This is a genomic window from Streptomyces sp. NRRL F-5135, assembly GCF_000719775.1.
In the GTDB taxonomy this organism is placed as follows: domain Bacteria; phylum Actinomycetota; class Actinomycetes; order Streptomycetales; family Streptomycetaceae; genus Streptomyces; species Streptomyces hebeiensis.
In genome coordinates this window covers 170428-281915 of the sequence record NZ_JOHR01000008.1, presented here as the reverse complement: position 1 = coordinate 281915, position 111488 = coordinate 170428, and the positions used below count along the sequence as shown (strand labels likewise).

Genomic DNA, 111488 nt, shown 5'->3' with positions numbered 1-111488 from the left:
CATGCCGCCGAGGAACCCGCCGCCGGAGTTCCGGCCTGCGGACTGGCCGGCCGAGGCCGACGGCGCGGCGATCTGCTGCTGCAGGGCCGCGCCGAACCCGCGTGTCTCCGGGACGATCGACACGTAGCCGACCCCGACCTCAACCGGCATGGTTCAGCCCCCTTCCGGTGGACTCGGTTTCGTCGGGGGCAGCACCATGCGGTTGATCCGCTCGAACGCTTCCCGTGCCTCGACTCGGCGGGTGGTGTCGGCGGCCGCCTTCTCCTCGGGCACCGGATCGCCCGGCCGCCATACCGGCTCGGGCCACGGCGCTGCCGGCTGGTCCTCGCCGCGGTTCGCGTTGATGAGCACGGTGAGGATCTGCTGGAGGAGATCGGTGTGGTCGGCGGCGGCCCAGTCCCGCTGGGTCCAGTGGTGGCCGGCCTGAGCGCGCGCGGCCGCGCCGTCCGGAGGCAGGCCCTCGACCATCACCCGCAGCCACCGCAGGCTGATCCGGCCCTGCCAGAAAGCGGTCAGAGGACCGCCCGGCCCGTAGCCGTGGTAGTGGTGGGCGAGGTCCGCCTCGACCGCCTCGGGATGGTCGCCCAGGACATCGAGCACGCTGTACGTCACGTACTCGGTGTCGTCGTCCTGGGCGTCCCCTCCTACGCCCGGGGCGGCTTGTGCTTTCCCACCGTGTCCTGCATCTCGTTGCGGGCGGCGACGTACACGAGCATGAGCGACTGGGCGTCGCCGCCGCTCTTGACGAACGCGTCCCACTGGTCGCCCAGGAGGATCTTTCCGGTGTCCTCGTTGCCCTTCGCGGCGTCGACCTGAGCACCGAACTCATCACTGGTGAACATGGGGTGCGGGAAGGTGTAGATCTTCCCGTCGTCCGTCTCGACCTCGACGAACTCGCCGCCGACCGCCTCGGCGTACGAAGCCTTGACGGCGGACAGACGGTAACGGGCCTTTCCGGGCTTGGACATGGTGTCTCTCTTTCTCGGGTGAGCGGCGGGTGAGCATCAAAGAGGGGCGGGGGACGGTGGGGCTCACCCAGAACCGCCGTCCCCCGCCCCGTACATGGGTGGGCTGGTGGTTACGGGGTGGCCATGGCGCGCCAGCCGGGGCCGTCGACCCACTCCTTCTCGGCGGTCTTGAGGACCGGGTCCCGGAACGCCTGGACGGTGACCGGCCACTGCGTCTCCGAGCTACGCGCCCACTGCTGGTCGTCCTTGGAGGTGACCCGGCTGCGCGGGTAGTGGCGGACGATGTAGATCTCCAGCCCGTTGTCGGCGTAGTCGACGCCGATCGCCAGCAGCCGGTAGTACGGCGTCCTGGGCACGGCCGGGCGGGTCATCGCCCACGCCTCGCCGATCTCCGGCAGGGCGTCGGCCCCGGACAGCGGCAGCCCCCTGTACATGGACACGGCCGCCGAGTTGGTCTCCTGCGGTACGTACTGCGCCGTCAGGACCTCGGTTTCGACGTCGGACCGGGTCGGCTCCACGGACTGGGAGCTGGTGACGTCGACCATGGACAGATCGGTGGTGAAAGTGATCCCGTCGTCCGTGGTGTACCCGATGGGTACGTAGCCGGCCGGGAGGGCCGCGAGGGTGCCGTCCGCGGTGACGAACGGCGCGGTGACGGCGGGCGCGGTGTAGTCGGCGGCGTAGATCACCTGGACCAGCTGCTTGCGGATCAGGTCGGTACGGAGCCCGTCGTCCAGGACGGGCGGGGGCGGGGTGCTCATGGCTCCTCCAACAGGCAGCCCCCGGCACCAGAGAGGCGCGGGGGCGAGGGGACAGGGATTCAGGTCAGGGCGCGGCCGCGGACGGACATCTCCACGGCGAACGCGTACCTCGGTAGCGAGGTGTGCGGGTCGGGCAGCAGGTTCGGGCCGCCGACCTCGGCCAGGTCGTAGACGGTCACCCCCGGCGGCTGCCGCCCCGGGACGGCGAATGTCAGCGCCCGCACGAGCTGCACCAGGTCCCATGCCGTGCCCTCGTCGGGGGCCCAGCAGTGGATATCCAGGCGGGCCCGGTCGGTGATCAGGTCCTGGCGGGCGCCGCCGATCCGGCCGACTGTCACGAACCGGGCGGGCCGGTCGTCCGGGACGCGGGTGGCGACGTGGACCGGCTCGGCGCGGGTGGCCAGCTGCGCGCGCACGTACCGCACGTACACCTCCACCGCGTCCGGATAGGCGACCGGGGCCGGGGCGGGGGGCATCAGTCGGTGCCGCGGGCGCCGTCGAGGCCGCGCAGCAGCGCCGCCCGGGAGACGGCCGGATCATCGGCCGCGTAGTCACCGATGACCGCGCCGCGTACGCGACGGTCTTCGGTCTGGACGTCCGTGCGGAACTGCCCGCCGCCCGCCGAGGCCGAGCTGGCGGCGGTTTCGGCGGCGCGGGTCTTCCGCTCGATCAGCCCCCGCGTCTCCTCGCTTTTGAGGAAGCCGGCGATGTTGCGCCGGTTCGGCACGAACCTCACACGCGCCATGACGGTTCACCCCTTCACGTACTTGAGTCGGATCTCGTAGTGGTGGAGCTCGGCCGGTTCATACGCGGGTGCGGCCGGCCCGATCACCTCGAAGGTGAGTGGCCCGTGGTGGATGCGGTCCTGGCCGTGGACGGTGAGCTCCTGGCCGTCCACGTCGACCGGGTTGCAGATCATCAGCCACTCGCCGATCTGCGCGTCGCGCTGGTCGGTGTCCTCGCTGCCGGTGTTCTGCTGCATCCACGCCTGCACCCCCGAGCGGGTCGACGCGGTCCAGTCGTTCACGGTGTTGCCGTACCGGTCCGTGGTGGTGCCTGGGTGCTCGACCTGGACCAGGTGTGGCAGCAGATCGTCGCCGATCACCAGAACCACCGAGGCCGGCAGTCCGCCGGATCGTCCCGCCACCCCGGGAGCCCCTGGTCAGCCAGGCTCACGGTGTAGGCGGCGTCCGCGTCCGGGTCGGATCCCTCCGGCTGGAGCTGTTCTTTCTCGTCGTCGGTGAGGTAGAGGCCGCCGTCCTCACCGAGCGACTCGCTGTACTGGCCGATCGTGCGCTGCCGGTAGCCGCCGGGGTTGGCCATGACGCGGCGGACGACAGCGACGCAGATCGCCCGCAGTGTCTCCTCGTCGGGTGTGTGCCCGGTGGGGATGTGGCGGCGCATCAGCGCGGACGCGTCCTCCAGATACGCCACGACCTGCGCACGGCGCCGCCCCGCGAGAGTGGCGCCCGACCGGGCCTCGTAGTCCTCGACCGTCGCGAACGCCACCACCGGTTACTCCTTCGGCGGGTCGGGGTCGAGAACGCCGGCGGCCTCACAGGCGGCGATGATGTCGTCCCGGCTCGCATCGGCGGCGACCTCGACATCCTGGTCCTGGGCGAACTGCTGCCACGCCTCCTTCGTGGCGCCCTTCCCGGTACGGGGCGGCGCCTGGCCCTCTCCGCCGCCCTGACCGGCCGGAGCCGGCGGGCTCTCCTGGCGGCCGCTGCCGTCGTCCTGACCGTCGGTGGCCTCGGGGCGGGGCCGGTCGGTCCAGGCATGCGCGCCGATCCGGCGGGCCACCGCCGGCGGAACTGTGTCGTCGGGCCCGTAGGGGATGCCGTCGACATGCACGTAGGTGATCAGTCGCTTGGTCATGCCAGCACCTGTGCCTTGAACGTGAGGTTCGGTTCGCGCAGGACCGGGATGCCGACGGCGGCCGCGTGCGTCCACAGGCGGACGGGGTCCTTGGTCTTCCATGTCGCGGCGACGATGCCGGGCTGGTCGCCGGGCTGGAGCGAGTAGTCGTCCTCGAGGGCCTCGGCCGTGGTGCCCAGGAGCGTGGCGCCCAGGTCGGTCGGCGTTGCGGCGGTCGGCGTGCCCGGCTCGGGAAGCAGCGCGATGGCGTTGCCCGGCGTGATCCGGGTGGCGACGCCGTCGACCTTGACCCGGGCGTCGTAGATCTCGATCGGCGGCAGGCCCATGGAGGCGAGCACGCCGTTGACCTGATCGTTCGTGGCCATCGGGGCGGTGCCGGCGGGGGCGAGGGGGTAGACCTGCCGGATCACCTGGTCGCACTGGGTCATGTGCTGGAGGACGGCCTTGGGCATGAGGATCACGGCCGGTGTCTCGCCGTTGGTGTCCTCATACGTCTGCACCCACGACTGGAGGTCGGTGAGTGGGGTGGCGTTCGCGTGGTCGGACCAGAGCACGGCGGCGATGACCGAGTGGGACGCGGTGCGCCCGAAGTCGACGGTGGTCTTCAGCTCGGGCACGGGCACGGCCGCGTTGACGAGTGCGGCGCCGCGGCCGACCTCGAAGCGTGCGGCGATGTTCCGGGCGAGCCGGGCCGCGTCGCGGGCGATGAACGGCAGCGCGTCCTCACGGGTGAGCTTGCGCAGCCGGAGCCGGTCGTACTCGTTGAGGGGGATCTTCTCGCTGATCGGGGGCAGTTCGCCCATGACCTTGCCGATTCCCTCACGGCGGCCGATCTTCGACTCGGTGTCCCACGACCGGTAGGAGGCCGTCTCGGCGAGACCGCCGCCGCCCTTGACGAACTCGTAGGTGATGTCGTCGACTTCGACGTTCGGCAGCCACCGCGACAGGCGGAAGCGGTTGACCTGCTGGTCGGCGAGCGCCGCCCGGATCAGGCCGGTCAGCTGCGTCGGCTCGATGAACTCGGTGTCCAGAACCCAACTCATCTATCTCCCCTTCCTTTTCAGATGAACCGGATCGAACCGGCGACGTCCGCTTTGCCGGCGGCGTCAACGGCCACGGGCAGCCGCGCCTCGCGGACCTTGCCGTGGGTGAACAGCGCGGCTGCCGGGTCGAGCGTGTTGACCGCCGGGGCCTGGACGGCGGAGAACAGGAACCCGATGAGGGTCTCCCTGCCGTCGGACGCGCCCGCGCTGTAGGGGCCGTACTTCCCGCTGGCCGTTACCTGCCCGAGCGGGATCCCGGACTTGAAAAATCCTTCGGGGTAGTGGGTCGCCGGGGTGAACAGCGATGTGTCCAGGACGATCGTCTCGGTCGCCTGGGTGCCGTGCTCCGAGCCGAGCCACGACTGATCGTCGCTGCCGAACTGCTCGGTCCTCTGACTGAGTTCCATGGGTGTGATCCCTCCAGATCAGGTCTTGTCGCCGCCGAGCAGCTGCTTGTACAGCTCCCGGCCCTCGTCCAGGGAGCCGCCCCGGCCGCCGCTGCCGCGCTGGCGCGAGCCCTGGTAGCCGCCGCGCGTACGGCGCCGCGTGTCGCCGCGCCCGTCCCCGCCGCCCGTCTCGCCCTGCCCGCCGTCACCGTCGCCGTCCCCACCGTCGGGCTTCTTCGGCGCGAGCCGGTCGATCAGCTTCGCCAGGCCGTCCTCGTCCACGTCGCCGTTGGCGTCGATGTACTTGGCGAGGTTGACGTCCTCCACGACGTCCGCCGGATTGTCGAGACGGCCGACCGCACCAGCGAGGAACACCTGCCGGGCCAGCATCGACGCACCGCGCGAGCGCTCCTCGGCAACGGCCTTCTTCACCGCTTCGCTGATCGCCTTCTCCGTGTCGGTGGCGTTCGCGGCCTTCAGCTCGTCGCGCTCCCGCGCGGCGTCGGCGTTTTCCTTGGCGCGCTGCTCGTGCTTGCGGGCGAGGTTCTTCCACTTCTCCACCTCGGACGACTCGCCCGTGCCGGGCTTGGTGTCGCTCTTGTCGTCCTTGGTGTCCTTGCTGCCCTTGTCGGGCTTGCCGTCGCCGCCCTTGTCGTCGCTGCCGTCGTCGCCGTCCGCGTAGAACACCGGCGAGAACAGACCGGCCGGGTAGGGGTGCGACCAGCCCGGCGTCTGGACAGAGAGCAGGGGGCGGCGGATACGCGTGTGCATGATGTCTCCCGTGTCGGGTGGGTGAGCAGGGGCAGAGGCGCCGTGTCGGCGCCCTGCGGTCACCGGCCGGGGATGTCGTCCGGGCCGGTGAAACGGTCGCGGCGGACGGCCAGCAGGGGCCCGTACTCGCCGTGCTGCCGGGTGATGATGACGTCCCGGTAGTCGGGGGAGCGGCCGCCGCGGTCGGAAGCCCCGGTGTCCCGGGCGATCGCGTCGTGAGCCTCCTTGAGCAGCTGCTCAGCGATGACCTGCCCGGGGTCCCGGTCACCGGGCAGCGGCTCGGGCTTGCAGTGGCAGCCCGGATGGATCGGCATCAGCTCAGCCACCCGGTACCGCTGCGTTGAGGCGATGGTGCACAGGGCGCAGTTCTTCCCCGACGACAGCCGTCGCCGGTAGAACTTCGCCCCGGCCCGCTCCATGGACTGTCGGGCCGCGTGCGTGCGGGCGAGCTGGAGATCGGTCTCGGTGATGGACAGCAGCCGGGTACGGCCCTGCCCCACCGCGTCCACGAAATCGTGCCCCGCCGACAGCGCCGTCCAGGTCTGCACGAACGGCCGGCGGTAGACCTCTTCCGGCGGCACCCCGCGCAGCTCCTCGGAGAGGGCGACGCCGACCGGGGCGGCCGCGCCGCCGAGCATGTCCGCGATCATCGCGGACAGGTAGGCGTCGGTCAGGGTGCCCATCTGCTGCTGGGTCGCCAGCACCACCGGCAACACCCGCTCGAGAAACAGGGCGGCGTCGGCGTCCCGGTACTCGCCGAGGGAGTCGAACGCGTCCAGCACGAAGCTGATGAGCCGGTCACGCAGACCGCCGGACAGCGCGTCGTACCGGTCCGACAGCGCCGTCTGGAGCGCCTCACCCATCGAGCGGCCCCGCGTCGTCGGGCACGTTCCCGGCCGTCGGCGCCCCGGCGGGGGCCGGCAGCAGGGATGCGCTCAGGAGGGCCTGGGCGGCCGCGCCGGCGGTGATGCGCTTGACCCGGGCCGGTGTCTCGCCCATCTCCTCGGCCACCACATCCAGCGGGTAGCCGATGCTCTTGAGCTTGGTCGCGGCGTCCGCCTTGACGGCGAGGGAGATGTGCGCCGGGTTGGCCCACCGCACCTCGGCCTCGGTGTAGTCCTCGGGGACGCCGGCCTGCGCGGCCGCCAGGGCGAGCACGGTCTCCAGTCCCTCACCGAACGCGGCGATGTGCTCGCGCATCTTCGCCACGTGCAGGATGTCCAGCGCCGAGACGGTGTCCGCGCCGATGTTGATGATGTCGCCCGCGTAGTAGTAGGCCGGGGTCTGCGACAGGATCAGCATGTCCCGCACGTCCGACTGGTGTTCCTTGAGAAACCCGGACAGGTCGGTGGCGTCCAGCTGCCCGAACGATGCTTCCTTCGCCTCGCTCGCCCAGATCGCCGACGGCGACGGAACAAACGGCTGTTCCACCGTCACCAGCCCGGTGGCCGGGTCGGTCTTCTTCGCGAACTTGTGGCCGGTGACGTACTTCTGCCGGAACGCCGAATACCGGGATGCCGTCATGCGGTTGAGCACGCCCATGTTCACCCGGTCCTGGATGTCCATCACTCCGGCGAACTCCGGTTCCGGGTCTTCGCCCAGGTCCGGCATCCGGCCGAACTCCACCAGCCGCATCATGCCCAGGTCATGCGGCTCGCCGTCCTCGTCGCCCTCCCACACCCAGGAGTCCGGCCCCCACGGCAGCCGGCGCCCCGAGCACCGCTCCCGCGTCCGGTAGGAAAAGTCGACATCATCGAACATCACCCGGGCGTAGCCGTAGCCGTCGATGTCGTCGTGCCACGCCTTCAGCCCCACATAGGGCTCGCCGGTCTCCGGGTCGCTCTCCACGATGCACTCACGCGGGTGCTCCTGGGTGATCAGCGGCGAGGGCCGGCCGTTGTCCTCGGTCCGCTTCGGGTGCGGCCCGACCAGCATGTAGCCCACCCCGCGCGCCATGGCCAGACGCCACGTGAGCTTCTGCCGCGAATCCAGCCGGCTGCGCTGCCACCAGCTCATGGCCCGGTCGTCCGGCTCCCCGTCCGGACCGGTCACCCCCAGCGCGAACAGCCGGTGCACCGAGGCGTTCGCGATCAACTGGCAGAAGTTCGTCCGGGACTTCCGCTGAAAGTCGATGAACGCCTGTTGTGCGTTCTTCGGGAGTTCCGGCAACGGCGGCCGTCCCCGGTAGTACCGCCACCACTCCTCGTGCGTCCGCTGCCGTGCCCGCAGCTTGCGGCCCAGCCGCAGCAGCCACCAGTCCGGGGAGTCCGGGGTGTCATCCAGCATGTCGCCCCCTTTCCGGGCTGGTCAGAACGTGAACCCACCGACCTCTTCCTCCTCGGCGGGGATGCCCTGGGCGATCGCGTCCAGCCGGCACTGCCACGCCAGGACAGCGGCAACGATCGCGTCGATCTTGTTCGCGGAATCGGGGTGCTCTTTCATGATCTGGAGGCCCGACTTCGACGGCCTGCGCCGCGCGTTGAGGCCGTGGCGGGTCAGGGACGAGGACCCGTCGTAGGTCAGCTCCCGCTCGGTGACCGCGGTGTGGAACTTCTCCAGCGCCCGCACGATCAGCGTTGAGCGGCCACCTGTCATCCACCACTCCACCGGATGGTTCCGGGTCGCCTTGACCAGGAGCCGCGGACCGTAGTCGGCCTCCCAATCGGCGACGTGGCTCTCCCATTTGGCGGGGTCGGCGTACATGCCGACCACGTCGTAGGTGTCGAAGGCGTCGGCGACGGCGGCCAGGACCTCGGGGACCGGCACCCGCCAGCCCTTGCTCCCCTTCGGGGCTTCCCACACGCGTATCTCGAAGAGATGCCCATCGCTCAGGCGGCAGCCGATGAGGGCGGTCGCGTCGGCGACGCCCCGGGTGCGCTGCCGGGACCCGTCGAACCCGAGCACGATCCGCTCACCGGGCAGGGCTTCCTTCGTGCGGTCGGCGACCGCGGTCAGCTCCGGCTCGGACAGCCAGCTGTCTGTGGCGTGGGTGATCTGGTTCAGGTAGTCCGCGCGCAGGTCCTGGACGTCGTTGCTGGTGTCGTGGAAGTCCGCCACCAGCCGGCTGATCGGGGACCAGCCGGGCTTGCACGGCGGATCGTGGAGCACGCATCCGTCGGGGTGGTCCGAGCTGTCCCCGTACGCGTACCGCAGACCGGCGACCAGTGAGGCGTCGTCCTCGATGTCCGTCGTCCCGGGCGCCTCGCGGTGGTCGACCACGATGCCGCGCGCCTGAGACCGGCCGTCGAGGATCGCCTGATAGTCGGCCGCGGAGTTCTCCGCGACGCTGCCCTCGCCGGGGGTGAAGGCGTTCGGCGTCTCGATCAGACTGCCGCCGAGCTTGCCGGCGTTGAACCGCATGGTCTTCGCTAGCCGGACGCCTCCGTTCCCGACCTTCCATTCCTCGGTCTGGTCGAGGATCGCGAAGCAGATCGGGTTGCCCTTCGCGGACGCGGCACTGGAGGTAATCGGCTCGATCTTCCCGCGCGGCAGGTGCACCACGGTGTCCAGGGCCTCGACACCGTAGTCCGCGGCGAGGCTCCCGCCCCGTGCCATCTCCAGCAGCGGCAGCCACGAGTTCTCGGTCTGCTGCTCGGAGACGGCGGCGAGCTGGATGAGCGGTGTACGGATCGAGTGCCACGGCCGGCCGACCGGCTCGCCCGACGCGTCGAAGCCGTCGGCGACGACGTCGGCGCACGCCTCGGCGAGCGCCACCCCGGCCAGGAACGGCGACTTGCCCCAGCCCCGGGGGCGGGAGAGGACACCGCGCCGCACGATCCGCTTCCCCGTGTCCGGGTCCAGCTCGTAGTAGCGGCACAGGAATTCCGCCTGCTCCATGGTCGGGATGTACGGCGCGTACTCCTCGAGGCCCGGCTGCGCCAAGTTGGCGATCATCCAGTCCAGGACGTACCAGCCCAGCGTCGGCAGCTCGCCCTCGTACTCAGCGCCCCGCCACGGCACGGGCCGCCATCCGTACCTCAGTGCGTCGGATCACCGCGTCGATCTGCTGCCAGTTCTTCCGGCGGTAGAAGCCCGGCAGACGTACCAACACGTACTCGGTCATCCCGTCGATCGCGCGTGGTGTGCTCGCGTACACCATCCGGCTCCGGGGGATGCCGTGTCCTTTCGCCCACGCCCGTGCGTCGTCCCGAGTGGCACAGCAGATCAGGTAGATCACGGATCCTCCCCCTCACTCTGCCCCCGGCCCTGGGCGGTCCTCCCGCCGGGCATCATCCGCAACTGCCCGTACGTCTCCCGTGCCGAGGGGGCGCCGGAGGACCCGCGGCCTCCGTCCAGGCCGTCCGCCTCCGCGAACACCATCCGCAGCCGGGCCCGGTCCGCCGGCGTCGCCCCGAACGCCGCCACCCGCAGCCGCAGTTCGGGTGCGGCGGCCAGCTCACCGCGCCACAGCCGGGCGTGGATGAGGGCGGTGTCCAGGAGGTACTCCCAGTCCGTGCTGCCGAAGTGCTCGGCCTGCGGACTGTCGATCCAGGTCTGCCACCACTCCCGGGTGCGCTCCGGCCAGACGAAATCGACCAGCTCGCCGTCGCGCTCGACCCGGAAGTCCGGCAGCTCCGGCGCCTCCGCGTGCTCCCACCGCAGCACGGTCTGCGGCACGGCCTCCCGGTTCCGCCGGACCCGCTGGCTCTTGGGGACCGGCCCCTGCCCGGCCATCAGGTCACGTCCAGCGTGTCCGTGGTCGTCAGCAGCCCGCGGGCACCCCACACCCGGCACATCTCCGCGGTACGCTCCGCCCGGTCGCCGGACAGCAGCTCGGAGTCCGGTGCCAGGCCGTCCACGATGATCAGGAACGGGCTGGTGGTCTCCTCGCCGTGGTGTTCCATGGGCAGGTCGAGGATCTGGATACGGGCCATGGCTGTGTGCCTCCCTTGTCGGGTACGCCGCAGCGCGCCCGTGCCGGGCGGCTACAGCAGTTGGGTGATCAGTGCGGACAGGTCGCCGAGCCGCCGCGGCGTGTCGCCGAACGTCTCGCCGGTGACCGCGATGAAACGGCCGGTCCCGTACAGCTCGACCGAGCCGCCGCTGGTGGTGATGCGCCTGCCGTGCGGCAGGTCGCCATGCCCCCAGATGTGCAGCCCGGTACCGGACCGGGACACCTCGACCCACGTGTCGGGGGCGGAGTCGAGGATGCTCTGTGCCCAGGGCAGCGGGATGCCGGCGCCGTCCAGGGCGTGGTCGAGGTCGAGGCACACGACGCCGTCGCCGTTGAGGACGAACCCGAGCCCGGCGCCGGCGGTCGACCGTACGGCGTCGCGGTGCCGGGACCAGGTGGACGCGTCGGTGCTCGAGGCGATGTCGCCGGTGCTGGTGAGCGGGACCTTGCGGGCGGTGTGCCTAACCCACCGGGGGCGGCTGGTGAGCTCGGCCGGGACCGTGCGGCGCGCGCGGTGCGCGGCGACGCGGCAGCGGGTCGAGCAGTACCGGGCGTCGGCCCGCGCGGTCAGCGGCATCTGGCCGGGGCAGTGTGCGCAGGGTCGGCTGGTCATGCCCCCATGATACCCCGAATGTAACGACTATAGCTACCTGACCTGCGTAAATACCGTTGGCGGGTGTGGGGTCGGGAGGGTGAGAGGCGTTCTGCGGCCCCACCGCCGCGCGCCATCGAATCACCCCACCCGACCCCCGTTCGCCACGCACAGAGCAGCCCAGGACCCTGTGCGCGGCCGTTTTCCCCAGACCCGTACATGTTGCGAGCCGCAGCACCTCCCGGGCCCCAAGAGGGGCGGGGGGAGGGAGTCACCCCCCAGGGGTGCGGCCGGACGAACCAGGGCGCGGCGGCGGTCAAATGAGTCCGGGGTGGCGTTCCGGCGGCCGCCGTGTCGTCTCGCGCCAGCGCGCGGCGGTGCCTTCGCGGGAGGACTTGACGGCGTGGTGGTCGGCGCACAGGGCCTGGAGATTTTCGGGGCGGTGGTCGTGGCGGTCGCCGATGTGGTCGACCTGGTTGGCGTGGCGTCCGCAGACGGCGCCGGCCTCCCGCCAGCGGCAGCGGTGCTCATCGCGCGCCAGGACCAGTGGGCGGATGCGGGTGTACCAGTCGGGCGGCAGCTCGGCGCGCCGGTTGCTGCCCGCCCATCCGCCGCTCATGCTGTGCCGTCCTCGGGTTCGTCGTACCGCTCGGTCTCGTCGTCCTGGTCGGAGCGTTCGATGGCCGAGTCGAGCGAGACGCGGTCGAGGTCGCACTGCGCGGTGAACCCGATCGGTGTCCGCTTCGGCTCGGTGTCGGCCGGCTCGTGGTCGAGGGCGGTGAGCAGCCGTATGGCGGTGGCCTCGATCTGGTCGAGTGTGGGCTGCTGCTCGCCGGGGTCGGTCCTGATGTCGATCTCGCGTGTCCCGTCTGTGAGGCGTACGCGCATGGGGGCGGGTTCCTCTCGACGGGGGGCGGGTCAGGTGCGAGGGGGCCAGGTCCACCGGCCGGGGGTATCGCCTTCCGGGCGGGAGGTGACCCAGAGATCGTCTGGCCCGTCAAGGATGAGCCGCAGATTGCACAGGGTGCCGTGCCACACGCGGACGATCAGAGCAGGTACTGCGTCGCCCTCGTTGACGAGGTTGCCAGCGGCGAGCTCGGGATAGATGCGGCGTTGGCTTGCGATGCGTTCGACGTCCGTCGTCTTCAGCCGGTAGTGCACGATGCGGCCGATGGTGGGTTGCACGGGGTGGCTCCCTTGGGGACACCCACGGCCCCCGGGGTGAGCCGGGGGCCGTGGGTGTCTGTGTCCGGGCATGCGGAACTTGCGGCCCATGATGCATCGATCAGTCACGCAGCGTCAAGCGCGGTCGTGCGCATAGCCGTTGGCCTGCGGATTTGCGGGGTCGGTGGGTACGGTGACGTGCGCGGTGCGCAGCTTCCCGCCGAGGGTGACGGTGGCATGGACGGGCTCGGTGCCGACGGCGCCCGAGCCGTAGGCGTCGGCGACGAACGCGGACAGCTCATCGAGCGTCATGTGGCGCGTGGTTGCCGTGTGTTCGATCTTCTTCGCCATGCGTGTCACTTCCCTCAATGTGTGGTGCGGCCCCGTGGCAGGGGGTACCGACGGGGCCGCACGCCGGTGGGCGCAGCGGAGCGGGAGGCCCCGGCCGGTTTGGTGGGATCACCGCTGCGTCGCCGGGTGTGTCACAGTACGCGCGGTGATCACTCGTGTCACCCCTGTTGCGTGCTTCATCTTGTGGCGGGTGAGCCGAAGGCCCGTGGCGGGCCTTCGGTCACATGGCGTCCCAGGGGATGTCACGGACCCAGCGCCAGACGCCGGCGCTGTCCGGGGCGTAGAGACTCCGACCGCCGGGGTACTGGCCGTGGTCGCTGATGATTGCGGTCCACGGGTCGGGGTCGGTGGGGTCCACGGGCGCGGTCATACCGTCGAGGGGGCCGCCGTGCAGTTCGACCGTGGTGGGGTCGGTCATGAGATCGCGGTGGCGGTGCGCATCGTGTAGGCGTCGGCGCAGGGGCGGCACATGGGGACGTGCTGAGTGCCTACGCTGGGTGAATCGACCCTGACTGTCAGCCCAGGCGCAGCCTCGCCGGCGCATTCGGTCGGGCTGTTCCGGTGCAGGCCGCACAGGCAGTGACAGCCCGGGGCGGGCGGCGGGGTCATCGCGATCTGCTGCCGGAACGCTTCCGGGTCTTGCTCGTACAGGTCGAGGTAGGGGCGCAGCGCCGCGAGCTGGTGCGCTGTCTGCTGGATGAGGGGGTTGAGGGGCAGGAACGCGTCCCTGATGCTCGTCATCATCCGCGCGATCTGCTCGGGCTGGATGCGGGGTGGCTCGGTCATGCGCTCATGATGGCGCAGCGGGCGGCCGTACGGGGCGGGTATGGAGCCCCCACTGACGGGTGACGGTGGGGGCTCGGGTCCAGCGAGGGTCAGAGCCGGGATGGGTGCTTCATGCTGAGTCCGCCGGTGGAGCAGGGGCTGACGCCCCATCCGGCAGCGGTGAACGCCTGCCGCAGCGCGCTCTCGACTGCATCGCGGTGCGCGGCGCGGTGGTCGGCCAGCCGGACGGTGCAGCCGCTATGGCAGTACGAGATCAGCACATCGGAGCTCGGCACCATGATCCGCAGGTCCCCGATCGCGGCGAGTGCGTCACAGATCGGGGCGGCAGCGGCGGCGATGAACTGGGCGTCGGGCATCGGCATCCAAACGGTAGCGGGTGGGTGAGGCCCCGCCGTGATGGCGGGGCCTCGGGGTCCAGCAGCGCCGCAGCCAGCGAGCGCGGATAGATGCGTCTCACGGTACGGCTGGGGTCTGACAGCTACGCTTTCCGTGCGGCTTCCTGGCGCTGCCGGGCGATCCGGCCTCCGACATCGAGGTGGGCCCGGCCGTCGTCGGTCCTCTCGATCTCGCCGCTTTTCCCGCATCCGTCGCACGTCACCCAGGTCGGTCCGAGCATTTGCACGATGGTGACGTCGTCGGCGTCGAGGATGTGTGCCAGGTCGATGTCCATGCCGGACCACCAGTGCGCAGCGGACAGGGGCTTGTCCTCGTGGCCGACGAGGATCATCTCCAGTTCCTCACCCGCCCGGTACGTCCGGTCGCCGGAGTACGGATTGGCGGCCACTGTGTCCGCTACGACCCTGACGCGGGCCCTCATCCTCCAGGTCATGGTTTCCCTTCCTCTCTTCGTCGGGCGGTACCGGTTGGCCCGCCTCTATCTATAGGCGCCGTGCGCCAGCGATGGCGTCAGATGGCCGATTCGTGGCTGATGGTGCTGGTGTGGCGGGTCTACGGGCACGGGAAGTGCGACGGCGGGTAGTGGCCGGCGCACGGTCGGCAGTAGAGGAGTTCCGGGCACGTGTACCGAAGGACGGTTGCGGTCGCGCGGGCGAGCGTCATGATGCGGGTCCTGTCTCCCTGGTGGGTGATGGGGCCCGGGGCGGCCGGTCTGCTTGCCGGCGTGACGGCCGCCCCGGGAGTTTGTTATCGGGCCTCGGCGCCCTTGCGAATTGCGCGCGCCACGCCCTCGAAGGCATCCAGGGCGCGGGAGTCGAAGCGCCCGTGCCGGGCTTGGATGTCTGTACCGAGCCGGTTGTAGAGGTGTGCCGCTTTCCGGTACTCGCCTTGCTCCTCGGCGTGCGCAGCGTCGGCCATGCGGCGGTCGATGTCGCTCATCAGGTCCTTCCGGTTGGGTGGATCGGCGGTAGACCTGCCGGTAGATCAGGGGTAGATCCCGGTAGACCGGGTGGTAGACGTGCAGGTCAGGCAGCGGTAGACGGCGCTGTAGACGAGTCAGGGACCGAGGACGGGGAGAGGGCCAGGAGGGCCTCCCGGCGGACCCCGCGCTTGGGTGATTTCCCGCCCGCTTTGATCTTGTCCTCGACCGGGATCCCAAGCCGGTCCAGACGGGTCTTGAGATCGGTGACCCTCCTGTTCTTCCAGTGGCCGCCTTCTTGGAGGTGCTGGAGGACAGTCGAGAGGTGGACGGCGTCGCGGTCGCCGCAGACCTCCAAGAGCAGGGCCACGGCGGCGTCCCGCGCGACGGCCGCGTCCGGGGCGGCCGGTTCGTCGTCCTCCGGCTGCTCTTCGGCGGCCTCCATCGCCCGGTCCTGGGCGCGGACGGCGAGCCAGGCCCACAGCGGGACGAGGATCCACAGGAGCCAGGGGCGCAGCCGGATCTGCCACCACAGGAGCGCCGCGCCGAGCGCGACCAGGAGCAGCCGGAGGAGCGGTCCGAGGGCGGCGGCGAGTCCGGTGAGGTCGTCGCGGCGTCCGGCCCGGATCCACGCGGCGATCCTGGCACCGAGGAGGCGCAGCAGGATGCCGGTTCCCGTGGTGCGGTCGAACGGTGTGGGGCCGGTGAACAGGTAGGTACGGAGCCCTTGTTGTCGGATGGCGCGCAGTCGTTGCGCGACGCGGTACCAATTCACAGGCCCTGCCCCTCGAAGAAGGACCGGCCGGACGCTCCAAGGCCGTTGGCGATGTCGGGCAGGGCGGTGAGCATTCCGGCGACGCCAGCGGTGGCGCAGAGGATCGCGCCCGCGATCACAGCGCCGACCAGTTTGCCCTTCTCCTCCTTGCCTCCGGCTTTGTACATCGCGAACGTGGCGACGAAGAAGAGGACGACGACGACACCGCCCTCGGCTGTGAGGGAGCCCATGGAGGCTGCGGCGATGGGGCTGCCGGAGTCGGTGCCGGTGGTGCCGGAGATCGCCTTGCCGCCGAGAGTGCTGGTGGCCTGGCGGGTGCAGCCGGAGAGCCACCCGGCCAGGCCGCCGACGCACACGGTGCTCATCGCGCCGGTCAAGAGGCCCTGGCCGGTGGGCAGGAGGTCTTTCGGGGCCCGGCTGCCGGTCCACCATTTCCGCAGGTTGAGGAAGAGGATGCAGAGGGCGATGGTGACGCCTGCGAGGGTGGTGCCGATCATGGGGTGACTCCGGTGATCCAGGTGACGGGGTCGTACAGGGAGATCGCGCCGAAGGCTCCGACGAACGCGGTGGCGAAGAAGAAGATCCGCAGGAGGCTGTTCGCCTTGCCGCCGGTGAGGCTGCGCCGTCGGGCGAGGGCGGTAGCCGTCAGGACGAGGGCGCTGCCGCCGATGACATAGCCCCAGCCGCTGCCGACGTCGCGGGCCTCGGCGATGGTGGTGTACCAGATCGCGGCCGCGCTGTAGCCGAGGCCGGGGACGGGCGCGACGGCCAGGACGAGACCGAGGACGGCCTGATACGGGCTGGCGTAGGTGCGCAGCCACGCGGTGAGCCGCTCCCGCCAGGTCGGCTCTGGCTCGGGCTCGGCGGGGACGAGCGTGATGCGGATGTCGAGCGGGCTGGCCGGTGGTCCGTACGGGCCGGGGCCGTGCCAGACGGGCGGTAGTCCGGCGGGAGGCTGCGCGGGCGGCCCGCCGGCGGGCGGGGCCGGGGGCGCGGGCGGGGTGCGCCACGGCGGGAGTTCGTCCGGTCCGGGCGGCCGGGCGGGCAGCGGGTCGCCGGCGGGGATGACGCGGGTCGGCGTGACCGGCGCCGGGGTGGGGCGGGGCGTACGGGTAGCGCGGGAGCGGGCGAGGACCTCGTCCACCCAGTCCGCACCGGCGGCCGGGCCCGCGCCGACGGTGGGAGCGTGGTCGGGGCGCGGCGGCGCGGCCGGGCCCGGCACGGCGTCCGGGCCGACGCCGAGGCGGCGCAGCTCGTGCGCGATCCGCCGCTCATCCGGACCCTGCTCGGCGTTCACGCGTAGCCGCCTTCCATCGGGCCGTTGCCGTCCTTCTTCGCGCGTTTGGCTTCGCGGCTGAGGACGGTGCGGACGTAGGGCGCATCAACGGTGATGCGGTTGATGCGCTGGACGCGGGCGACGATGTCGGTGGACGTGAACCCGGCCCGGCCGAACGCGGCAACGGCGTCCAGGACGGCCTGCTTCTTGGTGAGCGCGGGCGCTGTGACCTGCGGCGCATCATGCGCATCATCGAGCGCATCACGGGGCGCATCATCCGCATCACCGCGGTCGACGGTGGTCTCGGCGGGCCGTGCGCCGAGCACGAGGGCGACCTGGACCGCGTCCACGATCACCCCGTAGCCGATGAGCATGGAGGCGAGTTCGGCGGGGGTCGCATCAGGGTGCGCATCATGGGCGATACGGATCGCATCAGCGGGGTCCATCTCGGCGAAGCGGCGCCGCAGCACCTCCGACGCGGTGTGCTTCGACGGGCCAGCTGTCTCGGTGCGGGCGGCGGGCTTCACGGCGAGCATTCCGGCGAGCGCGGTGTCCGCGCCTTGGCCGAGCCGCTCGCGCTGGACGTCGACCAGGTGGGCACCGAGCTGGGCGTCACCGACACCGATCTGTGCAGCGAGCTTCCACGCCTTGAGGTCCGCGCGCTTGCGCGCGTCCTCGTCGGGGTGGTTGGTGGCGATCGCTCGGGCGACGGCCAACTGCTGCATCGTCTGGGCGTTGCGGCGCTGGGCTTCCATGTCGACGTCGGTCTGGAAGATGACGACGCGGCGGGCGAGCAGTCCCAGGCCCTCGGCGGCGGCGGACATGGCCATGGGGGTAATGCCGTAGACGACGCCCTCGGTCACGTCATCGGCGACGACGACGCCGGTGACGGCCGCCGCGACGGGTGCGAGCCACAGTCCGGCCCGTACTGGGGCAGGGGATGCCTGGCCGAGCATGGTGAGACCGACCATGACCAGGGCGAGGATCAAGGTGACACCCTCGCCGGCGGCGACGACTCCGATGGCGGTGGCGGCGCGGTCGAACTCGGCGACGATGTTGGCGTAGGTGCCGAATCCTCCGGCGGTCCCGGCGGCGATCATCGGGATGGTGGCTGCGCCCAGGACGATGCGCTGGGCGCGGCTGAGCTTTCTGCGGTTCAAGGGGTTCTCCCGGTGGGGGCCGGGCCGCGCGCGGGGATGGTCACCGCGCGGGCCCGGCCGGTCAGGGGCGGGTCAGCTGGCGGCGGCGTTGCTTCCGTCGGCGCGGGCGTCCGCTTCCGCGTCGGCGGCGGCGCGGCGGCGCTCTGCCTCGGCGCGCATCGCGGCCTGTGCGGCCTCATGCCGGCGCGCGGCCTCGGTGATGGTGATGCCCTCCGGCTTAGCCACGGCGGACACCTCCGGCGGCCCAGGCGGCCTTGCGGAGGCGGAGCGCGTACTCCCCGCGGGTGATGCTTCCGGAGGGGAAGGGCAGGGCACGCAGGAGCGGGCTGGCGGCCGGGGCCGTGCCTGCGACGCGGAGGGCGACCGTCATACGGGCGGCCTCCGTCATCGGGTCGGCCGGGCGGTGCGTGGTGAGGTGCTCGGCGACCTGGCGGAGCAGCTCGGCCGAGCGCGGCGCGATGGCGATGGTGGTGCCGGTCTCGGTGGCGCGCACGGTGAGGGTTCGGCCCGCGTGGCGGCGGATCGTGCCGGCGGCGACGACGCGCCGGGCGGCGGCGCCGGGCGGGGTGGGGGCTGCCTGTAAACCGGTGGCCCGGGTAATCTCACGCATGGTCACTCTCCTGGTGCATCAGGGGTATGGCTGGCCCCGGCCACATGGCGTCGCAAGCGCCGGCCGGGGCCGTTTTGTTGAGCAGCGCGTGACTGCTTGCCCCACCGTAAGGGATCCCATACGGTGGGGCAAGCGGCACGCCCCAGAAAAGGGACGGGATGGCCGAAGAGGAATCAGTGGAAGAGGAGGCGCAGCGCGTGCTGGATGCCCTGGACGCCGTCGAGGCGATGAGCGATCCCATGGCCCAAGCCCGGGCGATCAGCCGTCTGCTCAAGGACCAGGCGGAACGAAACCGTCGGCTGAAGGCGCTGCGGTACAAGGTCGTTCGCGACCTTCGAGAGCAGCAGGTCTCCTACCGGAAGATCGCCGCCGAACTGGGTGTCTCGTTGGGGACGGTCCAGGACATTGAGCGCGGTTATTCGGGATCTGGGAGAGATCGCCCCAGGAAAGCGCCCGATGAGTAGTACAGCGAGAGGCCCCCGAGGCTGAACGCGCGGGTGGTCGGACGGGGCCTAAGCCGTCCGACCACCCCGACCAGCGGGTCATCACCCCGCCGATCCACAGAACCGCCCACCAGCACGGAAGGGGCCTGCGTCAATGCAGCGTACCCAGCATGCCCGCCTGCGGTCATTCCGCACCGGCGCCACTGCAGTGGTGTCCTCATGAGCTACGGACGGATCCGCCGCGGCCCCATGGCGGGCGACGCCTTCACCCAGATCCGCAACGCCGTCTTCCGCGACGCAAGGCTGTCCGCGAAGGCGATGGGGATCTTCGGCAACATCTCTACGCACCGTGACGGGTGGGGTATCACTCCGGAGACGATCTCCGCGCAGATGCGGGACGGCGTGGACGCCGTCAAGGCCGGGCTCCGCGAGCTTGAGAAGTTCGGCTACCTCCACCGTGAGCGTGAGCGCCGTCCGAACGGCACGCTCGGCGCGTCCTCGTACTTCATCACCGACCAGCCCGAGCTGATCGAGGAAACCCCCAGGTCAGAACCAGAGGGGGAAAATCCACCGGTGGCTGAGCCACCCGTGGACGATCCACCGCTGGCTGAGCCTCCGGTGGATCAGCCTGCGGTGGACGATCCGCCGCATAAGAAGATCAGTAATTCCACTAGACCAGCGAGAGAAGACCACCCTCCCTCCCCTCCTCCCACACCAACCGCGCCGGTGACCGCCGAGGACCGGGCGGGCGGGGAGGACGCCGCGCCGGAACAGCCCGACGTTCTCGCCCCGGCGGAGCGGGCTGCGTACGACGCGTTGTGCCGGATCGCGGCCGCCGAGCCCCGGCTCCAGCTCGGCGCCCGGGAACTGCTCCGCCTCGCTCCGCTGGCAGTGCCGTGGCTGGACGCCGGGACCGAGGGCCAGTTGCGGCTGGCGTTGACGGCCGGGCTCCCGGCGGAGGTCGGGTCCCCGGCCGGGCTGGTGCGGCGTCGGCTGCTGGACAAGCTCCCGCCGCCGCGCCCGGCGCGGTCCGTGGACGCGCTGCCTGAGTGGTGCGGGTGCGGTGACCATCCGGCGGCCCGTTACAACCCGCGGTTCCGGCGGAGCTCGGACGGCGCGCCGTGCGAGGTGTGCCACCCGGACGCCGTACGGGTGCGGGCCTGACCGGCGCGGGGCGTTCCGGGGGCGTGCTGTTGCGTCACCAGAGGTGTCCGCAGCCGCCGCAGCGGACTACGGGGACGGCGCCGCCTCCGCCGTACATCGTCAGCCGGCCGCCGCAGTCCGGGCACTGCTTGCCGAGGCGCGCCTGGCCGTCGCCGGTGTCGAGGGCGTGCTCGACCATGCGGGCGCAGGTCTGGGCGACGGTGGCGACGCGGGCGAGTTCGCGTGGGGTGAGGCGGCGGTGGACCGGGCCGGGGGCGTGCTGGACGCGGGCGAGGAGCCACAGCGCGGCGCGCGGCGCGGTCCGGCGGCCCCAGTCCGAGCGGGGCGCGCCTTGGCCGGAGGCGGGCAGCTGCCAGCGGCGCGGGTCCCGTTCGTCCCGCAGCGCGGCCAAGTTGCGGCGGGTGTCGTCGGCCTCCTGGACGCGGCGGGCGCGGTCGGCGGTGGAGCGGTTCGGGAAGTCGAACTCGGCGGGCTGCCGCTCTCCGGTGCCGAAGCGTACGAGCGGGGCCGGGCGGAGCTGTGCCGGGGCGGCGGAGCGTGCGCGGGGTGCGCGGCGGGGCGGCGCTGGCGTGATCAGAGGCCGCTGCACCTGGCCCGCGATCTGGTCCGCGAGCTCGAGGAGGCCGGCTTCGACGGTGCGGATGGTGTCGAGGATGCCGAGGCGTAGGGGGGCGGCGGTCCAGCCGGGCTGGTCAGGGCGGCGCTCCAGGGCCCGGAGGGCCTCGGCGCGCCAGGTGGCGGCCTCGGCGTGGTCGCTGGTGGGGTCGTGGGTGGCGGTGGGAACCGCCGGCGGGGGCCAGGTCGTGCCGGTCCGGGCGGTGAGCGCGTCGGTCAGGTCGTCCCAGTGACGGGCACAGGTCCACAGGTCCTGTGCGGTGGTGGGGCGGGGTGTGCGGGTGGTGCTCATCGTGCGCTCCGTGGGCTGGTGGGGCGTAGGCTGATGATCACCTCGGGGGCGCGCCGGTCCTGGTCAGACGATGTACGGCGCGCCCCTGCGCTGTGTGTGGGGCGGGTCAGGGGAGGGTGACGGCGAGGCGGCGCCGGCCGTCACGGTCCATCTGGTCCGGCACGACGGTGTAGCCGAGGGACCGGAGTTCGGTCGCGTAGGCGGTCAGTCGGGCTTCCTCGGCGGGGCCGTCGTGGAAGACGTGGACGGTTCGGGGGCCGTGCTGGGCGCAGCGGTAGCCGGGGTCCCAGTCGCCGCCCTCGAACTCGGATGGTTCGTGTCCGAGTTCGGCGAGTTGCTGGGCGATGCGGGGGGCTCGGATCCGGCGGGGCATGAACAGGTCCTCTCGGTCGGGGTGGCCCACTGGATACGGGCGTGGTGGTAGTGGGCCAGGACGTCGTCCAGGCGCGGGGCGAACGAGGCCAGGCCGTGGTCGGGGTCATCGATGACGACGACGTGGCCGCTGGGGTAGAGGGCCCCGTCCAGGACGCGGCCACCGTGGATGAGGCGGAAGCCACGCGCGAAGTCGCTCACGGTCTATGTCCCTCTCTGTCGGGTGCAGTCCTGCGTGTGTTCGGTTCCGATCGAGGTCCACCACATTTCGCAGCACGCCGCGCTCAGCTCGATCAGCACCGCATCCCCGTGCGACGCGTCGGCGCTCGGGCCGGCACCGTCGTGCCGCGCGGCATGCTCCGCCGCGACGGCCAGCGCGCGCCGTTCGGCCGCTGCCTCGCACACGTGGCGGGCGGTGTCGGCACAGACCGCGGCGCCGGTCGCGAGGACGAACGCGGCGGGCCAGAGCCGGGCCTGGCCGTAGAGGACGGCCATGGCCAGGCAGGACAGGCCGGTGCCGGCGAGGGCGACAGCACGGATCCGTGCGGCGAGCATCAGCTGCTCCCCGTACGACACGAGGAGTGCCCGCCCAGGCAGCGAGCATGTCCGTCAGCCACGTAGTGGACGTGCGCGCCGTCGCGTTGCAGGGCGTAGGCGGCCGCGAGCGCCGGGTTCCAGGCGGGTCGGCCGCCGGAGGCGACGACGGGACCGATCCACTCCTGGAGGTCCGGAAGACTGCTGATGGTCAACTGCTGCTCCTGGTTTTCTGTCGCTGGTCGCGCTTGCAGGCTTCGCAGTACGCGATGCCGTCGGTCTCGTACCGGCCGTGTTCGGCCTGGTCGTGGCCGTGGATGCAGGTCGGTTTCCGTTCGCCGCGGCCTGTGAGGTAGCGCAGCTGCTCGCGGGTCTGCATGCGGGCGGCGGTGTCGTCCAGGTGTGCGGGGGCGACGCACTGGTGGTGTCCGCACTCGGCGCGGACGTGGCCCTGCGGGTCGCGGCCGGTACGGAGCCGGAAGGCGATCGCGGCCGCCGTGAACGTCTGACCGGAGTACCTCATGACGGGCGTGCCGCTGGTCGACTGCCGCTCTCCGGTCCACTCCAGGTGGCCGCCCTCAGCCGTCGGACGAGTCCGGGCCCGCCACTTCTCTTGGAGCGTGAGGGGCTGCGCGGGGAGGTTGGGGATCCCGAGGTCTCTTCGGATGGCGGCGACGCGGGCCTTGTCGCAGCGCAGTTGCCGCGCGATCCCGCTGTTCGAACCGCCTTCGCGTAGCAGCTGTTCGATCTGCTCGCGGGCCGCGTACCGACTGCGCCGGGTGCCGGGTGCCGTCATCGCACGCTCCCGGGGGCTTGGAGGTGGCCGTGCCGGTAGGCGAGAGCGACGGCGTGCGCGCGGTGGTGCGCCTGGTAGAAGGCGCGGACGTCGGCGCTGTAGCTCTTCGCCGTGATGGGGGCGATGTCGAGTGCGACGGCGGTTTCGTCGTCGCGCAGACCGGACGCGAGACACAGCAGCGTTCGGTACAGGTGCTCTGGCGGCGCGGCGGGAGGCGGCTCGGCCGGCGGGGGCAGGCGGAGTATTCCGCGGTGGACGTAGTGGCCGACGAGGCCGGCGCGGGTGTGGACGCCTGCCGCCCGGGCGGCGCGGCTGACGTAGCTGCGCACGGCGGCGGGGCTGACCGGCGGCTCGAGGCCGGCGGCGATGGTGGCGTAGTCCTGGCCGTCGGCCAGAGCGCGGATGATCCGGCCGCATCGCAGTGGAATGGTGGTGTTGGTCATGGGCGGGGTGTCTTTCGTCTGTGGAGTGCGGCGGTGAGAACGGCTACGTGCTCGGCGGCGTCCGGGTCCGGCCGGCACCGCGCCCGAGGGAGGCGCCGTGTGCCGCCGAACGTTCCGTCCGGCCACCACTCGGCGGCGATCGCCGGGTCCAGGCGCGGCTGGGGTGCGGTCACGGCCGCCGCCAGGACGGCGGGGTCCTGCGGATGCCCGTCCGGGGCCGGCCGCCGCCGGTGCCGCGCTGTGGTGGTGGGGGGCACGTGGCGTGGTGCGGCATCATCCGGTACTCGCCGGCGCGTGGCTCCGGGTGAGCCCGGGTCAGGCTCCGGACGTACAGCAGCCCGTCCGGGCCGCGGCTGACGGCCACATTGCCCGCCGGGTCGGGGTCGGCGTTCACGGGCTGCCGCTTGCCGTTGGCGCTGGTCAAGGCCCAGCGGATCCGGGCGCGGCAAGCTCGGCACAAGACGACATCGCGGTTACTGAGCACGGGCTCCTCCTACGGGGCCGTGGTCGGGGTCGAGGGTGGCGAGGACGGGCATCACCAGGGCGTGGCCGTAGAGGTAGGCGGCCCGGGCCTGTCCGTGGACGGTGATGGCGTCTCGGATCGCCTCCGTGGTGGCGGCCGCGCGCAACGCGGCCATCTCCTGCGGCGTGAGGTCCTCGTGCGGCGCACGCGGCCCCGGTACGGCAGGCGGCATGGGAATCGTGGGCGGCCGGGCCGCATGGTCCAGGCCAGGCGGTTCGTGCTGGCGCTGAGCAGCCGGAGCCGGGGCCGGAGTGGGGTGTTGCGCCCGTGCCGCGCCCGGCTGCTGCGCTGCGGCCTGTTGTTGGCGGTGGAGGGTGTTGTCGAGGCAGACCTGGCACGGCTGTCCGGTGTGCCAGAGGGTGCCGGACTCGCAGGCGGCCAGCCCGCATCCGTGGCGGACGAGCCCGGTGCCGAGGATCCACCGGCCGATGCCGCGCCGGGGCGGCTGGGTGGAGGCGTAGCGGGCGGTCAGTCGCGCGGTCAGCCGCTCCTGGCCGACGCCGCCGGAGAGCTGACGGCCGATCTCCTGACCGATCCGTCGCAGCTCCCAGACGCTGACGGCCTCGAGCTCGTGCCGTACCGGGGCGAGGACCGCCCACGCCCGGGCGGACAGCTGAAGTCCCGGCCCGGTGTACCCCCCGCCGCTGCTGCGCTTTTCGCCGTGACCGGGGCCGCGACGGCGGAACGTCGCCGGAACCGGTCCGGGGTTTTCCACAGGTCCGGCGTCTTTACTACCGGTACCTCGCCTACGGCGGATCTCCCCACTCAGCTCCGTGTCGTTTTCGTCCGGTCGGTCAGTCCTGGGGTCCTCCACACAAGGGGATCCGTCCGTGCTGCGGGGAGCCGATCCGTCATGAATGTCAGGGGACACGGCGCCGGGGCCTTGGGCCGTCTGGCCGGTGCCGATCATGTGGAGCGGGCGGGTGTGGGCCTCGTAGATGTGGCGGCCGCGCGGGCCCTGGCGGCGGTGCACGCTCACCCAGCCCGATGCCTCGAGGTCGTCCACGATCCGCATGACCTGCCGCTCGCCGAGCGGTTCGCCGGCGTGCTCGCCGGACTGGTGGCGCACCAGGTCCCGAAGGTCGGCCAGGGCCAGGGGGATCCGGCGGGCCTGGGCGTAGGCGATTGCCGCGTACAGACGCAGCTGACGCGGGGTGAGCGCCTCCGCCGCCCGGACCGGGATCCACACGTACAGCTCGGGCCCGTCGGTGTCCATGGCGCGCACGCGGCGTTCCGCGGACTCGCCGTCACCGTCGCGGGTGGTCCGCCGGACGGTGAGGACCTCGGTGACGCCGTCCACCGGGTCCGGGTTACGCAGGTCCTTCAGCCCGCGCTCGACGGCGGACTTGGACATGCCGAGGTAGCCGGCGATCGTGGCGACCTTCGCGCGGCAGCCCTGGGGGCGCATGGCGAGCGCTGCGATCTTGACGTAGACGGGCAGGGCAGCATCGCTGTACTGCTCGCCTACGACCAGGCGCAGAGGCACGCGGACACGCAGACCGCCGCCCGCGCGCGGCCGCGCCCCGGTGGCCGCGCAGGGCGGCTCGAGGCACGGCGCACCAGCAGCCGGGGCTGCCGTGTGCTGCGCGAGGGCGGCGGACATGCTTCTCCGAAACGTTCTGTGGGGTGGTTCAGGCGGTGGCGCGGGCCCGGGCCGGGACCGAGGCGGGCGGGGTCAGCCGGCGGGCTGGCCGGCCTCGGCCCGGGCCCGAGCGAGCGCGCGTTCGCGTTCCCGACGGGGGCCGAGGAGTGCGAAGTTGAGGGCTCGTTGGGCGGCGAGGCCGTAGGCGAACGCGGCGTCACCGATGCCCTTCGCGGCGTCGATCGCCTCGAACATGTCGTTCGCGTCGCGTTCGGTGACCTCGTGGTCGGGGCGGCCAGCGATCTCCTCGGCCACTTCGTCGGCGGCCAGGAGCCGCGACAGACGGTCGTGTGCGGCGGCCACCTCCGGGGCACCGGCATAGCGGGCCTCGGCGAGAGCCGTGTGGATGGTGGTGCCGGACGAACGGAGGACCGGCTGGCCCTGATCGTCTGAAGGGAATTCCACCCACGCGGGGGTGCCGCCCTCCTGGACGGTGTGGACGGCCCAGACCGTGCCCGTCGCGAAGAGCATGGCGGCGTCCTCGTAGCCGCGACGCATGGCGCTCTCGTGCTCGGAGTAGACGCGGCTGAGCTTGAACAGCGCCTGCTCGTGCGGCTTCCGCCGGGCAGGCCGGCCGAAGGCGTTCGTGCGGTCGGCCAGGATGATGCGCCCCTCGTGGACCTGGCGGCGCGCGTAGTCCACACCCTGCCCGGCGAGGACCGCCGCCTGGAGAGCGGACTGGTACTCGCGGGCCGCCTCGTAGAGGGCATACACGGAGTCGAACAGCGACTCCGTCCAGTGCTGCGCGGTGCGGTTCGTCATCGGGTTCCTTCGTGGAGGGTCTTGCGGATGAGGGCGAGGGAGGAGAGAGACAGGGCCAGCCGGGTGATCCGGCCGCCGGTGGTGGCGATCAGGCAGCGGGTTTCCAGGGCTCTGACGGCGCCGATCACCTGGTAGTCGGCCAGACCGGTCTGGTCCATCAGGTCGCCATGGCCGACGGGCGCCTGCTCGGGCACCAGCCCGGTGACGTAGTCGGCGTGGGACGCAACGGTGAGCGCCACGTGCTTGTAGTGGGGCAGGAGGTGGGTGGCGCGCAGGATGTACGCCTCCCACTCCCGGCGCAGCGGCGGATCGCCGACGCTGCGCCGGGCGAGCGGGGTGGTGCGCACCGGGCGCCGAACGGACGTGGTCACGGGGCTCCTTGCTGTTTCGCGGTGCATGGGAGGTGGGCGGGCTGGCCGTCCAGGTCGCGCAGGTGGGTGGGGATGGTGCAGTAGCGGCAGGGCCGGTCACGGGCCGCCCACGGCACCGGGCCGCGCACCCGCAACATCCGCTCCCCACGCCCGCTTTCGGCCGGGGTTCGGGGTTCGTCCGGGCCCGTCACTGGCGGTCCCGCCGCTGCTGCTCGGCGGCCTGCGCGGCCCGGTAGATGTGCTCCGTCGACCGTCGTTTCCCGGAGGCGACCGCGCGGTCATCGATGAGCGCGCTCGCTCCGGCCGGGAGCGGCGTGGTCCACGCGTCCGCCGGCCATCCCGGGCCCGGCGGCGGCTCAGGCCGCCCGGCCCGCGCGGCCGGGCTGTGCCGGTAGCACCGCCACCCGCACGGATAAGGCCGCGCGTAGAACAAGCACGACAGCAGCCCCGGCCCGGCATCGGCCGGGTTGGGGACCACGTCCGTGCACAGGGGCAGGTCACTGCCCCGATCCGGCGCGGCGATCATCTGGGCACCGCCGGCGTCGTACGCGAGCACTGCTGGCACACGAGGTCACCGGCGCCGGTCCGGGTGTGGGGGACGGACATGTGCCCGCACAGCGTGCTGTGGCACGCCACCCACACCCGCCCGCCATCCGACTCGGTCACTGCGGCCGGGGCCGGGGTCCGGCGGACAGCCCGCCGGACCCACGTCACCGACCACGTGCCCAGCCACCACAGGCCCTGGAACGCCAGGGCCACGGCGAACGCGGCGCCCACGACCAGAAGCACAACGACAACCAGGAGCGCCACCAGGAACAGCGCCACGAACGCCGTGATCAGGACCAGCAGGACCCAGTCGAGCGCGGAGAGGTCAGGCATGGACCGCCTCCCCGGCACCGGCGCGGAGCTCGGCCATGCGCGCGGTCGCCCTGTCCAGCCGGGCCCGCTCGGCAGGCCCGACACCGCCACGGATACCGCCTCGGCTCGATGCCTCAAGTCCCGCTTCCTGATCCAGGGCTTCCTCAAGGCACGCGACGCGGACCGGGCACCACCCCCAGCAGACCCGCTGGGCCTGGCTCATGCCAGCCTTGTCATCGCGCGCGAAGAGAGCGGCCTTCGGGATACAGGGCGCGCCGGAGTAGTCGACGGCGGCCATCACGACCCTCCGCCCGGGCGTCTGGGCGCGGTCGGCCGGCTGCTGGACCGACCGTCGGCCGGGCCGTACGTGAACCGGCCGATGATCTCCGGGCCCCGGGCCCGCTCAGCCCGCGTGACGGTCCGATCTCTCACCACCGCCACGGCCAAGACCAGCATGAACACGGCGGCGGTGCCGCCGATCACCAGCATCTCCACGATCACGAGTCCGCCTCCGGGTTGTGAGCGGAGGCCAGCGGCAGCGCGGTGACCATGTACATCGTGGGAACCAGGTCCCCGCTGACGACGTCGCGCAGCGCGACATCCCACACCGCGACGCCATCGTCCGGAGTCTCGGCCTCGGACCACACGATCCGCTCCCGCGCCTCCGGCCCTTCCTCCTGGACCAGCAGGTACTCGATGTGCTCCCGCGCGGCCTCGGCGTTGGTGTACCGGCCGACAGGGAAGAACTCGTGAGACGCCAGGTATTCGGTGCGGGCGGCGGCGAGCGCGCGGCGCACCACCGGCAGGACCGCATCCGCCAGGACTCCGACCTGCCCGTGCACGACGACCGGCATCGTGCCCGGCACACGGCCCGCGTCCACCAGGGCGAACCCCAGTTCCTCGCGAAGGTCGCCCAGCGGGCCCTGTTCCTCGAGCTCGGCCAACCGCGCCCGCAGGCGAACCAGTTCGGTCTGCTGTTCCGGTGCCGCGTCGGTGGAGGGAGTGAACGCCGCCCCGGCGGGCTGCGCAGGGGTGTCCTTCTCCCCGGTGCCGGTGCCGGTGCCGGCCTCGGCCGATGCCTTCCGGTACAGGAGGTCCGCCGCCACATGCATGCCCTGGCGGCCGAAAACGCCGGCGAGCTCGTGCAGCAGCTCGACCCGCGTGTCACGCCGGGTCCGCGCGGCGGACTCCGGGCTCTGGAGGAGCTGGGCGGAGTCGAGCGCGGTCGCGAGGTGTATGTACAAGTCCTCGGCACCGCTGTCCGGCCACCCTAGATGCGCGGCGGCCAGCACGTCCCCGGCCCGGGCCAGCTCGCCGGCGCCCGCCGGGACGTGCCCGTCGGGCCCGAACAGGGTGGTGACGATGCGCTCGCCGAGGCCCTCGGCAGACCCCGACCACGTGTCGTGCGCGGGAAGGGTGAGCCAGTCGCGTCGGTGCGTCACCGTGACCTGTGTCGTGGCGGCAGACGCGCCGGGCACGGTGCCGAGGACCGCCCGGGCGACGGTCTGGATTGCCCACTGGTGGCGGGTCTGCGTCATGCCGGCACCGCCAGACCCTTGGCGGTGGCCTCGGCGACCGGCACACGGGTCCAGGCCGTGACCTGGACCCCGTCCACCAACGCCTTCGCGTTCACGTCCACCGCGTCGTCCTGGTACTCGACCCGGCAGACCGACACGTCGCCGTGGAACTCCTTGGCGAACGCCCTCACGGCGTCGACGTCGAGGCTGTAGTGGATGTCGACTGTGTACTCGTCGCCAGCGCCCTGGACCTGACTCGTGGTGTGCGGGTCGGCGGTCACAGCGGCCACGGCCTTACGGGTCGCCGCCAGCGCGAGCTCGTGCGGATCGGCAGGGCGCTGGACGGGCAACTGCTCCGGGATACGGATCGGCGTCGGCCACGGCCGACGGCCGGGCCCTCCTACAGGCTGGATACTCTTGGGAATCACGGATCTCCTCGTTTCTCTGCTGAATGAGGTGGGTCCGGTAGGGGCTGCTCGGCCGGGCAAGCAGGAGCAGCCCCTACGGCATTGGGGATCAGCCGCTCTTGCGGCGGCGGTTCTGAGCAGGCTGGATGCTCGCGAGCGCGAGGAGTGGCCCGCTACTGGGCTCCGAGTCCTGCCACGCGTTGGCCGGGCGCACCCGATGCATGTCCTTGATGGCCAAGATCTCGCCATCGTCGAAGACGGGCTCTACCCCGATCTTCTGGTGCGGAAGGCGGTCCAAGTTGTCCTTGAGATACCGCACGCGGCACTTGAGTAGCCCTGCCGCTTCCTCCAGCGAGTAGTTCTGGAGACTCATGCCGCTACCTCGGACAGGTCCTCGTCACCGGCGGCAAGCGCGTCCTTCATTCCTGCGTAGACCTGCGGCGACGGCTGACTCCGCCCCTTCTCGATCTTGTAGATCTGCCACTTCGAGCAACCAGCGGCGGCCGCAAGATCCGCCACAGACAGTCCGCGGCTCTCCCGCAGGCTCCGCACGGCGTCCCCGTTGATCTGTCGACTCAACATGGATCCAATGTAATCCAAGGTTGGTGTCTATCAAGACATACTCGGCGGTAATTTCACCAATGTTGGAGGATCTTGGATCGATGAGCGGTATCTATACCTGGGGGGAGGCCGAATGAGGCACGCCTAACCTTGGAGGGAATTGGAGTGGCGGGGTACGCTCAGCTCATGACGGCTCACGTGGTGCCGCTGGAGAAGCTCGGCCGAGAGGTGGACCTTCGCATCACTGAGCTCGGGCTCGAGTATGCGGAGGTGGCGCGTGCTGCCGAGATCTCCGTGGAGACTCTGAGCAAGATCCGCCGAGGGGCGCGAGCTCGCGCCGTCACCTACCGGCGCTTGGAGCGCGCTCTCCGGTGGGAGTCCGGCAGTGTCGACGCCATCCTTAAGGGTGGAGTTCCACGGAAAACCCCGGACGATGCTGACCTGTCTGCGGAAGTGGAAGTCGAAACCGACCCTCAAACGGTCGCGGTGATGACCATCCTGGATGCCCTGCCGAGGCGCGTCCGCGCCGAGGTCCTACGCCGCTTGCGTGATCAGTTGACTGATGGGCTGTGACATTCAGCCAGAAGTGCCGCACGGTCCGAATGCGCCTCGGACCAGCAGTGTTCCCGTGGGAACACTCGGGCGTGCCGAAACGGGCCGAGACGGGCCGAGGCGGGCTGGAACGGATTCCTGAACCGCAGGTGACAGCGTTTTAGCAGGTCAGCGGATTGCGGCTCTCGGGTTCAAGTCCGGTTCCGGGCACCACTCTCGACGCGTGGCTGACGGGCCAACAGACGGACGTCGTACCCCTCTCCTGACCGCACGTGCCTCGCGCTCCCACGTCCAGTGTGGACAGGTGCTCTCTGCGCAACGCCGGACACAAGAGAGGTGAGCCGGAGGCGTTGTGGCCGACGAGAGCGGGGGCGCATGTGGCACGGGAATGTGACATATGCCACGCCGTGAAACGTCACGGTCCCGGAAAGATCCTCCCTCAGCACTAGAGCGTAGTCTTTGCTTGCCTATTACTCTTGACGCAAGGCCGCGCAGGGCGGCCATGGAGGAGTGAGATGAGGAGCAGTAACCCGGTCTTCTCGCGACGGGGCTTCAGCCGCGACAACGGCCACGCGGGCTTCAACGCGGCGCCGCAGGCCGGGGGCCCCGCTGTAGCGACGAATCCGTACGCGACCAACCCCTACGCCACCGACCCGTACGCCCAGCAGCAGGGTACGCAGTTCGGTGCCGGCCCGCAGGCGCCCGCCCGGTCGGGGGCCATGACGATCGACGACGTCGTGACCCGTACGGGCATGACGCTCGGCACGGTCGTGCTGACGGCAGTCCTCTCCTGGGTGCTGCTGCCGGTCGACCCGGCCAACGTCGGCAAGTCGTACGGCATCGCCATCGGTGCCGCGCTGGTCGCGCTGGTTCTCTCGCTGGTCCAGTCCTTCAAGCGCAAGCCGTCCCCGGCGCTGATCCTGGCGTACGCCGGCTTCGAGGGTGTCTTCCTCGGTGTGATCAGCAGCGCTGTCAGCACGTACATCGCCCCGGGTGTGGTCATCCAGGCGGTGCTGGGCACGATGGCGGTGTTCGCCGGTGTGCTCATCGCGTACAAGATGCGGTGGATCCGCGTCACGCGGCGCTTCTACGGCTTCGTGATGGCCGCGGCCATGGGCTTCGTGCTCCTGATGGTCGTCAACCTGCTCTTCAGTGTCTTCGGCGGCGGCGACGGCCTCGGCTTCCGCAGCGGTGGCCTCGGCATCCTCTTCGGTGTCATCGGCATCATCCTCGGCGCGTGCTTCCTGGCGCTGGACTTCAAGCAGGTCGAGGACGGCATCGCGTTCGGCGCGCCGCGCGAGGAGTCCTGGCTGGCGGCCTTCGGGCTCACGCTGACGCTGGTGTGGATCTACCTGGAGATGCTGCGGGTGCTGTCGATCCTGCAAGGCAACGACTGACGCGACAGACGCGCCACCGCACGCGCGTAGTGATATGACGCGGTGAGCGGTGAGCCGTAAGCGGTAAACGCGGAAGGGGTCCGCGGGCAGTGAGCCCGCGGACCCCTTCCGCATTGTCGGGTTGTCGGATCCGTTGTGCCATGGGTTGGATTTTTGGGGCTCAGTGCAGGCGCCGGGCCGCCCGGCGCAGGTCGTACTCGTGGACGATCGCCTTGGCGTGTCCGTACGCGAGGTCGTACTCGCTCCTGAGCCAGCTGACCTTCTCCTCGAAGCGGAAGAGGGACGGGCCTTCTTCGACGGTGCGAAGCCAGTCGGAAACTTCACGACCGGTGCACTGCGGGATGCGGGAGAGCAGGTTGCGATGGGTCTCTTCGGAGAAGACAAGGGACATCGGCGCCTCCGGACGCTTGCGCGTGCTAATCCTTCAAGCCACCGTGCCGCAGTGCGGAGCCGTTGGCAACAGTCGGGGGCGGGCGGATAGGGTCGGGCGGTGCTCGATACGACGCCTCTGACGGCCGCAGTGGACCGATTCGCCGACCGCCTGCGGGCCGCCCCGCAGAGCCGCCTCCAGCGAGGTGCGGCCGCCGAGGCGCTGGAGCTGGCGCGTGAGCTGTCCGTACGGGCCCAGCGCCTGGACGCCCCGGACGAGGAACCGCGCCTCATGCCGGACGCGGGAGTGTTCGCGATCGCGGACCAGTTGACGGTCGCGGCGGCGGACCTGGCGGAGGCGCTGCGGACGGCTCCGTCCGCGGAGGAACTGGACGAGGCCGTGGCGCTGGTGGAGCGAGCCACGGCGACGGCGGATCTCTGACGGGGCGCGTCAGGCTTCCGGGCTCAGAGCGAGGCGATGACGCGGTCCGCGAGGATGTAGACGTGCTCGGCGGCCCCCGCCTTGTTGTCACCGCCGCGGGCGCCACCGCGGTCGTCGCCGTGGTCGTCGCCGCCGTACGAGAACGTCAGGGTGTACGCGCCCGAGACGCCCGACCCGCCCAGCAGGAACGGCGCCTCCCCCGCGCGCAGCGCCCCGGCGAGCCGCTCGGCGGTCTCCCGGTGGCCGGGCGTCATGCACAGCGTCGTGCCGTCGGCGAAGACGTAGACGTCGAGCGTGCCCAGCGGCCCCGGGCGGACGTCGGAGAGCTCCGTGCGGGTCCCGGCGAGCTCCTCCAGCCGGGCCACGGTCCGCTCGTGGTCGGTGACGACCGGCGTCCGTACCGGTACGAAGTCCGGGTGTGACGGATGCCGACGGCGGGCGGCGGCCAGTTCGGGCGAGTCCTCGGCGTCCGGGTGGTTCGTGAGGCCGTCGTGATCCAGCGGTTCCGGGGAATCGAGAGAGTCCAGATACCGCAGGGATTCCTTTGAGCCCAGGGAGTCGAGGGAATCAAGAGACTCGAGGGCTTCCAGAGACTCCACGGATTCCAGAGACTCCAGGGAGTCGCGGGAATCGAGGGAATGGAAGGAGTCCGGAGAATCGAGCGAATCCAGTGGCTCCAGCGGCTCCAGTCCGACGAAGTCGGACTGGCGCGGTACGTAGAACGCCCCGTCCTCGGTGTCGAAACCGGCCGGCCCGCCCAGCGCCGACGGGGCGTCGGCCGCGTCCCGGGCCTCCTGCGCGGCCCAGAAGGCGCGCGCCTCGGCCAGCTCCCGCTCGCGCTCCTCGGCGAGGGCCTCGGCCACGGCGGTGCGTATGTCGTCGGTGTGGGTGGCGGCGGTGCCGCTTCTGGCGTGCGGCACGGAAGCGGTGGCGCCGGCGGGGTAGGCCACGGCCAGTTCGTCACGCAGTGCGCTTACCTGCTTGCGGAGCGCGTGGGCGGCGTGCAGGGCGGCGACACCCACGGCCGTGGCGGTGACCGTGGTCAGCAGCAGGGCAAGAGGCATGGCGCTCACTGACTACTCCTGATTCCAATCGATACCCCCGACTTCCTACCTCAGCTTGTCGCGGGCTCGGTCCGGTCGGCAGTGCGTTACGTCATGAAATGGGTAGGTCTTTAGGCCCGGGGAAAACCGCTCACAAAGCTCTGACCTCGATAAACAAATCTCCCCCGGAGATAGGTCACATCCTGGGGGAGATTCAGTCACAACTGGGGATCGAGAGAGCGCGCTGTCGCTTTTCCGTGTCGTGTGAAACACGCTCCGTCATGGACGGGCGTATTTCCCTCGGTCCCAACTCGGTCGTGGTCGACTCGGTGGGGTCGGCTCGGCCGGGCCAACTCGGCGGGGGGCGGCTCGGCCGGGTGGGTTCGACTCGGTCGCGTGGCCGGGGCTCGACCCGGTCGCATCGGATCAGCTCAGTCGCTCGATCACCATTGCCATGCCCTGGCCGCCGCCCACGCACATCGTCTCCAGACCGAACTGCTTGTCGTGGAACTGAAGGCTGTTGATCAGTGTTCCCGTGATCCGGGCGCCCGTCATGCCGAAGGGGTGGCCGACGGCGATCGCGCCGCCGTTGACGTTCAGCTTCTCCAGCGGGACGCCGAGATCCCGGTAGGAGGGGATGACCTGGGCGGCGAACGCCTCGTTGATCTCGACCAGGTCGATGTCGTCGATCGTCAGCCCGGCCCGCGCGAGCGCCTGCTTGCTGGCCTCGACCGGGCCGTACCCCATGATCTCCGGGGACAGCGCGGTCACCCCCGTGGAGACGATCCGGGCCAGCGGGGTCAGGCCCAATTCGCGCGCCTTGACGTCGGACATGATCACCAACGCGGCCGCACCGTCGTTGAGCGGGCAGCAGTTGCCCGCAGTGACCAGGCCGTCGGGACGGAAGACGGGCTTCAGGCCCTGGACGCCTTCCATCGTGACGCCCGGGCGCGGGCCGTCGTCCTTCGTGACGACCGTGCCGTCCGGCAAGGTGACGGGCGTGATCTCGCGCTGCCAGAAACCGTTCTTGAGGGCTTCCTCGGCGAGGTTCTGCGACCGTACGCCGAACTCGTCCATCTCCTGGCGTGTGACGCCCTTGAAGCGGGCCAGGTTCTCGGCGGTCTGGCCCATCGCGATGTAGGCGTCGGGCACGAGGCCGTCTTCGCGGGGGTCGTGCCAGCCGCCGCCCTCGCTCGCCGCGACGGCGGCCGTACGGGCCTCGGCGTCCGCGAAGAGCGGGTTGTGGGTGCCGGGCATACCGTCCGAGCTTCCGTTCACGGACCGGGAGACCGTCTCCACGCCCGCGGAGATGAACACGTCACCCTCGCCGGCCTTGATGGCGTGCAGTGCCATCCGGGAGGTCTGGAGCGACGAGGAACAGTACCGGGTGATGGTGCATCCGGGGAGGTGGTCCATCCCCAGCTGTACGGCGACGATCCGGCCCAGGTTGTGCCCCTGCTCCCCGCCGGGCAGGCCGCAGCCGAGCATCAGGTCGTCGATGTCGCGCGGGTCGAGTTCGGGGATCTTCGCCAGCGCGGCCTGGACGACCGTGGCGGTCAGGTCGTCGGGCCGCAGCTCCTTGAGCGAGCCCTTGAAGGCCCGCCCGATGGGCGAACGGGCGGCAGAGACGATCACGGCTTCGGGCATTACGGCTCCAAAGGGGCGGGACAGACGGTGCGGGCAGTACTGACGGCCTCCGGCCGCGGGCACTGTCGACGGTCGACCGTGCCCGGCTCCTCGTTCCTCGGAGCCTCCGCCCACGCGGCGGAGCCGCATATCGAGCACAGCCTCCCTTTCGACAGCGGCGCGTTCCTTCGGCTCACTCGCCGGGGGACGTGCCTGGCCGGGACGTATCGGGCGCCCCGGCCTTCGGCTCATTCGCCGGCCGGGGCCGGGCGGGAGAGGTCGTCGGTGCCGGTGCCTCCCGCGCGTACCTCGTCCGGGTGGATCTCCTCCGGCGTCGCTTCCTCCGCGGCCGTCGGCAGATGGCGCCGGCGCCGGTGCTTGAGCAGGGCCCAGGGGGCGCGGACGCCCGTGACCTCCGTGCCCGCCTCGGACGCCGCGGCCGAGGCCGCCTGTGCCACCGGCAGCACGTCCTCGTCGCGGGAGACGTCCAGCCGGTCCGTCTCGGGCCACAGGTTGAGCACCGCGCACAGCGTCGGCAGGACCGCCATCGCGGCCGTCGCGTACCCCTCGGCCGACGGGTGGTAGTTGTCCGGGCCGAACAGCTCCCGCGGGTTCGCGGCGAACTCCGGTCCCAGCAGGTCGCCCAGCGAGACCGTACGGGCGCCCTGCTCGACCGCGACGATCGTCTGGGCCGCCGCCAGCTGCCGGCTCACCCGGCGGGCCAGCCAGCGCAAGGGCTGGTAGACCGGCTCGATCGTGCCGAGATCCGGGCAGGTGCCGACCACCACCTCCGCCCCCGCCGTACGCAGCCGCCGCACCGCCGCCGCGAGACAGCGCACGGACCGGGTGGCGGTCATCCGGTGCGTGACGTCGTTCGCGCCGATCATGATCACGCAGACGTCCGGCGGCCGGGCGGGGTCGGTCAGCACCAGCGTCACCTGGCGGTCCAGGTCGTCGGACTTGGCGCCGGGCAGTGCCACGTTCCGCAGTTCCACCGGGCGCTCCGCGACCGCCGCGAGCCCGGAGGCGAGCAGCGCGCCGGGCGTCTGTCCCACCCGCCGCACGCCCTGCCCCGCCGCCGTCGAATCGCCGAGCATGCCCAGCCGGATCGGCTCGGAGTGCCCGTAGGCCAGTCCGTACCAGCCGTCACCGCTCGGCGGCAGGGGGGCGACCCCGTTGCCCACCGACCGCTTCGCCAGCTGGACCTCCGCCAGCAGGAGCCCGACGCCCGCCGCTCCCAGCAGGCCGATGCTCCCGCCGCCGTAGGCCGCGCCTGCGGCGATCCGCCGTGCCACCCTCGCCCTTGACACAGTCCGAGCACCTCCTCCGCCTCATCTGCCCTGTCTGTCCCGTCCGTGCCACGGCCCCGGCCGACGGCCGAGCCGTACGCACGCACCGCCACCGAGCGCGTACACCAGCTAAGTGCCCCGAACCCGGCATCGCCCAATCTCGCCCCCGGGCGCATACGCTGGCCGGACCATCACGGAGACCCCGGAGACAACGGTGCAATTCCACGACTCGATGATCAGTCTGGTTGGCAATACCCCGCTGCTGAAGCTGAACAGCGTGACAGCGGGCATTCAGGCGACAGTCCTGGCGAAGGTCGAATACTTCAACCCCGGCGGTTCGGTCAAGGACCGGATCGCGCTGCGCATGATCGAGGCGGCCGAGCAGAGCGGGGAGCTCGAGCCGGGCGGCACGATCGTGGAGCCGACGAGCGGCAACACGGGCGTCGGCCTGGCGATCGTGGCCCAGCAGAAGGGCTACAAGTGCGTCTTCGTCTGCCCGGACAAGGTCTCCACGGACAAGATCAATGTGCTGCGGGCGTACGGCGCCGAGGTCGTCGTCTGCCCCACGGCGGTCGATCCGGAGCACCCGGACTCGTACTACAACGTCTCTGACCGGCTGGTGCGGGAGACCCCCGGCGCCTGGAAGCCCGACCAGTACAGCAACCCGAACAACCCGCGCTCGCACTACGAGACGACCGGCCCCGAACTGTGGGAGCAGACGGCCGGGAAGATCACCCATTTCGTCGCGGGCATCGGCACGGGCGGCACGATCTCGGGCACCGGCCGGTACCTGAAGGAGGTCAGCGACGGGCGGGTGCGGATCGTCGGCGCGGACCCCGAGGGCTCGGTGTACTCGGGCGGTTCGGGACGTCCGTACCTCGTGGAGGGCGTCGGCGAGGACTTCTGGCCGACGGCCTATGACCGTACGGTGACGGACGAGATCGTCGCCGTGTCCGACAAGGACTCCTTCCGGATGACGCGCCGCCTGGCCAAGGAGGAGGGCCTGCTGGTCGGCGGCTCGTGCGGGATGGCGGTCGTGGCGGCGCTGGAGGTCGCGCGGGGGCTGGGGCCGGAGGACGTGGTGGTCGTCCTGCTGCCGGACAGCGGCCGCGGCTACCTGAGCAAGATCTTCAACGACGAGTGGATGAACGACTACGGCTTCCTGGAGCAGGGGGGCGACGCGCCGCGCGTGGGCGATGTGCTCCGCCACAAGGAGGGCGGCATCCCCGGGCTCGTGCACATGCATCCCGAGGAGACGGTCGGTGAGGCGATCGAGGTGCTGCGGGAGTACGGCGTCTCCCAGATGCCGATCGTCAAGCCCGGCGCGGGGCACCCGGACGTGATGGCGGCGGAGGTCATCGGCTCGGTCGTGGAGCGGGAACTGCTGGACGCCCTGTTCACCCAGCGGGCCTCGCTCGGCGATTCGCTGGAGAAGCACATGTCCTCGCCGCTGCCCCAGGTCGGCTCGGGCGAGCCGGTGGCGGACCTGATGGCGGCGCTGAGCGGATCGAGCGGGGCGGACGCGGCGATCGTGCTGGTGGAGGGGAAGCCGACGGGCGTCGTGAGCAGGCAGGATCTGCTGGCGTTCCTCTCGAAGGACCTGTCCGGGGGCGCGCGGCAGTAGCGTCGACGGGGGCCGGTCCCGCGTCGGTCCCTTCCGGTCGCCGCGGGTCCCGCATCGGTTCCGCTCCGGCCACCGCCGGTGCCGCTCCGGCCCCCTCCGGTCCGCGCCGCTCCGGCCCCCTCCGATCCGCTCGGGTTCGCGAAAGTGGTACGAGCGCGACACGTCCGCGCAGCACCCGCTTAACACGGGTCGGGCACATTGGTGGGTGTCGGCGTCACGGACCTCCGGAGCGGCTCCCGGACCTCCACAGACGCCCGGACACGGCGAACCGGCCCTGACCCGGAACCGTGTCCCTCGCGGGGACCGCCGTCGTCCCGCCCCCCGGCAACGGGGGTGCGGCGGTCCCCGCGACTGTCTTTTCGTCTCCTTGGCCTCATCCCCGGGATGCTGCCGAAGCGTCGGACCACCGCACGCCGGCCCGGCGATCCGATACGCCATGAGACTCATCACCACAATGCGCTGTGGCGTCCCCGGTCAGCCGAAGGAGAGTGTTCCGTGACTATGGGATGCCGGCGACGGTAAAAGGTCCGACCCTGATTGCTTGCGATGCCAGGGGCTATCACGGTGCACGCAGGGCGGACATGGCATTCCGTCGACCCCTCCGTCGCCGGGGTTGGCGGGGTCGCCGGGTCTCACTCCGCGTTGTCGGACGGCCGGCGGCTGTCGCGCGGCGGCCGGCCTTGGCGCGGCAAGCGGTCCCGGAAGGCGTGGACGGCGTTGATCCCGACGATGCCGGCCCAGCAGACGACCAGCCCGGGCAACTGGGCCTGCGTCACGGCGATGGCGGTCAGCGGAATGGCCAGGGCGAGCGAGACGACGCCGAAGCCGTACTGCTCCCAGAACCTCGCCGAGGCGCCCGGCGCCCGCGCCTCCCGGGCGGCGGCCATCCGCCGCTCGGCTGCCTGCCGCCGGACCTCGCGGTCCGTCGTACCGTCCATGCGTTGCTCGACCTTCTCCAGAAACGACGCGATGAGCGCGGGCTCGTAGTCCGGCCCCAGCTCCTGGCGTGCCTGAAGGGTGGCGTGGAGCTCCTTCGTGAGCTCGGGGTCGCGGGCGTCCATACGGTAACGGTAGGGAGCGCACGCGTGAAGGTCACTGGGGTCAGCCCCCGTCTTCGGGCCGCGTGAACGGGACGCTCGTCCTGGACGATCCGAGACTCCCCCCGAGCCCTCTCGGCCTTGGCCAGGTCGCTACGCGGCCGTGCCGGGAAGGATCGGGCGCGAGGCGCCGTTCCGCGGGCACGTCCAGCACGCCGTGCCGTCCAGGACGCGTGCCACGGCCGGATGTCCGTGGCCGGAGGCCGGGCAGGGCGGGGCCGGGAAGCCTCCGGTGTGTTCCATGACCGCGTCCTGGAGCTGGTCGGCCAGCAGGACGATCGCTTCGACCGGCGCCATGGATCCGTCGAGGTGAACCGTGACCTCTGAAGCGTCGTCGAATGTGAGCGTGAGCAGGACGCCGGATCCGTGCGTCCCCGTGGGCGGGAAGACCTGTTCCGGGCTCGGACCGAGGTGGAGGCGGGAGGTGTACGCGGAGTCGGTCGGCGGCACGTCCGGGGAGTGGGACGGCGGCCCCGCCGTCACGCTCAGCGCATGGCCGCCGGGCGCGTCGAGCTGTCGCAGGATGGTCTCGGCCCATGCCCGGGCCGAGGCGACGGTCACCGTCATGCGGGCTCGCTCATGCGTCGGCCCTCTTGGGTGCCGGCTTCTTCACTTCTTTGCCCTGACATCCGACGCCCAGGCGAGCGATCCCGTTCCGGGCCTCCCGCCGACGTTCACCCTGAACGTCATGTGGTCCTGGAACTGGACGTGGTCGTTGTGCTTCACGGGCTTCAGCGTCCCATGGAAGTGATAGTCCTTCCCCACCACATGGCCGGCGTTCTTCGGCTTCCTCTTGCCGTTGTTCCACCATGAAACGCCTTGTTCTGTCACCTTGCCGATGATGATGGCCTTGACGCCGGACGAGATCTTGTAGCCCCAGTTGATCGTGGAGTGCCGGCAGTTGAAGCGGGCGCTCAAGGTGCCTTTCGCGTCGCTCCAGCTCGGGTTCTTGTCGCAGCGGAGTGTCGCGGGTGCTTTCTGCTCGGCTGCCATACGGCCTGAGGGGAAAGGTGCTGTCTGCGCCTGCCCTCGTGTGCCGGGTAATGGCGCACCCACGGCATCCGCGATGCGTTTCCGTTCGGCAGGTGTCAATGCGACCGGTGAACCGTCCGCGTTCGGGTCCAGCGTGATGCGCAGGTTGGTCGTCGAAGCGCCGGTGGAGGTGCGTGACGTGAACGTGTTGTCCTCGGCTCCTCGCGGTGCCGTACCCGCAGCCGGAGCGGCGACGGTACGTTGCGTCGCCTCGGCCGGCGCGACAGTTCCGATTCCCGGCACCGCTGCCGCCAGAGCCACCGCCATGGCACCGGCTACCACCCGCGCGCTTTCCAGGTGTGCGTTCAAGTGGTTGGCCTCTCCCGGTCGCCGAAGCGGTAGCCCCCGGATGGAGCGACTTTACCAAGAGTGACGGATTGGTCACTCGTTGAGCCACGCTTTGGCGCATAGACGCCGACTACTTCTTCGCCAGGCCGTGCTTCGCCGCCCAGTCCGTCGCCACGTCCTCCGGGTCCTTCTTGTCCTTGTCGACCAGACGGTTCAGCTCCGTCAGCGCCTCCGTCGTCAGGGCGTTGCCCAGGCGGGCCAGGGCCTTGCGGACGCGTGAGTCGGCCTTGCGGTCGGCTATCAGGGGGACCACGTGCTGGCCCGGGATCAGGTTCTTCGGGTCGCCGAGGACGACCCAGCCCTCGGCGGCGATGTCCGTGTCCGTCGTGAAGAGGTTCGCCACGTCCACGTCGCCCTTCCGCAGCGCGCCCTTGACCAGGGGACCCGAGGAGTCCAGCGACTTGAACTCCTTGAACTCGACGCCGTACACCTCCTTGAGCCCCACGACCCCCACCACCCTCTTCTTCACCTCGGGCGCGGCGCCGATGACCAGCTTGCCGTTCTGCTTCTTCAGGTCGGCCAGCGTCCGCAGGCCGTACTTCTCCGCCGTCTTCCTGGTGACCGCGAACGCGTCGGAGTCCTCCGCCTTGCCGTACGGGAGGATCTGGAGGCCCGTGGGGAGTACGGCGGCGAGGGCGTTCTGCATGTCGCCCTCCTCCGTCTCGGTCGCCTTCGGGTCGAGGTAGTGCAGCAGGGCGCCCTGGTACTCGGGGAGCAGGTCGATGTCGCCGCCCTTGAGCGCCGGGATGAGGATCTCCCGCGTACCGAGGTTGGGGCGGACCGTCGTCCTCACGCCCGCGGCTTCGAGCACCGCCGCGTAGAGGTGGCCGAGGATCTGGTTCTCGGTGAAGTTGGCGGTCCCGATCGTGACCCCGTCCGCGCTGGAGCCGCCGCCCGCGCCGCCGGTGCCGTTCCCCTCCAGGGAGGTGATGCCGCTGCCGCACGCGGCCAGGACCGGGACGGCCGCCCCCGCGAACAGGCCGCCCAACATCTTTCTGCGGTTCGGCGACGGGGCGGATGAGGGGGCCGGGGCCGATGAGGGGGCCGGGCCGGACGGGTCGGGGGTGGGCTTGGGGGCGTTGTCGGCTGCTGCCATGTGTGCGTGGCTCCTTAAGGCTGTCGGACCGGACGGTGGCGGTTCGTTCGGACGTGTGCGGCGTCAGGCCGCGCGGTGGCGGAAGAGGAAGCGCTGGAGTCCCGACAGGGCGAGGTCCAGGGCGACGGCCACCACCGCGACCAGCACCGCCCCGCCCATCACCTGGACGAGATCGCGCTGGGCCAGGCCGTCGAATACGTACCGGCCGAGTCCGCCGAAACTGACGTACGCGGCGATCGTCGCCGTCGCCACCACCTGGATCAGCGCGAGCCGCAGCCCGGTCATGATCAGCGGGAGCGCCAGCGGCAGCTCGACCTGGAGCAGGACCTGGTGGCCGCGCATGCCCTGGCCCCGCGCCGCGTCCTTCACCTCCGGGTCGACCGCGGTCATCCCCGCGTACGTGTTGGTCACGATGGACGGCACGGCGAGCGCCACCAGCGCCACGTACACCGGCGTCATCGACAGGCCGCTGGCCAGGAAGACCAGCACGACCAGGCCGACCGTGGGCAGCGCCCGGCCGAACGAGGACAGGTTGATGGCCACGAAGGCGCCCCGGCCGGTGTGCCCGATGAGCAGTCCGAGCGGCAGCGCGATGGCGGCGGCGATCAGCGTGGCCAGCAGCGAGTACTGGAGGTGTTCGGCGAGACGGTGGCCGATCCCGTCCGAGCCGGACCAGTTCTCGCCCGCGACCAGCCATGCGCCGAGGTTCCTGAAGAGTTCGTACATCCCGGATCAGGCCCTTTCGGTCACGGGGCGGCGACCGTCGTGCCCCGGCTGTGCGGCCTTCCCCGGCCGGTCGGTGGAGTTCGGCCGGTCGGTGGGGTGGTTCCCCCGGTCGGTGGCGTCCGGCCGCCCGGCGCGGGACCGGCTCCCGGTCCGGCGCGGTCGTCTCGTCCACGGCGTCAGCACGTACTGCGCCGCCACCAGCAGCGCGTCCGCGACCAGCGCCAGCAGCAGCGTCAGGACGACGCCGACGATCACCGGGGTGGGGAAGTTGCGCTGGAACCCGTCCGTGAAGAGCTGGCCGAGCCCGCCGTCGCCGATGTACGTGGCGACGCTGACCAGCGAGATCGACATGACCGTCGCGATCCGTACCCCTGCCATGATCACGGGCAGCGCGAGCGGCAGCTCGACCGTCAGGAGCGTACGCAGCGGGCGCGTGCCCATGGCCACGGCGGCCTCGCGGGTCCTGGCGGGCACGGAGTCGAGTCCCTCGACGGTGTTCCGCAGCAGGACGACGAGCGTGTAGATCGTCAGGCCGATGACGGTCGTCGTCCTCGTCAGCCCCGACACGGGCAGCAGCAGGACGAAGACCGCGATGGACGGGATCGTGAACAGGACGTTGGACAGCCCGAGGAGGAAGCCGCGCAGCGAGCGGACCCGGTGGGCGACGACGGCGAGGGGGAGGGAGATCAGCAGGCCGAGCAGTACGGCGGTGAACGCGGCCTGGAGGTGGGAGAGGGTGAGGGCGGCCAGGTCGCCGGCGTGGTCGGAGATCCACGTCCATTCGATGGTCATACGGACCCGTCCTTGGCCGTCACCGTGCCCGCGCCTGTGCCTCCGTCTGCGCCCGCGGCTGTGCCTTCGTCCGCGCCCGCGTTCGTGTCCGCGTTCGTGTCCGCGTTCGTGTCTGTGTCTGTGCCTTCGTCCGCGCCGGTCCGGCTGCTCGCGGGCGCCCGGTCCGGGCGGGCCGCCTCCTGGTGCCTGCGGCCCGCGTACTCGTGGATCGTCTCCCGCGGGGTGACCCCCGTCAGCACGCCCTCCGCGTCCACCCGCGCCACCAGTCCCGTCGGCGACGCGATCGACTCGTTGACGGCGGCGAGCAGGGTGTCCGTGTCGCGCAGCGGCCGTACGGGCAGCAGCGTCCCGTCCGGGGACGGCCAGCCGAGCGGTTCGCCCCGGGCGGATATGACCAGGTGGTGACCGGTGCCGGAGGCGGAACCGGTGCTAGAGGCGGGGCCGGCGCCGGGGACCGGCTCGCCCTCGCGGACGGTCGTCGCCCGCTGCTGAGGCACCTCGGCCAGCGTCGTCAGCGACAGCAGCTTCAGCTCGCGCTCCGCGCCCAGGAAGTCCGCGACGAAGGGGTCCGCCGGGCGGGCCAGCAGTTCCGCCGGGGCGGCGTACTGGACCAGGTGGCCGCCCGTACGGAAGACCGCGATGCGGTCACCGAGCCGTACCGCCTCGTCGATGTCGTGCGTGACGAACGCGATGGTCTTGTTCAGCTCCTTCTGGAGGCGCAGCAGCTCGTCCTGGAGCTGTGTCCTGACGACGGGGTCCACCGCGCCGAAGGGCTCGTCCATCAGCAGCACCGGCGGGTCGGCCGCCAGCGCCCGCGCCACACCGACGCGCTGCTGCTGGCCGCCCGAGAGCTGGTGCGGGTAGCGCTTGCCGGCGTCCGCCGTCAGGCCCACCGTCTCCAGCAGCTCCGCCGCCCGCGCCCGGGCCTTCCCGCGCCCCCAGCCGAGCAGCAGCGGGACGGTCGCGATGTTGTCGAGGACCGTGCGGTGCGGGAACAGGCCCGCCTGCTGGATGACGTACCCGATGCCGCGCCGCAGCTCGGCGGCGTCCTGCTCCAGGATGTCCTTCCCGCCGAGGCGGATGGTGCCCGAGGTCGGGTCGACCATCCGGTTGATCATGCGGAGGGTGGTGGTCTTGCCGCACCCGGAGGAGCCGACCAGCACGGTGATGCCGCCCTCCGGCATCTCCAGGGTGAGGTCGTGGACCGCCGTCGTGCCGTTGGGGAAGCGTTTGTGCACCGCGTCGAATGTGATCATCAGTCGTCCCTTGCCCGGCTGCATATAGTCATGCAGAGTTCTTGGTAGCTGAATAGATTGTCAATGCCCTGGGGTTAATCGCTCGTTACGGATGGCCGCAGGACGAGACAAAGCGTCCGATAAGGAGGCGTTCGCGCATGATGTCGTCCCACAGTGCGGACCCCGCTCCGGCCGGTACGGACTCTGTTCCGGTCGGTACGGATCCCGCTCCGGCCGGTACGGGACCCGTTGTTCCCGCTGGTACGGGCCCCGGGAAGCCGACGCGGCCCGCACGTAACCGTACGCACCCCGCCGTCGTCGTCCTCGACGGCCATGGGCTCCCCGTCACCGATGTCGTACGCCTCGCCGACGGCACCGCCCGCCCCGTCCCCGGCACCGATGCCATGAAGCGGGTCGAGCGCGGCTGGCACGTGGCGCGCGAGCTGGCCGCCTCCGGCCGGGTGTACGGGCGCTCGACCGGCGTCGGCGCCAACCGCTCCGAGGCCGTCCCCACCGAGGCCGCCGCCGACCACGGCCTGCGCCTGCTGCGCAGCCACGCCGGCGCGGTCGGCGAGCGGCTGCCGGCCCGCGAGGTGCGCGCCATGCTCGCTGTACGGGCCAATCAGCTGCTCGCCGGGGGAGCGGGGCTGCGGCCCACCGTCGTCACCGCCCTCTGCGCGGCGCTGGAGTCCGGCGCGTACCCGCTCGTCCATGAATTCGGCTCGGTCGGCACGGGGGACATCGCGGCACTGTCGCAGATGGGCCTCGCCCTGGCCGGCGAGCACCCCTGGCTGGGCGGGCCCGGGCCACTCGCCCAGCCCCTCGACAACAACGACGCCCTCGCCCTGATCAGCAGCAACGCGCTCACCCTCGGCCAGGCGGCGCTCGCCCTGCACGAGCTGCGCCGGCTCGTCGCCGCCACCGAACTCGTCGCCGCGCTCTCGCTGCTCGCCGTGGACGGTTCGTACGAGGCGTACGCGGAGCCCGTGCACGCCGCCCGCCGGCACCCCGGCTCGTACGCCGTCGCCGCCCGGATGCGGGCCGTCCTCGGCGCGCCGGAACGGCCAGGACCGCCGCTCGGCCGGATACAGGACCCGTACGGTTTCCGCTGCGTCCCGCAAATACACGGGCCGGCGCGCGACGCCGCCGACGCCCTGGAGGACGTGCTCGCCGTCGAGATCAACGCCGCCGCCGAGAACCCGCTGATCTGGCCGGGCACGGAGGCGGACCCGATCCCGGCCGCGTACCACCACGGCGGCTTCTACCTGGCGCAGATCGCGCTGGCGCTGGACCACTTCCGGCTCTCGCTCGTCCAGACCGCCCGGCTGTCCACCTCCCGGCTCTCCGCCCTGAACGAACCCGCCTTCACCCGGCTGAGGCCCTTCCTCGCCGACACGGAGCCCGCCAGCTCCGGGGTGATGATCCTGGAGTACGCGGCCGGCGCGGCGCTCGGCGACCTGCGCGCGTACGCGGCCCCGGCCTCCCTCGGGCACGCCGTCCTGTCCCGGGGAGTGGAGGAACAGGCCAGCTTCGCCTCCCTCGCCGCGCGCCAGACGCTCCGGGTGGCCGGCGCCTACCGGTTGGTCGTCGGCTGCGAACTGGTCGCCGCCGTACGGGCGTTGCGCCAGCGAGGCTTGCGTCCGGAACCCGGTCTGCCGGTCACGCGGGCCCTGGACCTGGCCGAGACCGTACTCGAAGAGAGTGTCGCGGACCGGCCGTTGACCGATGATGTGACGGCTGCGGCGGCTCTGCTCGATCAGTTCGCCGATCTGGCCGACCTCGCCGACCTGACGATTCCGCAAGGGGGACCGACCGTATGAGTGACAGCCCTGCCGCCCGGCTCCAACAGCTCTTCGAGGGCCACCGGCTGACCCCCACCCAGCGGCGCATCGCGCACAGCATGGTGCGGGCGGCCGGGGACGCGCCCTTCCTGTCGAGCGTCGAGCTGGCCGATCTGGCGGGGGTGAGCCAGCCGTCCGTGACCCGCTTCGCGGTCGCGCTCGGCTTCGACGGCTATCCGGGGCTGCGCCGGCACCTGCGGGAGGTCGCGCCCGCCGAGCCGACGACGGGTGGTGAGCCCACGTACAACGAGTACCAGCAGGCCGTCCAGGGCGAGATCGAGAACCTGCGGCGGCTCGCCGAACTCCTCGCCGACCCCGCCCCGGTCGAACGCGCGGGCGCGCTGCTCGCCGCCTCGCGCCCGCTGCCCGTCCTGGGGCTGCGCGCCGCCTCCTCGCAGGCGCGCGGCTTCGCCTACTTCGCGGCCAAGGTGCACCCGGACGTACGGCTGCTGGACGAGGGCGGCTCGATGCTGTGCGACCGGATCGACACGGCCAGGGGCGCGGGCGCGAGCGCGCTGCTGTGCTTCGCGCTGCCCCGCCACCCGAGGGAGGTGGTGGAGGCGCTGGCGTACGCGCGGTCGGCCGGGCTGACGGTGGTGACGGTCGCGGACTCGGCGTTCGCGCCGGTGGCCGCCCACAGCGACCTGCTGATCCCGGCGGCGGTCGGCACGGGGCTCGCGTTCGACACGGCGTGCGCGCCGATGCTGCTGGGGCGGGTGCTGCTGGAGTCGATGTGCGACGGACTGCCGGACGCGCAGGCGCGGCTGGAGGAGTTCGACGCGCGGGCGGGGCAGCGGGGGCTGTTCGTGGAATAGGGGGTATCCCGGCCAGGGGTCACGGCCAGACGGCGCGAGGGTGGTCGGCCTCGCCAGACAGCGAGGGCCAGGGCGGTACCGAGTGCCGGCACCGCGACCACGTCGCGGGGCAGCGACTCTTGTGTGGACAGTTGCGTTCCCGCGCATGGTCGGCCATCGAGTTGAACAGCGGCATCAGCGCGTCGGCGCGATAGGCGACGGCGAGTCACCGGAGTGGTGCGCCGTGTTACGGAAGGAGAGTGGCGGGACATGAACAGCCGCGACGATCCGGACCCGGTCATCCGGGCTACGGTGCCGGGCCCGCGCACCCCGCGGAGCGCGGCGACCTCGGCAAGACAGCCCGGCTCCGCACGGAGGACGTCACGCTCGGGGCGAGCAGGCCCGGGGAGCCCGGGTGTCCAGACCCAGCCCGTTACCCTGCTGACTGTTCTCCGGAGGCCGTGGTGGAGGCAGCCCCGGGAGAAGACGCGTCCGGCGGATTCGCCGCTTCGTCGGCGCGCCGGTATTCGGCGTTGATGCGCTTGGCTTCTTCGAGCTGGTCTTCGAGGATGACAATGCGGCAGGCCGCCTCGATGGGGGTGCCGTGGTCGACGAGCTCGCGGGCGCGGGCGGCGATGCGCAGTTGGTAGCGGGAGTAGCGTCGGTGACCGCCCGCGGAGCGCAGCGGGGTGATGAGGCGGGCTTCGCCGACCGCGCGGAGGAAGCCCTGGGTGGTGCCGAGCATCTCGGCGGCCCGGCCCATGGTGTAGGCGGGGTAGTCGTCATCGTCGAGACGGCCGTAGGAGTCGTCTGCTGTCATCGCACCTCTCTTTGCGGAACGCGTGGAGGGGCCTTGGTGCCGTACCCGGCACCAAGGCCCCGAAGGAACTGCTACACCATCTGTCGGCCGTAGTGCTGCGCCGACCCTCTGTTTCCGCGGGCCCGGCCAGAACTCTGCCGGGTGTGCGGGGATCGCGGTTGCGTGACCGGAGACCACCTGCCTATCGATGTCCTGCGGTACCCGGACCGAGCACTTCCGTCCGGGCGATCCTGATGGCGCTCAACTCCTCCGTTCTTCCCTCTGATCACTTACCAAACGGGATCTTCATACTGCTGGTACTGCTGGTACTGCGAACCACTGGTGACCTCGAACAGCGCCACCCTTCGGCAGTCGGCCCTGTCGCCCGTCCTGCATCTGCTCCGGCTCCGGAACCCCACTGCCGAACTTCCCGGTACGCGCGTCCGCAGCGAGACGCCTTTACCGAGGAGCCACTGAACCCGCACTGCTGGTCCTGCGGTACTGCTGATGGCGGCCCCTGATCACTGCGGGCCACCCGGTCCGGTCGTCAGTCCCGTCGCCATCATGCAACCGCTCTGGCTTCGGGACTCCACCACCGCACCGTCCTGCGAACTGCAACTGCGTGTACTGCTGCCCGGCAGTTCATCTCTGCCGGGCCTTCTCGATCTCGGCTACGAGAGAAACCATAGCCACGCCACCGCCCAATGTCTACTCCAGCCAGGACAGATTTTCGTGTATCCGGCGATGAGATAGTCGTCCAGGTGTCGGCGGTGGCCGCGTAGGTGCCGGCGGTGCGTGCTCTCAGGAAACGCTCAGACAGCGTCGCTACTCTCCGCTCCACCCGAACGGGCGGGACGGATCGAGGAGGCGGGTCGTGGGGCGCGGAGGGCAGTCGCTGGCACGGGTTGCGGTGATCGTGCGGGCCGGGGCGGTGCCGCTGTGGTGGCTCGGCGTCCTGGCCACCGGAATCGGGCTCCTGCTGCCCGGCCTGACGGGCCGCCGGATCGGCCTGTACGCGGGGGCCGCGCTCTTCGTCGTCGTCGCGGCGGTCGTCGCGCTGGTGCGCCGGGGCCGGTACCGCGCCTGGGCGGACCGTGCGTCCCGGGCGGCGAAGTACGACTACCTCCAGGACCGCGCCGTCACCTTGCGCAACTGGCGGCGTGCCCACCGCTGGTGGCTGCTGGCCGGGTTCCTCATGGCGGTCGGGAGTTCGTTCGCGCTGCCCGGCGCCGGCGGGCCCGCGCTGGCGGGCGCGGGCGCCGGGCTGTGGCTCAAGGCGGCCTGGCTGGGCCGCCGGGAGCAGCGCGACGAGGCGCTGCTGTGGGTACGGACGGACTGGGCCGGGACCGGGCGGCCGGCAGGCAAGCTGGTGAAGGGGTACCGGACCACGGGCCTCGCGGCCGGCGACGCGGCCCCCGGCGGGGCGCGTCGCCGCCGCTGAACCGGTACGGCCGCTGAACCGGTACGGCCGCTGAACCGGTACGGCCGCTGAACCGGTACGGCCGCTGAACCGGTACGGCCGCTGAACCGGTACGGCCGTAACTCGTACCCGTAATACCCGTACCGGTGCCGCCCGGCGCGCTCGGGGAGTTCCCGGCGCTCGGCCGGCGCTTCCGGCGCTCAGACCTCCAGGCGGCTCTCGATCTTGGCCAGTTGGTGGCGTGCCATCGCCAGGTTCGCCCGGCCCTTGTCCAGCGCCAGGTACAGGAACAGGCCGGTATTGCCCCGTCCCTTGAGCAGCCGGATCAGGTGGTACTGCGTTCCGAGAGTGATCAGGATGTCCTCGATCTCGTCCTTGATGCCGAGCATCTCCAGGGTGCGGACCTTGGCCCGGACCACGTCGGTGTTGCCCGCCGCCGCGACCGTGAGATCGAGGTCCTTGCCGCCGCCGACCGTACCGAGGGCCATGCCGCTGGAGTAGTCCACGAGCGCGGCGCCCAGCGCTCCTTCTATGGAGGTGGTGGCTTCCTTGAGAGCGGCTTCGGTGTTGGCCATGGATGTCGCACTTCCTTTCCGTCCGAGGGCGCTCCGGGGAGTTCCGGGCGCCCGGGTACCGCGAGTGGCTGGGGCGGGGGCCTAGGGGGGCCGGCCCGGGGCAGGGCCCGCGCCCCGGCCCGGGACAAGGTCCGGGGCAGGGGCAGGGGCAGGGGTTCTCAGGCGTTCTCCAGTCGTTCGAGCGCGCCGTCCACCAGCTCGCCGATCCGGGTGCTGGACCTGCGCGCCTCCAGATGGAGGCGGCCCACGTTGATCCGGGGCTCGGCCAGCACCGTCAGGACCGCGGAGGAGCCCGCCGCGTACGTCGCGACGTAGCCGTCCTCGCCGCGGACCAGCAGCTCGCGGAAGCCGCCCTGGCCCGTGGCGTCCGTCAGGCGCAGTGAGACGCCCAGCGCGGCGGCCGTGAGCGCGGCCACCCCCTCGGCTTCCACGTTCGTCGCGTCCGACGCCAGCACCAGGCCGTCGGCGCTGGCCGCGAGCGCCCCGGTGAGCTGGGGGAGCCGGGCCCGCAGGCGCCTGAGTTCACCGAGTACGTCGGCTTCCGCCGTCATCAGCTGTCTCCTCTCGGCGCGCTGCCGCAGAGCGCGCCCCATGACGGTGCGGCGAGGGCCCGGTACTCCGCGGGGAGTCAGAGTCACAGGCTTTCCTCCAGGGCGTCGCGGAGCCGGCGTAACAGGGCGGTGTCCGGGTCGGCGGCCACCGTCGCGACCCAGGAGGGAACCGTCGCGGGCGCGGCGGCCGGTTCGTCGGGGGTTTCCAGCAGGCCGGCCGCGGCCAGCCGCCGGATGTCGAGAAGGGTGTGGAACGCGGGGCGGCCCAGCGCACGGGCGAGGGCCACCGGGGTCCGTGTGCCGTCCGCCAGCGACAGCAGGGCGTGCTGTCCGCGGGTGACCACCTGGCCGGGGGCGGGCGCGCGGGGTGTCACCGGTGCGGTGTCGACGGCCGGGTACGGCCAGACGGAGTCGAGGAGTTCGAGCCGTCGCGCGATCTCGCGCGCGACGGCCGCCGCGGGCACGGGCCGTACGGGGCCGATCCAGTGCTGGGCGCCGTGCCGGAACCGGGTGGGGCCACCGCCGGGCGTGAGGGCGAAGTACGCGGCGTCGAACAGCGCGCCCACGTGGCATATCTCCAACTCGCCCTCGTGCAGCCGGCCGCTCTCCACGAGGAACCGGCCGACCGTGCGGCGCGCACCGGCCCGGTCGACGGCTTCCTCCCAGTCGGCGCGCGACAGCCGGCCGCCCGTGGTGAGCAGGATGTCGATGCCGGGGGCCGCGGGGCTCTCGGCGTGCACCACCCGGCCGTCGGCCAGGTAGAGCGTGCCGTGGTCGCGGAGCAGGGCGCCGGTGGCGTGTTCGTCCGCCAGTCGTACGAGCATCGGGACGATCTCCGAGGGCCCTGACCGTTCCGAGGGCCCTGTCGGCTCCGGGGGGCCCGAGTGGCCGGGGTGACCCGGTATCGGAGACGGCGGGAGCGGAGGAGGCGGTGGCGGAGGAGGAGGTGGTGGCGGTGGGGCCGCCTGGGGTGTCGCCGGGGCCGGACCGGGGCCGCGGGCCGGGGCCGCCGACGGGTGCGGCGCCGCATGGGGCGCGGGGTGGGATGCCGGGGGCGGCGCCGGCGCGGGGGGCGGGGACGGCCGGCGGACGGGCAGCCGGCGCGGGGGAGGCGGAGGGGAGGAGGTCATTCGAGCACCAGCCGTTCAGCGAGCTGTCTGAGCCGTAATCGCGCCAGTGCCAGGTTGCCGCGGTCACGGTCGAGCCAGAGGTGCAGGAACACGCTGCTGTCGAACGTCGTGTCGACAAAGCTCACTATGTGATATCCGGTGCGGGTAGTGACGATCAGGTCCTCGACCGGCGGGCCCTTGTCGGGATCGCCGGAGTCTGTGGGGCCGCCGCCGTCGGCAGGGCCGGTGGCGCCGTGGACGGAGTGCCCGTCCCGGCCGCCCCGTGCGGCGGGACGCCCCGGCACAGGGGCCGGGGCGAAGGCGGTGAACTCCGCCGCCGCTCTCGCCAGTTCGGCCGTCTCCGCCGCGGTCGCCTCGTAGTCGCCGTTGGGCGACTCGCCCGCCGTGCCGAGCGCGAGGCCGCTCGTCCAGTCGACGATCGCCGCGCCGCGCGCTCCGGGCAGGCTCATGGCCTCGTGCAGACACGCGTCGATTCCGGGCACGCGGACTCCCCTCCAGCCGGGCATGCGGGCACACCTGTCCTGCGGACGCACGTACCGTGCGGGCGCACTTGTGTGCGGCAGTAGTCGTGAGGTTACGCAACGTCCGAATGTCAGGCGGAAGTTCTGGCAATTTCCAGCCGAACATGACGATCGAGGAACGGGAGGTACGGGGCAGTACGGGAAAATGGCCGGAAATAGCCAGAGTTGGGTGTCCCGCGCGGGAACTTTTCGCGCCGTGGCGGCTTCTGGGGAGGCGCCGTTCACCCCGGAACGCCGGGTTCGGCGGCCCGGGGCCCGGTTCGCGCCCCGGTCGTGCCCCCGTCCGTACCCCGTCCGTGCGCCGCCCCGCGGGCCGGCTCAGCCGTCCAGGAGCGCGTCGGTGTGGTCCCCGCCGGACTCGGTGACGACCTCTTCGACGCTCTGGGCGGCCCGTACGGTCGCGAAGCGCACGTCGCCGCCGGTTGTCACGGTGAAGCCCAGGACGGCCGGCCGGGCCAGGCTGTTGTAGGCGTAGTGATTCGTGAAGTAGTACGCGCCGGTGTCAAGGGCCGCGACGAGATCGCCCTGGGAGAGCAGCGGCAACGGCCGGTTCTCGGCGAGCAGGTCGCCCGCGAAGCACGCCGGGCCCGCGATGTCCTGCGCGACCGCCGGGCCCGTCCTGGGGCGGCCCCCGGCGTCGTACGCGGCGATGCGCAGCGGCCAGGAGACCGGGTCGTAGACGGTGCGGGTGGCCACCTGGGCGCCCGCGTGGGTGACCGCGATGGGGCGGCCCCCGGCGGACTTCGCGTACTCCACCCGGGTGAGGACCGTGCCGTGTTTCGCGAGCAGAGAACGTCCGAATTCCGTCACCAGTCCATAGCGCCCGTCCAGCAGACCGGGAACGGTGTCCTTCAGCAGCCGGGCGTACGCGCCATGGCCCGGGGTCTCCTCGTCGGAGGCGAAGTTGACGGGGACGCCGCCGCCGATGTCGAGCGTGTCGATCTGCCGATGCCCGGCCGCCGCGTTGATCTCCTCGGCCAGCTCGAAGGCCGCCCGTACGCCCTGGGCCATGAGGTCCAGGGGGACGCCCTGCGAGCCGGAGTGCGTGTGCAGCCGGGTCAGCCAGGGGCGGTCCAGGTACGCCTGGACGACCCAGGCGCGGGCACCCTCGTCGCGCAGCGCGACACCGAACTTGGAGGTGGCGGTCGCGGTGGACAGCGCGCCGATGGACCCGGCGCCGACCTGGGCGTTGACCCGCAGTCCGCAGGGTGCTCCCGGCGCTCCCGGTCCGGCGGAGGCGACGAGGGCGTCCAGCCGGGCCAGCTCTTCGGGGTTGTCGGCGTTGAGGGCGATGCCGAGCGCGAGGGCCTCGCGCAGCTCCGTGACGGTCTTGGCGGGGGAGTCGAGGACGGTGCGGCCGGCCGGTACGCCGGCGGCGCGCGCGAGTGCCAGTTCGCCGGGGCTCGCGACCTCGGCGCCGATGCCCTCGGCGGCCAGCAGGCGCAGCACCGGCACGAGGGGCGCGGCCTTCACGGCGAAGGCGTGCAGCACCGGGGTACCGGGGGCGGTGACGGCGTCGAAGGCGGTGCGGAGCGCGGCGGCGGAGGCCCGGATCCCGGCCACGTCGAGCAGCGCGACGACGGGCGACGCGTCGCTGATCAGGCCCTGCGCCACGGCGGCGCGCACAGCCCGGTCGCGGCGGGCCGCGCGCCCCGCGGCCCCGCCGTCGGCGCCCTCGCCGGCCGGGGCGAGGCCCGTGCCGCCGGGGGCGCCGGGCGCGTCGGACGGGGTGCCGCGTGTGTCGGACGGGGTGCTGGATGCGTCGGCCCGGGTGCCGCCCCGGGCCGCGTCCCGGCTGCCCGTCCGGCTGCCGTCCTGGGCGTTCCGTATGCCGCCGTCCCCGCTTCGCGGGGGTCGCGCCGGGGAGTGCTCACCAGAGGCCATGCATGCCAGCCAATCATCCCAAGGCCCGCCATGCAGCTGTTGACTATAAGTATTCATCGATCCAAGATGTGAATAGATCGGCCAACAGGTTCACTCGGAGGAGGCATCGCCATGTCAGGACCCCGCCCCGTACGGGCGCCGCGCGGTACGGAACTGAGCACCCTGGGATGGCAGCAGGAAGCCGCGCTCCGCATGCTCCAGAACAACCTGGACCCTGAGGTAGCGGAGCACCCCGACAAGCTCGTCGTCTACGGCGGCACGGGCAAGGCCGCCCGCGACTGGCGCTCGTTCGACGCCATGGTCCGTACGCTGCGGACGCTGAAGCAGGACGAGACGATGCTCGTCCAGTCCGGCCGGCCGGTGGGCGTCATGCAGACGCACGAATGGGCGCCGCGCGTCCTGCTCGCCAACTCCAATCTGGTCGGCGACTGGGCGAACTGGGAGGAGTTCCGGCGCCTGGAGGCCCTCGGCCTGACCATGTACGGGCAGATGACCGCCGGCTCCTGGATCTACATCGGCACGCAGGGCATCCTCCAGGGCACCTACGAGACCTTCGCCGCCGTCGCCGCCAAGCGCTTCGGGGGCAGCCTCGTCGGCACGATCACGCTCACCGCGGGCCTCGGCGGCATGGGCGGCGCCCAGCCGCTCGCCGTGACCATGAACGACGGCGTGGCGATCTGTATCGACTGCGACCCGCGCGCGATCGAGCGCCGTATCGAGCACCGCTACCTCGACGTGAAGGCCGACAGTCTGGAGCACGCGCTCCAACTGGCGACCGAGGCCCGCGACGCCCGCCGCCCGCTCTCCGTCGGTCTGCTCGGCAACGCGGCGGAACTGCTGCCCCGCATGCTCGCCGAGGGCGCGCCCATCGACATCGTCACGGACCAGACCTCCGCGCACGACCCGCTCTCCTACCTCCCGCTCGGCGTCGACTTCGCCGACATGGCCTCGTACGCGGCCGAGAAGCCCGCCGACTTCACCCAGCGCGCCCGGGAGTCGATGGCGCGGCACGTCGAGGCGATGGTCGGCTTCCTGGACGCCGGTGCCGAGGTCTTCGACTACGGCAACTCCATCCGCGGCGAGGCGCAGCTGGCCGGATACGACCGGGCCTTCGCCTTCCCCGGCTTCGTGCCCGCCTATATCCGGCCGCTGTTCTGCGAGGGGAAGGGGCCGTTCCGCTGGGCGGCCCTGTCCGGCGAGGCGTCCGACATCCACAAGACCGACCGGGCGATGCTCGACCTCTTCCCGGAGAACGAGTCCCTGCGCCGCTGGATCACCCTGGCCGGGGAACGGGTCCACTTCCAGGGCCTGCCCGCCCGGATCTGCTGGCTCGGCTACGGCGAGCGCGACAAGGCGGGCGAGCGCTTCAACGACATGGTCGCCTCCGGCGAACTCGCCGCCCCGCTGGCCATCGGCCGCGACCACCTGGACTGCGGCTCGGTCGCCTCCCCGTACCGGGAGACCGAGGCGATGCTCGACGGCTCCGACGCCATCGCCGACTGGCCGCTGCTCAACGCCATGGTCAACGTCGCCTCCGGCGCCTCCTGGGTCTCCCTGCACCACGGCGGCGGCGTCGGCATGGGCCGCTCCATCCACGCCGGACAGGTCTCGGTCGCGGACGGCACGAAACTCGCGGGCGAGAAGATCCGCCGCGTCCTGACCAACGACCCCGGCATGGGCGTCATCCGCCATGTCGACGCGGGCTACGACAGCGCGGAGTCGGTCGCCGCCGAGCGCGGGGTCCGCGTCCCGATGCGCGAGGGCGGGGCCGAGGGCGCGGGCGGGTCCCCGGACCGGGAAGCCGCAACGGCCGAAGGCGGCGCCGCGTGACCCGGCCCGCCACGCCCGGCCCCACCGATACGGGCGCTCCCGCGAACCCCGGCCCCGGCCCCGCCGGTACGGGCGCGGTGCCCGGGGCCGCCGCTCGGGCCGACGGGCCGGACGCCGCCGACCAGGCCGACGACGTCGCCCGGGTTGGCGCGGCCGACCGGACCGACACGGTCGCCCACCGGCCTCCCTCCTTCCACGAGATGTGGCGCGATCTCGCGCCCCTGGGCCGGGACGCTGGCAGCCACGGCTACCGCCGCTACGCCTGGACCGCCGCCGATACCGACTGCCGTGCGTGGTTCCGGGCACAGGCCGAGGCCCGCGGGCTGGTCCACGAGGTGGACCGCAACGGCAACCAGTGGGCCTGGCTCGGTGACCCGCTCGCCGGTGACGCCGTCGTGACGGGGTCCCACCTGGACTCCGTCCCCGACGGCGGGGCCTTCGACGGGCCGCTCGGTGTCGTCTCCTCCTTCGCCGCGCTCGATGAACTGCGCCGCCGGGGCGCGCGGTTCACCAGGCCCCTTGCCATCACCAACTTCGGTGACGAGGAAGGCGCCCGGTTCGGACTCGCCTGCGTCGGATCCCGGCTCACCGCCGGACAGCTCACCCCCGAGCAGGCCCATGAACTGCGTGACGGCGCCGGTGTCCCGCTGCCGAAGGCCATGGAGGCCGCCGGTCAGGACCCGTCCGCACTCGGACCCGACCGCGAACGCCTCGCCAGGATCGGCGCGTTCGTGGAGCTGCACATCGAGCAGGGCCGGGCCCTGGACCTGTCCGGCGACCCCGTCGGCATCGCCTCCGCGATCTGGCCGCACGGCCGCTGGCGGTTCGACTTCCGCGGCGAGGCCAACCACGCGGGCACCACCCGCCTGGCCGACCGCCGCGACCCCATGCTCACCTACGCCGAGACCGTCCTCGCCGCCCGCCGTGAGGCGGAACTGGCCGGAGCCCTCGCCACCTTCGGCAAGATCTCCGTCGAACCCAACGGCGTCAACGCCATCCCCTCCCTCGTCCGCGGCTGGCTGGATTCACGCGCTTCCGACCCGGCCGCGCTTGACACCGTGGTCGCCGGCATCGAGGCCGCGGCCCGTGAGCACGCGGACCGCGCCGGGATCGAGCTGAGCGTCGTACGGGAGTCCTTCACCCCGGTGGTCGAGTTCGAGCACGCCCTGCGGGACGAGCTCGGCTCGATCCTCCGCCGGAGCTCCGGCGGACGGCCCGTCCCCGTCCTCGGCACCGGCGCCGGGCACGACGCGGGTATTTTGTCCGGCTCCATCCCGACGGCCATGCTGTTCGTACGGAACCCGACCGGCGTCTCGCACTCGCCGGCCGAGTCCGCGGCGGAGGACGACTGTGTGGCCGGGGTCCTGGCTCTGGCCGACGTACTGGAAGGACTCGCGTGCTCATGACGACGTATCCGGCGGCCGTGACCCCGCGGGGCACGGCGGCGCCGTCCTCCCCGCCGCCGGCGTACGCAACACCGCGGGCCTCCCCGGCGGCACCTGCCTTCCCACTGGAAACCCCAGCGGACCCCCCGGCGGCATCCGCACCGGGATCCTCTTCCCTCGCGGCATCCCACGCCGCGACCGCGTCGGCCGCCTCCGGGTCGAGAACCCGGGCCGCCCGGCGGCCCGGGTCCTCGAAGACCGTGGCGTCCGACAGGACGCAGGTCACCGACGCCCCGCCCGCCCCGCACCCGGGGCCGGACACCCGGGTCCCGCCCGACCCGGACACGCACGAGACCACCTACTGGCTCGAACACGCCTGGCTCGAGAGCCATGTCGAGCACGGCGTGACCATCGGGGTCACCGGCGGCCGGATCGCCGCCGTCAGTACCCGGGCCGACGCCCCGCCGCCCGGTGCCACGGTGCTGCGCGGGCTCACCCTCCCCGGGCTCGCCAACGCCCACTCGCACGCCTTCCACCGCGCCCTGCGCTCCACCGTCCAGGTCGGCTCCGGCACCTTCTGGACCTGGCGCGAGGTCATGTACGGCATCGCCGCCAAGCTCACGCCCGAGACCTACCACGCACTCGCCCGCGCCGTGTACGCCGAGATGGCGCTGGCCGGCATCACCTCCGTCGGTGAATTCCACTACCTCCACCACGCGCCGGACGGCACGCCCTACGACAACCCGAACGCGATGGGCGAGGCCCTTCTCGCGGCCGCCGCCGAAGCCGGAATCCGGATCACGCTCCTCGACACCGCCTATCTCGCCTCCGGCATCAGCGACCGGCGCGGTGGCAAGCCACCCGAGCGCCACCAGCTCCGCTTCTCCGACGGCACCGCCGACGCCTGGGCCGAGCGCGCATCGGCCCTCGAGGACAGCGACCACGCCCGGATCGGCGCGGCGATCCACTCCGTGCGGGCCGTGCCCGCCGAGCAGCTCGCGACCGTCGCGGAATGGGCCGGGGCGCGGGACGCCCCACTGCATGTCCACCTCTCCGAGCAGACCGCCGAGAACGACGCCTGCCTCGCCGTCCACGGCCGCACCCCCACCAGGCTCCTCGCCGATCACGGCGTCCTGGGCAGCCGCACCACCGGCGTCCACAACACGCACCTCACCGACGAGGACATCGCCCTGCTGGGCTCCTCCCGCACCGGCACCTGCATGTGTCCCACCACCGAACGCGATCTCGCCGACGGCATCGGCCCGGCCGCCCGGCTCCAGGAGGCCGGCTCGCCCCTGTCCCTCGGCAGCGACAGCCATGCCGTCATCGACATCCTCGAAGAGGCCCGCGCGATGGAACTCGACGAACGGCTGCGCACCCGCCGACGCGGCCACTGGACGGCCAATGCCCTCCTGCGCGCCGCCACCGCCGACGGCCACGCGGCGCTCGGCCGGCCGGACGCGGGCCGGATCGAGCGCGGCGCGCTCGCCGACCTCGTCACGATCGCCCTGGACTCGGTCAGGACCGCCGGCACCCTGCCCCGGCTCGGAGCGGAGACCGCCGTATTCGCCGCCTCCGCGGCGGATGTACGCCACACGGTCGTGGGCGGCCGGCATCTCGTACGGGACGGGGTCCACACCCTGGTCCCGGACGTGCCCACCGCCCTGGCCGAGTCGGTCGCCGCCCTGCGCGGCTGAAGGATCCTTGCCCTACGGGCGTCCGATCAGGTCGCGCGACCCGGACGGGCACGGGGCAAGGACCACTGAACCCGCCGGGCCCGGACAGGGACGGCCACCGTCCCGCACCCGGCTCCGGGCCGGCCCCTCCCCGATCCCCGAGCGCGCGTCCGCCGAGCCCCCCGTTCCCGGCGGACGCGCCCACCCCCCTCCCGCGCGCGCCACCGAAGGAGAACACCCCCGCGATGACGACCACCGCCCCGGCGGCGAGCACCGCCAGCGCAGGCACGACCGCCATCACCAACATCGCCGCACTGGTCACCAACGACCCCTCCCTCGGTGACGGGACCCCCATCGGCCTGATCCAGGACGCGGCCGTCGTCATCGACGGCGACCGCGTCGCCTGGGTCGGTGAATCAAGCAAAGCACCCGCCACTGACAACGCCGTCGACGCCGGCGGCCGGGCCGTGATCCCCGGCTTCGTCGACTCCCACTCCCACCTCGTCTTCGCGGGCGACCGCACCCAGGAGTTCAACGCCCGGATGTCCGGCCGCGCCTACTCCGCCGGCGGCATCCGCACCACCGTCGCCGCCACCCGCGCCGCCACCGACGCCCAGCTCGACGCCAACGTCGCCCGCTACCTCGCCGAGGCGCTGCGCCAGGGCACGACCACCATGGAGACCAAGTCGGGCTACGGCCTGACCGTCGAGGACGAGGCCCGGGCCCTGCGCATCGCCCGCGAGCACACCGACGAGGTCACCTACCTCGGCGCGCACATCGTCCCGCCCGACCACGCCGACGACCCCGCCGCGTACGTCGACCTCGTCACCGGCCCCATGCTCGACGCCTGCGCCCCGTACGCGCGTTGGATCGACGTCTTCTGCGAGGAGGGCGCCTTCGACGGGGACCAGGCCCGTGCGATCCTCACCGCGGGCCGGGCGAAGGGCCTGATCCCCCGCGTCCACGCCAACCAGCTCTCGTACGGTCCCGGCGTGCGCCTCGCCGTGGAACTCGGCGCCGCCTCCGCCGATCACTGCACGCGTCTGACCGACGCCGACGTCGACGCGCTCGCCCACGGCTCGACCGTGGCCACGCTGCTGCCGGGGGCGGAGTTCTCCACCCGCGCCGACTGGCCCGACGCCCGCCGCCTGCTCGACGCGGGGGCGATCGTGGCGCTCTCCACGGACTGCAACCCGGGCTCGTCCTTCACCTCGTCCATGCCGTTCTGCGTCGCCCTCGCCGTACGGGACATGGGCCTCACCCCGGACGAGGCGGTCTGGTCGGCCACGGCGGGCGGCGCGGCCGCCCTGCGCCGCTCCGACGTCGGCCGGCTCGCCCCCGGCGCCCGCGCCGACCTGGCCCTGCTCGACGCGCCGAGCCATGTGCACCTCGCGTACCGCCCGGGCGTGCCGCTGGTCTCCGCGGTCTGGCGGCGCGGCCGACGCGTCCACTGACCCGCGCGTCGGCCGACGGGGCGCGCGTCGACCGACAGGCCGACCGGTGAACGCGCCGGTCGGCCGGCACGCGGGTCCCACGGCTCCCGGCCGGCCGCCCTCAGCCCTTCAGCGCCGCCACCTCGTCGATCTTCGGCCGCAGCTTGCGCACCGCCCAGGTCTTCACGTACGGCTTCAACCGCCGCCGCATCGTCTCGAAGTGCTCGTCCCCCCGCGCCGACGACACGTGCTCGTAGTCGTCCAGGAACTGCCACCAGCTGACGCACGCCGCTTCCAGGTGCCCCAGTTCGAGCTGGCGCTGGGCCAGCACGGCGAGGAAGTGCACCCTGCCCTGGCGCTCGTTCTTCGCCTGCGTCTTCAGCGACTGCTGGAGCGCCGTTATCGACCCCGGCAGGTCCTTGAACTCGTACAGGACGTGCGACATGTGGAACAGGTACGCGGTGTGGTCGTAACCGCCCACCGACTCACGCCGGTTGTCCGCCTTCGTCAGCGCGGTCTCCGTCTCGCGCAACCGGGCGAACGCCTGGCGCTTGTCGCCGACCATCGCCGCCGAGTGCGCCTGCTGCCCGGACAGGAACGCCCGCAGCCGCGGTCCCGCCTTCGGCGACGCCTCGGCGGCCGAGTCGGCCAGTTCCAGGGCGCGTTTGCCGTAGCCGAGGTTGGACGCCTGGAGCGACATGCCGCGCAGCGTACGGCAGTACGTGACATGGTCCTCCGCCGCGCCCGCCAGCTCCAGCGCCCGCAGGTAGTACTGCTGACCGAGGCCGTGCGCGCGCTCGTACATCGCCATCCACCCCGTCAGGTAGACCAGGTCGGAGGCCGCCGACAGCATGTCCTTGCGTACGGCCTCGGGCGCCTCCGCCTTCAGCCACGGCATCACCGTGTTCACGAGGAACGCGGCGGCCATGGGCCGCGCGTGTCCGCCGCCGAGTTCATCGAGGATGTCCGCTATTCGGTCCGTCATCGTGCGTACGGCCTGTACTTGCGGGGCCCCGATCCGGACCGTCCGCTTCCCCGCCGGTGGCGCGTTCCGGTCGGCGGCCTGCGCCAGATCCGGGAACAGCGGCACCACGATGGCGGCGGAGAACAGCCCTGCGGCGATCACATTGCGGCGCGACGGGTCCATATCGGCCCTTCCCATGTCGACCAGTTCTTCCAAGGTGTTGACACCAGAAGAGCCGGGCGGGGCGGACGGGCCAAGAGCGCCAGGAGTTCCAGGAGTGCCTTCGGAGCCCGAAGTGAGAGAAGTGAGAGTGGATGTGTATGTGGAGGACACAACCGGCAGGCCGGCTTCCGCATGGGTCACCGGACGCCCCAGCTTGCGCGAGAACGCCTCGACGATCAGTGGTCTGGCCTGCTCCTTCGGCATGGTCCCCGCCACCCAGTGAGAGACCGCGGACTGGTCGTAGCGGAGTTCGAGGCCCGCTTCCGCGCCGATGCGATTGACGATCTGCGCGAACTGGGATCGTGACCATTTCGCCTGATCGAGCAGGTTCGCCAACCCGGTATTGGGCGTGCGTGAGTGACGTGAGTTACTCGCCATGTTTTTAACTCCCCCAAGCGTTCATGGCTTTCATTCTCAGACCTGCCCCCCACGGTACCCACGGAGGGTAATGACGCGGTTTTCTCTTCGTAGACGACGAACGGCCGGTCAGGCCGGACACGAAGATCGGGGGCCAAGGTGACCACAGTGACAGACCATAGAGCCGCAGGCACAGGGAAAAGCGCGCGTACGAAGGCATTGGCATATGACGAAATTGCCTTTGATGTCATCGCTCTGGACGCCGATCGCGCGCTGGCCCCGCACCGGATGATGCCGCCGCCGCAGGAGATCGCCGATCTCACCGCGCGGCTGGTCACCCATGGCGCGCGGCTGGTCTCGGTCGTCCAGCGCATCCCGGCGGCGGAGCACAGCGTCCGGGCGTCGGGCGCGCTGAAGGACTGGTACGACCTGTCCGGCGGCGGGCCCGGCGAGGGGGCGATGGCGCACTGGGTCCACATGCGCGCGCTGGCCCGGATGTGCCGCACGTTCATGGTTTTTCTCCACGAACGGGAAGGGCACCGCCGGCCATGACGCCAGAAGGCAGGCAGCAGGCGTGGTTCGTCGTCGCGGTCTGCGCGCTGGGGCTCACACTCGCCCTGGTCGTGGGGCTGCGGCTGTGATCCGCGCCGACCGGACGCGCCGAGCACTGACGGCGCACGGTGGCGGAGCGGGTTGTGCGCGGAGCGGTGGCGCGTACCACTGGGGTGCCCACCTCTGTGGGGCGCACCTTTGTGGGGCGCGCCTTTGTGGTGCGTGAAGCCGAGCGGGTGGGGGAGTTCCCACTCGGGGACGGTCCGATCCTAGAAGCGGCCGGTGGCTTCGGACAGTGGTGGTTCCGGCCCCTTTGGCGGGGCCGTGGTGAGGTCCGTACCGCCCCATCCGCTGAATTCGTCACCAGATGGGCAACTGGCACTGTCCCGGAGGGATTCGGGCGGGTATCGTCCTGTCGGGCGTGGGGACGCGGTACGGGGGTTCGCGGGTCCACGAGGCTCATGGGGGGATGTGACCGGGGGGTCGAGAATTGAACGTTCCGCCGCATGTCCGGTCCAACGGCGCGCAGGACGACGCACAGAGCGCTGTACGGAACGGTGCACAGAACGGCGTCCGGGACGGCGTAGCCGGTGCCGCGCACATCCGGGTGATCGCACCGGGTGAGCTGTCCGAGGCGGACGCCGAGGTATGGCGCGCGTTACGGGCCCGGTCCGGCACGCCGGCCAACCCGTTCATGGAACCGGAGTTCACGCGCGCCGTGGGCCGGGTCCGGCCGTCCGCCCGCGTGGCCGTCCTCCGCGCGGATGATGGCGTCGACGGTGCCGACGGTGCTCACGGGAGCGGACCGGCCGGCTTCTTCCCGTACGAGAAGGGCCCGTTGGGCCACGGCCGGGCGATCGGCTTCGGCGTGTCCGACACCCAGGGAGCGGTGCTCCGCCCCGGGCTGGAACTGCCGACGGCCGCGCTGCTGCGTGCCTGTTCCCTCGCGGCCTGGGACTTCGACAACCTCGAGGCCGGGCAGGAGCTGTTCGTCCCGGACGCCGCCGCGGAGTTCGAGTCGCCGGTCATCGAGCTCGGGGAGGGGTACGAGGCGTACGAAACGGGCCTGCGCGAACGCTCGCCGAAGTTCTACCGCACGACGACCGCGAAGGAACGCAAGCTGGGCCGCCGTGAGGGCGAGGTCAGGTTCGTCCTCGACGAACGGGACCCGGCCGCGCTGCGCACGCTCATGGCGTGGAAGTCGGCGCAGTACCGCAGGACGGGCCGCCGCGACCGGTTCGCCCAGGAGTGGATCAGCGACCTGGTGCGGCAGCTCGCCCACACCCGCGCGCCGGGCTGCTCCGGGCTGCTCTCCGTGCTCTACGTGGCGGGGCGGCCCGTCGCCGCGCACTTCGGGCTGCGCTCGCGCACGGTGCTCTCGTGCTGGTTCCCCGCGTACGACCCCGAGTTCGCGAAGTTCTCGCCGGGGCTGATCCTGCATCTGCGGATGGCCGAGGCGGCGGCGCGGGAGGGCATCACGATGCTCGACCTGGGGCGCGGCTCCGCCGAGTACAAGGACGCGCTCAAGACGGGCTCGCTGCGGGTGTACGAGGGCTCGTCGGTACGGCCGGGGGCGCGCGCGGCACTCTCCTGGCTGGCCCGCGAGCCCGCACGCCGGGCGCACGGCTTCGTACGGGACCGGCCCAGGCTGGCCGGGTACGCCCAGCGGGCGCTCAGACAGGTGGGCCGGCTGCGCGACAGGTGACGGCGCGTGAGGGGCGCGAGGAGCGGAAGGGCGCGAAGGGCGCGAAGGGCGCGAGGCGGGGGAAGCGGGAGCCGACAGCCATGACGTACACACAGAGGGCGGCGAGCGCCGGGACCGCGCGCCTGCCCGAGTTGCCGCCGGTCACCGTGGCCGATCTCGATCTCGACGGCCCCGGCGGGTCGGTGCTCGCGCTCCGGCCCGCACCAGGCGGCCCGCCCCTGGAGGCCGGAGACGTCTACGCGCTGGTGCGCTTCCGGGGCCGGCCGGTCGCCACCGTACGCGCGCGGGTGCCGGCCGGGGAAGATCCGGCGCGCGTCCTCGTCGCGGCTTTCCGAGCGCAGTGGGACGACCGGGACGGTAGCGGCCACCGGGACGGCAGAGACGACCGGGGCAGGGGAAGCAGCCGGGGCGGGGGAGAAAGCAGGGGCGGCACGGAAGCGGCGGCTCCGGCTCCGCCCCGTACCACCGTCGTCGTCGCCACCCGCGACGGCGCCGGGCGGCTCGCCGGGGCCCTCGACTCGCTCCTCGCCCAGGACCACCCGGACTACCGGGTCCTCGTCGTCGAGAACGTGCCGCGCACCACCGCCGTCCGCGAACTCGTCGAGTCCCGCTACGCCGGCCGGGTCGACCTCGTCCGGGAACTCCGTCCCGGGCTGGCCGTCGCCCACAACCGCGGGCTCGCCGCCGCCGACGGCACGGTCGTGGCCTTCACCGACGACGACGTCGTCGCCGATCCGCACTGGCTGACCGCCCTCACCACGCCGTTCGCCACGGACCCCGGTCTCGGGTGTGTCACCGGCCTGATCCTGCCCGCCCGGTTGCGCACGCCGGCGCAGATCCTGCTGGAGAGCCACGGCGGCTTCGCCAAGGGGTTCAGGACCCGGCTCTACGACCCGGCCGGGCCGCCCGCCGGCGAACCGCTCTTCCCGTTCACGGCGGGCAGCTTCGGATCCGGCGCCAACATGGCCTTCCGGGCCGATGCCCTGCGGGCCGTCGGCGGGTTCGACCCGGCGACCGGCACGGGCACCCCGGCCAAGGGCGGCGACGACCTCTACGCCTTCGTACGGATCCTGTCCGCCGGCCACCGGCTGCGCTACACGCCGGAGGCGCTGATCTGGCACCACCACCGCGAGACCGCGCGGGACCTGCGCGACCAGGCGTACGGCTACGGTGCCGGGCTGACCGCCTACCTCACCGCGGTCCTGGTCCGGCGGCCCGCGCTGCTGCCCGCCCTGCTCGCGAGACTCCCGCGCGGACTCGCGCACGCCCGCGCGATCACGGCGCCGCGGGCGCACGCGAGCGGCGCCGGTCCCAGTGGCGCCGCCGACGCCGGCAGCAGGAACAGCGGTGGTAAGGGGACAGACGGCACGGGGGGCGAGGGTACGGGGGCCGACGGCACGTGGGTGGCCGGTGCGCCGGGCGCGCACGGCGCTCAGAGCTACCCGTGGCCGCGCTCCCTCTCCCGGCTCGAGCGCCGGGGCATGCTGTACGGCCCGTTCGGTTACGCGCACGCGCGCGTGCGGGCATGGGCGCGCGAGAGCGGGAGACGGACATGAGAGCCCCTGATGCCTCCGCACGCGCCCTCCGCACTCCCGGCGCGATACCGGTCCTCCTCTACCACGCGGTGATGGACGACCCGCCTTCCTGGATCGCCGAATTCACGGTCACACCGAGGGACTTCGCCGCTCACCTGGACGCGATCGTGGCCGGTGGCCGCACCCCGATCACCGTCAGCACGCTCGCCGACCACCTCCCGGCCGCCTCGCCGGGACACCGGACACACCGGCCGACGACGTTCCCTTCGGCACCGGAGGCGTCTCCGTCTGCGTCTCTGTCTGCGTCTCCGCCTCCGCCTCCGTCGACGCCGGCACCGCCACCCGCTCCGGCACCGCCGGTCGCGCCCCTGCCGCCCCGGCCCGTCGTCCTCACCTTCGACGACGGCTTCGCCGACCTCCCGGGCCCGACCGCCGAGGCGCTCGCCGCCCGCGCGCTGCCCGCCACCGCCTATCTGACCACCGGCGCCATCACACCCGGCCGCACCAGCCTGCTGCCGCCCGCCCCGATGATGCGGCTCGCCCAGGCACCCGCCCTGGAGTCGTACGGCATGGAGGTGGGCGCCCACACGGTCACGCACCCCCCGTTGGACACCCTCCGCCCGGCCGCTCTCCTTGGTGAACTCCGCGCGTCCAAACAGGCGCTGGAGGACACCCTGGGGCACGAAGTGGCACATCTGGCCTATCCGCACGGCTACAACAGCCGCGCCGTGCGCCGGGCCGCCGCGTCCGCCGGTTACTCCTCCGCCGTCGCCGTACGCCACGCGCTCAGCTCGGCGCACGACGAGCCGTACCGCATCGCCCGGCTCATCGTGCGCCGGCGCCACACCGTGGCCGACGTCGAGGCGTGGATGGCGGGCGCTCCCGCCCGGGGCGAGCGGGCCCGGGTCGCGCCCTTCCCGGACTCGCCGGCCACGCTGGGCTGGCGGCTCTACCGGAGCGCGCGCGCCCGCGTGCGCGGCCCGGAGTTCGCGGGATAGCGACGGCACCACGGGACAGGGGCCGATCCCGGTCGCCTCTTCACAGGGCCCGATTCCGGCCACCACCCCGTACGGCCAACTCCCCTGCGCACCAAAGATGTACGAGAGCACCACAAAGGCGAAGAGAGTTCCTATACTTTCCTATACCGCGCTTCAGGGGACAGCGGCGTGACGGCCGCGACCACATCGGTGGGGGGAGTCGTGCCGTGCAGCAACGTGTGCCCTCGCCGGGCACGACGAGGAGCGGTGAGCCGTCCACCGCGCGCCCGCCCGGCATCCGTCCGGGGCGCGAGACGGCCGCCGGGGCGGCCTCCGGGGCGGGAGCGCCGCATCACCGGCCCGGGCACGGTCCGGGACCCGGCCCCGGGGATCTCGTCGTCGCCCTCCTACGGCCCCAACTGTTCTTCTCCTGGCTGCCGCTCGCCGTGGCAGCGGCCCTGTGGACGTGGTCCTTACCCAGGATCGGGTTCCGTCACATGGGGGACTTCGGCCTCCTCGACCGCTTCCCGGTCGCCTTCTACGCCTCGTTGGCCGTGCTCTCGGCCGGCTTCCTCGTCAGCCTGCGCCGGGCCGGGACGGCTCCCTGGTGGCCGTTGACGTACTGCGTCACCATGCTGGTCGCGCTCAAGGCGCCCCCCGCGCTCCTCTACGACTCCGTCCGCTACGCGTGGGCGTCCAAGCACGAGGAGGTCATCGCCCGGCTGCTGGCCGAGGGCACCGTCGAACCCCGGCTGCGCCTGTCCGGCGGCATGTCCGCGTACGACCAGTGGCCCGGGTTCTTCTCGCTCAACGCGGCGCTGGTCAGGGCCTTCGGTATCGAGGGCGCCGCCCCGTACATCAACTGGGCCCCCATCGTCCTCGGCGTCCTGATGCTGCCGGTGCTGGTGCTGATCTACCGCACCTTCACCGACGACTGGCGGCTGGTCTGGACCGCCGTCTGGATCTTCCAGCTGGCGAACTGGGTGGGGCAGGACTACCTCGCCCCGCAGGGCTTCTCCTATCTGCTCTTCCTGGCCGTCCTCGCCGTCGTGCTCCGCCACTTCGTGCGGCCCGGCTCCGCCGGGAGGCTGCGCGACCGCACCCGTCTCGACCCGGCGTCGGCCGCCGTACCGCCGCCCACGACCCGGCGCCAGCGGGCCGTCGCCCTCGCGATCACCGCCCCGCTCATCGCGGCCGTCAACGCCTCGCACCAGCTCACCCCCGTCATGCTCTGCATGACGCTGCTGGCGCTCTGCCTCACCCGTCGCCACCGCAACATCGGCCTGCTCGCCGTCACCGGCGTCATCATGATCGTCTGGGATCTGACGATGGGACGCGTCCTCTTCCTGGACACGCTGGCCACGCTGCGCGACTCGGTGGGCGACCTGATGCGCAACTCCCGCGCCGGGTACGCCGGTCAGCCGACCGGTCCGGGGCCCGAACTGGTCGGCACCGCCAACATCGCGATGGTGCTCGTGCTCGGCGGACTCGCCGTCACGGCCGTCCTGCTGCGCCGCGGGCTCGCCCGGGGGGCGCTGCCGCTGCTGCTGGCAGCCGCCGCGCCCGTACCGCTCTTCGCGGTGAACGACTACGGCGGCGAGATGCTGTTCCGGGTCTACCTCTTCGGGCTCCCCGGTACGGCGTTCTTCGCCGCGGCGGCCCTGGTCCCGGCCGCCGCCGGGACGGCCACGGCACGGCGCGTGGCCAGGGCGACCGCCCGGGTGGCGCTGCCGCTCGCCCTGGTCGCGCTGCCGGCCGGCTTCCTGCCGTCGTACTACGGCAAGGAGAGCATGCAGTACGCGCCGCGCGGAGAGATCGAGCTGGTCAGGAGGGCGTACGACCGGGCGCCCGACGGCGCGCTGATCCTGGCGGCCACCGGTTCCTTCCCGGCCGCCTACTACCGCTACGACCACTACGAGCGCTGGTTCTTCACCGAGCAGGAGGTGCCGGAGAACCTGAAGATGCTCAAGGACCCGGCCGGCTATCTGAACGCGGGCATCGCGGCGGGCCGGCCGGCCTACGTGATCCTCACACCGACCCAGGAAAAGGCCACGACCGGGGAGGGGCTCCTGCCGGTGGACGGCTTCGCGCGGCTGACCGCCGCGTTGAAGCGCTCGCCGTACTTCCGGACGGTGGAGGAGGGCCGGTACGGGCTCGTACTCCAGCACGTCGAGAGCGCGCGGGTCACGGACACGGGCACGCCCGCGGACAGGAACGCGGTCACGGGCGCAGACGCCGGCCCTGACACGGACACAGGCACGGACACGGACACGGACACGCCCGCGCGATGACGTACGCGACGTGCCGGCACCGCGAGACGCCCCGCCGGACGCGCCGGACGCACCACCACACGCACGAGACGCACGCGGAGGTCTGACGCCACCATGCCCGCCACCGAAACCGGCGCCCGCCCCCGGCGCTCGCCCCGCTCGTCCCGCCTGCTCCGGCCGAGCCGTCCCTGGCTCAGAGCCGTACTCGCGCTCTCCGGGTGGGCGGCCCTCGCGGCGACCGCGCTGCCCGGCGGCTCGCCCGCGCGCTGGATCCCCGTCCTGTTCTTCGTCGCCGTCGGCCCCGGCTGCGCGCTGCTCCTGCCACAACCGCCGGCCGGCCGGCTGCGGCCCGCCGCGCGGATGGAGGTCGTGGCACTGGCCGCGCCGCTGAGCCTGTCCCTCGCGACGCTCGACGCGACGGCCCTCCATCTGGTGGCGGGGTTCTCGGTGCCGCTCTTTCTGGGGTCGCTCGCGGCGTTCTGTACGGTGGCGGCGCTGCTGCCGGGCCTTCCCCTGCCCGCCGCCACGCGCGGCGCCGTCGAACGCGAGCGCCCCCGCGACGGACGGTCCGGAAGCCGGAACAGCGCCGTGAGTGACCGATGACGCGGCGGGGGGACAGGGGGGAGTGGCCGGCCCGGGGGGAGCCGTCGGCCCGGGGGGAGTGGCCTGCGTGGCGGGAGTGGCCGGCGCGGCGTCTTTCGGGCCTCCGGGCGCGGCGCGTTCCGCAGGCCCGCCGCGCCACGTACCTGGCCCTCGTCCTGGCCGCCGTGGGCGCGCTGCTCGCCGGGATCGGCGTCTGGCTGATCCGGGAGGAGGGGGCGGAGGACAAGGAGCCCGGCGTCGCGGGCACCGGGCTGCCCGGGAACGCCGCGTCCGGCTCGTACCCGGACGGCACGTGCGCCCCCAGCGCGTCGCTGGAGCCCCGCTGCGGGGCCTGGTGGGGAGCGTACATCCCGTACGCCCGGAGCGGTTCCCTCAAGGACGCGGTCCACGACTTCGAGGCCAAGATCGGGCGCGAACTCGACCTCGTCTACAACTACCACGACATGTCCAACACCCCGCGTGACGGCGTCCTGCTCACCCCCGACGAACAGGAACTCGGCCGGGACCGGCTGCTGATGCTGGCCTGGGAGTCCACCGTATGGACCGAGCCGCACCACGAGAACTGGACCGAGACACAGCTCGGCTGGGCGAACGTGGCCGCCGGAAAGTTCGACGAGGAGATCATCGATCCGCAGGCGCGACGCCTCAAGGCGTACGGCAAGCGCGTGTTCCTCTCCTTCGACCAGGAGACCGACTTCCGCACCCCGGACGCGGGGACGCCGGAGGAGTTCGTCGCCGCGTACCGCCATGTCCGCGACCGCTTCGAGCGACTCGGCGTGGACAACGTGGTGTGGGTCTGGACGGTCTCCGGCTACCTGGGCAACGCCGGGCTGATGAAGGCGCTGTACCCGGGCGACGCGTACGTGGACTGGATCGGCATGGACCAGTACAACTACTACCTCTGCCACGACTCCGCCCGCTGGCTGGACTTCGACCGCAGTCAGCGCCCCTCGTACGAGTGGCTGCGCGCGAACATCTCCGACGAGAAGCCCGTCATGCTCGCGGAGTTCAGCACGGCGCCGGACCCGGAACGGCCGGACCGGCAGCGCGACTGGTACCGGCGGATCCCGGAGGTCGCGCCGACGCTGCCGAGGGCGCGGGCGTTCGTGCACTGGAACCGTCCCGTGCCGGGTGAGCACTGCGACCTGACTGTCAACGAGGGGCCGGCGCTGGAGGGTTACCGGGAGGCGGGCCGGGCCCCGTACTTCAACCAGCCCGTTCCGACCCGCTGACCGCGTCGTCGGCCGGTGGTGCGGCGGGGCGGCGGACGAGGCCGTCAGCGGGGCGGAACCTCTGTCACGGTGCCGGTGCCGCTTCCGGTATCGGTGTCGCGGTGCCGGTGCCGGTGCCGGTGTCGGCGCCGGGCGCGGTGATGCCGTACGGCCGTCCCCGCCGCTGCCACCAGCAGCGGCCCGGCCGCCATTCCCAGCCCCAACGGCAGGGCCGCCGCCGCGAACGCGTGCTGTGCCGCCCAGCCGGCCACGACGAGCACCCACAGCGCGCTCGACGCGATCCGGCCGTCCGTACGCGACACTCGCAGCGCGACGGCGGCCGACACCAGGCAGAGCAGTTGCAGCACCACCGGCAGCAGGCGCGCCAGGTCGTCCTGCGCAGTCAGGCCGTGGTGTGCCGTCAGGCCCTCGTGCCCGGCCGCGCCGGCCGCGCCGGGCAGCCGGCCGAGGACATCCACGGCCGCGCCGTGCCAGGGGCCCGACGCGCGGTCGGGCGGGACACCGAGCAGCGGCGGCGCGGTGTGCAGCGCCGCGAACGTGATCAGCGGGACGACGGTCAGCAGCACGGGTCCTGGCCGGACGAGCGAGACGACCGCGCACTGCAGGACGATCAGCAGGATGCCCGCCACCAGCGTGAGCGGTGGCAAAAACGCCAGCAGCTCGGTGCCCGTCAGCTGATCGCGGCCGATGTCCACGGCCCGGACCAGCGGGGTCCAGAACAGCCCGGTGGCCAGCCCGAGCAGCAGCCACACCACGCTGATCGCCCGGCTCTCGTCCGGCGGCCCCTCGTGCGCGGGCCGGGCCGCCGGCGCGGGCAGCGGCGCGGGCAGGCCGAAGGACAGCGTCGGGGTGTCGCGGGCGCCGTCCAAGGAGGCGGCGCGCGCGGCCCAGGCAGTGCCGTACCCCTGGTCGTGGCCCGTGCCGTCCGCGGTGCCGCGCGCGGCTTCGTCCCCGTACCCGTACTCCGCTCTGTGCCCCTCTTCGTACCCCGCTCCGTTCCCGGCTCCGTACTCGGCCCGTTCGCGGGCGGCTTCCGTACGGCCGCTCCGCGCGGCCTTCCGCGCCCACTCGGTGCCGTACTCCTCGTCCGTCCACGCCGTTCGCGCCGTCCGCGCCGCCGACGGTCGCCGTACGTGGCGGGCGGGCCCGCCGTCGCGCAGGGCCGAGCGCAGCCCCGGCGCCGCCACCAGCGCGATCAGCGTCATGGACAGCAGCATCGCCAGCCCGGCGCCGGAGATTCCGGCCGGACCGAGCAGGACCAGCGCGCCGCCGAGCACGAGCGCGCACATGGCGCCCTGGAGCGCGGCGAGCATGCCCGTACGGCCCTGGACGCGCAGCACCCCGATGTACAGCTCGACCACGACCCGGGGCAGGGCGGCGGCGGCCAGCAGGCGCAGCACCGTCGTGCCGTGGCGTGCGTAGTCGGCGCCGAACGGCGCGAGCACCTGCGGCGCGAAGACCACCAGCACCAGGACCACCGGCACCAGCAGGACCGCCATCCGGCGCAACGCCCCGCGCACCCCCTCGGCGAGCTTGCCCGGGCTGTGCGAGGCGTGCGCGGTCAGGGAGGAGGCCATGTTGATGGCCATGAACTCCATCGTGCCGCCGACGGTGTACGCCGTGTAGAAGAAGGCGTTGTGCGCGGCGTCGAAGCGGACGGCGACCAGCACCGGCAGCAGGTTGATCATCGCCAGGCTGAACAGCGCGCCGACCGAGTCCCCGGCGAGGAACCGCCCGATCTCGCGGAGCCGGGGCGGCTCACGGTCGTGGTCGGCGGCGGCCTGCCGGGGGACGAGCCGGCGGAAGACGAGCCAGCCGAGCGGCAGTACGGACAGGGCGATGGCCGCGGCCCAGGAGACGAACACGCCGAGGACGGGCAGCGCCGTGGCGAACACGACGAGCAGCAGCAGTTTTCCGAGGGAGAACACGGCGTTGCCGACCGGCACCCAGAAGGCTTTCCGCAGGCCGGTCAGGACCCCGTCCTGGAGCGTGAGCAGCGCCCAGGTGACGCAGGAGGCGGTGAAGAGGACACCGGCCGTGACCCCGCCGAGCGGCGCGTAGGACGGCCCCCACAGGTCCAGGGTGAACAGGAAGACGGCGCAGGCGAGGCACACCACCAGCGAACTGACCGCGTACGCGCGCCACACCAGCGGGCCGGTGGCGCGGCCGGCCCTGGGCACGTAGCGGACCACCGCGCCGATCATGGTGGTGGCGGTGAGGGAGGCGAGGAGCCGCATGGCCGCGATGGCGGCCGAGCCCTGGCCGACCGCCTCCTCGGTGTAGTAGCGGGCGGCGACCAGCCAGAATCCCAGGCCGAGGGCGGCGGAGACACCGGTGGAGACCATCAGGGCGTAGGCGTTGCGGAACATGGGGTCCCCGCCGCCGGACCGTTTCCGCAGGGTCCCCGGGCCGCGTCGGGGCGCGGGGACGGCGGCGCCCGTGCCGGCGTCGGCACCGGGTGCCTCCGTGGGGCGGCCGGGGCCCTGTAACCGGGTGATGTCAGCCACCGATGCCACCGATGCCACCGGTGTCGTGGGTTCCACCGATGCCGCCGGTGCTGCGGGTGCCGGTGTCGCGGGCGCCACGGGTGTTGCTCGAAGCACCGCTCGTGCCTCTTGTGCCGCTCGTGCCTCTCGTGCCGTTGCTCGTCTCCGGTGGGGCCGCCGGCCGGATGCCGGCGGCGCGGAGGATGCCGATCACCTGATCCGCCCGGCGGGGGTCGACGGGCAGCGCGTGGCGCGCGAACCAGGCGGCGCCCTCGGGGGCGGGCGACGGATCGGTGAACGCCTCGCCCGCGTAGGCGTCGAGCGGCGGATCGTAGAGGTAGCCGGTGGTGATCCGGTGCCGGGCGAGGGCGGCGACGGCCGCGTCGCGGTCCTCGACCAGCAGGGGGACGCGGAAGAGGGGCTGTCCCTCCCCCTCACCGGCCCCTGAATCGGCCCCTGAATCGGCCCCCGGACCGGCCCACGGACTGGCGAGCAGCCGCCGCGTACCGCTCCGGTGGACTGTGAGCCGTTCGTCGAGTCCGGCCAGGAGCCGCGCCGTTCGTCGCAGGCGCACCCGGCTCGGCCGGAGCCGGTAGTCGTGCATGTCGACCCGCACCCAGGAGTGGAACCTGTCGAGACCGGGCGCCGTCCCCAGGGCCCGTGCCAGCTCGCCGGGCCGCAGCGGCATCCGGATCTCCGGCCGCTCCTCCCGCCCCAGCAGCCGCAGCACCGCGTGGGCGGCGCGGGCGAGCCGCAGCCCGCGCACCCCCGCCTCCGCGTACGGCCGCAGGGCGTACGCGAGGTCGGCCGTGAGCCGCGACGGGACGAGCAGTGCGTCCCGCTCCGCCGCCAGCCGCGCACGCATACCCGGATCCGCGACCGCGAGGAAACCGCCGGTCTTCGCGCCCACGTGCTTCGACAGGCTGAACACCGAGGCGGCACCGAACGTTCCGACCGGGTGGCCCCCGACCCGGCTGCCGATGGCGTGCGCGGCGTCCTCGATCAGCGGGATGCCCGACGCCTCGCAGCGGGCGCGCAGCTCGGGCGCGGGATCGGGATTGCCGTACAGATTGGTCGTGAGCACGCACGACAGCGAGCGCCATACGGACTCCGGCACGGCGGCCGGGTCGACGGTCCCGTCCCACGGACGCAGGGGTGCCTGTACGGGACGCAGCCCGGCGGCCAGGACGACGAAGAAGATCACGTCGTCGTTGACCGGGGACATCAGCACCCGCCCGCCCGGTGGACACCAGTGCCGCAGCGCCACGTACAGCCCGAGGCGGCACGACGGCACGTACAGGCACTCCCTGCCGAGCCGGCGGCGCATGGACGTCTCCAACGCCGCGTACGCCGAACCCCCCGCCGGGCAGCCCTCCCCAAGAGCCATACCGCTTCCCCCTGCTTCCCCTGCCCCGGCTCAATGTGTCCCATATGGGACGAGCCGTCAACAACGCCTCGGAGGACCGGGGCGAGACCGTCGTCGGGGCCGTCGCCGACGTCGTCGACGGGCCCCGACCCCGGCGCGCGCACGGCGGACCGCACCGCTACTCTCAGCCGGATGATCGTCCGCCGTCCGCTGCCGCCCCCGCCTCCCGAGGACCCTCACGCCTGGCCCGACCGGGAAACGATGCTGGCGGACCGGGCCGCGGCCCTCACCGAGCTGGCCAGGCGCCGGCTGGCGGCCGGCCGGCTGGTGCTGCTCTGGCTGACCGGACTGGCCGCCGCCGTCGGCTGGGCGGCGGCGGGGCTGGCGGTGCGCAGCCTCGAACTCGGCGGCCTGAACCTGCCGACCGCGCTGGCGGCGCTGGTGCTCGCGGCGGTGCTGCTGGCGGTGGCGGGCGTCGGGCTGGACTTCTGGCTGCGTCAGGGGCGTGTCGTACGGGAACGCCTGGAGGCCTGGGCCGACCTCGCCCGGGACCCCGCGACGGACGTCCGCGCGCGGGCGCGGCGGCGGTACGTGACCTGGCTGGTGGTCTCGCTCGCGCTGTGCGCGGTCGGGGCCTGGACGTTGTTCCATCTCGTGGCGCCGGGAGCGGACGCGGGCGTCGGAGCCGCCGCCGGCACCGTGCCGGGAGCCGGTTCCGTGTCCGGAACCGACACCGCCCTCGTTCCCGACCGGGAACCGGGCGCACCGGCGGACGCGGACTCCGGGGGCCTCGGCGGGACGGTCTACGTGCTGGGGTGGTCGGTCACCTGCCTGATCACCGGCCTGCTGGGCGTCGCCCGGTCCGTGGGGCACCAGCACTGGTCGGAACGGTTGCTGAGCGCGGTGCCCGAGCGCTGGGGCGGTGGCGCGCACCGTTGACGCGGGTCACCGCCCCCTGTCACGGCGCTCGGCCTCCGGCGCCATGAGCCGTACGGCGACGGTGGCCAGCCAGCCGCTGGGGGTGTACGGGGCCGGCGGGGCCACCTCCATGCCCAGTTCGGTGACGGCCACGGCGTGGTCGGTCTCACCGAGGGGCAGGGCCAGCAGTTCGTGCAGTTCCCCCGCCAGCGCGGCGACGAGGTCCGGGTGGGTGCCGGCCAGGTAGTCGCGCAGGGCGGCGTCGTGGTTCTCGAACTCGGCCGGCATGGCCTGGGAGAACCAGCACCCGAGGAACTGCGCCAGCTCCGGGAAGCGCGCGTGCCACTCCCAGTGCGTCCGAGGTGTCGCGGGCGGCGGGGCCTGCCCGGTCGTGACGCTCTGTTCGACGCGCTCGGCGAGGGCCAGGAGCCAGGGCCGGATCTCGTCGTCGGGCAGCCCGACATCGGGTACGGGGATGTCCGCGCGGTCGCCGCCGGACGCGGCGCACTCCCGTAGCTGCCGCCCGGCCACCGCGAGGGCCCAGGGCCGGGTACGCCAGGTGTGCCGCAGGTACGCGGTCAGGGCCTCCTCGTCCCGGGCGAGCCGGCCCAGGTGGGCGCCGACGACCTGGTCCAGTTCGCCGTACGCGCGGTCGTGTTCGAGTGGTCCGAGGGGCATGGACGGCTCCGGAACCGGCTAGAGGCGGACGGGAAAGGACGCGTGGACGGCGAAGCCGCGCGGTTGTGCGGAGTCACGGCGGAGGACGACCCGCGCCGCCCGGACCGCGCGCGCCTCTCCCGCGATCCGCACGTGACCGACGGGCGTGTCCCGGGACGGCCAGGCGGCCTCGACGGCCAGTCGCCCCCGGCCGGTCCGGGCGAGCCAGCGGCGGATGACCTGCTCATGGCCGGCCAGCACCTGACGGGTCGCCCACTCGGCCGTCTCCGGGTCGGTATAGGCGGCGGATCGTTCTCGCACAGTCGGTTGCCTCGCTCTCGACGGTTCCGCCGGAGGACGACCCCGCTGACCAGGAACCATTCCCCCGGATCGACGCCGCCCAATCCGGCTGGTCGCTATTCGGCGCGGTTGCACACCGTCGGCCGTACGGCGGCCGGGTGGCCGATCAGCATGGCCGGCGCGCCCGCGACACGGGTGAGGAAGACGGTCGCGGCGTTCGGGCCCTTGAGCTTCATACGGCGGCGCAGTTCCTCCGGGTCCACCGCCGAGCCGCGCTTCTTGACCGTCAGTACACCGACTTCGCGTTCACGCAGCAGCGCCTTCAGTTTCTTGAGGCCGAAGGGGAGTTCGTCGGTGATCTCGTAGGCGGTGGCGTACGGGGTGGCGCGCGCCTCGTCGGCGGTGATGTACGCGATCGTCTCGTCGAGGAGCCCGCCGTTCAGTTCCTCCGCCACCTCCGCCACCAGATGCGCGCGGATCACGGCTCCGTCGGGCTCGTACAGGAAACGGCCCGGCCTGCGCGCCGGCGGGTCCGGCAGACCACGGGAGGTGAGCGTGGCGCCCGAGGGGAGGAGCGTGGCGCGCCGGGTGCCGCCGACGACGGCACCGGGTACCTTCGGCGCCCCGGCGGGCGCGGAGGTGTCCGGCCGGCCCTCCGCGTGCGCCTGGGCCGCCCGTGCCGCCCGGCCGTCGTGCCAGAGCACCGCCTCCTTGACATCGCCGCCGTCGGAGATCCACTCGGCCTCGAAGTCGTCGGGGACCAGCTCGTGCGGGATTCCCGGGGCGATCTTGATGGCACCCAGGCCCGTCCGGCGTACCGCGTCGACCGCCCAGGACAGTGGTGGAGAGTACGCCTCCGGGTCGAAGATCCGGCCCCGTCCGCCGCGTCGCGCGGGGTCGACGAAGAGGGCATGGGGCGGCGTCCCGCCCGGTTCCGGGAGTTCCGTCTCGCGGACGTCCTGGCACCGGACCGCCGGTGACGGCGCGTCGGGGGCCAGCGTGCGCACATTGGTCAGCGCGATCTCGCAGGTCAGCGGGTCGAGATCGACACCCGTCACGGCGAACCCGGCGCGGGCCAGCTCGATCGCGTCCCCGCCGATGCCGCAGCAGAGGTCCAGGACGGCGGCCCCCGCCTCCGGGGCGATGCCGCGCAGCCGCGCGGCCCGGTGGGCGGCGACGGCGGTCCGGGTCGACTGTTCGACGCCGTGCGGCGTGAAGTACATGCGGCCCGCGTCCCGCGCGCCGAACTTGGCCGCCCCGCGCTGCCGCAGCCGCGCCTGGGCCAGTGCCGCCGACACCAGCTCGGCCGGGTGGTCCCGGCGCAGCCGGGTGGCGACGGCGAGTTCCCGGGCCGGGTCGTAGTCGCGCAGTTCGGCCAGGAGTGTCTGGCCCTCGGAGGAGAGCAGGGGCGCGAGGTGCGGGAGGTGCGGGGCGGGAGCGCGGTCGTTCACCCGCCCCATTGTGAGCCAGTTGTGAGCCGGGCGGGGGACGGTGCGCTGCGGACAGCGGTGTCGTACGGCTGACGAACGACCGGCGCTGACAAGATGCGGCGCCATGCGACTAGTACGACAAAAAGAAAAAATGACATCGAAGGTGATGGTTCGCAGGGCCCAGAGGGTCGTCCTCCCCGCCTCCGCCTCCGCCTCCGCCCCGGCCTCCGCCTCCGCCCCGGCCTCCGCCTCCGCCCCGGCCTCCGCCTCCGCCCCGGCCGCTCCCGTGGTCCCCGTCGTCCCCGTGGTCCCCGCCGTGCTCGCGGCGCTGCTCGTCGCCGCGCTCGGCTCCGGGTGTTCCGCCGGTTCCGGCGAACCGGGCGGCCACGCCTCCGCCAAGCCCGCCCACGGCCAGGAGGCGGCCCACAAGCCGGGCTCCGCCGCCGCGCGCGCCGCGTACGCCGAGAAAGTGCGCCGTACGCAGGCCGCGCGCGCCGTGGCGGCCAAGAAGTGGGGGCTCGCCAAGACCCCGCTCGCCGCTCCGCCTCCGCCGGCCGTCAAGCCGAAGATCACCACGCGGAAGGGATTCGAGGTCGAGGGCGGCGAGAACCTCCCGCCCGTCTTCACCACCGTGCCGGTGAAGGGCAAGAAGGTCGTCTTCCTGACCATCGACGACGGTTCGGAGAAGGACCCCGAGCTGCTGCGGATGATGAGCGAGCTGAAGATCCCGTACACCGCCTTCCTGAGCGACTACGTCATCAACGACGACTACGGGTACTTCAAGCAGATGCGGGACCGCGGGGTGACCCTCAACAACCACACCCTCAACCACCCGTACATGCCCGGCCTCTCGTACGACGAGCAGAAGTACGAGATCTGCGGTCAGCAGAAGGTGCTGCAGAAGCAGTACGGGAAGCGGCCGGTCCTCTTCCGCCCGCCGTTCGGCAACTACAACGTGGACACCCTGCGCGCCGCGAAGGCGTGCGGCATCAAGGCGGCGCCGATCTGGGCGGCCGAGGCGTTCCCCGACCACATGGAGTGGCGCGAGTGGGACCGCGACATGCACCCGGGCGACATCATCCTCACGCACTTCCGCGGGTCCGACGAGTGGAACGGGTCCATGACCGACATGGTCCGGCACGTGATGAAGGTGATCACGGACAAGGGGTACGCCGTGGGCCGGCTGGAGGACTACGTATGAGCCCCGCGCGCCGGCTGCTGGCCGGGGTGCTGGCAGCCGGCGCGCTCCTGACCGCCGGCTGCGCGCAGTCGGTGGACCCGATCGAACGGCTCGGGCGCAAGGCGGCGCAGCGGATGAGCCCGCACGCCCCGCTCCCCGCGCCGGCTCCGGCGCCCGCGCCGTCCGGCCGCGCGCCGGCGCTCCCAGGCGGCCCGTCGGCCGAGCGGTCCGCGGTCCGGCTGCCGGTCGTTCACCGGCCCTGGGCGGGCCGCCCGGCGACCGCGCCGGGCGCCGGGCGCCGGCCCGCCTGCGACCGGGCCGACGAGCGGTCACCCGTACGGCCGCCCGTCCGGGGGCGGCCAGCACGGCGGGAGGGGGACCGTACGGGCGCCCGTGGGCGGATGCCGCACGCGCCGCCCTCGCCGCCCTCGCCGTCCCCGCGGGCCCGGCACTGCCCCCGCCCGTACGGCCGCCCGTCCGTCGGGCCGTACGACGGCGACAGGCCGGGTGCGACGTACACGACCTGTCAGGGCGCGACGCATTCCGGCGGGACGTATCCCGGCGCGACGTATCGAGGGCGACGGGCCGGGCGCGACACGCCCGGGGAGCGGCCCCACACGCCGCCACACCGGCGCACATTGGCACTCCGCTTGACCGAGTGCTAATCGCGGTCATAGTCTCAGGCTTGGCACTCCCCGGTGGAGAGTGCCAAAACGAGCGACGGGCAGGTCCGGCACCCGCGACGACGGATCGACCTGGTCGCCACCCTCAGACAATTGACCCCGTGAGATCTCCGAAGGGGGAGGTCGGATCGTGACGACCGCCAGCACCAAGGTTGCCATCAAGCCGCTTGAGGACCGCATCGTGGTCCAGCCGCTCGACGCCGAGCAGACCACGGCCTCTGGCCTGGTTATCCCGGACACCGCCAAGGAGAAGCCCCAGGAGGGCGTCGTCCTGGCCGTCGGTCCGGGCCGCTTCGAGAACGGCGAGCGTCTCCCGCTCGACGTCTCCGTCGGCGATGTCGTTCTGTACAGCAAGTACGGCGGCACCGAGGTGAAGTACAGCGGCGAGGAGTACCTCGTCCTCTCGGCTCGCGACGTGCTCGCGATCATCGAGAAGTAGGCCGGACGTCTGGGGGACGCCCCCAGCGGCTCCGGATCCAATTTTTTGCTTGTGAACTGCGCCCCTGGCCCCCCTGCGACAGCCGGGCGGACGGGGGCGCAGCTCATAGGAGCGGTAGCGGTCGCCAGGGGTGGCCGAGATTCGCAACGAGAGGACTGAGAAAGCTCCCATGGCGAAGATCCTGAAGTTCGACGAGGACGCCCGTCGCGCCCTCGAGCGCGGCGTCAACAAGCTTGCCGACACGGTGAAGGTGACGATCGGCCCCAAGGGCCGCAACGTCGTCATCGACAAGAAGTTCGGCGCCCCCACCATCACCAACGACGGTGTCACGATCGCCCGTGAGGTGGAGATCGACGACCCGTACGAGAACCTGGGCGCCCAGCTGGTGAAGGAGGTGGCGACCAAGACCAACGACATCGCCGGCGACGGCACCACCACCGCCACCGTGCTGGCCCAGGCGCTGGTCCGCGAGGGCCTGCGCAACGTCGCCGCGGGTGCCTCCCCGGCCGCGCTGAAGAAGGGCATCGACGCCGCGGTCAAGGCCGTGTCCGACGACCTTCTCGCGACCGCGCGCCCGATCGACGACAAGTCCGACATCGCCGCCGTGGCCGCGCTCTCCGCGCAGGACCAGCAGGTCGGCGAGCTCATCGCCGAGGCGATGGACAAGGTCGGCAAGGACGGTGTCATCACCGTCGAGGAGTCCAACACCTTCGGTCTGGAGCTGGACTTCACCGAGGGCATGGCCTTCGACAAGGGCTATCTGTCCCCGTACATGGTGACCGACCAGGAGCGTATGGAGGCCGTCCTCGACGACCCGTACATCCTGATCCACCAGGGCAAGATCACCTCCATCCAGGACCTGCTGCCGCTGCTGGAGAAGGTCATCCAGGCGGGTGGCTCCAAGCCGCTGCTGATCATCGCCGAGGACGTCGAGGGCGAGGCGCTCTCCACCCTCGTCGTCAACAAGATCCGCGGCACCTTCAACGCGGTCGCGGTGAAGGCCCCCGGCTTCGGTGACCGCCGCAAGGCCATGCTCGGCGACATCGCCACCCTCACGGGCGCGACCGTCATCGCCGAGGAGGTCGGCCTCAAGCTCGACCAGGCCGGTCTGGACGTGCTGGGCTCCGCCCGCCGCGTGACCATCACCAAGGACGACACGACCATCGTCGACGGCGGCGGCAACGCGGCCGACGTCACCGGCCGCGTCAACCAGATCAAGGCCGAGATCGAGACCACGGACTCCGACTGGGACCGCGAGAAGCTCCAGGAGCGCCTCGCGAAGCTGGCCGGCGGCGTGTGCGTGATCCGCGTCGGCGCCGCCACCGAGGTGGAGCTCAAGGAGAAGAAGCACCGTCTGGAGGACGCCATCTCCGCGACCCGCGCCGCGGTCGAGGAGGGCATCGTCTCCGGTGGTGGCTCCGCCCTGGTGCACGCCGCCAAGGTGCTCGAGGGCAACCTGGGCAAGGAGGGCGACGAGGCCACCGGCGTCGCGGTCGTCCGCCGCGCCGTCGTCGAGCCGCTGCGCTGGATCGCCGAGAACGCGGGCCTGGAGGGCTACGTCATCACCGCGAAGGTGGCGGAGCAGGACAAGGGCAGCGGTTTCAACGCCGCGACCGGCGAGTACGTCGACCTGGTGAAGGCCGGCGTCATCGACCCGGTCAAGGTCACGCGCTCCGCGCTGGAGAACGCCGCGTCCATCGCGTCGCTGCTGCTCACGACCGAGACCCTGGTCGTCGAGAAGCCGGCGGAGGAGGAGCCCGAGGCGGCCCACGGCGGTCACGGGCACAGCCACTGACGTGCCCCGCGCGGCGTCCCGCGCGCTGACGGCCGCCCCGGCCGACGCGCACGGCGACGTCACCACCGCACCGACCGAGGCCCGGTGCCCCCTCGCGGGGGTGCCGGGCCCCGGCGCGTTCCCGGCGCGTTTTCCGCGTGTCGCCCGACAGGTCCACCGGGCCCCGTCGGCCCCTCCGGCGCCCCCGGGTCTGCCGGCACCTCCGGTCCGGCGGGGCTACCGAGGCCTGCTGGGGCCGAACTTCCGGCCCGTCTTCGCCGTGACACCGCCCAGCAGCCCGCGCGGGGCCAGCTTCACCGCTCCCATCAGCGCCTTGTAACGCGGGTCCGGGACGGAGACGTTCCGCCCGCGCGCCAGGTCCGCCAGTGCCGCCGTCACCACCTTGTCCGCGTCCAGCCACATCCAGCCAGGGATGTTGCCCGTGCCCATACCGGCCCGCTCGTGGAACTCGGTCCGTACGAAACCGGGACACAGCGCCATCAGCCGTACGCCCGATCCGGCCAGGTCCCGCGCCACGCCCTGGGTGAACTGCACGACCCACGCCTTGGACGCGCCGTACGTGCCGCGCGGCACGAACGCGGCCACCGACGCCACATTGACGACACCGCCCCGGCCGCGCGCCCGCATGCCCGGCACCACCGCCGACGTCAGCCGCAGCACCGCCTCGCAGTGCACCTTCAGCATGGTCAGCTCGTCGGCGACCGGGACGTCGAGGAACGCGCCCTTGTTGGCGAACCCCGCGTTGTTGACCAGCAGATCGACCGGCTGCTTACGGTCCGACAGGCGCTTCTCCACCGACGAGATACCGCTGTCCGTGGCGAGGTCGGCCGTCAGCACCTTCGCCTCGATCCCATGGCGGTCGTGCAGTTCCGTGGCCTGTTCCCGCAGACGCTCCGTGTCGCGTGCCACCAGCACCAGGTTGTGTCCGTCGGCCGCCAGCCGCCGCGCGAAGGCGGCGCCGATCCCCGCCGTCGAGCCCGTAATCAAAGCAGTCGTCATACGCGCACGTTAATGCCTGTGTCCGTGGACTCGCCGCCGGTGCGCGACAGGCGGACACCGGCGTCCGGCCCGTACCGCCCCACGCCACCGCAGGACGAGCCGCCGAGCCCCGCCACCCTGTCTCAAAGTCGATCACCCCTATTCGGTGATACCCCAAAGCGCTCCTTATAATCGAGCAATGATCGAGCCCCGCCACCTCCGCGTCCTGCGCGCCGTCTCCGCCACCGGTTCCTTCTCGGCCGCCGCCCGCGAGCTGGGCTGCACGCAACCGGCCGTCAGCCAGCAGATGAAGGCCCTCGAATCCGCCGCGGGCACCCCGCTGATCGTCCGCGCCGGTCGCGAGATGCGGCTGACGCAGGCGGGCGAGGTGCTCGTACGGCACGCGACGGGCATCCTCGCCGGGCTCACCGCCGCCGAGGAGGAGATCGCCGCCATCGCCGGGCTCCGGGCCGGCCGGGTCCGGCTCGTGTCGTTCCCCAGCGGCAGCTCCACGCTGGTCCCCAGCGCCCTGGCCGCCCTGCGCGCGGCCCATCCCGGCACCCGCGTCTCGCTCGTCGAGGCAGAGCCGCCGAGTTCGGCCGAGATGCTGCGCGCGGGCGACTGCGACGTGGCGCTGGCGTTCCGGTACGGCGGCCCCGGTGAGGAGTGGGACGACCTGGTCGAGCGACCCCTCCTGACGGACCGGCTCGTCGGTGTGGTCCCCGAGGACCACCGGCTGGCGCGGGCGGAGTCGGTGTCGATCGCCGAGCTGGCCGAGGAGGCGTGGATCGCGGGCTGTCCGCGCTGTCGTACCCAGCTCGTGGAAGCGTGCGGGGCGGCGGGATTCAGCCCTCGGATCGACTTCGCGACGGACGACTATCCTGCGGTGATCGGCCTGGTCGCGGCGGGGCTCGGGGTGGCGGTGCTGCCGGAGTTGGCGCTGGCGTCGGCGCGGGTCGACGGCGTCCGTACGCTGAGGGTGGCACCGGCGGTCCGCCGGGAGATCGTGGCGCTGACCCTGCCCGACCTGGCTCAGGTCCCGGCCGTAGCGGCCACGTTGGACGAACTGGAGCGCGCCGCCGAGCGCTGAGCGCGTCGCGAGGCCTGACGGGCGGTCGGGAGCCGGGCGAAAAGGCGCGGGCCGAAAAGGTGCGCGCCGAAAAGGTGCGCGCCGGAAAGACGCGGGCCGGAAGGGCGCAGGCGCCGAGGTGTGGGCCACTCGTGCAGGAACGTTTCTTCTGGGTCTGTCGCTCGCCGACGCGTCATCCGTGCGGGCGAGGCCGGCCTTCCGTGCCGGCCGCGCCGTCGCCGTGTCCCCGCGCGGTCGTCGACGCCGACGTGGTGATCAGCCGCGCGCGGGCCCGCCCCATCAGTTCTTCGCGCTCGTCCTCCGTCAGCCCGCCCCACACGCCGTACGGCTCCCGCACCGCCAGCGCGTGTGCCGCGCACTCCGCGCGGACCGGGCAGCGCATGCACACCTCTTTCGCCGAGTTCTCGCGCGCGCTTCGCGCCGCGCCCCGTTCCCCTTCCGGGTGGAAGAAGAGCGAGCTGTCGACGCCACGACAAGCCGCCAGGAGCTGCCAGTCCCACAGATCCGCGTTCGGTCCGGGAAGGCGGGAGAAATCTGCCATTGCTCATGTCCCCTTGAAACCGTGCTGAGGGCGGATACGGGCCGCGCGGACGTCGGGTCGAGCCCGGCGTGCTACTCGCACCGGTGCTCACGACCGTACATCTACTATCCAAGTAGATGTAAATATGACTCATTGCGAATCTAGCTATAGACGCTGATAAAAGGAAGAAAAACCGCTAAATGGGGCATACCTCTGGGTGCGGACCTGGCGCCCCGGGCCGCTCTCCTGTGTGCGCGACCCCTCACGGGGAGTGCCGAATTGAGGTGCGTGGGCCGTAACTCTTTCGAGTGACCGTCGTTGAATGTGCGAGGCGGTTGAGAGAAACGGCAATCGGGCAAACGTCCGAGAGCGTCAATCGCACAGGTGACGACATGTAACCAGCCTGGAGGCTCAAGGTGACGCGCATCAGCTGCGGAGGACGGTCATGACATCCGTCCTCGTCTGCGACGACTCCCCGCTTGCCCGAGAGGCGCTCCGCCGCGCGGTCGCGACCGTGCCCGGCGTCGAGCGCGTGACGACCGCGGCCAACGGGGAGGAAGTCCTCCGCCGATGGGGCGCCGATCGTTCCGACCTGATTCTGATGGACGTACGGATGCCGGGTCTCGGCGGTGTCGAGACCGTCCGCCGGCTGCTCTCGGCCGACCCCGGCGCCCGCATCATCATGCTCACGGTCGCCGAGGACCTGGACGGAGTCGCGCTCGCGGTCGCGGCCGGAGCCCGTGGCTACCTGCACAAGGACGCCTCGCGCGCCGAGTTGCGCGCCACGGTCACCCAGGCGCTCGCCGACCCGACCTGGCGGCTCGCGCCGCGTCGGCTCCGCTCGGCGGAGATGGGCGCCGCGCCCACCCTCACCGCCCGGGAGATCCAGGTGCTCGAGGGAATGAGTCACGGCCGTTCGAACGCGGAGATCGGCCGTGAGCTGTTCCTCTCCGAGGACACGGTCAAGACGCACGCACGGCGCCTGTTCAAGAAGCTCGGCGCCTCGGACCGCGCCCACGCGGTGGCCCTCGGGTTCCGCTGGGGTCTGGTCCGCTGAGGTCCCTCGGGATCCCGGGGCCGCGGCGGGCTCCGCGGCGTGCCGCCCGTCGCAGGGCCCTGCCCGGCCGGCCGCCGCGGCCGGTCACCGCGGCCGGGCCCGCGCCCGTACCAGGGCCCGCACACGCACCCGTACCCGGACTCGTGTCCGGGCCCGCTGTCGTACCCGGCCCGAGCCCGCCTCCGGGCTTGTGCCGGTCGCCGGGCGGTCGGCGGCCGCCCGGTCCGGTTCCGGGCCCTGCCCCGCTGGTCGGGGCGCTGTCCGGGGGCGCGCGGACGCTCCGGAACTGCCCGGAGCGCAGGGGGACGTATGCCCGTACGCACCCGTTTCCCGCGCGATGCCGCATCCTTGAAGGTGTGGAGTTCCTCGGGGACGAGTCGGACGAGCGCGAGGGGAGAGCGCAGGGGATGAGTTCTGCGGCACCCGCTCATAACGCTTCGGTGCACAACTACGGACGTGGAGCCGCTGATTCTGAGCGGCCAAGGCACCATGGACCGATGCGCGATGACGAGACCACGGTGATCGGTGCGCTCGTTCACCGTGCCGTCGACGGCGACGAACGGGCCACGCACGACCTCCTGGCCCGTGTCCACCCGCTCGCGCTGCGCTACTGCCGTACGCGGCTGAGCCGGCTGCCCGGTGACGCTCGCCACTTCGTGGAGGATCTCGCGCAGGAGGTCTGTGTCGCGGTGCTGATGGCGCTGCCGCGCTACCGCGACACCGGCAGACCCTTCGAGGCGTTCGTCTTCGCCATCGCCGGACACAAGGTCGCCGACCTCCAGCGGTCCGCCATGCGCCATCCGGGATCCACCGCCGTGCCGTCCGACGAGATGCCCGAGCGGCCGGACGACTCGCTGGGCCCCGAGGAGCGCGCGCTGCTCAGCAGCGACGCCGAGTGGGCCAAGAAACTGCTGGCCAACCTGCCCGAGAACCAGCGTGAGCTGCTGGTGCTGCGCGTCGCCGTCGGGCTGACGGCGGAGGAGACCGGCCAGCTGCTGGGCATGTCCCCGGGCGCGGTCCGGGTCGCCCAGCACCGCGCCCTCAGCAGGCTGCGGGCGCTGGCCGGGCAGTAACCCACGGGCGGGGGATCACCGGGCCGGGGGACTGCGGGACGGACATCCGAGGGCTCGGGTGGTACGGACCGGGCGGCCCGGGTGGCACGGGCAGGCCCGTCCGGGGCCGGCGGCCGGATCGCGGCCGTTCTGGCGCGGCGGTGGCGCAGAGGTGCGTCGCGGCGGCGGTCCGGGAGCGAGCGGACCGCACCGTCCGAGACGCCCGTTGAACAGCATATGGTCGTACCGCGTACGTCCATACATACGTCCATACAGACGACCGCGCTCCCGGCCGCGCTCACCCGGCCGGTCACCGTGATCGTGGAATGAGGGGCCCGCGAAGGCCGTTAGCATGGACATCCGCACCGATCAAGGCCATTTGGGGAAGGTGTCATGACTGCAAACGTCGACGGAGTGCCCGAGAAATTCGCGACGCTCGGGCTGACATACGACGACGTGCTGCTGCTTCCGGGCGCGTCCGACATGACGCCCGACGCCATCGACACCTCGTCCAGCATCTCCAAGAACGTCCGGGTGAACATCCCGCTGCTCTCCGCGGCGATGGACAAGGTCACCGAGGCCCGGATGGCCATCGCGATGGCACGCCAGGGCGGCGCCGGGGTGCTGCACCGCAACCTGTCCATCGCCGACCAGGCCAACCAGGTCGACCTGGTGAAGCGCTCCGAGTCCGGCATGGTCACCGACCCGATCACGGTGCACCCGGACGCCACGCTCGCCGAGGCGGACCAGCTGTGTGCCAAGTTCCGGATCAGCGGTGTCCCGGTCACCGACGGCGGCGGCAAGCTGCTCGGCATCGTCACCAACCGTGACATGGCCTTCGAGGCGGACCGGACCCGCCAGGTGCGCGAGGTCATGACCCCGATGCCCCTCGTCACCGGCAAGGTCGGCATCTCCGGCGTGGACGCCATGGAGCTGCTGCGCAGGCACAAGATCGAGAAGCTGCCGCTGGTCGACGACGCGGGGGTGCTCCGCGGTCTGATCACGGTCAAGGACTTCGTCAAGGCGGAGAAGTACCCGAACGCGGCCAAGGACAAGGAGGGCCGGCTGCTGGTCGGCGCGGCGGTCGGCGTCGCGGGCGACGCGTACGAACGCGCGCAGGCGCTGATCGAGGCGGGCGTCGACTTCATCGTCGTGGACACCGCCCACGGCCACTCCCGGCTGGTCGGGGACATGGTCGCCAAGATCAAGTCCAACTCGACGGTCGATGTCGTCGGAGGCAACATCGCCACCCGCGACGGCGCTCAGGCACTGATCGACTCCGGTGTCGACGGCATCAAGGTCGGTGTCGGTCCCGGTTCCATCTGTACGACGCGCGTGGTCGCCGGTATCGGCGTCCCCCAGGTGACGGCGATCTACGAGGCGTCGCTCGCCGCCAAGGAGGCCGGTGTCCCGGTCATCGGCGACGGTGGCCTGCAGTACAGCGGTGACATCGCGAAGGCCCTGGTCGCGGGGGCGGACACGGTGATGCTCGGCTCGCTGCTCGCGGGGTGCGAGGAGTCGCCGGGCGAGCTGCTGTTCATCAACGGCAAGCAGTTCAAGTCGTACCGCGGCATGGGCTCGCTGGGCGCGATGCAGACGCGTGGCGACCAGCGGTCGTTCTCCAAGGACCGGTACTTCCAGGAGGGCGTGGCCTCCGACGAGAAGCTGGTGCCCGAGGGCATCGAGGGCCAGGTGCCCTACCGGGGCCCGCTCTCCGCGGTCGTGCACCAGCTGACCGGCGGACTGCGCCAGTCGATGTTCTACGTCGGCGGGCGGACGGTGCCGGAGCTCCAGGAGCGCGGCCGGTTCGTGCGGATCACCTCGGCGGGGCTCAAGGAGAGCCACCCGCACGACATCCAGATGACGGTCGAGGCGCCGAACTACAGCCGGGGCTGACCGGCGGCGAATCGCCCGAACGGACCGTACAAACGCGACGTACGAACGGATCGAACATGTCCCCGAGGGGCGGCTCCGGTGGTTTCCGGAGCCGCCCCTCGGCGCGTACGGGGCGTGTCCGTGGCGTGTCGGGGGGCCCGCGTCGCATGAAGACGGGGCGTACCGGCCGGGCACCGCGCCCGGTACGGCTGTCGGAGGCGTCGGGGATACTGGGACCGCAGACGTAGAGGGAAAGGCCACACATCGTGACTGAGATCGAGATCGGGCGCGGCAAGCGCGGCCGCAGGGCGTACGCCTTCGACGACATCGCCGTCGTCCCCAGCCGGCGCACCCGGGACCCGAAGGAGGTCTCGATCGCCTGGCAGATCGACGCCTACCGGTTCGAGCTGCCCTTCCTGGCCGCTCCGATGGACTCCGTCGTCTCCCCGCGGACCGCCATCCGTATCGGTGAACTCGGCGGCCTGGGGGTGCTCAACCTGGAAGGCCTGTGGACCCGGTACGAGGACCCGCAGCCGCTGCTCGACGAGATCGCCGGCCTGGACGGCGTGACGGCCAACCGCCGCCTCCAGGAGATCTACGCCGAGCCGATCAAGGAAGAGCTGATCGGGCAGCGCATCAAGGAGGTGCGGGACTCGGGCGTGGTGACGGCGGCCGCGCTCTCGCCCCAGCGCACCGCGCAGTTCTCCAAGGCCGTGGTGGACGCCGGCGTCGACATCTTCGTCATCCGCGGCACGACGGTCTCCGCGGAGCACGTCTCCTCGGCGGCCGAGCCGCTGAACCTGAAGCAGTTCATCTACGAGCTGGACGTGCCGGTCATCGTCGGCGGCTGCGCCACGTACACCGCGGCGCTGCACCTGATGCGGACGGGCGCGGCGGGCGTGCTGGTCGGCTTCGGCGGCGGCGCGGCGCACACCACGCGCAACGTGCTGGGCATCCAGGTCCCGATGGCGACCGCCGTGGCGGACGTCGCGGCGGCCCGCCGGGACTACATGGACGAGTCCGGCGGACGGTACGTGCACGTCATCGCGGACGGCGGCGTCGGCTGGTCGGGCGACCTGCCCAAGGCGATCGCCTGCGGTGCGGACTCGGTCATGATCGGTTCCCCGCTGGCCCGGGCGTCGGACGCACCGGGGAAGGGCCACCACTGGGGCATGGAGGCGGTCCACGAGGACGTGCCGCGCGGCAAGCTGGTGGACCTGGGGATCGTCGGGACGACGGAGGAGGTCCTGACGGGCCCGTCGCACATCCCCGACGGCTCGATGAACTTCTTCGGAGCGCTGCGCAGGGCCATGGCGACGACGGGATACAGCGAGCTCAAGGAGTTCCAGCGCGTCGAGGTGACGGTGGCGGACTCGCAGCACCGTCGCTGACGGCGGGCGGCCGAGAGCGGGTGGTGGACGGCGGGGCAGCGGGGCAGCGGCTGGGCAGCGGCCGCGGGCCGGCGGGTGTCGCCGAGCCCGGCGGGCGGGGCGTGCCGAGGCGGCTCAGAGGCGGTAGGCCGCGCCCGCGGGAGTCGCCCCCCTGGTGTCGAGGAGCAGTTGCGCCTTGACCGCCAGCCCCTGGAGGTCGTACGTGCGGTGGTGCTGGAGCAGCAGGGTCAGATCGGCGTCGGCGGCGGCCTCGTACAGGGAGTCCGCGCGCGGTACGGGCCGGTCGCGTACGCGCCAGTCGTGGATGTAGGGGTCGTGGTAGCTGACGGCCGCGCCCAGGTCGGACAGCCGGCAGGCGATCTCGGTGGCCGGTGAGTCCTGCCGGTCGGCGAGGTCGGGCTTGTAGGTGACGCCGAGGAGCAGCACCCGGGCGCCGCGTGCCGACTTGCCGTGTTCGTTGAGGAGGGTGGCGCAGCGCTGGATGACGTACTGCGGCATCCGGCTGTTGATCTCCCGCGCGAGCCCGACCATGCGCAGGGGGTGGCCGGGTGTGCGCCCGGCGCCCGGCAGGTAGCCGGGGTCCAGTGCCACGCCGTGGCCGCCGACCCCGGGGCCCGGCCGGAACGCCTGGAAGCCGAACGGCTTGGTCTCGGCGCACCGGATGACGTCCCACAGGTCGACGCCGAGGTCGTGGCAGAGCACGGCCATCTCGTTGACCAGGGCGATGTTGACGTGCCGGAAGTTGGTCTCCAGGAGCTTGACGGTTTCCGCCTCGCGCGGACCGCGGGCCCGGACGACCTTGTCGGTGAGACGGCCGTAGAACGCGGCGGCGGCCTCGGTGCAGGCCGGCGTGAGGCCGCCGATCACCTTGGGGGTGTTGGCCAGGCCGTGGGTGCGGTTCCCGGGGTCGAGCCTGCCGGGGGAGTAGGCGAGGTGGAAGTCGCGGCCGGCGCGCAGGCCCGAGCCGTCTTCCAGGAGGCCGCGCAGGAAGCCTTCCGTGGTGCCGGGCGCGACCGGTGACTCCAGCAGCACGGTGGTGTGCGGACGCAGCCGGGCGGCCAGCGCGGCCGCCGCGTCGCCGATCGCGGTGAGGTCCGGGGTGCCGTCGGCGCCGAGCGGGGCGGGCGCGCAGATCACGGCGGTACGGACCCGGCCCAGCGCGTCGGGGGTGGTGGTGGGCCGGAAGCCGCCCGAGAGCATCCGGCGGATGTCGGCGGCGGTGAGCGGGCCGTCGAGGGGGGCGTGGCCGGCGGTCAGATCCGTGACCGGTCGGGGGTCGGTGTCGTAGCCGATGGTGTCGATACCGGCGGCCACGGCGGCCTGGGCGAGGGGCAGGCCGAGATGACCGAGGCCGATGACGGCGAGATCTGCGGGCACGGCGGTGGCCGTCCTTCCCTTGGCCGGAGTGGACAGAAGGCGCGAGTCCGATGGACACATGGGCAGGCGCACCGTCAGACTAGGCGTAAATATGACCGTTATGTGGCATTGCTCGCCGTGGCCGGGTTATTTGTTGGGTTATTCATTGGACGGCCAGGTGCGGGCATAGCCATGCGTCACCCGCGTCGCCCGTGGCCCCCATACACCCGTGCGATCCGTGAACCGGAATCGGAGTTATCCACAGGCGGTGGCTGAAGTCGCGTGGTGCGGACAGAATCGAAGCTGTGAGCCCGACCACATGGGGGACGACGGGAGGCAGCGGTGAGGACAGCGACACTGGGGCCCGTGGAGCGCGGCCAGGCGCTCGAGGCGATGGCCGAGCGTGAACTGGACGTGCTGGTCGTGGGCGCGGGCGTGGTGGGTGCCGGGACCGCTCTCGACGCCGTGACCCGAGGACTGACGACCGGACTGGTCGAGGCGCGGGACTGGGCGTCCGGCACGTCGAGCCGGTCGAGCAAGCTGATCCACGGCGGCCTGCGCTATCTGGAGATGCTCGACTTCGCCCTCGTACGGGAAGCTCTCAAGGAGAGGGGGCTGCTCCTGGAGAAGCTGGCCCCTCACCTGGTGAAGCCGGTGCCTTTCCTGTATCCGCTGCGGCACCGGGGCTGGGAGCGGCTCTACGCGGGCACGGGCGTCGCGCTGTACGACACGATGTCCGTCTCGTCCGGGCACGGCAGGGGCCTGCCGGTCCACCGCCACCTCTCGCGGCGGCACGCGCTGCGGGTGGCCCCCTGCCTGAAGAAGGACGCGCTGGTCGGCGCGTTGCAGTACTACGACGCGCAGATGGACGACGCGCGCTTCGTCACCACCCTGGTCCGTACGGCCGCGACGTACGGCGCGCACGTGGCCTCCCGGGCTCGGGTGACCGGGTTCCTGCGGGAGGGCGAGCGGGTGGTCGGGGCGCGGGTCCAGGACGTCGAGGCCGGCGGGGAGTACGAGATCCGGGCCAAGCAGATCGTCAACGCGACCGGGGTGTGGACGGACGACACCCAGTCGCTGATCGCCGAGCGCGGACAGTTCCACGTCCGCGCGTCCAAGGGCATCCACCTGGTCGTGCCCAAGGACCGGATCCACTCCACGACGGGCCTGATCCTGCGGACCGAGAAGTCGGTGCTGTTCGTCATCCCCTGGGGCCGTCACTGGATCGTGGGCACCACCGACACGGACTGGGACCTGGACAAGGCCCACCCCGCGGCCTCCAGCGCGGACATCGACTACCTGCTGGAACATGTGAACGCGGTGCTGTCGGTCCCGCTGACCCGGGACGACGTCCAGGGCGTGTACGCGGGGCTGCGCCCCCTGCTGGCCGGGGAGTCGGACGCGACCAGCAAGCTCTCCCGCGAGCACACGGTCGCGCACCCCGTGCCCGGCATGGTGGTCGTCGCCGGCGGCAAGTACACGACGTACCGGGTGATGGCCAAGGACGCCGTGGACGAGGCGGTGCACGGCCTCGACCGGCGGGTGGCGGACTGCGTCACGGAGGAGGTGCCGCTGCTCGGCGCCGAGGGCTTCGCCGCGCTCTGGAACGGGCGGGCCGGCCTGGCCGCGCGCACCGGACTGCATGTGGCACGCGTGGAACACCTGCTGAACCGCTACGGGACGGTGGTGGGGGAGCTGCTGGACCTGATCACCGCCGACCCGGGCCTGGGCGAGCCGCTGGCCGCCGCCGACGACTATCTGCGGGCCGAGATCGTCTACGCGGCCTCGCACGAGGGCGCGCGCCATCTCGACGACGTGCTCACGCGCCGGACCCGGATCTCCATAGAGACCTTCGACCGGGGCGCGCGCAGCGCGCGGGAGTGCGCGGAGCTGATGGCGCCGGTGCTCGGCTGGGGCGCGGACCAGGTGGACCGCGAGGTCGAGCACTACGAGAAACGGGTCGAGGCGGAACGGGAGTCGCAGCGGCAGCCGGACGACCGGACCGCGGACGCGGCGCGACTCGGCGCGCCTGACATCGTGCCGATCTGAGCGGCCGCCGGGCCGTGCGGCCCTCCAGGGCCGCCGGCCCGTGACGCGGGCAGCCATGGCGGACAGGCCAAATCGGGGGTGAACGGCTCTACAAGACACGTTGTCACTCTTCCGGCCTATGGGGAGAACGCCGATTCGTGGCGCGACCGCATCCATTTCGAACAGAGTTCTGGGCGGCAAGGTGGCCGGACGGGGGCGGAGGAGGGGCCCGGTGAGGTCTTTTTCACCGTCCTTCCCCCGCCGGACGCGGGCCCCGCGAACGGTGACGGTCCCGGAGTGAGGGACAATGAAGGCTCTGCCAGGGGGCGTTACGCACCGCGCGGGTGGGCGGCGGTCGCGCCAGGATCGGGTATCGCAGAGGGGACGCATGTCGGAGTCGAAGCAGTTGCGGGACACGGCGAAGGAGCCCCGTAAGGACGCGGACAAGAGCGCCGACACCAGCCCCGAGGGGCGGCTGCTCGCGGGGCGGTACCGGCTCGGCGCGGTCCTCGGGCGCGGCGGCATGGGCACCGTCTGGCGAGCCCTCGACGAGACACTCGGCCGTACGGTCGCGGTGAAGGAGCTGCGGTTCCCCTCCAGCATCGACGAGGACGAGAAGCGACGGCTCATCACGCGCACGCTGCGCGAGGCCAAGGCGATCGCCCGGATCCGCAACAACGGCGCCGTCACCGTCTTCGACGTCGTGGACGAGGACGACCGGCCCTGGATCGTCATGGAGCTGGTCGAGGGCAAGTCGCTGGCCGAAGCGATCCGGGAGGACGGCCTCCTGTCACCGAGACGGGCGGCCGAGGTGGGCCTCGCCGTCCTGGACGTCCTGCGTTCGGCGCACCGCGAGGGCATTCTGCACCGGGACGTGAAGCCGTCGAACGTGCTCATCGCCGAGGACGGGCGGGTCGTCCTCACGGACTTCGGGATCGCCCAGGTCGAGGGCGACCCGTCGGTCACCTCCACCGGAATGCTCGTCGGCGCCCCCTCCTACATCTCGCCCGAGCGCGCCCGGGGGCACAAGCCGGGGCCCGCCGCCGACCTCTGGTCGCTCGGCGGCCTGCTGTACGCGTCGGTGGAGGGCTGTCCCCCGTACGACAAGGGTTCGGCCATAGCGACCCTCACGGCCGTGATGACCGAGCCGCTGGACCCGCCCAAGAACGCGGGGCCGCTGACGGAGGTCATCTACGGGCTCCTCGCCAAGGATCCGGCCCAGCGGCTGGACGAGGCGGGTGCGCGGGTGCTGCTCGAAGGGGTCCTCAACGCGCCGGAGGAGCCGGCGCGGGAGCCGGAACCCGAGCCGGAGGCCACCCGGGTCGTTCCGCTGCCGCCGCTGCCCGCCGCCGATCCGGCCACGCCGGCTGCGCGGCCCGTGGCGGCCGCGGCCGCCGGGGGTGCCGACCGGCTGCGCGGCGCGCTGCGCTCCGCGAAGAACGCGGCGGCGGCCGGGTCCGGCGCGGTGGGCGCGCGGCGGACGGAGCCCGTGGCTCCGCCGCGGCCGGTGCCGCCACGCGCGTCGCTCACCGACGTCGTGCCCCGGCGCACACTGGTGATCATCGCGGTCGTCGCCGCGCTGGCGTTGATCTCCACGGTCCTGATCGTCGCGTTCAGCGGCGACTCCTCCGAGGACGCGAACGGATCGAAGGCGGGCCGGGACGGCTCGGCCGTATCGGCGGGCACCTCCACCGGCAACGAGGATGTGGAGAACGGCGGACGCGACACGGACTCGCCCAAGAGCGCGGACGAGGGCGGCACGAGCGGACGGTCGGAGCCGGACTCGGGCAAGGACTCCGGCTCCGACGAGAAGGCGTCGGAGGGTCCGGACGCCTCGGACGGTGCGGGCGACGACGGCGGGGACGGCCGGGGCGGCGAGAAGGGCGACGGGAAACTGCCGGCGGACTACGCCACCGTCACGGATGATCAATTCCGCTTCTCGATGGCCATGCCGAAGGGTTTTCACCGGACCGGTATAGCCGGACAGAACTCTGGCGGCATTTTCAGTGAGAACGGCGGATTCCCGCGCGTGCAGGTGGACTTCGGCGGCAGCCCGACCGACGACGCCGCGGCCGCCTGGCGGGCGGCCGAGCCCGCGGTCAGGGGGAGCAGCAGCAATTACCGGCTGATCGACATCAAGAAGGTCGACTACAAGGGCTATCCGACCGTCGCGGACTGGGCGTTCGAGCGTGATCAGAGCGGCAAGCGGATACGGGTCCTGAACAGGGGTTTCAAGATCGACGACAAGCGCGGCTACTCGATCATGATCAGTTGTCGCGCGGAGGCATGGGACTCGGAGAAGTGTGAGACCCTGCGCGAGACGGCATTCGCCACGTTCGCACCGAAGGGCTGAACGGGCGGATGAATGGGGCTCGTTGCGGGGATGGATGTGGTTCGGCGAAGGCGTATGTTCCCGGGTCGGTTACCGCGACCCTGCGACATGTTCGCCCGCGGCCACGTATCGTGAGAACTCGCGAACCGTACGCATCCACAATGAGCCGGTAGACGACCGGAATTGGCGGTTTCGCGAGTCTCCGTGACCGGGAGACAGCGTGTTGGTGGGGAGGCGTCGTGGACGACTACGCGGGCCGGGTGCTGGCCGACCGCTACCGCCTGCCGTTGCCGCCCTCCGACGAGTACGAGCTTGCCGAGACGAGGGCGTTCGACACCTACAGCGGGCAGGAAGTCCTCGTCAGGCAGGTGCCCCTGCCGGAGGTCGTGGACGCGGAGGTCGTCGACGCCGACGGTGACGCCGTGCCGCGCCGGGTCTCCGGACGCTCGGTGCGCAAGGCGACGGATCCGGCGGTACGGCGGGCGATCGAGGCGGCCCAGAGCGCGGCCCAGATCCCGGACCACCCACGGCTGGACCAGGTCTTCGACGTGTTCGCCGAGGCGGGCTCGCTGTGGATAGTGAGCGAACTCGTCGCCGCCAGACCGCTGGCCGCGCTGCTCGCCGAGAGGCCGCTGAACCCGTTCCGCGCGGCGGAGATCGCCTCGGACGTGCTCGCCGCCGTCCGCGTGCTGCACGGGCACGGCTGGACCCACCGGAACATCACCGTGCGCACGGTGCTCGTCTGCGACGACGGGCGCGTCGTGCTCACCGGCCTCGCGGCCGGTGCCGCCGAGGAGGCGCTGTGCGGCTACGCGCCGGTGCCCGTACCGGAGCGGCCCGACCAGGCGGGGCCCGGCCGGCAGGGGCACCACGAGTCGGAGTCCTACGAGCCGGGGCGCCACGGACCGGAGTCCTACGACTCGGAACCGTACGGGGCCGATCCGTACGGGGCGGAGCGGCCCGGCGCGCACGCGCTCGAGCAGGGCGGCGAGCAGGACCACGAGCAGGGTTACGGGGCCCCGGGCGGACCGCGGGACCGTCCCGGGCCGGCGGACCACGTCGTACCGCCCCAGGGGCTGGCGGGCCACGGCCATGAGGCGCCGGGGCTGCCGTACGACCCGGGGGTGACCACGGGCGTGCCGGGCGGTCCGGGCCGAGCCGCGCTGGAGACGGCACGGGCGGCGGACGCCCCGTACGACGACGGCGCCTCCTCCGGTACGTCCGGCGCGATGCCGCGTCCGCCACGCGACACGTCCGGGATCCCGGCCCCGTACGGCGGCCGGAGCGCGCTGCCGGGCGGGAGTGCCGCGGGTGACATCCGGGCCGCCCGTGCCGGGGCCATCGCCGCCTACCGCGCGGGCGCACGCGCGGCGGCACGCGCGCACGAGGACCAGGGGCCGGGCGCGGAAGCGCTGCCTCCGTCGGCGGACCGGGACACGGACGCGACGGGTGTGGCGGGAGCGACGGACACGACGGGAACGGGTGGCCAGGGCGTGGGCTCCGGCGCCGACGTCACCCGACGCGGTGAGGGAACGGACGCCTCCGCGCGGCACGTCCCGGCGCACGGTCGGCCGGACCGCCCGTCGCCGGAATCCGCGTACGACCCCGCGCCGGGGCCCGTGTACGACTCGTGGGGCACCCAGGAGGACCGCGGCCCCTCGAGCGGCGGCGAGCCGGACTGGTGGGACCGGCCCCGGCCCTTCGGCGAGGCCGACGCCGACGAGGACGACGACCCGCCCACCCCCTACCGGCCCCGGCTCTCGGGCAGTTGGCACGACGGCCCGACGTCATGGAACGACTCCTCCGGGTCGCTGCCGGCGGCGGGCGGCGGCGGAAGCGGCCGAACGGGCGCCGCCAGCGGGACCGGCATGAGCGCCGGCACGGGCGGCGGCGCGCAGCGGTACGCGGCGGCCCTGCCCGCCGTACCGGAACCGGGCGCGGGAGCCGGACGCTGGGACGACATCGTGGCGAGCGGTTCGCTGCCCGCCTACCGGGGCCCCGCCACGCCGCTGGCCGCCGAGCGCGCCCGGCAGGCGCGGATCGCCGTCGTCGGCGCGGTCACCGAGCGCTGGGCGCCCGAGCAGGCCGGGCCCGTGCACGAGAACTGGCAGCTGGCCCCGCCCATCGGGCCCGCCACCGACCTGTGGGCGCTCGGCGCGCTGCTGTACCGCGCGGTGCAGGGCCACGCCCCGTACCCGGAGGAGAACGCGGCCGAGCTCGTCCAGCTCGTCTGCGCCGAACCACCCGCATTCGCCGAGGAGTGCGGTCCGCTGCGCCCGGTCGTGGAGTCGCTGCTGCGACAGGACCCCACCGAACGCCCGGACTTCGAGGAACTGCGCGGCTGGCTGCGGTCGCTCATAAGGTCCGCGCCCGAACCGGAGGCCGGACTGGACGTCGTACCGCTGCCCGCGGACGAGACGCGGCTGCCGATCGTGCGGCGCCGTGGCGAGTTGGTGCGCAAGCGCTGGTGGCGGGGGCGCGACCGCGACCTCGGTCACGGGCGCCACCGTCACCGCAGGGGCAAGGAGCGGGCGGAGCGCGCGGGCAGGGACAGCGGGGCCGGCGCGATCGGCATGTCCGGTGCGGACATGTCCGACGAGCGGACTCGGCAGGCGCGGTTCCAGCAGGAGGCGACGCTCCCGTACGGGGACGACGGCCGGTACCCGCCCGGGGCCGAGGAGGCGTACGCCCGCGCGGAACGGCTGGGCGCCTCCGGGCGGTCGGGGCAGGGCCGCGGCCCGCGCGCGCTGGGCCGCACCCTCCTGCTGCTGATACTGCTGCTGCTCGCCGCCGCCATCGCCTACGCCGTTCTCTTCATGCCCAAGAACGACACGGGTGGCCCCGGCAGCAGCGTCGGCGAGGCGAGTCCGGGCGTGTCCGCCGGGGGCGCGGCGCCGGGCGGTCGGAATTCCGGCCGGCCGTCGGAAACGACGGACCCCGGCTCGGCGGACGCGGGTTCGGGCGGCGCCGAGCAGCCCAACGCCTCCGCGCCGCAGACCTCCGACCCCGCCGTCAACGTCGCCGACGGCTACGTCCTCCGCAAGGACAGGGAAGGGTTCCAGATCGCGGTCGACGAGGACTGGCAGCGTCGGCCCATCAACGACAGCGGGCAAGTCCGCTACGAGGGCGGCGACTTCACGCTGATCGTCGTACCGGGCCGGGACTCCGTCGCGGACAACGGCGCGGACCCGCTGGCCTACCAGCGTGACAAGGAGCGCGAGATCCAGCCGTACCGCGACTCCTCCTGGGCGGAGGTCAGCGGGGAACGCCGGGTCGACGTGGGCCGGCAGGCCATGGCCGAGGGCCGGTACACCTGGCAGGACAGCAGCGGCCGCCCCGTCTACGTACGGAACCTCGCGATGGTCATCGGTGGCCGGTACCACGTCATCCAGGTCATCGGCCCGGAGGGAGAGCGGGACAAGGTCGACGAGATGTACCAACAGGCCGTGAACGCCTACCGCATGACGGGCTGAGAGGTAAGGTCCTCTTCACGGAGGGTGACCGAGTCGGGATCTCCCGCGCCGTCAGGAGGCGTACCCTGTCCCGCCGTACGTCCTCTACGGGCGACTTTGTCGCGCTCTGGGATCACAGTGCGGTTACCTGGGACACCCGAAGTTCCCCCCATGGGCCTTCGCTCCGTAACCTGTGACCCCGAGGAACCGGGCAGGACATGGAGCACGATCGAGGTACGGGGCACGGACATGGGTACGAGCACGGGGCCGGTGCTCGCCGGCCGCTACCGGCTGGGTGAGGCCATCGGCAGCGGCGGCATGGGCAAGGTGTGGCGCGCCCACGACGAGGTGCTGCACCGCGTGGTGGCCATCAAGGAGCTGACCGCGGGGAACTATGTCTCCGAGGCCGACCGCGCCGTCCTGCACCGGCGGACCCGCACGGAGGCGCGGGCCGCGGCCCGGATCACCCACCCGGGCGTCGTGACCGTCCATGACGTCCTCGACCACGACGACCGGCCGTGGATCGTCATGCAGTACGTCGAGGGCCCGTCCCTGGCCGACACCATCAAGGCGTCGGGGCCGCTCGCGGTCCACGAGGTGGCCAGGATCGGCCTGGAGACCCTCGACGCACTGCGTGCCGCGCACGCCGCGGGGGTGCTGCACCGCGATGTGAAGCCCGGCAACGTGCTGCTCGAACGGGGCAGCAGGGTGCTGCTCACCGACTTCGGCATCGCGGCGATAGAAGGGGACTCGACCCTCACCAGGACCGGTGAACTCATCGGTTCCATCGATTACCTGGCACCTGAACGGGTACGAGGCTCCGACCCCGGGCCGGCGTCCGACCTCTGGTCGCTGGGGGTGACGCTGTACACGGCGGTGCAGGGGAACTCGCCGTTCCGCCGCACCTCACCGCTGAGCACCATGCAGGCCGTGGTGGCGGAGGAGGTGCACCGCCCCGAGCGTGCGGGGCCGCTCACGTCCGTGATCGACGCGCTGCTCGCCAAGGAGCCGCAGGACCGGCCGGAGGCGGACGAGGCCGAGCGGATGCTCCGCGGGGTGCTGGAGGGGCGGGCGGAGAGCGCCGAGGCGACGACGCACGCGCGGACCCGGGTGCTGCCGGACAGCGACCGGCTGTCGTCGCCCGCCGACGCGCAAGCCCCCGCCGACGCGCAAGCCCCGTCTCCCGCGCAGGAGCTGCCTCCCGCGCAGGACCGGCCACAGCCCGCGGCCTCGGAGTCCGCCGGGAGCCAGTCGGCATCGGGCATCGAAGCCGGAGCCGGGGCCGGAGCGGCTGCCGGGACCGGCCTCGGCGCCGGTGGCGGTGCCGTCGCCGCCTCCGATACCGGCGCAGGAGCCGGGGTCGGGGCCGGGACCGTGCCACCCGGACCGATGCCGTCCGCACCTCTTCCGGCGGGGTACCACCAGCCGGGCCAGGGGCAGGGGCCGGGCGAGCCCCGGGCCCAGGGCCCGCACGGAGCCCGGGAGCCGGAGCGGGACCGTCGGCGCGACCGCAGGCGCAGGACGCTCGTGGCCGTCGTCGTCGCGGCTCTTCTCGGGAGCGGTGCCGGATACGCCGCCCTGCAGTACTCGAACGGCGGTGGCGGTTCCGAGGAGAACGTGACCGACACCGGAGGCGGAACGGGGAACGGTGGTACGTCCGGTGACGATACGACCGCCGACGACACGACCTCCGGCGGAACGGACCATGGCGACACCGGCGGCTCCCAGGGGGACACGGTCGCCGAGGGCTGGCAGCGCGTCGAGGCCCCGGAGGGCTTCAGCATGAGCGTCCCCGAGGGCTGGGAGCGCCTCACCGACAGCGAGCAGATCGACTACTCCCCCGACAACGGTCTGCATCTCATACGGATCAGCATCGGCCCGCCCGACTTCGAGACGCCGTACCAGCACCTGCAAAGCATGGAGCAGGGCGTCCTGAAGCGGCTTCCGCAGTACGAACGGCTGGAGCTCGCGCCGAACGAATTCCGCGACATGAAGCTGTCCGCCCGCTGGGAGTTCACCTGGAACGCGACGGCGGCGCCGATCGAGCGGCGCGCGATCGACCAGGTCTACTACTCCGAGGACAGCACCACGGAGTACGCCATCTACATGGCCGGTCCCGCGGAGGACTGGACCGAGACGCGCAAGCAGTTCGACGCGGTCCTGCGCAGCTGGCAGCCGCCGCCGAGCGACGCCGCCCGCTGACTGTCACGCTCTGTATCCGCTCCTCGGCAGCACGGCAGCACGGCAGCACGGCAGCACGGCAGCACGGCAGCACGGCAGCACGGCAGCACGGCAGCACGGTGGCACGGCGGCACGGCGGCCGGAACGGACCGGGACCCGGCTGGATCAGAGCAGTTCGTCCAGGAAGCCGAGCAGTGCCGCGTTGACCTCGTCCGGCCGCTCCTGCTGTGTCCAGTGGCCGCAGCCGGGGAGGATGAGAGGCTCCCGGATGTCGGGCAGCAGCCGGGGCAGGTTCTCGACGAGTTCCGGGGTGCCGGGGAACGTGGTCACCAGGTCCCGGTCACCGGCGATGTAGAGGGCGGGCGGCTGGACCCTCGCACCGGCCCAGGGGGCCGTCAGCTCCCAGTTCCGGTCGAGGTTGCGGTACCAGTTCAGGCCCCCGGTGAAGCCGTTCGCTGCGTACTCCTCGGCGAAGACGTCCACATCGGCCTCGGTCAGCCAGGACGGCAGCGTCTCCGGTTCGGGCATCCGCTCCAGGAAACCGCCGCCACGCGGGACGAGCGGCTGGGGAGGGGTGACGTTGGCGGGGTTGTCGCCGGAGGCCGCGTAGAGGAACCGCCGCAGGGACGTGCGCACGTCCCGTTCGAACTCGGCCTCGGCGACCCCGGGCTTCTCGAAGTAGTTCCAGTAGAACTGCCCGTCGAACAGCTTGTTCATCGCCTCCAGCGGCCGGGAACCGCCCCGGAACGGCGGCGGGACGCTCAGCCCGGCGACCCCACGGACGACATCGGGCCGCAGCAGCGCCGTGTGCCAGGCGACGGGCGCGCCCCAGTCGTGGCCCACGACGAAGGCCCGTTCCTCGCCCAGCGCGTGGATCAGGCCGACGACATCGCCGACGAGGTGCAGGATCGTGTACGCGTCGACCGCCTCGGGGCGTTCGCTGCGGCCGTAGCCGCGCTGGTCGGGGGCGACGACATGGAAGCCGCGGGCGGCGAGCGGGCCGAACTGGTGCCGCCACGAGTACCAGCACTCGGGGAAGCCGTGCAGCAGCACCACGAGTGGCCCTTCGCCCTCCTCCGCGATGTGCAGCCGTACACCGTTCACGTCGACAGCGCGATGCTCAACCATGTGCCCCAGAATAGTGACGGGGCGTCAGCTGTCGACCGTGTCATTGCCGAAGGACCGCTGACCGCTGACCGGTTTTGGCACGTCGGTTCCGGTCGCTTCCGGTCGGTCCGAGCGGGCCGGGCCGAATGTGTTACCGCCTGGTAGTCAAACGTCCGGGGAGCGACATACCCTCGGGCGCATGACCGACTCGCAGGATCCCACCGCACCTGACACCGGCGCCGGGCTGCCGGGCCCGCTCGGCACCAACCCCGTCGCGGCCGTCCCCGCCGGTGCGCGCACGGCGGCCGATGTCGTCACGCCGGACGTGGTCGCCCGGCTCACGCGCGACGTCGTCGGCTCGGGCCGTACCGCGAGTCATACGCCGTTCACCGCCCGGAAGCTGGCGGACCTGCCCGAGTCCACCCCCGAGGACGTGGCGACCGCGTTCGACCGGGCCCGTTCCGCCCAGCCCGTCTGGGCCGCCACGCCCGTGCGCGAGCGCGCGGCCGTCCTGCTCCGCTTCCACGACCTCCTCCTGGAACGCCAGGCCGAGGTCCTGGACCTCGTCCAGCTGGAGACGGGCAAGGCCAGGCTGCACGCCCACGAGGAGGTCCAGGGCGTGGCCGTCGTCGCCCGGCACTACGGCCGGGCCGCGTCCTCGTACCTGCGCCCGAAGCGGCACATCGGCGCCGTCCCCGTGCTGACGAAGGTCACCGAACTGCGCCAGCCGCGCGGGGTCGTCGGTCAGATCGTTCCCTGGAACTACCCGCTCGAACTGTCCGTCGGCGACGCCCTGCCCGCGTTCGTCTCCGGCAACGCCGTCGTGATGAAGCCCGACACGGAGACCGCGCTGTCCGCGCTGTGGGCGCGCGAGCTGCTGATCGAGGCCGGGCTCCCCGAGGCGGTGTTCCAGGTCGTGCTGGGCGAGGGCCCGGTCGTCGGGCCCGAGGTGGTGCGGCACGCGGACTACGTCTCGTTCACCGGCTCGACCCGTACCGGCCGTGAGGTCGCGGCCAAGGCCGCCGCCCGGCTCGTCGGCACCACCCTCGAACTCGGCGGCAAGAACCCCCTGCTGGTGCTCGCGGACGCGGACGTGGAGAAGGCGGCGGCGGGCGCGGTCCGTGCCTGCTTCACCTCCGCCGGGCAGTTATGCGTCTCGGTCGAGCGGCTGTACGTCCACGAGTCGGTCGCCGACGTCTTCGCGGAGCGGTTCGTGGCCCGCGTGAAGGCGATGCGGCTCGGCACCTCGCTCGCGTTCGGCGCGGACATGGGGTCCCTGGTCGGCGAGCGCCAGTTGAAGGCGGTGACCGGCCATGTCGAGGAGGCCGTGGCCAAGGGCGCCACGGTCCTCGCCGGCGGTGTCGCCCGCCCCGACATCGGGCCGTACGTCTACGAGCCGACCGTCCTCGAAGGCGTCGAGGCGCCCATGGCGCTGTGCGCGGAGGAGACCTTCGGTCCGGTCGTCTCCCTCTACCGCTTCGGCGACGAGGACGAGGCGATCCGGCTCGCCAACGCGACGCCGTACGGACTCAACGCCAGCGTGTGGACGAGGGACGCCCGGCGCGGCCACGAGGTCGCGTCCCGGCTGCGGGCGGGCACGGTCAACATCAATGAGGCGTACGCGTCGGCGTACGCCAGCGTGCGCTCGCCCATGGGCGGCATGAAGGACTCCGGTCTGGGCCGGCGGCACGGCTCCGAGGGCATCCTCAGGTTCACCGAGGCCCAGACTGTCGCGCAGCAGCGGCTCCTGCCCATGGGGCCGGCGTTCGGGATGGACGACGAGGCGTACGCCGCGTTCATGAGCCGGGGCCTGCGGGTGATGAAGGCACTGCGGCTGCGGTAGCGCGCGGTGGTGCGCGGCAGCGCGCACTCCGGCGGCCCCTCCCGCCCTCTCGACGAGGAGAGCCAGTGACACAGGACAGTCCCGCACAGGCCGGCGGCCACGCCGGGGACGACGACCGGGGGCACGGCGACCGCGCGCATGAGGACAGCGCGCACGAGGACAGCGTGCGGGAGGACAGCGTGCGGGAGGACAGCGCGCACGAGGACCGGGCGTACGCCGACCGGGAGTACGACTATGACGTCATCGTGGTCGGCTCCGGGTTCGGCGGCTCGGTCGCCGCGCTTCGTCTGACCGAGAAGGGTTACCGCGTCGGCGTCCTGGAGGCGGGCCGCCGCTTCACCCGCGACACCCTCCCCAAGAGTTCCTGGGATCTCAGGAACTACCTCTGGGCGCCCGCCCTCGGGCTCTACGGCATCCAGCGGGTGCACCTGCTCGGCCATGTCATGGTGCTCGCGGGCGCCGGGGTCGGGGGCGGCTCGCTCAACTACGCCAACACGCTGTACGTACCGCCCGCCGCCTTCTTCGAGGACCCGCAGTGGGCGGCCGTCACCGACTGGAAGCGGGAACTCGCCCCGTACTACGACCAGGCGCGGCGCATGCTCGGCGTACGGACCAACCCGACCATGACCGCCTCCGACGTCCATCTCAAGGCGACCGCCGAGGCGATGGGTGCCGGGGAGAGCTTCCACCGGGCACCGGTCGGGGTCTTCTTCGGCGACGGCGAGGACGCCGACGGCAAGGGCGCCGCGGCCGAGCCCGGGACAGCCGTGGACGATCCGTACTTCGGCGGCGCGGGACCGTCCCGTACCGCGTGCACCGAGTGCGGCGCGTGCATGACGGGCTGCCGGCAGGGCGCGAAGAACAGCCTCACCGAGAACTACCTCCACCTGGCCGAGCGGGCCGGGGCGGTCATCCGTCCGATGACGTCGGTGGTCGCGGTGACGGAGGACGGCGCGGACGGCTACCGGGTCTTCACCGTGCCGACCGACGCGCGCCGCGTCACGGGACGCAAGAGTGCGGCTGCGGACACGGACACCGGCGCGGACACGGACACGGACACGGGCGCGGGCAGGCGGCGGGGGAGCGCGCGTCACACCGTGCTGCGCGCCCGTCGGGTCGTGATCGCCGCGGGCACCTACGGCACGCAGACGCTGCTGCACACGATGAGGGACCGTGGCCTGCTGCCACGTCTCTCGGCCCGGCTGGGGGAGCTGACCCGTACCAATTCCGAGGCGCTGGTGGGCGCGCAGACCGACGACCGGCGCTACCGCGCACGCCATGGCGCCCGTACGTGCGACTTCACGCGTGGCGTCGCCATCACGTCCTCGATTCACCCGAACGAGTCCACGCACATCGAGCCCGTACGGTACGGCAAGGGTTCCAACGCGATGGGGACGCTGTCCATCCTGCAAGTGCCGTACGCGGAGCGGCGGATACGGGCCTGGCTGGGACACGCAGCCCGGCACCCGGCGTTGTTGCTGCGGTCGTTCTCCAACCGCCGCTGGTCTGAACGTACGATCATCGGCCTGGTCATGCAGTCGCTGGACAACTCCCTGACGACGTACCGCAAACCGAGGGGCCTGGGGAAGGGACTGCTGACCGCCCGCCAGGGACATGGCGCTCCCAACCCGAAGCAGATACCGGAGGCGACGCGGGCGGCGACACTGCTCGCGGAGGAGATCAACGGCTTCCCGGGCAGCAATGTGGGCGAACTGATGGGGACGCCGCTGACCGCTCACTTCCTGGGCGGCTGCCCGATCGGCGCGTCGGCGGCGGAAGGCGTGATCGACCCGTACCACCGGCTGTACGGCCACCCCGGCATCTCGGTGGTCGACGGCTCGGCGGTCTCCGCGAACCTCGGCGTGAACCCGTCCCTGACCATCACCGCGCAGGCGGAGCGCGCGATGGCGTTCTGGCCCAACAAGGGGGAGCCGGACCCGCGGCCCGCGCAGGGCACGCCCTACGTCGCGCTGGAGCCGGTGCGACCGGTCTCACCGGCGGTACCGGAGGAGGCGTTCGGCGCGCTGCGGCTGCCGTTCCTCGGCATGCCGAAGATGCCCGGCGACTCCGGGCGGTAGCGGTAGGCGGGGGCGGTCGCCGGAGGCGGGAGCGGGCGGGCATGCAAGAGGCGCTGCACCCCCCTCCGAGTGCAGCGCCTCTTACGTATGCGGGCCGTTCGCACGCCGCCCGTGTGCGTGCCGCGTGCGTGCGGCCGTGCGGCCGGTACGACCCGAACGGCTCGTACGGCGTTCTTCGTTACGCGGCGGCGCCGCTCCGGCGCCGCTTCACCGCGAACATCACGCCGGCACCGGCCACGATCGCGATTCCGCCGGCCATCCCGACGACCGGGAGCACGGACGAGGAACCGGTCTCGGCGAGGGTGCCCGTCGGCTTGATCTCCGTGTTGCCCGCGGGCTTGGCCGGCAGCGGCTTCTTGCCGCCCTGCGGGGTGGCCTCGTTGGGGTCGCCCGCGTCCTTTCCGGCGGCGAGGACGTCGAACAGGTAGACCTCGTAGTCCCCGACGACGCAGTCACCCTCGTCGTCGGCGTAGAGCCCGATGCCGAACGCGTAACCGATTCCGTCGGGGGCGGACTTGTCCACGCTCATGCGCAGGTCGACGGAGTACGTCGTCTTCGCCTTGACGTCCGTGTAGCCGAGGTAGCCCTGCTCGTCGTCCTCGGCGTCGACGGAGATGTCCTTCCACGTACCGGACTCGGGGTCCTTGTACTGGAGCGTCAGGTGGTCGGTGCGGTCCTCGAAGGTGTCACCGTCGACCTGCGCGGCGAAGACGCCGAGGTCCACGCGCCGGTAGTCGGTGTTCCCCTTGTTCGCGACGTCGAGTGTGAAGGCGTGGAAGCCGCTGCCCGCGACGACGCGCTCCGGGAGACCGGAGAACGTGGTCTTGAGGTTCGTGTCCTCCTTCACCTCTTCGCCGTCCAGGCAGCCCTCGGGGCCGTCACCGGGGGAAGCGCTCGGGGAGGCGCCCGGGTCGGTCGGCTCGGCGGCGGACGGGGAGGGGGCGGGAGTCTCCGGGGTGGTCTCGGACCCGGGCGCCGACGGCTCGGGGTTCTCCGGAGTCTCCGGGTTCTCCGGGGTCTCCGCGGCAGGCTCGGAGGCGGTCGCGGAGGGGTCCTGGCCCTCGGGGGCCGTCCCGGGCTCGGACGGGTCCTGGTCGGGGCTCTCGGGTGTCTGCTCGTCAGGTGCGGCAGGCGGCTGCGGCTCGTTCACCGTGGTGTCCTGGGCCCCGTCGGCCGCGAAGGCGGCAGGGGCCGCGAGGAAGGCGGTGGGCGCTATGACGGCGGTCGCGGCGGCGGCGGCCAGGGAGCGGCGGAGCTTCATGAAGACCTCTGCGATGTCCGGCGCACCGCTGGGCGCGGTGCGTTGAGTCGTGGGGCCTTCCCCGGCTGGGGGACACAGGTGAGGCCGTTGGATTTCGCAAGCAAGACCTGTGACCCGTGTGAATGGTTGTCCTCGTTTTCACAGAATCTTTAAGTGTCCTGTGTCACATGCGCCGCAGGTCCCCCTGCGGTGCCGCCGATGGAACCGGCCGGCACCGGGACGGTCCCGGTGCCGGCCGCCCGGGAGCGGCCTCAGACGCGGCCCCGGCACAGCTCCAGCAGCGTCATCGCCAGCGCCGTACCGGGTTTGCCGAGGGCGTCCCTGTAGCGGCCGAGGATCTCCATCTCGCGCGAGAGATTGACCCGGCGGCCCCCGGAGGCGATCCGGGCGTCCTGGATCACCGCCGAGACCGCCATCCGTTCCTGTACGAGGCCGAGGATCCGGTCGTCGAGCGCGTCGATGCGCTCGCGGGCGCCGCCGATGAGCGCGGCGGCCTCGTCCGTACGGGCGCCGGTCCGCTCGGTGGCGGGCGTGGTCACGCGGTCGGAGGTGGTCACGGTGTGGGAGGTGGTCACGGTGCCGGTGTCGACTGCCATGGGCTGAAACCTTTCGGGAGCGGTGCCCCGCTGACCGGACGGCCCCGGACGCGACAGACGCCCCGGGCCTGTTCGGCCCGGGGCGCCTGGGAGGTCGCTTGTCAGATCAAGCAGCACGACCATGGCAGCCGGACGGGCCGGTGCCATAGGTAAAGACGAAGCTGTGCTGCTGACGCATGCGCCCAGTATGGACCGTGCTTCCCGGAGACGGCGGAGCGTGCCGCATGGTGAGACGGCCGGTGGTCCTGGCGGTGGCGTGGGTGCTCCGTCGCTCGGTGTCCCCGTGGGTGTCGGCGCCCCCCGTTAGAATCGAGGAGAACCCCGAGTCACTCTCCATCGCCGGAAGGCCGCCACGTGCCAGCAGCGCCCCCCGCCGCCCCCGCCACGCCCGACGTCGTCCTCGTCGTCGACTTCGGCGCGCAGTACGCCCAGCTCATCGCCCGCCGCGTCCGCGAGGCCCGGGTGTACAGCGAGATCGTGCCGTCCACGATGCCCGTGGCGGAGATGCTGGCCAGGAAGCCCAGGGCGATCATCCTCTCCGGCGGCCCGTCCTCCGTGTACGCGGAGCACGCGCCGGCCGTGGACCGTTCGCTCTTCGAGGCCGGGGTCCCCGTCTTCGGGATGTGCTACGGCTTCCAGCTGATGGCGACCACGCTCGGCGGGACCGTCGACAACACGGGTGCGCGTGAGTACGGCCGTACCGAGCTGCGGGTCTCCCGCCCCGACTCCACGCTCTTCGAGGGCACCCCGGCCGAGCAGCCGGTCTGGATGTCGCACGGCGACGCGTGTTCCGCCGCCCCCGAGGGGTTCACCGTCACGGCGTCCACGGACCTGGTCCCGGTCGCGGCGTTCGAGAACGACGAGAAGAAGCTGTACGGGGTCCAGCACCACCCCGAGGTGATGCACTCCACCTTCGGCCAGCAGGTCCTGGAGCACTTCCTCTACCGGGGCGCCGGCATCGAGCCGAACTGGACCACCGCGAACGTGGTGGACGAGCAGATCGAGGCCATCCGCGCGCAGGTCGGCACCAAGCGTGCCATCTGCGGCCTGTCCGGCGGTGTGGACTCGGCCGTGGCGGCCGCGCTGGTGCAGAAGGCCGTCGGGTCCCAGCTGACCTGCGTGTACGTCGACCACGGGCTGATGCGCAAGGGCGAGACCGAGCAGGTCGAGAAGGACTTCGTGGCCGCGACGGGCGTCCAGCTCAAGGTGGTCGACGCCCAGGAGCGCTTCCTGACGGCGCTGGCCGGGGTGTCCGACCCCGAGCAGAAGCGGAAGATCATCGGCCGGGAGTTCATCCGGGTCTTCGAACAGGCGCAGGCCGAGATCGTGGCCGAGGCGGGCGCGGAGGGCGAGGACGTCGCGTTCCTCGTCCAGGGCACCCTCTACCCGGACGTCGTGGAGTCCGGCGGTGGTACGGGCACGGCGAACATCAAGTCCCACCACAACGTCGGCGGCCTCCCCGAGGACATCGAGTTCGAGCTGGTCGAGCCGCTGCGCAAGCTGTTCAAGGACGAGGTCCGGGCGGTCGGCCGGCAACTGGGCCTGCCGGACGAGATCGTCGAGCGCCAGCCGTTCCCCGGCCCCGGTCTCGGTATCCGCATCGTCGGCGAGGTCACGCGCGAGCGCCTCGACCTGCTGCGCGAGGCGGACGCCATCGCCCGCGAGGAGCTGACGGCCGCCGGCCTGGACCGCGACATCTGGCAGTGCCCGGTGGTCCTCCTCGCGGACGTCCGTTCCGTCGGCGTCCAGGGCGACGGCCGCACGTACGGCCACCCGATCGTGCTCCGGCCGGTCTCGTCGGAGGACGCGATGACGGCGGACTGGACGCGCATGCCGTACGAGGTGCTGGCGAAGATCTCCACCCGCATCACCAACGAGGTCGCGGAGGTCAACCGCGTGGTCCTCGACGTGACGAGCAAGCCCCCGGGGACGATCGAGTGGGAGTGACCACTCCTCCCGGCCCCGGCCCGTGCCGCCGGGCCCCGGCCCGTGACGCGTGACACGGGCAGCAGGCCAACACCGACGCCGTCGCCCATTCGTTTGGGCGGCGGCGTCGGCGTTTGACGTGGGTACGCTGCCGATAGACGCGAGACTCCGTCGCATGGGAGCAATCATGAGCGCCGCACCTGAGCATGGGCTGGAACCGCGGTACCAGTGGCCGATCCCGCCCGCCGGGGGCTGGACCGCGGACGATCTCGACCGGATTCCGGGCCTCCCGCCGCACACCGAGCTGATCGACGGGAGCCTTGTTTTCGTGAGTCCGCAGCGAAGGTTCCACACGCGCGCCTTGTGGCTGCTGGAGAACAGCCTGCTCTAGCAGATGCCGGACGGCCTGGACGTGGATCGCGAGATGACGATCAGGATCGACCGAAAAAACCGCCCGGAGCCGGACCTCGTGGTCTTTCGGGGGGAGGGCGATGAGGACGCGGATTCGGACCCGGACCAGACGTGGTTCCGCCCCGAGGACATCGTTCTCGCCGTCGAGGTCGTCTCCGACGACTCTGTGGAACGTGACCGTGACGTCAAGCCGCGGAAGTATGCCGCCGCCGGTGTGCGCTTCTTCTGGCGCGTGGAGGAGGAACACGGCCTCCCCGTCGTCTACAGCTACGAACTCGACCCGGCCACTCACGTGTACGTGCCGACCGGCATCCACCGCGAGCGGCTGGAGCTGAAGGAGCCGTTCCCGATCGACATCGACCTCACCGCGGTGAACCGACGCCGACCGTCGCCGGACGGCTGAGGCCGAGGGGTCCCTGAAGATTGCCGGTCCGGCGTGTCAACCCCGTCACCGGGTTCTCACTCTTCCTCGCCTTCCGACGGCGCGCGTCACCGCCCTCGTACGGCACAATTCCCAGTTACGGCACGGACGTTCACGGCAGTTCGCCAAGGTCGCCGTGGCTCGGAGTCTCGGGGTGGGGAAGGCGGCGTTCGGGGTGGCGGTGCAAGACGCGGAGCGGCGTGCGCACGGCGGGAGCTGTACGTGCGGGGACTGTCCGCTCGGGGCGCGGGAGGGGCATCGGCGGGCCGTCGCCGCGTTCCTGGTGAAACGGGACGAACTGGCGGCGGGGCGGGGACTTCCCACC

116 protein-coding genes and 2 pseudogenes (2 of these 118 only partly in view) are annotated in these 111488 nt (G+C 72.2%); 38 read left to right on the top strand and 80 right to left on the bottom strand.

Translation table 11 applies throughout. The features are described from left to right. From IG02_RS0116370 to IG02_RS40665, 34 genes are all read right to left on the bottom strand, one after another. Nucleotides 1–150: the start of a phage tail tape measure protein gene (locus IG02_RS0116370; protein WP_051765135.1), read on the bottom strand. Its footprint begins 4359 nt before the window's first position; only the first 150 of its 4509 coding nucleotides appear in the window; the start codon lies at nt 148–150; its stop codon lies beyond the left edge, outside the window. Between the two features lie 3 nt (nt 151–153). Beyond that, entirely contained in the window at nt 154–612 is a 459-nt protein-coding gene (locus IG02_RS36460) for a hypothetical protein (protein ID WP_078854524.1), read from the bottom strand. Between the two features lie 32 nt (nt 613–644). Then, nucleotides 645–968, bottom strand: coding sequence for a hypothetical protein (locus IG02_RS0116360; RefSeq protein WP_030747651.1), 324 nt, complete (start codon nt 966–968; stop codon nt 645–647). A 110-nt stretch (nt 969–1078) separates the two neighbouring features. Next, complete coding sequence (locus IG02_RS0116355; RefSeq protein WP_030747649.1) at nt 1079–1729, bottom strand: hypothetical protein; 651 nt, start codon at nt 1727–1729, stop codon at nt 1079–1081. 59 nt (nt 1730–1788) lie between these two features. Further along, nucleotides 1789–2205 carry a DUF3168 domain-containing protein gene (locus tag IG02_RS0116350; protein WP_030747645.1) on the bottom strand — a complete coding sequence of 139 codons (417 nt, stop codon included), beginning with the start codon at nt 2203–2205 and terminating at the stop codon, nt 1789–1791. Continuing rightward, nucleotides 2205–2474 (bottom strand): hypothetical protein, encoded by a 270-nt coding sequence (locus tag IG02_RS0116345; RefSeq protein ID WP_234314765.1) that lies wholly within the window; start codon nt 2472–2474, stop codon nt 2205–2207. Before IG02_RS0116345 ends, IG02_RS0116350 begins: the two co-directional genes overlap by 1 nt. A gap of 6 nt (nt 2475–2480) precedes the next feature. Continuing rightward, nucleotides 2481–2834 (bottom strand): hypothetical protein, encoded by a 354-nt coding sequence (locus tag IG02_RS0116340; protein ID WP_030747639.1) that lies wholly within the window; start codon nt 2832–2834, stop codon nt 2481–2483. Beyond that, nucleotides 2831–3238 (bottom strand): hypothetical protein, encoded by a 408-nt coding sequence (locus tag IG02_RS0116335; protein ID WP_234314764.1) that lies wholly within the window; start codon nt 3236–3238, stop codon nt 2831–2833. Before IG02_RS0116335 ends, IG02_RS0116340 begins: the two co-directional genes overlap by 4 nt. 6 nt (nt 3239–3244) lie before the next feature. Beyond that, nucleotides 3245–3607, bottom strand: coding sequence for a hypothetical protein (locus IG02_RS0116330; RefSeq protein ID WP_030747634.1), 363 nt, complete (start codon nt 3605–3607; stop codon nt 3245–3247). Beyond that, a complete protein-coding gene (locus IG02_RS0116325) occupies nt 3604–4650 on the bottom strand; it encodes a major capsid protein (RefSeq protein ID WP_030747631.1) in 1047 nt (348 codons plus the stop codon). Before IG02_RS0116325 ends, IG02_RS0116330 begins: the two co-directional genes overlap by 4 nt. Nucleotides 4651–4667: 17 nt before the next feature. Further along, nucleotides 4668–5057 carry a head decoration protein gene (locus IG02_RS0116320; RefSeq protein WP_030747628.1) on the bottom strand — a complete coding sequence of 130 codons (390 nt, stop codon included), beginning with the start codon at nt 5055–5057 and terminating at the stop codon, nt 4668–4670. An 18-nt stretch (nt 5058–5075) separates the two neighbouring features. Continuing rightward, entirely contained in the window at nt 5076–5807 is a 732-nt protein-coding gene (locus tag IG02_RS0116315; protein WP_030747626.1) for a hypothetical protein, read from the bottom strand. A gap of 59 nt (nt 5808–5866) precedes the next feature. Then, nucleotides 5867–6670: a hypothetical protein gene (locus tag IG02_RS0116310; protein WP_030747623.1), complete on the bottom strand. Its 804-nt coding sequence runs from the start codon at nt 6668–6670 to the stop codon at nt 5867–5869. Further along, the gene (locus IG02_RS0116305) at nt 6663–8093 is read right to left on the bottom strand and encodes a phage portal protein (protein WP_030747620.1); all 1431 of its coding nucleotides are present in this window, start codon (nt 8091–8093) and stop codon (nt 6663–6665) included. The genes IG02_RS0116310 and IG02_RS0116305 overlap by 8 nt, the downstream gene beginning before the upstream one ends. 21 nt (nt 8094–8114) lie before the next feature. After that, complete coding sequence (locus IG02_RS0116300) at nt 8115–9767, bottom strand: terminase (RefSeq protein ID WP_030747616.1); 1653 nt, start codon at nt 9765–9767, stop codon at nt 8115–8117. Further along, on the bottom strand, nt 9748–9984 hold the full coding sequence (locus IG02_RS41590) for a hypothetical protein (protein ID WP_158712317.1): 237 nt from the start codon (nt 9982–9984) through the stop codon (nt 9748–9750). Before IG02_RS41590 ends, IG02_RS0116300 begins: the two co-directional genes overlap by 20 nt. Next, nucleotides 9981–10481: a hypothetical protein gene (locus IG02_RS36455; protein WP_037803051.1), complete on the bottom strand. Its 501-nt coding sequence runs from the start codon at nt 10479–10481 to the stop codon at nt 9981–9983. Before IG02_RS36455 ends, IG02_RS41590 begins: the two co-directional genes overlap by 4 nt. Beyond that, nucleotides 10481–10681 (bottom strand): hypothetical protein, encoded by a 201-nt coding sequence (locus IG02_RS0116285; protein ID WP_030747610.1) that lies wholly within the window; start codon nt 10679–10681, stop codon nt 10481–10483. Before IG02_RS0116285 ends, IG02_RS36455 begins: the two co-directional genes overlap by 1 nt. Nucleotides 10682–10732: 51 nt before the next feature. Further along, nucleotides 10733–11314, bottom strand: a complete 582-nt coding sequence (locus tag IG02_RS0116280; protein WP_030747608.1) for a DNA primase — start codon at nt 11312–11314, stop codon at nt 10733–10735. Between the two features lie 295 nt (nt 11315–11609). Continuing rightward, nucleotides 11610–11912, bottom strand: coding sequence for an HNH endonuclease (locus tag IG02_RS0116275; RefSeq protein ID WP_030747606.1), 303 nt, complete (start codon nt 11910–11912; stop codon nt 11610–11612). Then, nucleotides 11909–12181, bottom strand: coding sequence for a hypothetical protein (locus IG02_RS0116270; RefSeq protein ID WP_030747603.1), 273 nt, complete (start codon nt 12179–12181; stop codon nt 11909–11911). The genes IG02_RS0116275 and IG02_RS0116270 overlap by 4 nt, the downstream gene beginning before the upstream one ends. Before the next feature lie 30 nt (nt 12182–12211). Beyond that, nucleotides 12212–12478 carry a hypothetical protein gene (locus IG02_RS0116265; RefSeq protein WP_030747600.1) on the bottom strand — a complete coding sequence of 89 codons (267 nt, stop codon included), beginning with the start codon at nt 12476–12478 and terminating at the stop codon, nt 12212–12214. A gap of 114 nt (nt 12479–12592) precedes the next feature. Then, the gene (locus IG02_RS0116260; protein ID WP_030747597.1) at nt 12593–12808 is read right to left on the bottom strand and encodes a hypothetical protein; all 216 of its coding nucleotides are present in this window, start codon (nt 12806–12808) and stop codon (nt 12593–12595) included. Nucleotides 12809–13028: 220 nt separating this feature from the next. After that, nucleotides 13029–13226 (bottom strand): hypothetical protein, encoded by a 198-nt coding sequence (locus tag IG02_RS0116255; RefSeq protein ID WP_030747595.1) that lies wholly within the window; start codon nt 13224–13226, stop codon nt 13029–13031. Next, nucleotides 13223–13594: a DUF6372 family protein gene (locus IG02_RS0116250; protein ID WP_030747589.1), complete on the bottom strand. Its 372-nt coding sequence runs from the start codon at nt 13592–13594 to the stop codon at nt 13223–13225. Before IG02_RS0116250 ends, IG02_RS0116255 begins: the two co-directional genes overlap by 4 nt. Before the next feature lie 89 nt (nt 13595–13683). Continuing rightward, nucleotides 13684–13950 (bottom strand): hypothetical protein, encoded by a 267-nt coding sequence (locus IG02_RS0116245; RefSeq protein WP_030747586.1) that lies wholly within the window; start codon nt 13948–13950, stop codon nt 13684–13686. A gap of 122 nt (nt 13951–14072) precedes the next feature. Then, on the bottom strand, nt 14073–14423 hold the full coding sequence (locus IG02_RS0116240) for a hypothetical protein (RefSeq protein ID WP_158712316.1): 351 nt from the start codon (nt 14421–14423) through the stop codon (nt 14073–14075). A 314-nt stretch (nt 14424–14737) separates the two neighbouring features. Beyond that, nucleotides 14738–14929, bottom strand: a complete 192-nt coding sequence (locus IG02_RS0116230) for a hypothetical protein (protein ID WP_030747578.1) — start codon at nt 14927–14929, stop codon at nt 14738–14740. 86 nt (nt 14930–15015) lie between these two features. Further along, on the bottom strand, nt 15016–15684 hold the full coding sequence (locus IG02_RS0116225; protein WP_051765134.1) for a hypothetical protein: 669 nt from the start codon (nt 15682–15684) through the stop codon (nt 15016–15018). Continuing rightward, on the bottom strand, nt 15681–16181 hold the full coding sequence (locus tag IG02_RS0116220; RefSeq protein WP_030747573.1) for a hypothetical protein: 501 nt from the start codon (nt 16179–16181) through the stop codon (nt 15681–15683). The genes IG02_RS0116225 and IG02_RS0116220 overlap by 4 nt, the downstream gene beginning before the upstream one ends. Continuing rightward, nucleotides 16178–16981, bottom strand: coding sequence for a hypothetical protein (locus IG02_RS37840; protein ID WP_051765132.1), 804 nt, complete (start codon nt 16979–16981; stop codon nt 16178–16180). Before IG02_RS37840 ends, IG02_RS0116220 begins: the two co-directional genes overlap by 4 nt. Beyond that, a complete protein-coding gene (locus IG02_RS37835; RefSeq protein ID WP_051765125.1) occupies nt 16978–18120 on the bottom strand; it encodes a hypothetical protein in 1143 nt (380 codons plus the stop codon). The genes IG02_RS37840 and IG02_RS37835 overlap by 4 nt, the downstream gene beginning before the upstream one ends. A 72-nt stretch (nt 18121–18192) precedes the next feature. Then, on the bottom strand, nt 18193–18345 hold the full coding sequence (locus tag IG02_RS41585; RefSeq protein WP_158712315.1) for a hypothetical protein: 153 nt from the start codon (nt 18343–18345) through the stop codon (nt 18193–18195). Continuing rightward, the gene (locus IG02_RS40665; protein WP_030747567.1) at nt 18338–18730 is read right to left on the bottom strand and encodes a hypothetical protein; all 393 of its coding nucleotides are present in this window, start codon (nt 18728–18730) and stop codon (nt 18338–18340) included. The genes IG02_RS41585 and IG02_RS40665 overlap by 8 nt, the downstream gene beginning before the upstream one ends. Nucleotides 18731–18888: 158 nt before the next feature. Between IG02_RS40665 and IG02_RS0116195 the strand changes: the two genes are divergently transcribed. Both IG02_RS0116195 and IG02_RS41580 read left to right on the top strand, forming a co-directional pair. Continuing rightward, a complete protein-coding gene (locus IG02_RS0116195) occupies nt 18889–19194 on the top strand; it encodes a helix-turn-helix domain-containing protein (RefSeq protein ID WP_030747564.1) in 306 nt (101 codons plus the stop codon). Nucleotides 19195–19392: 198 nt separating this feature from the next. Next, nucleotides 19393–20337 (top strand): hypothetical protein, encoded by a 945-nt coding sequence (locus tag IG02_RS41580; RefSeq protein ID WP_158712314.1) that lies wholly within the window; start codon nt 19393–19395, stop codon nt 20335–20337. A 34-nt stretch (nt 20338–20371) separates the two neighbouring features. Here IG02_RS41580 and IG02_RS0116175 read toward each other — a convergent pair whose 3' ends face one another. From IG02_RS0116175 to IG02_RS0116095, 17 genes are all read right to left on the bottom strand, one after another. After that, nucleotides 20372–21244 (bottom strand): hypothetical protein, encoded by an 873-nt coding sequence (locus IG02_RS0116175; protein ID WP_030747557.1) that lies wholly within the window; start codon nt 21242–21244, stop codon nt 20372–20374. Between the two features lie 106 nt (nt 21245–21350). Continuing rightward, complete coding sequence (locus tag IG02_RS0116170) at nt 21351–21617, bottom strand: hypothetical protein (protein WP_030747555.1); 267 nt, start codon at nt 21615–21617, stop codon at nt 21351–21353. 203 nt (nt 21618–21820) lie between these two features. Further along, nucleotides 21821–22171 carry a hypothetical protein gene (locus IG02_RS37830; RefSeq protein ID WP_158712313.1) on the bottom strand — a complete coding sequence of 117 codons (351 nt, stop codon included), beginning with the start codon at nt 22169–22171 and terminating at the stop codon, nt 21821–21823. Next, nucleotides 22171–22365, bottom strand: a complete 195-nt coding sequence (locus IG02_RS41575) for a hypothetical protein (RefSeq protein WP_158712312.1) — start codon at nt 22363–22365, stop codon at nt 22171–22173. Before IG02_RS41575 ends, IG02_RS37830 begins: the two co-directional genes overlap by 1 nt. After that, nucleotides 22362–22946, bottom strand: coding sequence for a hypothetical protein (locus IG02_RS0116160; RefSeq protein ID WP_051765120.1), 585 nt, complete (start codon nt 22944–22946; stop codon nt 22362–22364). Before IG02_RS0116160 ends, IG02_RS41575 begins: the two co-directional genes overlap by 4 nt. Then, nucleotides 22943–23389 carry a hypothetical protein gene (locus IG02_RS0116155; protein ID WP_030747545.1) on the bottom strand — a complete coding sequence of 149 codons (447 nt, stop codon included), beginning with the start codon at nt 23387–23389 and terminating at the stop codon, nt 22943–22945. Before IG02_RS0116155 ends, IG02_RS0116160 begins: the two co-directional genes overlap by 4 nt. Before the next feature lie 169 nt (nt 23390–23558). Then, nucleotides 23559–23813, bottom strand: a complete 255-nt coding sequence (locus IG02_RS0116150) for a hypothetical protein (protein ID WP_030747543.1) — start codon at nt 23811–23813, stop codon at nt 23559–23561. Nucleotides 23814–23862: 49 nt separating this feature from the next. Next, nucleotides 23863–25398: a hypothetical protein gene (locus IG02_RS0116145; RefSeq protein ID WP_051765119.1), complete on the bottom strand. Its 1536-nt coding sequence runs from the start codon at nt 25396–25398 to the stop codon at nt 23863–23865. A gap of 189 nt (nt 25399–25587) precedes the next feature. After that, nucleotides 25588–26316, bottom strand: coding sequence for a hypothetical protein (locus tag IG02_RS40660; RefSeq protein ID WP_030747534.1), 729 nt, complete (start codon nt 26314–26316; stop codon nt 25588–25590). Then, nucleotides 26313–26687: a hypothetical protein gene (locus IG02_RS0116135; protein ID WP_158712311.1), complete on the bottom strand. Its 375-nt coding sequence runs from the start codon at nt 26685–26687 to the stop codon at nt 26313–26315. The genes IG02_RS40660 and IG02_RS0116135 overlap by 4 nt, the downstream gene beginning before the upstream one ends. 187 nt (nt 26688–26874) lie before the next feature. Beyond that, complete coding sequence (locus tag IG02_RS36440) at nt 26875–27252, bottom strand: hypothetical protein (RefSeq protein WP_158712310.1); 378 nt, start codon at nt 27250–27252, stop codon at nt 26875–26877. After that, on the bottom strand, nt 27210–27566 hold the full coding sequence (locus IG02_RS0116125; protein ID WP_030747529.1) for a hypothetical protein: 357 nt from the start codon (nt 27564–27566) through the stop codon (nt 27210–27212). The genes IG02_RS36440 and IG02_RS0116125 overlap by 43 nt, the downstream gene beginning before the upstream one ends. Beyond that, a complete protein-coding gene (locus IG02_RS0116120) occupies nt 27559–27843 on the bottom strand; it encodes a WhiB family transcriptional regulator (RefSeq protein ID WP_030747526.1) in 285 nt (94 codons plus the stop codon). Before IG02_RS0116120 ends, IG02_RS0116125 begins: the two co-directional genes overlap by 8 nt. 199 nt (nt 27844–28042) lie before the next feature. Next, nucleotides 28043–29083 carry a hypothetical protein gene (locus tag IG02_RS0116110; RefSeq protein WP_030747520.1) on the bottom strand — a complete coding sequence of 347 codons (1041 nt, stop codon included), beginning with the start codon at nt 29081–29083 and terminating at the stop codon, nt 28043–28045. Further along, nucleotides 29080–29490 (bottom strand): hypothetical protein, encoded by a 411-nt coding sequence (locus IG02_RS0116105; protein ID WP_158712309.1) that lies wholly within the window; start codon nt 29488–29490, stop codon nt 29080–29082. Before IG02_RS0116105 ends, IG02_RS0116110 begins: the two co-directional genes overlap by 4 nt. An 88-nt stretch (nt 29491–29578) precedes the next feature. Then, on the bottom strand, nt 29579–29842 hold the full coding sequence (locus IG02_RS36435; RefSeq protein WP_037803043.1) for a hypothetical protein: 264 nt from the start codon (nt 29840–29842) through the stop codon (nt 29579–29581). Further along, nucleotides 29839–30051: a helix-turn-helix domain-containing protein gene (locus IG02_RS0116095; RefSeq protein ID WP_030747514.1), complete on the bottom strand. Its 213-nt coding sequence runs from the start codon at nt 30049–30051 to the stop codon at nt 29839–29841. Before IG02_RS0116095 ends, IG02_RS36435 begins: the two co-directional genes overlap by 4 nt. 165 nt (nt 30052–30216) lie before the next feature. Between IG02_RS0116095 and IG02_RS37825 the strand changes: the two genes are divergently transcribed. Together IG02_RS37825 and IG02_RS0116085 are read left to right on the top strand one after the other, a co-directional pair. Then, nucleotides 30217–30603, top strand: a complete 387-nt coding sequence (locus IG02_RS37825; protein ID WP_158712308.1) for a hypothetical protein — start codon at nt 30217–30219, stop codon at nt 30601–30603. Between the two features lie 494 nt (nt 30604–31097). After that, entirely contained in the window at nt 31098–31979 is an 882-nt protein-coding gene (locus IG02_RS0116085; protein ID WP_030747510.1) for a Bax inhibitor-1/YccA family membrane protein, read from the top strand. A gap of 160 nt (nt 31980–32139) precedes the next feature. Here IG02_RS0116085 and IG02_RS0116080 read toward each other — a convergent pair whose 3' ends face one another. Continuing rightward, complete coding sequence (locus IG02_RS0116080) at nt 32140–32370, bottom strand: DUF4287 domain-containing protein (RefSeq protein ID WP_030747508.1); 231 nt, start codon at nt 32368–32370, stop codon at nt 32140–32142. Between the two features lie 99 nt (nt 32371–32469). Between IG02_RS0116080 and IG02_RS0116075 the strand changes: the two genes are divergently transcribed. Next, the gene (locus IG02_RS0116075; protein WP_030747505.1) at nt 32470–32790 is read left to right on the top strand and encodes a hypothetical protein; all 321 of its coding nucleotides are present in this window, start codon (nt 32470–32472) and stop codon (nt 32788–32790) included. Between the two features lie 23 nt (nt 32791–32813). Here the strand turns inward: IG02_RS0116075 and IG02_RS0116070 are convergent, their stop codons facing one another. The 3 genes from IG02_RS0116070 to IG02_RS0116060 all read right to left on the bottom strand — a co-directional run bounded on the left by IG02_RS0116070 (nt 32814) and on the right by IG02_RS0116060 (nt 36754). Then, nucleotides 32814–33854, bottom strand: a complete 1041-nt coding sequence (locus IG02_RS0116070; RefSeq protein WP_051765113.1) for a hypothetical protein — start codon at nt 33852–33854, stop codon at nt 32814–32816. A gap of 405 nt (nt 33855–34259) precedes the next feature. Beyond that, complete coding sequence (locus IG02_RS0116065; RefSeq protein ID WP_030747499.1) at nt 34260–35480, bottom strand: acetyl-CoA C-acetyltransferase; 1221 nt, start codon at nt 35478–35480, stop codon at nt 34260–34262. Between the two features lie 227 nt (nt 35481–35707). Then, a complete protein-coding gene (locus IG02_RS0116060) occupies nt 35708–36754 on the bottom strand; it encodes an SGNH/GDSL hydrolase family protein (protein WP_051765111.1) in 1047 nt (348 codons plus the stop codon). A 208-nt stretch (nt 36755–36962) separates the two neighbouring features. On the opposite strand from IG02_RS0116060, the gene IG02_RS0116055 reads away from it, so the two are divergent. Then, nucleotides 36963–38372, top strand: coding sequence for a cystathionine beta-synthase (locus IG02_RS0116055; RefSeq protein ID WP_030747493.1), 1410 nt, complete (start codon nt 36963–36965; stop codon nt 38370–38372). Between the two features lie 632 nt (nt 38373–39004). Here the strand turns inward: IG02_RS0116055 and IG02_RS0116050 are convergent. From IG02_RS0116050 to IG02_RS0116020, 7 genes and pseudogenes are all read right to left on the bottom strand, one after another. Further along, nucleotides 39005–39433 carry a hypothetical protein gene (locus IG02_RS0116050; protein WP_030747490.1) on the bottom strand — a complete coding sequence of 143 codons (429 nt, stop codon included), beginning with the start codon at nt 39431–39433 and terminating at the stop codon, nt 39005–39007. Between the two features lie 129 nt (nt 39434–39562). Next, nucleotides 39563–40036, bottom strand: a complete 474-nt coding sequence (locus IG02_RS0116045; RefSeq protein ID WP_030747487.1) for a hypothetical protein — start codon at nt 40034–40036, stop codon at nt 39563–39565. A 42-nt stretch (nt 40037–40078) separates the two neighbouring features. Then, nucleotides 40079–40810 (bottom strand): hypothetical protein, encoded by a 732-nt coding sequence (locus tag IG02_RS41570; RefSeq protein WP_158712307.1) that lies wholly within the window; start codon nt 40808–40810, stop codon nt 40079–40081. Nucleotides 40811–40919: 109 nt separating this feature from the next. Beyond that, nucleotides 40920–41840, bottom strand: coding sequence for an ABC transporter substrate-binding protein (locus IG02_RS0116035; RefSeq protein ID WP_030747481.1), 921 nt, complete (start codon nt 41838–41840; stop codon nt 40920–40922). A gap of 168 nt (nt 41841–42008) precedes the next feature. Continuing rightward, entirely contained in the window at nt 42009–42671 is a 663-nt protein-coding gene (locus IG02_RS0116030) for an ABC transporter permease (RefSeq protein WP_030747479.1), read from the bottom strand. A 159-nt stretch (nt 42672–42830) separates the two neighbouring features. Continuing rightward, a pseudogene (locus tag IG02_RS0116025) lies at nt 42831–43463 on the bottom strand (ABC transporter permease); the annotation flags it as partial. Further along, on the bottom strand, nt 43460–44719 hold the full coding sequence (locus IG02_RS0116020; protein ID WP_078854546.1) for an ABC transporter ATP-binding protein: 1260 nt from the start codon (nt 44717–44719) through the stop codon (nt 43460–43462). The gene IG02_RS0116020 and the pseudogene IG02_RS0116025, both read right to left, overlap by 4 nt. Before the next feature lie 137 nt (nt 44720–44856). Here IG02_RS0116020 and IG02_RS0116015 point away from each other — a divergent pair, with 137 nt between their 5' ends. Beyond that, nucleotides 44857–46518 (top strand): aromatic amino acid ammonia-lyase, encoded by a 1662-nt coding sequence (locus IG02_RS0116015; RefSeq protein ID WP_234314762.1) that lies wholly within the window; start codon nt 44857–44859, stop codon nt 46516–46518. Further along, entirely contained in the window at nt 46515–47354 is an 840-nt protein-coding gene (locus IG02_RS0116010) for a MurR/RpiR family transcriptional regulator (protein WP_030747468.1), read from the top strand. Before IG02_RS0116015 ends, IG02_RS0116010 begins: the two co-directional genes overlap by 4 nt. A gap of 412 nt (nt 47355–47766) precedes the next feature. On the opposite strand, the gene IG02_RS0116005 is transcribed toward IG02_RS0116010, so the two are convergent. Beyond that, the gene (locus IG02_RS0116005) at nt 47767–48153 is read right to left on the bottom strand and encodes a MerR family transcriptional regulator (RefSeq protein ID WP_051765108.1); all 387 of its coding nucleotides are present in this window, start codon (nt 48151–48153) and stop codon (nt 47767–47769) included. 853 nt (nt 48154–49006) lie between these two features. Here IG02_RS0116005 and IG02_RS0115995 point away from each other — a divergent pair. Continuing rightward, nucleotides 49007–49573 (top strand): hypothetical protein, encoded by a 567-nt coding sequence (locus IG02_RS0115995; protein WP_030747463.1) that lies wholly within the window; start codon nt 49007–49009, stop codon nt 49571–49573. Nucleotides 49574–49752: 179 nt separating this feature from the next. On the opposite strand, the gene IG02_RS0115990 is transcribed toward IG02_RS0115995, so the two are convergent. The 5 genes from IG02_RS0115990 to IG02_RS0115970 form a co-directional block, all read right to left on the bottom strand. Then, the gene (locus IG02_RS0115990) at nt 49753–50127 is read right to left on the bottom strand and encodes a hypothetical protein (RefSeq protein WP_030747461.1); all 375 of its coding nucleotides are present in this window, start codon (nt 50125–50127) and stop codon (nt 49753–49755) included. Between the two features lie 158 nt (nt 50128–50285). Continuing rightward, complete coding sequence (locus IG02_RS0115985; protein ID WP_030747458.1) at nt 50286–50678, bottom strand: roadblock/LC7 domain-containing protein; 393 nt, start codon at nt 50676–50678, stop codon at nt 50286–50288. Between the two features lie 83 nt (nt 50679–50761). Further along, a complete protein-coding gene (locus IG02_RS0115980; protein WP_030747456.1) occupies nt 50762–51502 on the bottom strand; it encodes a hypothetical protein in 741 nt (246 codons plus the stop codon). A gap of 302 nt (nt 51503–51804) precedes the next feature. Beyond that, the gene (locus tag IG02_RS0115975) at nt 51805–52290 is read right to left on the bottom strand and encodes a hypothetical protein (protein ID WP_030747453.1); all 486 of its coding nucleotides are present in this window, start codon (nt 52288–52290) and stop codon (nt 51805–51807) included. A 357-nt stretch (nt 52291–52647) separates the two neighbouring features. Further along, on the bottom strand, nt 52648–54213 hold the full coding sequence (locus IG02_RS0115970; RefSeq protein ID WP_078854520.1) for a diaminopimelate decarboxylase: 1566 nt from the start codon (nt 54211–54213) through the stop codon (nt 52648–52650). Nucleotides 54214–54324: 111 nt separating this feature from the next. On the opposite strand from IG02_RS0115970, the gene hutU reads away from it, so the two are divergent. The 4 genes from hutU (at nt 54325) to hutI (ending at nt 60558) form a co-directional block, all read left to right on the top strand. Next, complete coding sequence (hutU, locus tag IG02_RS0115965; RefSeq protein WP_051765106.1) at nt 54325–56043, top strand: urocanate hydratase; 1719 nt, start codon at nt 54325–54327, stop codon at nt 56041–56043. A 200-nt stretch (nt 56044–56243) separates the two neighbouring features. After that, nucleotides 56244–57449, top strand: a complete 1206-nt coding sequence (locus IG02_RS0115960) for an allantoate amidohydrolase (RefSeq protein WP_030747446.1) — start codon at nt 56244–56246, stop codon at nt 57447–57449. Between the two features lie 239 nt (nt 57450–57688). Continuing rightward, nucleotides 57689–59125 carry a formimidoylglutamate deiminase gene (locus tag IG02_RS0115955; RefSeq protein ID WP_078854544.1) on the top strand — a complete coding sequence of 479 codons (1437 nt, stop codon included), beginning with the start codon at nt 57689–57691 and terminating at the stop codon, nt 59123–59125. A 224-nt stretch (nt 59126–59349) separates the two neighbouring features. Beyond that, the gene (hutI, locus tag IG02_RS0115950) at nt 59350–60558 is read left to right on the top strand and encodes an imidazolonepropionase (protein ID WP_051765105.1); all 1209 of its coding nucleotides are present in this window, start codon (nt 59350–59352) and stop codon (nt 60556–60558) included. 100 nt (nt 60559–60658) lie between these two features. Here the strand turns inward: hutI and IG02_RS0115945 are convergent, their stop codons facing one another. Continuing rightward, complete coding sequence (locus IG02_RS0115945) at nt 60659–62101, bottom strand: hypothetical protein (protein WP_030747439.1); 1443 nt, start codon at nt 62099–62101, stop codon at nt 60659–60661. Between the two features lie 147 nt (nt 62102–62248). On the opposite strand from IG02_RS0115945, the gene IG02_RS0115940 reads away from it, so the two are divergent. The 7 genes from IG02_RS0115940 to IG02_RS0115900 all read left to right on the top strand — a co-directional run bounded on the left by IG02_RS0115940 (nt 62249) and on the right by IG02_RS0115900 (nt 70954). Continuing rightward, complete coding sequence (locus IG02_RS0115940; RefSeq protein WP_158712306.1) at nt 62249–62632, top strand: DUF6415 family natural product biosynthesis protein; 384 nt, start codon at nt 62249–62251, stop codon at nt 62630–62632. Nucleotides 62633–63233: 601 nt separating this feature from the next. Continuing rightward, complete coding sequence (locus IG02_RS0115930; RefSeq protein ID WP_030747434.1) at nt 63234–64337, top strand: GNAT family N-acetyltransferase; 1104 nt, start codon at nt 63234–63236, stop codon at nt 64335–64337. Nucleotides 64338–64417: 80 nt separating this feature from the next. Further along, a complete protein-coding gene (locus tag IG02_RS0115925) occupies nt 64418–65893 on the top strand; it encodes a glycosyltransferase (RefSeq protein WP_037803133.1) in 1476 nt (491 codons plus the stop codon). After that, a complete protein-coding gene (locus IG02_RS38305) occupies nt 65890–66870 on the top strand; it encodes a polysaccharide deacetylase family protein (RefSeq protein ID WP_051765101.1) in 981 nt (326 codons plus the stop codon). Before IG02_RS0115925 ends, IG02_RS38305 begins: the two co-directional genes overlap by 4 nt. A 206-nt stretch (nt 66871–67076) precedes the next feature. Continuing rightward, nucleotides 67077–69140 carry a hypothetical protein gene (locus IG02_RS0115915; protein ID WP_234314761.1) on the top strand — a complete coding sequence of 688 codons (2064 nt, stop codon included), beginning with the start codon at nt 67077–67079 and terminating at the stop codon, nt 69138–69140. A gap of 93 nt (nt 69141–69233) precedes the next feature. Further along, nucleotides 69234–69722 (top strand): hypothetical protein, encoded by a 489-nt coding sequence (locus tag IG02_RS0115905; protein ID WP_107055613.1) that lies wholly within the window; start codon nt 69234–69236, stop codon nt 69720–69722. A 164-nt stretch (nt 69723–69886) separates the two neighbouring features. Beyond that, on the top strand, nt 69887–70954 hold the full coding sequence (locus IG02_RS0115900) for a glycoside hydrolase family 26 protein (RefSeq protein WP_234314760.1): 1068 nt from the start codon (nt 69887–69889) through the stop codon (nt 70952–70954). A gap of 44 nt (nt 70955–70998) precedes the next feature. On the opposite strand, the gene IG02_RS42855 is transcribed toward IG02_RS0115900, so the two are convergent. Further along, a complete protein-coding gene (locus IG02_RS42855; RefSeq protein WP_051765099.1) occupies nt 70999–73461 on the bottom strand; it encodes a hypothetical protein in 2463 nt (820 codons plus the stop codon). After that, nucleotides 73454–74827, bottom strand: coding sequence for a DegT/DnrJ/EryC1/StrS family aminotransferase (locus tag IG02_RS0115890; protein WP_078854519.1), 1374 nt, complete (start codon nt 74825–74827; stop codon nt 73454–73456). Before IG02_RS0115890 ends, IG02_RS42855 begins: the two co-directional genes overlap by 8 nt. Before the next feature lie 171 nt (nt 74828–74998). On the opposite strand from IG02_RS0115890, the gene IG02_RS37820 reads away from it, so the two are divergent. Next, nucleotides 74999–75745: a hypothetical protein gene (locus IG02_RS37820; protein ID WP_051765098.1), complete on the top strand. Its 747-nt coding sequence runs from the start codon at nt 74999–75001 to the stop codon at nt 75743–75745. Nucleotides 75746–75751: 6 nt separating this feature from the next. Here IG02_RS37820 and IG02_RS0115880 read toward each other — a convergent pair whose 3' ends face one another. The 3 genes from IG02_RS0115880 to IG02_RS0115870 are packed head-to-tail and all read right to left on the bottom strand — an operon-like array spanning nt 75752 to nt 78141. Next, the gene (locus IG02_RS0115880) at nt 75752–76402 is read right to left on the bottom strand and encodes a contact-dependent growth inhibition system immunity protein (protein ID WP_030747406.1); all 651 of its coding nucleotides are present in this window, start codon (nt 76400–76402) and stop codon (nt 75752–75754) included. An 18-nt stretch (nt 76403–76420) separates the two neighbouring features. Continuing rightward, entirely contained in the window at nt 76421–76762 is a 342-nt protein-coding gene (locus IG02_RS0115875; RefSeq protein ID WP_158712305.1) for an RNase A-like domain-containing protein, read from the bottom strand. Between the two features lie 35 nt (nt 76763–76797). Continuing rightward, a complete protein-coding gene (locus IG02_RS0115870; RefSeq protein ID WP_234314759.1) occupies nt 76798–78141 on the bottom strand; it encodes a class I SAM-dependent methyltransferase in 1344 nt (447 codons plus the stop codon). A gap of 286 nt (nt 78142–78427) precedes the next feature. Between IG02_RS0115870 and IG02_RS0115865 the strand changes: the two genes are divergently transcribed. From IG02_RS0115865 to groL, 3 genes are all read left to right on the top strand, one after another. Further along, a complete protein-coding gene (locus tag IG02_RS0115865) occupies nt 78428–79312 on the top strand; it encodes a polysaccharide deacetylase family protein (protein ID WP_030747397.1) in 885 nt (294 codons plus the stop codon). A gap of 792 nt (nt 79313–80104) precedes the next feature. Further along, nucleotides 80105–80413 carry a co-chaperone GroES gene (gene groES, locus IG02_RS0115855; RefSeq protein WP_023539274.1) on the top strand — a complete coding sequence of 103 codons (309 nt, stop codon included), beginning with the start codon at nt 80105–80107 and terminating at the stop codon, nt 80411–80413. Between the two features lie 169 nt (nt 80414–80582). Then, complete coding sequence (gene groL / locus IG02_RS0115850) at nt 80583–82208, top strand: chaperonin GroEL (RefSeq protein WP_030747389.1); 1626 nt, start codon at nt 80583–80585, stop codon at nt 82206–82208. 216 nt (nt 82209–82424) lie between these two features. Here groL and IG02_RS0115845 read toward each other — a convergent pair whose 3' ends face one another. Beyond that, a complete protein-coding gene (locus IG02_RS0115845) occupies nt 82425–83207 on the bottom strand; it encodes an SDR family NAD(P)-dependent oxidoreductase (RefSeq protein ID WP_030747386.1) in 783 nt (260 codons plus the stop codon). A 178-nt stretch (nt 83208–83385) separates the two neighbouring features. Between IG02_RS0115845 and IG02_RS0115840 the strand changes: the two genes are divergently transcribed. Continuing rightward, nucleotides 83386–84276, top strand: a complete 891-nt coding sequence (locus IG02_RS0115840; RefSeq protein ID WP_030747383.1) for a LysR family transcriptional regulator — start codon at nt 83386–83388, stop codon at nt 84274–84276. A gap of 172 nt (nt 84277–84448) precedes the next feature. Here the strand turns inward: IG02_RS0115840 and IG02_RS0115835 are convergent, their stop codons facing one another. Further along, on the bottom strand, nt 84449–84817 hold the full coding sequence (locus IG02_RS0115835; RefSeq protein ID WP_030747381.1) for a WhiB family transcriptional regulator: 369 nt from the start codon (nt 84815–84817) through the stop codon (nt 84449–84451). 424 nt (nt 84818–85241) lie between these two features. Here IG02_RS0115835 and IG02_RS0115830 point away from each other — a divergent pair, with 424 nt between their 5' ends. The 4 genes from IG02_RS0115830 to IG02_RS0115810 all read left to right on the top strand — a co-directional run bounded on the left by IG02_RS0115830 (nt 85242) and on the right by IG02_RS0115810 (nt 90171). After that, entirely contained in the window at nt 85242–85853 is a 612-nt protein-coding gene (locus IG02_RS0115830) for a response regulator transcription factor (protein ID WP_003948568.1), read from the top strand. 497 nt (nt 85854–86350) lie between these two features. Then, nucleotides 86351–86926 carry a sigma-70 family RNA polymerase sigma factor gene (locus IG02_RS0115825; protein ID WP_030747378.1) on the top strand — a complete coding sequence of 192 codons (576 nt, stop codon included), beginning with the start codon at nt 86351–86353 and terminating at the stop codon, nt 86924–86926. A 372-nt stretch (nt 86927–87298) separates the two neighbouring features. After that, nucleotides 87299–88801, top strand: a complete 1503-nt coding sequence (gene guaB / locus IG02_RS0115815) for an IMP dehydrogenase (RefSeq protein ID WP_030747375.1) — start codon at nt 87299–87301, stop codon at nt 88799–88801. A 245-nt stretch (nt 88802–89046) separates the two neighbouring features. Then, nucleotides 89047–90171: a GuaB3 family IMP dehydrogenase-related protein gene (locus tag IG02_RS0115810; protein ID WP_030747372.1), complete on the top strand. Its 1125-nt coding sequence runs from the start codon at nt 89047–89049 to the stop codon at nt 90169–90171. Between the two features lie 114 nt (nt 90172–90285). Here IG02_RS0115810 and IG02_RS0115805 read toward each other — a convergent pair whose 3' ends face one another. After that, nucleotides 90286–91548: a nucleotide sugar dehydrogenase gene (locus tag IG02_RS0115805; protein WP_030747369.1), complete on the bottom strand. Its 1263-nt coding sequence runs from the start codon at nt 91546–91548 to the stop codon at nt 90286–90288. Nucleotides 91549–91869: 321 nt separating this feature from the next. On the opposite strand from IG02_RS0115805, the gene IG02_RS0115800 reads away from it, so the two are divergent. From IG02_RS0115800 to IG02_RS0115785, 4 genes are all read left to right on the top strand, one after another. Next, nucleotides 91870–93576 (top strand): glycerol-3-phosphate dehydrogenase/oxidase, encoded by a 1707-nt coding sequence (locus IG02_RS0115800; protein ID WP_030747366.1) that lies wholly within the window; start codon nt 91870–91872, stop codon nt 93574–93576. Between the two features lie 367 nt (nt 93577–93943). Beyond that, the gene (locus IG02_RS0115795; RefSeq protein WP_030747363.1) at nt 93944–95908 is read left to right on the top strand and encodes a serine/threonine-protein kinase; all 1965 of its coding nucleotides are present in this window, start codon (nt 93944–93946) and stop codon (nt 95906–95908) included. Between the two features lie 218 nt (nt 95909–96126). Beyond that, on the top strand, nt 96127–99360 hold the full coding sequence (locus tag IG02_RS0115790; RefSeq protein WP_030747359.1) for a protein kinase: 3234 nt from the start codon (nt 96127–96129) through the stop codon (nt 99358–99360). Nucleotides 99361–99588: 228 nt separating this feature from the next. Continuing rightward, nucleotides 99589–101541: a serine/threonine-protein kinase gene (locus IG02_RS0115785; RefSeq protein ID WP_030747355.1), complete on the top strand. Its 1953-nt coding sequence runs from the start codon at nt 99589–99591 to the stop codon at nt 101539–101541. A gap of 144 nt (nt 101542–101685) precedes the next feature. Here the strand turns inward: IG02_RS0115785 and IG02_RS0115780 are convergent, their stop codons facing one another. Next, the gene (locus IG02_RS0115780) at nt 101686–102648 is read right to left on the bottom strand and encodes an alpha/beta fold hydrolase (RefSeq protein WP_030747352.1); all 963 of its coding nucleotides are present in this window, start codon (nt 102646–102648) and stop codon (nt 101686–101688) included. A gap of 178 nt (nt 102649–102826) precedes the next feature. On the opposite strand from IG02_RS0115780, the gene IG02_RS0115775 reads away from it, so the two are divergent. Together IG02_RS0115775 and IG02_RS0115770 are read left to right on the top strand one after the other, a co-directional pair. After that, nucleotides 102827–104470 carry a succinic semialdehyde dehydrogenase gene (locus IG02_RS0115775; protein WP_030747349.1) on the top strand — a complete coding sequence of 548 codons (1644 nt, stop codon included), beginning with the start codon at nt 102827–102829 and terminating at the stop codon, nt 104468–104470. 164 nt (nt 104471–104634) lie between these two features. Further along, a complete protein-coding gene (locus IG02_RS0115770; protein WP_037803125.1) occupies nt 104635–106548 on the top strand; it encodes a GMC family oxidoreductase in 1914 nt (637 codons plus the stop codon). 178 nt (nt 106549–106726) lie between these two features. On the opposite strand, the gene IG02_RS43465 is transcribed toward IG02_RS0115770, so the two are convergent. Together IG02_RS43465 and IG02_RS0115760 are read right to left on the bottom strand one after the other, a co-directional pair. Then, nucleotides 106727–107809: a hypothetical protein gene (locus IG02_RS43465; protein ID WP_267958509.1), complete on the bottom strand. Its 1083-nt coding sequence runs from the start codon at nt 107807–107809 to the stop codon at nt 106727–106729. 251 nt (nt 107810–108060) lie between these two features. After that, nucleotides 108061–108405: a chorismate mutase gene (locus IG02_RS0115760; RefSeq protein ID WP_051765096.1), complete on the bottom strand. Its 345-nt coding sequence runs from the start codon at nt 108403–108405 to the stop codon at nt 108061–108063. A gap of 354 nt (nt 108406–108759) precedes the next feature. Here IG02_RS0115760 and guaA point away from each other — a divergent pair, with 354 nt between their 5' ends. From guaA to IG02_RS0115745, 3 genes and pseudogenes are all read left to right on the top strand, one after another. After that, entirely contained in the window at nt 108760–110352 is a 1593-nt protein-coding gene (gene guaA / locus IG02_RS0115755) for a glutamine-hydrolyzing GMP synthase (RefSeq protein WP_030747337.1), read from the top strand. Nucleotides 110353–110518: 166 nt separating this feature from the next. Next, nucleotides 110519–111145 (top strand): annotated as a pseudogene (locus IG02_RS36425) (Uma2 family endonuclease). A gap of 193 nt (nt 111146–111338) precedes the next feature. Beyond that, nucleotides 111339–111488: the start of a hypothetical protein gene (locus IG02_RS0115745; protein WP_030747335.1), read on the top strand. Its footprint extends 1116 nt past the window's final position; 150 of the gene's 1266 nt are visible here — the first part of the coding sequence; the start codon lies at nt 111339–111341; its stop codon lies beyond the right edge, outside the window.

What these genes read in the sequence shown, in the direction of transcription:
- IG02_RS0116360 (WP_030747651.1), bottom strand. Translation starts at nt 968, where the DNA reads ATGTCCAAGCCCGGAAAGGCCCGTTACCGTCTGTCCGCCGTCAAGGCT.
- IG02_RS0116355 (WP_030747649.1), bottom strand. Translation starts at nt 1,729, where the DNA reads ATGAGCACCCCGCCCCCGCCCGTCCTGGACGACGGGCTCCGTACCGAC.
- IG02_RS0116350 (WP_030747645.1), bottom strand. Translation starts at nt 2,205, where the DNA reads ATGCCCCCCGCCCCGGCCCCGGTCGCCTATCCGGACGCGGTGGAGGTG.
- IG02_RS0116345 (WP_234314765.1), bottom strand. Translation starts at nt 2,474, where the DNA reads ATGGCGCGTGTGAGGTTCGTGCCGAACCGGCGCAACATCGCCGGCTTC.
- IG02_RS0116330 (WP_030747634.1), bottom strand. Translation starts at nt 3,607, where the DNA reads ATGACCAAGCGACTGATCACCTACGTGCATGTCGACGGCATCCCCTAC.
- IG02_RS0116325 (WP_030747631.1), bottom strand. Translation starts at nt 4,650, where the DNA reads ATGAGTTGGGTTCTGGACACCGAGTTCATCGAGCCGACGCAGCTGACC.
- IG02_RS0116320 (WP_030747628.1), bottom strand. Translation starts at nt 5,057, where the DNA reads ATGGAACTCAGTCAGAGGACCGAGCAGTTCGGCAGCGACGATCAGTCG.
- IG02_RS0116315 (WP_030747626.1), bottom strand. Translation starts at nt 5,807, where the DNA reads ATGCACACGCGTATCCGCCGCCCCCTGCTCTCTGTCCAGACGCCGGGC.
- IG02_RS0116310 (WP_030747623.1), bottom strand. Translation starts at nt 6,670, where the DNA reads ATGGGTGAGGCGCTCCAGACGGCGCTGTCGGACCGGTACGACGCGCTG.
- IG02_RS0116305 (WP_030747620.1), bottom strand. Translation starts at nt 8,093, where the DNA reads ATGCTGGATGACACCCCGGACTCCCCGGACTGGTGGCTGCTGCGGCTG.
- IG02_RS36455 (WP_037803051.1), bottom strand. Translation starts at nt 10,481, where the DNA reads ATGGCCGGGCAGGGGCCGGTCCCCAAGAGCCAGCGGGTCCGGCGGAAC.
- IG02_RS0116285 (WP_030747610.1), bottom strand. Translation starts at nt 10,681, where the DNA reads ATGGCCCGTATCCAGATCCTCGACCTGCCCATGGAACACCACGGCGAG.
- IG02_RS0116280 (WP_030747608.1), bottom strand. Translation starts at nt 11,314, where the DNA reads ATGACCAGCCGACCCTGCGCACACTGCCCCGGCCAGATGCCGCTGACC.
- IG02_RS0116275 (WP_030747606.1), bottom strand. Translation starts at nt 11,912, where the DNA reads ATGAGCGGCGGATGGGCGGGCAGCAACCGGCGCGCCGAGCTGCCGCCC.
- IG02_RS0116270 (WP_030747603.1), bottom strand. Translation starts at nt 12,181, where the DNA reads ATGCGCGTACGCCTCACAGACGGGACACGCGAGATCGACATCAGGACC.
- IG02_RS0116260 (WP_030747597.1), bottom strand. Translation starts at nt 12,808, where the DNA reads ATGGCGAAGAAGATCGAACACACGGCAACCACGCGCCACATGACGCTC.
- IG02_RS0116255 (WP_030747595.1), bottom strand. Translation starts at nt 13,226, where the DNA reads ATGACCGACCCCACCACGGTCGAACTGCACGGCGGCCCCCTCGACGGT.
- IG02_RS0116250 (WP_030747589.1), bottom strand. Translation starts at nt 13,594, where the DNA reads ATGACCGAGCCACCCCGCATCCAGCCCGAGCAGATCGCGCGGATGATG.
- IG02_RS0116245 (WP_030747586.1), bottom strand. Translation starts at nt 13,950, where the DNA reads ATGCCCGACGCCCAGTTCATCGCCGCCGCTGCCGCCCCGATCTGTGAC.
- IG02_RS0116240 (WP_158712316.1), bottom strand. Translation starts at nt 14,423, where the DNA reads ATGACCTGGAGGATGAGGGCCCGCGTCAGGGTCGTAGCGGACACAGTG.
- IG02_RS0116230 (WP_030747578.1), bottom strand. Translation starts at nt 14,929, where the DNA reads ATGAGCGACATCGACCGCCGCATGGCCGACGCTGCGCACGCCGAGGAG.
- IG02_RS0116220 (WP_030747573.1), bottom strand. Translation starts at nt 16,181, where the DNA reads ATGATCGGCACCACCCTCGCAGGCGTCACCATCGCCCTCTGCATCCTC.
- IG02_RS40665 (WP_030747567.1), bottom strand. Translation starts at nt 18,730, where the DNA reads ATGCGTGAGATTACCCGGGCCACCGGTTTACAGGCAGCCCCCACCCCG.
- IG02_RS0116195 (WP_030747564.1), top strand. Translation starts at nt 18,889, where the DNA reads ATGGCCGAAGAGGAATCAGTGGAAGAGGAGGCGCAGCGCGTGCTGGAT.
- IG02_RS41580 (WP_158712314.1), top strand. Translation starts at nt 19,393, where the DNA reads ATGAGCTACGGACGGATCCGCCGCGGCCCCATGGCGGGCGACGCCTTC.
- IG02_RS0116175 (WP_030747557.1), bottom strand. Translation starts at nt 21,244, where the DNA reads ATGAGCACCACCCGCACACCCCGCCCCACCACCGCACAGGACCTGTGG.
- IG02_RS0116170 (WP_030747555.1), bottom strand. Translation starts at nt 21,617, where the DNA reads ATGCCCCGCCGGATCCGAGCCCCCCGCATCGCCCAGCAACTCGCCGAA.
- IG02_RS37830 (WP_158712313.1), bottom strand. Translation starts at nt 22,171, where the DNA reads ATGCTCGCCGCACGGATCCGTGCTGTCGCCCTCGCCGGCACCGGCCTG.
- IG02_RS0116160 (WP_051765120.1), bottom strand. Translation starts at nt 22,946, where the DNA reads ATGACGGCACCCGGCACCCGGCGCAGTCGGTACGCGGCCCGCGAGCAG.
- IG02_RS0116155 (WP_030747545.1), bottom strand. Translation starts at nt 23,389, where the DNA reads ATGACCAACACCACCATTCCACTGCGATGCGGCCGGATCATCCGCGCT.
- IG02_RS40660 (WP_030747534.1), bottom strand. Translation starts at nt 26,316, where the DNA reads ATGACGAACCGCACCGCGCAGCACTGGACGGAGTCGCTGTTCGACTCC.
- IG02_RS0116125 (WP_030747529.1), bottom strand. Translation starts at nt 27,566, where the DNA reads ATGCCTGACCTCTCCGCGCTCGACTGGGTCCTGCTGGTCCTGATCACG.
- IG02_RS0116120 (WP_030747526.1), bottom strand. Translation starts at nt 27,843, where the DNA reads ATGGCCGCCGTCGACTACTCCGGCGCGCCCTGTATCCCGAAGGCCGCT.
- IG02_RS0116110 (WP_030747520.1), bottom strand. Translation starts at nt 29,083, where the DNA reads ATGACGCAGACCCGCCACCAGTGGGCAATCCAGACCGTCGCCCGGGCG.
- IG02_RS36435 (WP_037803043.1), bottom strand. Translation starts at nt 29,842, where the DNA reads ATGAGTCTCCAGAACTACTCGCTGGAGGAAGCGGCAGGGCTACTCAAG.
- IG02_RS0116095 (WP_030747514.1), bottom strand. Translation starts at nt 30,051, where the DNA reads ATGTTGAGTCGACAGATCAACGGGGACGCCGTGCGGAGCCTGCGGGAG.
- IG02_RS37825 (WP_158712308.1), top strand. Translation starts at nt 30,217, where the DNA reads ATGACGGCTCACGTGGTGCCGCTGGAGAAGCTCGGCCGAGAGGTGGAC.
- IG02_RS0116085 (WP_030747510.1), top strand. Translation starts at nt 31,098, where the DNA reads ATGAGGAGCAGTAACCCGGTCTTCTCGCGACGGGGCTTCAGCCGCGAC.
- IG02_RS0116080 (WP_030747508.1), bottom strand. Translation starts at nt 32,370, where the DNA reads ATGTCCCTTGTCTTCTCCGAAGAGACCCATCGCAACCTGCTCTCCCGC.
- IG02_RS0116070 (WP_051765113.1), bottom strand. Translation starts at nt 33,854, where the DNA reads ATGCCTCTTGCCCTGCTGCTGACCACGGTCACCGCCACGGCCGTGGGT.
- IG02_RS0116065 (WP_030747499.1), bottom strand. Translation starts at nt 35,480, where the DNA reads ATGCCCGAAGCCGTGATCGTCTCTGCCGCCCGTTCGCCCATCGGGCGG.
- IG02_RS0116050 (WP_030747490.1), bottom strand. Translation starts at nt 39,433, where the DNA reads ATGGACGCCCGCGACCCCGAGCTCACGAAGGAGCTCCACGCCACCCTT.
- IG02_RS0116045 (WP_030747487.1), bottom strand. Translation starts at nt 40,036, where the DNA reads ATGACGGTGACCGTCGCCTCGGCCCGGGCATGGGCCGAGACCATCCTG.
- IG02_RS0116035 (WP_030747481.1), bottom strand. Translation starts at nt 41,840, where the DNA reads ATGTTGGGCGGCCTGTTCGCGGGGGCGGCCGTCCCGGTCCTGGCCGCG.
- IG02_RS0116030 (WP_030747479.1), bottom strand. Translation starts at nt 42,671, where the DNA reads ATGTACGAACTCTTCAGGAACCTCGGCGCATGGCTGGTCGCGGGCGAG.
- IG02_RS0116020 (WP_078854546.1), bottom strand. Translation starts at nt 44,719, where the DNA reads ATGATCACATTCGACGCGGTGCACAAACGCTTCCCCAACGGCACGACG.
- IG02_RS0116015 (WP_234314762.1), top strand. Translation starts at nt 44,857, where the DNA reads ATGATGTCGTCCCACAGTGCGGACCCCGCTCCGGCCGGTACGGACTCT.
- IG02_RS0116010 (WP_030747468.1), top strand. Translation starts at nt 46,515, where the DNA reads ATGAGTGACAGCCCTGCCGCCCGGCTCCAACAGCTCTTCGAGGGCCAC.
- IG02_RS0116005 (WP_051765108.1), bottom strand. Translation starts at nt 48,153, where the DNA reads ATGACAGCAGACGACTCCTACGGCCGTCTCGACGATGACGACTACCCC.
- IG02_RS0115990 (WP_030747461.1), bottom strand. Translation starts at nt 50,127, where the DNA reads ATGGCCAACACCGAAGCCGCTCTCAAGGAAGCCACCACCTCCATAGAA.
- IG02_RS0115985 (WP_030747458.1), bottom strand. Translation starts at nt 50,678, where the DNA reads ATGACGGCGGAAGCCGACGTACTCGGTGAACTCAGGCGCCTGCGGGCC.
- IG02_RS0115980 (WP_030747456.1), bottom strand. Translation starts at nt 51,502, where the DNA reads ATGCTCGTACGACTGGCGGACGAACACGCCACCGGCGCCCTGCTCCGC.
- IG02_RS0115970 (WP_078854520.1), bottom strand. Translation starts at nt 54,213, where the DNA reads ATGGCCTCTGGTGAGCACTCCCCGGCGCGACCCCCGCGAAGCGGGGAC.
- hutU (WP_051765106.1), top strand. Translation starts at nt 54,325, where the DNA reads ATGTCAGGACCCCGCCCCGTACGGGCGCCGCGCGGTACGGAACTGAGC.
- IG02_RS0115960 (WP_030747446.1), top strand. Translation starts at nt 56,244, where the DNA reads ATGTGGCGCGATCTCGCGCCCCTGGGCCGGGACGCTGGCAGCCACGGC.
- hutI (WP_051765105.1), top strand. Translation starts at nt 59,350, where the DNA reads ATGACGACCACCGCCCCGGCGGCGAGCACCGCCAGCGCAGGCACGACC.
- IG02_RS0115945 (WP_030747439.1), bottom strand. Translation starts at nt 62,101, where the DNA reads ATGGCGAGTAACTCACGTCACTCACGCACGCCCAATACCGGGTTGGCG.
- IG02_RS0115925 (WP_037803133.1), top strand. Translation starts at nt 64,418, where the DNA reads ATGACGTACACACAGAGGGCGGCGAGCGCCGGGACCGCGCGCCTGCCC.
- IG02_RS38305 (WP_051765101.1), top strand. Translation starts at nt 65,890, where the DNA reads ATGAGAGCCCCTGATGCCTCCGCACGCGCCCTCCGCACTCCCGGCGCG.
- IG02_RS0115905 (WP_107055613.1), top strand. Translation starts at nt 69,234, where the DNA reads ATGCCCGCCACCGAAACCGGCGCCCGCCCCCGGCGCTCGCCCCGCTCG.
- IG02_RS0115890 (WP_078854519.1), bottom strand. Translation starts at nt 74,827, where the DNA reads ATGGCTCTTGGGGAGGGCTGCCCGGCGGGGGGTTCGGCGTACGCGGCG.
- IG02_RS37820 (WP_051765098.1), top strand. Translation starts at nt 74,999, where the DNA reads ATGATCGTCCGCCGTCCGCTGCCGCCCCCGCCTCCCGAGGACCCTCAC.
- IG02_RS0115880 (WP_030747406.1), bottom strand. Translation starts at nt 76,402, where the DNA reads ATGCCCCTCGGACCACTCGAACACGACCGCGCGTACGGCGAACTGGAC.
- IG02_RS0115875 (WP_158712305.1), bottom strand. Translation starts at nt 76,762, where the DNA reads ATGGTTCCTGGTCAGCGGGGTCGTCCTCCGGCGGAACCGTCGAGAGCG.
- IG02_RS0115870 (WP_234314759.1), bottom strand. Translation starts at nt 78,141, where the DNA reads ATGGGGCGGGTGAACGACCGCGCTCCCGCCCCGCACCTCCCGCACCTC.
- groL (WP_030747389.1), top strand. Translation starts at nt 80,583, where the DNA reads ATGGCGAAGATCCTGAAGTTCGACGAGGACGCCCGTCGCGCCCTCGAG.
- IG02_RS0115845 (WP_030747386.1), bottom strand. Translation starts at nt 83,207, where the DNA reads ATGACGACTGCTTTGATTACGGGCTCGACGGCGGGGATCGGCGCCGCC.
- IG02_RS0115840 (WP_030747383.1), top strand. Translation starts at nt 83,386, where the DNA reads ATGATCGAGCCCCGCCACCTCCGCGTCCTGCGCGCCGTCTCCGCCACC.
- IG02_RS0115835 (WP_030747381.1), bottom strand. Translation starts at nt 84,817, where the DNA reads ATGGCAGATTTCTCCCGCCTTCCCGGACCGAACGCGGATCTGTGGGAC.
- IG02_RS0115830 (WP_003948568.1), top strand. Translation starts at nt 85,242, where the DNA reads ATGACATCCGTCCTCGTCTGCGACGACTCCCCGCTTGCCCGAGAGGCG.
- IG02_RS0115825 (WP_030747378.1), top strand. Translation starts at nt 86,351, where the DNA reads ATGCGCGATGACGAGACCACGGTGATCGGTGCGCTCGTTCACCGTGCC.
- guaB (WP_030747375.1), top strand. Translation starts at nt 87,299, where the DNA reads ATGACTGCAAACGTCGACGGAGTGCCCGAGAAATTCGCGACGCTCGGG.
- IG02_RS0115795 (WP_030747363.1), top strand. Translation starts at nt 93,944, where the DNA reads ATGTCGGAGTCGAAGCAGTTGCGGGACACGGCGAAGGAGCCCCGTAAG.
- IG02_RS0115785 (WP_030747355.1), top strand. Translation starts at nt 99,589, where the DNA reads ATGGGTACGAGCACGGGGCCGGTGCTCGCCGGCCGCTACCGGCTGGGT.
- IG02_RS0115780 (WP_030747352.1), bottom strand. Translation starts at nt 102,648, where the DNA reads ATGGTTGAGCATCGCGCTGTCGACGTGAACGGTGTACGGCTGCACATC.
- IG02_RS0115775 (WP_030747349.1), top strand. Translation starts at nt 102,827, where the DNA reads ATGACCGACTCGCAGGATCCCACCGCACCTGACACCGGCGCCGGGCTG.
- IG02_RS43465 (WP_267958509.1), bottom strand. Translation starts at nt 107,809, where the DNA reads ATGAAGCTCCGCCGCTCCCTGGCCGCCGCCGCCGCGACCGCCGTCATA.
- IG02_RS0115760 (WP_051765096.1), bottom strand. Translation starts at nt 108,405, where the DNA reads ATGGCAGTCGACACCGGCACCGTGACCACCTCCCACACCGTGACCACC.